This is a genomic window from Pseudomonas sp. MYb327, from assembly GCF_040438925.1.
Classification (GTDB): domain Bacteria; phylum Pseudomonadota; class Gammaproteobacteria; order Pseudomonadales; family Pseudomonadaceae; genus Aquipseudomonas.
In genome coordinates, this window is sequence record NZ_CP159258.1 from 4,874,304 (window position 1) to 4,987,607 (window position 113,304).

The following is a 113,304-nucleotide window of genomic DNA, read 5'->3' on the forward strand; positions in this document are numbered from 1 at the left end:
GCCTTGCCCTCAGCTTCGAACAACAGCGCAATACTGCCTTCCACGATTTCGCCGTGAGTCTTGGGTTCGTTGTTGAACCACACCACCAGACCGCCGTCCGTCACCTCGATCTGCTGCAACTGGGTGGGGGCCGGGGTGGTCAAGCGACCGATCATCAGCCCCACCATCACCCCGACAATCGCCAGCGATCCCATTACGCGCGGGAATAGTTTCGAACGAGGGTCCGCTTGCGGCGTAGAATGCCGCTCATCTTTACCTTCGGAGCCGTGCATGTTTCACGTCATCCTTTTCCAACCAGAAATTCCGCCGAATACCGGCAACGTTATCAGGCTGTGCGCCAACAGTGGCTGCCACCTGCATTTGATCGAACCGCTGGGCTTCGAGATGGACGACAAGCGCCTGCGCCGGGCCGGCCTCGACTATCACGAATATGCCACCCTGCAACGCCACGCGGACCTGGCCAGCTGCCTGGAAAGCCTCGGTCATCCACGGGTGTTCGCCTTCACCACCAAGGGCTCGCGGCCGTTCCATGACGCCAGTTTCGTTGAGGGCGACGCGTTCCTGTTCGGTCCGGAAAGCCGTGGCTTGCCGGCCGACGTGCTGGACGCCCTGCCCGCCGGACAACGCTTGCGATTGCCGATGCGCGAGGGCTGCCGCAGCCTGAACCTGTCGAACACGGTCGCGGTGGCCGTTTACGAGGCCTGGCGCCAGAACGACTTCAAATAACACCACCGACTTTGTAGGAACTGGCTTGCCAGCGATAGCGGAGTAACTGCTAATACAGATATCGAATGTTACGACGCCGTGGCTGGCAAGCCAGCTCCTACAGGTTTTCATTTGCCCCATGAAAAAAGCGCCTTTGACGGCGCTTTTTCCATGGGGCAAACGAAGCTTTTATTGAACGGTCGGAGTCTCGCCGGCCGCTTGCATGCGTTGCAGCTCTTGCGCGTACAGCGCGTCGAAGTTCACCGGCGCCAGCATCAGGGCCGGGAACGAGCCACGGGTCACCAGGCTGTCCAGCGCTTCACGAGCGTACGGGAACAGGATGTTCGGGCAGAACGCGCCAAGGGTGTGGCTCATCGAAGCGTCGTCGAGGTTCTTGATCAGGAAGATACCGGCCTGTTGCACTTCAGCGATGAAGGCCACTTCGTCACCGTTCTTCACGGTCACCGACAGGGTCAGCACGACTTCATGGAAATCGTTTTCCAGAGGCTTTTGACGAGTGTTCAGATCCAGACCGACGCTCGGCTCCCACTGCTGGCGGAAGATTGCCGGGCTTTTCGGGGCTTCGAAGGACAAGTCACGTACGTAGATGCGCTGCAAGGAGAATTGCGGTGCGGTTTCTTCTTCGCTAGCTGCAGTGTTCTGTTGGTCAGTCATCTCAGATCCTTTCTGATCTTGGGTCTTTTATAGGGTACGGAATTCAGGCCTTGAGCATCGCGTCGAGCTTGCCGGCGCGTTCCAGGGCGAACAAATCATCACAACCACCCACGTGGGTGCTGCCGATCCAGATCTGCGGCACGGACGTGCGTCCGGCCTTCTGAGCCATTGCGGCGCGCACCTGCGGCTTGCCATCGACCTTGATCTCTTCGAAGGCCACGCCTTTGTTCTCGAGCAGGTACTTGGCTCGCGAGCAGTAAGGGCAGTAATCGCTGGAATAGACGACGACGTTGTTCATATCACTTCACCAGCGGCAGGTTGTCGGCTTTCCAGCTGGACACACCACCGGACAGCTTGGCGGCGGTGAAACCAGCCTTCACCAGCTCACGGGCGTGGGTGCCGGCGGTCTGGCCCATGGCGTCGACCAGAATGATGGTCTTGGCCTTGTGCTTTTCCAGTTCACCGACGCGTGCGGTCAGTTTGTCGTGGGGAATGTTCAACGCACCAACAATGTGACCGGCGGCGAAGTCCTTGGCCGGACGAATGTCGATCACCACGCCTGCGTCCTTGTTGACCAGGCCGGTCAGTTCGCCAGTGCTCAGGCTACGCCCGCCACCTTGCATCTGATAGGCGATCAGCGCGGCCAGCAGTACGACGAAGATACCGACGAGAATGTAGTGGTTAGTGGCAAATTCAATCAGGTGAGCAACCATCGAAGGAGGTTCCAGGGCGTTAAAATGTCGGCCAGTATACACAGCCCCCAAGGTGGGCCAAACCCCGTCCGGCGGTGACGTGGCCGGAACTTCGCATTAAACTGCCACTCCCTTTTCCATCGCCCTCTTTTAACTCAGCCACGAGTGGACTCCATGACTACCACGCCTAAACCTTTGGTCCTGATTATTCTCGACGGCTTCGGTCACAGTGAGAGCCCTGACTCCAACGCCATCTTCGCTGCGAAGAAGCCCGTACTGGACCGCTTGTGGGCCACCGTGCCCAATGGCCTGATTTCCGGCAGTGGCATGGACGTAGGCCTGCCGGACGGCCAGATGGGCAACTCCGAAGTCGGCCACATGAACCTCGGCGCCGGTCGCGTGGTGTATCAGGACTTCACTCGCGTGACCAAATCGATCCGCGACGGCGAGTTTTTCGAGAACCCGACCATTTGCGCCGCGGTGGATAAAGCCGTTGCTGCCGGTAAAGCCGTGCACTTCATGGGTCTGCTGTCCGATGGCGGCGTGCACAGCCACCAGGATCACCTGATCGCCATGGCCGAACTGGCCGCCAAGCGCGGCGCCGAAAAAATCTACCTGCACGCTTTTCTCGACGGCCGCGACACGCCGCCGAAAAGCGCGCAATCGTCGATCGAATTGCTGGACGCCACGTTCCAGGCGCTGGGCAAAGGCCGAATTGCCAGCCTCATCGGGCGCTATTTCGCGATGGACCGCGACAACCGTTGGGACCGCGTATCCCAGGCCTACAACCTGATCGTGGAAGGCAAAGGCGAATTCACCGCCGCCACCGCCCAGGAAGGTCTGGAAGCCGCTTACGCGCGTGGCGAGAGCGACGAATTCGTCAAAGCCACCTCCATTGGTGAGCCGGCAAAAGTTGAAGACGGCGACGCCGTGGTATTCATGAACTTCCGCGCCGACCGCGCCCGTGAACTGACCCGCGTTTTCGTCGAAGACGACTTCAAGGAATTCGAACGCAGCCGTCAGCCGAAACTGGCCGGCTTCGTCATGCTGACCCAATACGCCGCGAGCATTCCCGCCCCGTCGGCCTTCGCTGCCGGTAGCCTGGAAAATGTGCTGGGCGACTATCTGGCGAAAAATGGCAAGACCCAGCTGCGCATCGCTGAAACCGAGAAGTACGCCCACGTGACCTTCTTTTTCTCCGGCGGTCGCGAAGAACCATTCCCCGGCGAAGAGCGCATCCTGATCCCGTCGCCAAAAGTCGCCACCTACGACTTGCAGCCGGAAATGAGTGCACCGGAAGTCACCGACCGCATCGTCGACGCCATCGAAAACCAGCGTTACGACGTGATCGTGGTCAACTACGCCAACGGCGACATGGTCGGCCACAGCGGTGTCTTCGACGCGGCGGTGAAAGCCGTTGAGTGCCTGGACCAATGCGTGGGCCGTATCGTTGAAGCCCTGGAAAAAGTGGGTGGCGAAGCGCTGATCACCGCCGACCACGGCAACGTCGAGCAAATGTCCGACGAGTCCACCGGCCAGGCCCATACCGCACACACTACCGAGCCAGTGCCGTTCATCTACGTCGGCAAGCGTGACTTGAAGGTCCGCGAAGGCGGCGTGCTGGCGGACGTGGCACCAACCATGCTGAAACTGCTGGGCCTGGAGCAACCGAAGGAAATGACCGGGACTTCGATTCTCGTCTGACCACCGCAATACCCTGTAGGAGCTGGCTTGCCAGCGATAGCAATTTGACAGTCAGCATCTATGTTGACTGATCCTCCGCCATCGCTGGCAAGCCAGCTCCTACAGTGTTTGTGGTGGTTTTAAAGATTAAATTTCCCCACATCTTGTTCCAGTTATCACACAGTCAGAAATGGGCATTTTTTTTGCCGTCCATGGCGGGCATACTAGGCCGTCCCTTTCCCTGGTGTCGCCCGCCTCTATGCTCCGCGTCCTGATAGCCCTCGCCCTGACTTGCCTGCTCCAACCGGCCTTCGCTGACGAGCGCACGCAAACCCAACAACAGTTGGACGCTACGCGTCAGGACATTGCCGAGCTGAAAAAGCTGCTGGGCAAGCTCCAGGAAGAAAAATCCGGTGTGCAAAAAGATCTAAAAGGCACCGAGACCGAAATGGGCAAGCTCGAGAAGCAGGTCGATGCCCTGCAAAAAGAGCTGAAAAAGAGCGAATCCGAGCTGCAGCGGCTCGATGCAGAGAAAAAAAAACTCCAGAGCGCGCGCACTGAACAACAACGACTGATCGCCATCCAGGCCCGAGCGGCCTATCAGAACGGTCGTCAGGAATACCTGAAGCTGCTGCTCAACCAGCAGAACCCGGAAAAATTCGCCCGCACCCTCACCTATTACGACTACCTGAGCCAGGCCCGCCTGGAGCAGCTGAAGAATTTCAACGAAACCCTGCGCCAATTGGCCAATGTCGAAAAAGACATCGCCATGCAGCAAGCGCAGTTGTTGGTGCAGCAAAGCAGCCTCGAATCCCAGCGTGGCGAACTCGAGAAGGTGCGCCAGGAGCGCCAGCAAGTCCTGGCCAAGCTCAACGACGACGTGAAGGCGCGCGACCAGAAACTGGCAGCCCGTGAGCAGGATCAGGCAGACCTGTCTAAAGTCCTTAAAACCATTGAAGAAACCTTGGCCCGTCAGGCTCGTGAGGCAGAGGAAGCGCGGCAAAAAGCGCTGATCGCCCAGCAGGAAGCCGAAAAAAAGCGTTTACGTGAGGCCCAGGCGCAGGCAGAAGCCTCCGACGATGCCCCACGCAAACCCGTCAGATCGACACCCGGCGCTCTGGTTTCAAGTTCAGGCGAAACCTTTGGCGGCGCATTTGCTTCAACTCGCGGCAAACTTCCGTGGCCTGTCGATGGTCGACTGTTGGCGCGCTTCGGTGAAAGCCGTGGCGACGACGCCAGGACCAAGTGGGATGGCGTGATGATCGGCGCTTCCGCCGGCAGCGCGGTGCATGCGGTGCATGGCGGTCGCGTAGTGTTCGCCGACTGGTTGCGCGGCGCCGGGCTGCTGGTGATTCTCGACCACGGCAACGGCTTTTTGAGTCTTTATGGTCACAACCAGACGTTGCTCAAGTCTGCGGGTGACGTGGTAAAAGCCGGTGAGTCCATCTCCACTGTCGGTAGCAGTGGCGGCCAGGACACTCCAGCACTGTATTTCGCGATTCGTCAGCAGGGTCACCCGAGTGATCCGGCACAATGGTGTCGCGCGCAAGGATAAGCGCGCTGCCTAAATTCAGGAGTTCGTTCGATCATGCTGCATTTGTCCCGCCTTACCTCGCTCGCCCTGACGATTGCCCTGGTGATCGGCGCGCCGTTGGCGTTCGCCGCTCAACCGGCCCCGGCAGTCGCACCTGCGGGCACTGCTGCGACCACCAAGGCGCCGTTGCCGCTGGAAGAGTTGCGCACCTTTGCCGAGGTCATGGATCGGATCAAAGCGGCGTATGTCGAGCCGGTAGACGACAAGACCCTGCTGGAAAACGCCATCAAGGGCATGCTTAGCAACCTCGACCCGCACTCCGCCTACCTCGGTCCGGAAGACTTCGCTGAGTTGCAGGAAAGCACCAGCGGCGAATTCGGCGGCCTCGGCATTGAAGTCGGCGCTGAAGACGGCTTCATCAAAGTGGTGTCGCCAATTGACGACACCCCTGCCTCGAAGGCTGGCATTCAGGCCGGCGACTTCATCGTCAAGATCAACGGTCAGCCGACCCGTGGCCAGACCATGACGGAAGCCGTGGACAAGATGCGTGGCAAGATCGGCGAAAAAATCACCCTGACCCTGGTCCGCGACGGTGGCACACCGTTCGACGTGACACTGGCCCGCGCCATCATTCAAGTGAAGAGCGTGAAGAGCCAGTTGCTGGAGTCCGGCTACGGCTACATTCGCATCACCCAGTTCCAGGTCAAGACCGGCGAAGAGGTCTCCAAGGCCCTGGCCAAGCTGCGCAAAGACAACGGCAAGAAGCTCAAGGGCATCATCCTCGACCTGCGCAACAACCCGGGTGGCGTGCTGCAATCGGCGGTTGAAGTGGTCGACCACTTCATCACCAAAGGCCTGATCGTCTACACCAAGGGCCGTATCGCCAACTCCGAGCTGCGTTTCAACGCCACTGGCAAGGATGAAAGCGAAGCCGTGCCGATGGTCGTGCTGATCAACGGCGGCAGCGCCTCGGCGTCGGAAATTGTCGCGGGTGCCTTGCAGGACCAGAAACGTGCAGTGGTCATGGGCACCACCAGTTTCGGCAAAGGCTCGGTACAAACCGTACTGCCACTGAATAATGACCGCGCACTGAAGATCACCACGGCGCTGTATTTCACGCCGAACGGCCGCTCGATCCAGGCCCAGGGCATCGTTCCGGACATCGAAGTGCGCAAGGCCAAGATCACCAGCGAGCAGGACGGCGACTACTTCAAGGAAGCCGACCTGCAAGGTCACCTCGGCAACGGCAACGGCGGCGCCGACAAACCATCCGGTTCCAGCGGCAAAGCCAAACCGATGCCACAGGACGATGATTACCAATTGGCCCAGGCCCTGAGCCTGCTCAAAGGGCTGAGCATCACCTCCGGCCGGTGAGGATGGGTCTGCGCTTCATCCTCATCCTGATGTGCTGCCTGGCGGGAACTGTTCACGCAGAATCCGCCAAGCCGACTCACAAGGCCTATCTGACGCTGATCATCGATGACCTGGGGCAGAACCTGCCCCGGGATCGCCGTGTGCTGGCCCTGCCGGGCCCGGTGACGGCGGCGATCATGCCCGACACGCCCCACGCCACCGAGTTTGCCCGCGAAGCCCATCGCGCCGGCAAAATCGTCATCCTGCACATGCCCATGGACCCTGCAACCGGCCCGTTTGCCTGGCACCCCGAGCTGCCCCTCGGCGAACTTGAGAAACGCCTGGACGCAGCTTTCAAAACGGTGCCCTACACGGCAGGCATCAACAACCACATGGGCAGTCGCATGACCGCACAGCAACCGGCGATGACCTGGTTGATGGCGAATCTGCAGAGTCGGCACAAGATCTTCCTGGACAGCCGCACCAGCGCACAAACCGTGGCTGCCGCCGAGGCGCAGAAGATTGGCCTGGCGAGTGTTTCGCGGGATGTGTTTCTCGATGACGAACGTACGGAGGCTGCAATCTTCACCCAGTTGCAGACAGCGATCAGCCTGGCGCACAAGCAGGGTTCAGCGGTGATGATCGGGCACCCGTATCCGCAGACGCTGGCGGTGCTGGAGCGTGAGTTGCCGAGGCTGAAGGCCCAGGGGATTGAGTGGATTGATATCAAGCAGATGATCAGTGTGCGCGGTAATCGGGCTATGCCGGCGCATGGAAAGGATGGGGTTTACCGCTGAAAGACCGCTTCTGTAGGCGCCGGCTTGCTGGCGAAGCGGTCTCCAATCTTGCACAGCCCGATTGACCGTCATCGCTGGCAAGCCAGCTCCTACAGGGACTACAGATACCGCGCCATGATCTCGTCGACCTTGCCTTCCTTGCGCATTTGATCCAGCGCCGCTTGTAACTTGGCAACGGTTTCATCCGGCACGTCCTTGTTCAACGCCAGGTACAACTCGGCGCTGTTGAAGCGCAACACGGTCTTGAGCCCGCTCACGCCTTCCTGACGCGCCAGGTAGCGCCCGGCCGGATCACCTGTGGCCCACAGATCGATCTGTCCGTTAACCAGTTTTTTCGCGTTGTCCTGATCGCGCAGGACCACCACCGGCTTCAAGCCCTGCTTGGCCAGGGTCATGGCAATGGCGTCACCCTTGTACGCACCGATCTTGTACTTTCGCGCGTCATCCAGTGTTTCGAGAGTGATTTTGCTATCGGCCTTGGCCAGCATGATCCAGTCGTCCGGCCCAATTGGTCCGACCCACTTGAAGAGCCGCTCACGATCCGGCAAACGCGCCATCACGAAGGCGCCGTAACCCGGATTTTCCAACGCGAGCTTGTAAACCCGCTCCCAAGGGAAACGCAGCGTCAGGCTATAAGTAATATCGGTACGTTTGAATATTTCGCGGACGATGTCGGTGGCGATGCCATCGATATTCTCGCCCTGAGCGAAATTCTTGCCATTCTTCGCCATGTTGTATGGCGGGAAGTTTTCCGTGAGCAACACAATATCGGTGTCGGGATTGTCTGCAGGACTGTCTGCAGCTTGCGCTGTGCTGATAAACAACAGGGAAGCGCTGGCGAGGGCTAGAAGAAGGCGTTTAAGCATGTCTGGCTACCGAAATCCATGGCGTACCCAAGAGTGCCTTGAGCCCGCCATGATGTCTACTGGCCTGCATCGGTTTGTTTAACGCATCACGATTCCGCGATGCGCCATATAAGCCTTGGCTTCCTGCACGGTGTATTCGCCAAAGTGGAAAATACTGGCCGCCAACACCGCACTGGCGTGACCTTCGAGAATCCCGTCAGCCAGGTGCTGCAAGTTGCCGACCCCGCCGGAAGCGATCACCGGAATGCCCAGGGCATCGCTGATGGCGCGGGTGACGCCGAGGTCGAAGCCGTTTTTCATGCCGTCCTGATCCATGCTGGTCAGGAGGATTTCGCCGGCACCGAGACCTTCCATCTTCTTCGCCCATTCAACAGCGTCGAGACCGGTCGGCTTGCGGCCGCCGTGGGTGAAGATTTCCCAGCGCGGGGTTTCCCCAGGTCCAGAGACCTTCTTTGCATCAATCGCGACGACAATGCACTGCGACCCGAAATGCTGCGCCGCTTCGCCGACAAATTCAGGGTTGAACACGGCAGCGGTGTTGATCGACACCTTGTCTGCACCGGCATTCAGCAAGTTGCGAATGTCCTGCACGGTACGCACGCCACCGCCCACGGTCAGCGGGATGAACACCTGGCTGGCCATGCGCTCGACGGTATGCAGCGTGGTGTCACGGCCATCGACGCTGGCGGTGATGTCGAGAAAGGTAATCTCGTCGGCGCCCTGCTCGTCGTAGCGACGGGCAATTTCCACCGGGTCACCGGCGTCACGGATGTTTTCGAATTTCACACCCTTGACCACCCGGCCGTTGTCCACGTCCAGGCAAGGGATGATGCGTTTGGCCAGCGCCATGGTCAGTCCTCAGCCTTTGTACGAATCGCAGAAAGCTTGCGCTTCTGCGACGTCGAGGGTGCCTTCGTAGATTGCCCGACCGGTAATGGCACCGATGATGCCTGGCGCCTTGGCGTCAAGCAGCGTCTTGATATCACCCAGGTTGTGAATGCCACCGGAAGCGATCACCGGGATCGATGTGGCAGCGGCCAGCGCGGCGGTGAACGGAACGTTGCAGCCCTGCATCATGCCGTCTTTGGCGATGTCGGTATAAACGATCGCGGACACGCCGTCGGCTTCGAATTGCTTGGCCAGGTCGATCACCTGAATGGTGCTGATTTCAGCCCAGCCATCGGTGGCGACGAAACCGTCCTTGGCGTCCAGGCCAACGATCACTTTGCCCGGAAAGGCGCGGCACGCTTCGGCGACGAAGGCCGGATCTTTCACCGCTTTGGTGCCGATGATCACGTAGCTCACACCCGCTTTCACGTAGTGCTCGATGGTTTCCAGGGAGCGGATGCCGCCGCCGATCTGGATCGGCAGGTTCGGGTAGCGCTTGGCGATCGCGGTAACCACTTCACCGTTGACTGGCTGGCCTTCGAAAGCGCCGTTCAGGTCGACCAGATGCAGACGACGGCAACCGCCCTCCACCCACTTGGCAGCCATGCTCACCGGGTCATCGGAGAACACTGTGGAATCTTCCATGCGGCCCTGGCGCAGACGAACACAGGCACCGTCTTTAAGATCGATAGCGGGAATAATCAGCATCTGGCAAACCTTCAAATTTGAATGTTCAGCTTGGCTCGGAAATCAGTTTTTCTCGAGCGCCCACAGGTCGCTTTCGATGCTTTCGAACCTCTCTTTGAGGTGCGTCTGCACATCGAAAATCGCCCTGTTGTAATAGTGCGGAGCAATTTCGCGGGTAAACAGCTCAAGGATTTCGGCCGCTTCGAACGAACCCAGGTCCAGTTCGAAGCGATCCTCCATGAAGCGCTTGATCTTGCTGGTGGCCTCGTTCTCCTGCTCAGGGGTGAGCGAAAGAATCGGCGGCTTGGATTTCTTGACGGCCATTTACCAGCGACCGTCCCACGCAGCGAAGTTCTGCAGCAATTGCAGGCCATGGGTATGGCTCTTCTCCGGGTGGAACTGCACGGCGAAACGCGAGCCATCGGCCAGCGCTGCGGCGAAATCGACACCGTAGTGACCGCCACCCACCACCTGACGCGCATTGGCGGCAGCGATGTAGTAGCTGTGCACGAAGTAAAAACGCGCCATGTCCGGAATGTCGTGCCACAGAGGGTGACTGACCTTCTGCTTCACTTCGTTCCAGCCCATGTGCGGGACTTTCAGGTGTTCACCGTCTTCATGCAGGTCTTTGCCGAAGAACTTCACCGCACCCGGAAACAGGCCGATGCAGTCGACGCCGTCGTTCTCTTCGCTGGTGTCGAGCAAGGCTTGCATGCCCACGCAAATGCCGAGAAACGGACGGTCCTGGCTGACTTCACGCACCAGCGAATCGAAGCCGAGGCGACGGATCTCCGCCATGCAATCGCGAATCGCGCCAACGCCGGGGAAAACCACCCGGTCGGCTTCGCGAATCACGTTGGCATCGCTGGTGATCAGGACCTTGCCGGCACCGACATGTTCGAGGGCCTTGGCCACCGAGTGCAGGTTGCCCATGCCGTAATCGATAACCGCGACTGTCTGCATTACAGAACGCCCTTGGTCGAAGGCATTTGCCCGGCCATGCGGTCATCGAGCTCAACAGCCATGCGCAGGGCGCGGCCGAAAGCCTTGAACACGGTTTCGATCTGGTGATGGGTATTGTGGCCACGCAGGTTATCGATGTGCAGGGTCACGTTGGCGTGGTTGACGAAGCCCTGGAAGAACTCCTGGAACAGGTCAACGTCGAAACCGCCGACGGTGGCGCGGGTATACGGAACATGCATCTGCAGGCCAGGACGGCCGGAGAAGTCGATCACCACGCGCGACAGCGCTTCATCGAGCGGCACGTAGGCGTGGCCGTAGCGACGGATGCCTTTCTTGTCGCCAATGGCTTTGGTGAAGGCCTGGCCGAGGGTGATACCGACGTCTTCCACGGTGTGGTGGTCATCGATATGCAGGTCGCCCTTGCTGACAATATCCAGGTCGATCAACCCGTGACGGGCGATCTGGTCCAGCATGTGCTCAAGAAAAGGAACACCGATATCGAATCGGGCCTTTCCGGTGCCATCAAGGTTGATCGAGGCTTTGATCTGGGTTTCCAGAGTGTCGCGCTCGACAGACGCCATACGTTCGGCCATCACCAGCTCCGCAAAATCATTGGGCGAAAAAGGCAACCATTATAGGGGCGCGGGCGCGAAACAGAAACACGGGAGGTGATATCGCTGACGGAGTGAATCCAGCGCTGTCGAGGCTGTACATGTCAATACAAGCCGGCGCTCATTGCGAACGCACGGCTTTTGACTTTGTAGGAGCCGGCTTGCTGGCGATCCAGAAGCCGCGGTTTTGCAGGCATACCGCGTGATCGTTCATCGCCAGCAAGCCGGCTCATACAGGAGGGCAGTGTTAGTGGAAGAGAACCGCAGTCTTCTGCAAGGTCACCCACACACCCCACGCCAACGGAATACCCACCGCCAGCCACGCCGCGATCGCCAGTGGTTTGGTGCCCGCAGCCGCTTTCCACTCCAGCGACGTGCTGGCGTCAGCACCCTTGTCGTGGCCCAGCGCCTGTTCGGCAGCCAGTTCAGCGTCGGTCATGAAGTACTTGTCAGCCACCGGACGCACCAGCAGGTTGCAGATGAAACCCAACACCAGCAGGCCGGCAAGGATGTACAGGGTGATGTCGTAAGCCGCGGCACGCTCAACGCCGATGCTCAACTGATACTCACGCAGGTAGTTCACCAGCACAGGTCCCAATACGCCCGCCGCCGCCCACGCCGTCAACAGACGACCGTGGATCGCGCCGACCATTTGCGTACCGAACAGGTCCGCCAGGTACGCCGGAACCGTGGCGAAACCACCACCGTACATCGACAGAATGATGCAGAACGCCGCCACGAACAGCGCGACGCTGCCCAAGTGACCAAGGTTCGGAATCAGTCCGTACAGGGCAAAGCCCAAGGCGAAGAACACGAAATAAGTGTTTTTGCGCCCCAGGTAGTCCGAGAACGACGCCCAGAAGAAGCGGCCACCGATGTTGAACAGGCTCAGCAAACCGGTGAAACCGGCAGCGATGGCGGCGATCGAGGCCAGTTGGCCGGCGTCCAGCTGACCGAACGCCTGGTCCGTGCCCAGCAACTTGCCACCGAAGACTTCCTGCAACAGCGGCGAAGCCATGCCGAGGATACCGATACCGGCCGAAACGTTCAGGCACAGCACCAGCCATACCAGACGGAACTGCGGCGTTTTCCACGCCACGTTCACGTGCACGTGACGGTGGGTGATCATCGCGTTCGAAGCTTTTTTCGCCGGAGCGGTCCAGCCCTCAGGCTTCCAGCCGGTTGGCGGAACGCGATACGACAGCGCGCCACCGATCATGAACACGAAGTAAATCGCAGCCATAGCCACGAAGCTCTGCCAGACGCCAACGCCTTCTGCCGAACCGAAGTGGCTCATTAAAGCGGTCGCCAACGGTGCACCGACCATCGCGCCACCGCCGAAGCCCATGATCGCCATGCCGGTCGCCATGCCGCGCTTGTCCGGGAACCACTTGATCAGGGTCGACACCGGCGAGATATAACCCAGGCCCAGACCGATACCACCAATGACCCCGGAACCGATCCACATCAGCCAGATCTGGTGGGTATAGATACCCAGCGCCGAAATCAGCAGACCGCCACACCAGCACAGCGCCGATACAACGCCAGCCTTGCGCGGGCCGGCATGTTCGAGCCAGCCGCCCCAGATCGCTGCGGAGCAACCGAGGAAAATGAAGAACAGGGTGTAGATCCAGCCGAGCATCGAAATCGGCCAGTCGCATTGAGAAGAGAAGACTTGCGCGATGAAGCTCATGTCCGGCGCGCACGTTACAGCCTTGCTGATGCCCAGCGCCTTGGACAGTGGCAGCCAGAACACCGAGAAGCCGTAAGCCATGCCGATGCACAGGTGGATGGCCAGAGCGGCCGGTGGCACCAGCCAACGGTTGAAACCGGGCTTGGCGATGATTCGCTCCTTGGACAGGAACGAGGGCTGACCGGCATAGCCGTCCGCCGTGATACTCGTGGTCATTGTTTATCCCCCAATTATTAGTATGGTTCGCCAGCCACTCTTCACCCCCAGCCTTAATGCAACGCAGGCATGACTGTCTTTTCCAGGGCAAAGCTCCATTTTGGTGCGGCATCACGTCGCACAAGGACGGACGAACGGGCGAAGGTTACCATTTGCACGTGACAGAAAAACCAAACTGATATCACGTTTTGTACGTTATCCGATCTCGTTACTTATAGGCGCTGCCAAGGCTGCGATCTTTTGACTTTGCTTCTGGTTGCAAAAGATCAATGGATCGCTGCCTTCGGCAGCTCCTACAAGAGAGCGTTTGGACACGTTCACAGGAGCCACCATGCCAATCATTGTAGAGTCGGTGCAGAAAATCACTCCTCAAGACCAACAAGATCTCCAGAAGATTTACCGCGATGCCCCGGAATGGCTCTTCACCCCGTTTACCGGAGATCAACATCTGATCGAAGACTGCCTGCGTGACGGCTCCCTGATCGCCGGGCGCTTCAACGATCGGCTATTGGGCGCGGCGCGCCTGCAACGGCACCCGGACGTCTGGCACTTGTCTCAATTATGCGTACGAAAAATCACCAGACGTCGTGGCGTTGCTGAACGCCTGGTGCAAGAAGCACAAAAAATGGCCGCGCAATCGGGCGCCACATTGCACCTTCTCGCGCCCGCCGGGCACCTGGAAGCACAGGCATTGGCCGCCAAGCTGCATATTCCGCTGGATACCCTGCCGGCGTGATCGCTGACCGGTCGTCCGTTCTGGGGCGCTATACTCCTCGGCTAAATTTCGAATTCGACTAATTACAAGGACTCGCCCATGAAAGCGTTCGGCAAAATCCTGGGTCTGGTACTCCTCGGGCTGTTGCTGATCATTGTGGCGCTGGGCTTTGCCCTGACCCACCTCTTCGATCCCAACGACTACAAAAACGAGATCCGCCAGATTGCCCGCGACAAGGCCCACATCGAGCTGACGCTCAATGGCGATATCGGCTGGAGCCTGTTCCCGTGGCTGGGCCTGGAACTGCACGATGCCGGTGTCGCGACCCTGGCCAAACCCAACGAGCCGTTTGCTGATCTGCAGATGCTTGGCTTGTCGGTCCGCGTGCTGCCGCTGCTGCGCCGCGAAGTGCAGATGAGCGACGTACGCGTCGAAGGCTTGAACCTGCGCCTGAATCGCGACAAGGACGGCCACGGAAACTGGGAAGACATCGGCAAGGTGCCGGTCGCCGCGAGCCCTGCTGGCACGCCTCCCGCCACTCCTGGCGAACCTGCACCGCAAACTACCGTACCAGTGGAAAAACCGGCCCAGCCAATTCGCCTGGACATCGACAGCCTGACCGTCAACAACGCCCGCGTTGAATACAACGACGAGAAGACCGGCAAGCAGTTCAGCGCCGAAAGCATCCAGCTGAGTACCGGCCCGGTACATGATTCCACCAACATCCCGGTTAAACTCACCGCGTTCCTGGGCACCAATCAGCCGGTTCTGCGGGTCCGTACCGAACTGAATGGCGAAGTGCGTTTCGAGCGCGCGTTGCAGCGTTACAAACTCGAAGACATGAAGTTGTCCGGCGAAGTGGCCGGCGATCCGCTGCAAGGCAAAACCATGACGTTTGCCGCCCAGGGCCAACTGCTGCTGGACCGTGCCGCCAACGTTGCCGAATGGACCGGGATCAAGATTTCCGCCAACCAACTGCGTGCGCTGGGTGAGCTGAAGGTCAACGACCTCGACAAGACGCCACAGATCAGCGGCGGCCTGTCGATTGCCCAGTTCGACCTGGCGAAGTTCGTCGACAGCGTCGGCCAGAAACTCCCGGCCATGGCCGAAGGCAGCCTGAGCAAATTCGAATTGGCCACCCGCCTCGCGGGCACGCCGACCAGCGTGGTGCTGGATGACATCAATCTTAAAGTCGACGACAGCACCTTCAGCGGCCGAATCGCCGTCGAGGACTTTGCCAAGCAATCGTTGAGGGCAAACCTCAAGGCCGACACCTTCAACGTCGATCGTTACCTGCCGCCAAAATCGGCCGAAGCCAACAGCGCAACTCAAGTGCGTCAGGCCGAAGTCGCCAGCACCGAAGCCGACGCCATGGCCGGTGCCGGCAGCACACCGTTACCACAAGCGCCGACCAAGGATGCGTGGAGCAACGAGCGCCTGCTGCCGGTGGAGCGCCTGAGCAAACTGGACGTTGACGCCGAGCTGACCTTCGGCCAACTGACCCTGGAAAAATTGCCGATTCAAAACGCAACACTCAAGGCCAACGGCCAGGGCGGACTGCTGACTCTGGCAAACCTGCGCGGCGATCTGTACGCCGGCAACTTCGAAGCCACCGGCACCCTCGATCTGCGCCAGCAGGTGCCTGCGCTGAACTTGCAGACCAAAATCAGCCGCGTACCGGTAGAAAAAATCCTCGAAAGCCAGGGCAAGACTCCTCCGGTCAAAGGCCTGGTCACGCTCAACAGCAACGTGACCGGTAACGGCAACAGCCAGAAAGCGCTGATCGAAACGCTTAATGGCACCACCAGTTTCGTCATCAACAATGGCGTTCTGCTAAATGCCAACCTCGAACAGCAGCTGTGCAAAGGCATCGCCACGCTCAACCGCAAAACCCTCAGCGGCGAGCCACGGGGCAAGGACACACCGTTCGAGGAACTCAAGGGCAACCTGACGTTCCGTAACGGCGTGGCCAGCAACCCGGACCTGAAAGTGCGCATCCCGGGCATGACCGTTAAAGGTGACGGTGATGTCGATCTACGGGTGCTGGGCATGGACTACCGCGTGGGCATCGTCGTCGAAGGCGATACCAGCGCCATGCCGGACCCGGCTTGCCAGGTTGGCGAGAAGTTTGTCGGTATAGAGTGGCCGCTACGGTGTCGTGGTCCGCTGGAGCTTGGTGCCAAGGCATGCCGTCTCGACAACGAACGTATGGGTCAGGTCGCGAGTAAACTGGCTGGCGAGCGCATCAGCGAAAAAATCGACGAAAAGCTGGGCGACAAGGTCAGCCCGGAACTGAAAGATGCGCTCAAGGGGCTGTTCAAGCGATGAGAGCCGAACAGTTTTCAACGGCGGTGCTGGAATGGTTCGACCGCCACGGCCGTCACGATTTGCCCTGGCAACAGGACATTAACCCGTATCGGGTGTGGGTCTCGGAAATCATGTTGCAGCAAACCCAGGTCAGCACCGTGCTGAATTACTTCGACCGTTTCATGGCATCACTGCCAACGGTCGAAGCCCTGGCGGCCGCACCGGAAGATGAAGTGCTGCACCTGTGGACCGGCCTGGGTTACTACACCCGTGCGCGCAATTTGCAGAAGACCGCGAAAATCGTCGTCGAGCAGTACGGCGGCGAGTTTCCCCGTGATGTGGAGAAGCTCACCGACTTGCCGGGTATCGGCCTGTCCACGGCCGGAGCCATTGCCAGTATCAGCATGGGTCTGCGCGCGCCGATCCTCGACGGCAACGTCAAACGCGTGCTGGCGCGATTTACTGCACAAGAGGGTTATCCGGGCGAGCCGAAGGTGGCTAAACAGCTCTGGGCCAACGCTGAGCGCTTTACGCCCCATGATCGGGTCAACGCCTACACCCAGGCGATGATGGATCTGGGCGCCACGCTCTGCACCCGCAGCAAACCGAGCTGCCTGCTTTGCCCGCTGGAAAAAGGCTGCGAAGCGCACATGCTCGGCCTGGAAACGCGCTACCCGATCCCCAAACCACGCAAGGCCGTGCCACAGAAACGCACGCTGATGCCTTTGCTCGCCAACGGTAACGGCGCGATTCTGCTTTACCGGCGCCCTTCCACGGGCCTGTGGGGCGGTTTGTGGAGCTTGCCGGAACTCGACGACCTCGACGACTTGCAACATCTCGCGACGCAACACTCGCTGGAACTGGGCAACCAACAGGCGATGCCGAACCTGGTGCACACTTTCAGCCATTTTCAGTTATCCATCGAACCCTGGCTGGTTCAGGTCCAGGAGGCCGGTCATCACGTGGCCGAGGCCGACTGGCTCTGGTATAACCTCGCCACCCCGCCGCGCCTGGGCCTTGCCGCCCCGGTCAAAACCTTGCTCGAACGCGCGGCCGCCGTATTGAACGCAGGAGAGTCGTCATGACCCGCACCATCATGTGCCGCAAGTACAAAGAAGAATTGCCCGCCCTGGAGCGCGCTCCATTCCCGGGCAGCAAAGGCCAGGACATTTTTGACCACGTCTCGGCCAAGGCCTGGGCCGACTGGCAAAAGCACCAGACTTTGCTGATCAATGAAAAGCGCTTGAACATGATGAACGCCGAAGACCGCAAATATCTTCAGGGCGAAATGGACAAGTACTTCTCCGGCGAGGATTACGCCAAGGCCGAAGGCTACGTTCCGCCTGCCGAGTAACCCCGTAAAATCGGGGGTCGGATCGTAAGCGACGGTAATAATTAAATATTTTTTGAAAACTTGCTTGACGACCCCCTGAAAAACCCGTTTAATGCGCCCCGTTGCCCAGATAGCTCAGTCGGTAGAGCAGGGGATTGAAAATCCCCGTGTCGGCGGTTCGATTCCGTCTCTGGGCACCAAATACCGAAAACCCTGAATCGCAAGATTCAGGGTTTTTTTATGCCCGGGATTTGGCGGGGCACCGCTCCAGACCCCATCAAAGTATCTATCCCCTCCCCCCATTGTCGGCTGGGTGCACGAGCCACTGTTCGGGTCGGCCCGCAGTGATCAAACCCATTCGTGGTCTGCTGCGCCTCGGCTATCAGGCTGCTGGTGCGTTACTCGGTGCCGGATAGGCAACGAACAGTTGCGTGCGGAATTTGATCGAGAACGCGCGGTACTGGAAGAACGACTCGATCAAAAGCACTGATGGTTCCGGTGGATTGTTCATCTGCAGCTTGAAGACTATCGTTGGCACCTACCCGCAAAGGTCCGGCGCTGATGAATTTGCAGGAAACACCACCATTGGCTTGCACTCAAATCGAACTGCCATTAACGACGGACGCCCTTGGCGAGTCCTTCAAGGAATCCGCTGCGGATGGGTTCGTACTCGGTGGTTTCACCTGGCGGCATGCTACTCGGGACGCCACCCGCCCGGTCGTCATCATCAATGCCGCCACCTCGGTCCGCTGCCGACATTACTCGCGCTTCGCCGATTATCTGTTCGCCAACGGCATCGATGTGATCACCTATGATTACCGCGGCATCGGCGAGTCGCGACCGACATCAATCAAAGGGCTCCAGGCTTCGTGGACCGACTGGGGCGCATTGGATTTCGAGGCGATGCTGAAGCGCACACAGCGAGAATTTCCCGGCCAGCCTGTCGATGTGGTCGGTCACAGCTTTGGTGGCTGCGCAGCGGGGCTGGGAGCCTCCGGACAAATGATCCGGCGCCTGGTGACCGTTGGTGCGCAATTCGCTCACTGGCGCGACTATGCGCCCGCCCATCGCTGGCGGATGTTCGGCAAGTGGCATGTGGTGATGCCGCTGATCACGATGATTTGCGGTTACTTTCCAGGCAAGCGCCTTGGCTGGCTGGAAGACACACCCTCCGGCGTGGTGCGCGACTGGAGTACGCCCACGGCCCGCTTCGAAACTCGCCCCAGCGGCCGTGCAACCAACGGTCGCCTGCCTTTCGCCGGCGTCACCGCAAAAATCCTGGCGATCAGTATCAGTGACGACCCCTACGGCACAATCCCTGCCATCGAACGCCTGCTCGGCTACTTCACCGGTAGCACCAATACGCACCTTCGCATCGCCCCCGAGGACATCGGCGAAGCAGAAGTCGGACATTTCGCCTTTTTTCGCAGCGCATACCAAGCCACACTATGGCCCATTGCATTGTCCTGGCTGCAAAACGGCGAACTGTCCTCCCACACACCCGGACGGATAGTGCCTCGCAGCTGAGCCAGCCACCCTTTCAATGAATTACGGAACGACGCCCATGGCTTCCGCCAACAAGCAGCAAAAACGCGCCTCCCGCGCCAAAGCCAAGGCCAAGCAGAACCGCACCCAGCGGACTGCAGCGCCGGTCGAGCTGGACCCGAACGACGATCGCATCGACTTCGAGTCGGTGGACCTGACCGAACTGTTCAAGAAAATGATCGACGCCGAAAAGCTCAGCCAGCAAGCCCTGTGCACAGCCTTCCTCGAAGACCCTCTGCTGGAACTGGTGTACGAGCAGGAAGGCGAAGAAGGCGCGATGGACTTCATCCTCGCGGCGCTGATCGAGTATCGCCAATGGTCCGCCGAAACCGACGAAGCCGGCGCCCTGGCCTGGATCGAATCCCCGGCCTTCCAGGCTGACTACGTGGCGGCGTCCGACGCTATCGCCGCGCAAACCCAACAGAAACCGAACTGAGTTCCCATGGCCTCCCTGAACAAGCAACAGAAACGCGCCAAACGCGCAAAAGCCAAAGCCAAGCAAATCAACATCCACGGCCGCAAACCCGCCGCGCTGGACGATGACCTGGGCCACCTCGCCGAGCCAATCCCGGAGTACACCCTGGCGATGTTCAGCAAAATGCGCGACGCGGAAGCCGTCAGCCGCGGCGAGATGCTCTCGGTGTTACTGTCGGACCTCGCCTTTATCATCGTCGACCATCCTGAATTGCTGGACATGGAAAATGCCGACGACGAAGGCATGGCCGCCACCCACCTGGCCGCCGACATGCTGATCGACTACCGCATGTGGGCCGACGGCATGGACCGCGAGACCGCCCAGGCATGGCTGAGCGAGCCGCAATTCATCGCCGACTTCGGCACTGCACTGGACGCTTACCGCGAGTCACTGGATGCGCCGGAAGAGAAAGGTGAGTAAGGGTTAGGGATCCGAACAGCGGCCGCTTGTCATCACTGACAGCGGCCGTTTTTTATGAAGTAATTAACCTGAACACTTGGAAAGACCTCCCGTCACCCGCACCGTATATCCCATTGACATATCCACAAAGAAACCTACTCTTCGGACTCATAAACACCCAGTAGGCGTAGGAGGCAAAAATGGAACAGACCACTCTTTTCATGAGCAATCGAAGCCAGGCTGTTCGACTTCCCAAAGCCGTAGCTATGCCAAGCGACGTAAAACGAGTCAATGTTGTCGCCATTGGTCGGGCTCGCATCATCACACCAGCCGACGAGACGTGGGACAGTTGGTTCGAGGCGGATAGTGCAAGCGCAGACTTTATGACTGATCGTGACCAACCCACCGATCAGGAACGTGAGTCGTTCTGATGCTCAAATTCATGCTCGATACCAACATCTGCATATTCACCATCAAGAACAAGCCACAAATCGTAAGAGAGGCCTTCAACCGCCATGACGGGCAGTTGTGCATCAGTGCTGTCACGCTAATGGAGTTGATCTACGGTGCCGAAAAATCAGCCGCACCAGAAAAGAATCTCGCCGTCATCGAGGGTTTGGCAGCACGCCTTGAGGTCTTGCCTTTCGACAATGACGCGGCCGCGCACACCGGTATGATTCGATCCGAGCTGGCGAAGGCTGGAACACCGATTGGCCCATACGACCAAATGATTGCTGGCCATGCGCGCTCACGCGGATTCATCGTTGTAACGAACAACCTGCGGGAATTTGAACGGGTTCCGGGTTTACGCGTAGAGGACTGGGTTCACTTCTAATTAATCGAACTCAACAGACACAAACAAAAACGGCCGCTTGTCATCACTGACAGCGGCCGTTTTTTGCATCAACCGGTACGAATCAGTTCAATACCACCGAACCCGCTTGCTGCTGCTTGCGACGGCGAGCAACCAGCAAACCGGAAGCCACGACCAGAGCACTGAGCAGGCCGGTCGCGAGGATTTCCACGCGGTGGGCGTCCTGGAACAGCATGATGGTCAGGGCCGCGACGATGAACACGATCACCGCGTAGGTCAGGCCCGGGAACAGCCACATGCTGAAGACGATTTTCTCGCCGCGGGCCATACGCTGTTTGCGCATGCGCAGTTGCGAGATCGCGATCACCAGGTACACCAGCAGTGCAATGGCGCCGGAGCTGGCCAGCAGGAATTCGAACACCGCTGCCGGGGCCACGTAGTTGGCGAAAGTTGCCAGGAACGCTGCGCCAGTGGACAACATCACCGCCCAGTAAGGCGTGCCACTTTTGTTGGTGCGGGTGGAAACGGCTGGCGCATCGCCGCGCTTGCCCAATGAGAACAGCATGCGCGACGAGGTATAGAGCGCCGAGTTCAGGCAGCTGGTCACGGCGACCAATACCACGATGTCGACGATCATCTTCGCGTTCGGGATGCCCATGCGCTCAAGCACGGTCTGGTAGGAACCGAGGCTGGCCAGAACCGGGTCATTCCATGGCACCAGGGCCACGACGATGAAGATCGATACAAGGTAGAACAAGCCGATCCGCCAGATCACCGAGTTGGTGGCCTTGGAGATTTGCTTGCCCGGGTCTTTCGATTCCGCGGCCGCGATGGTCACGATCTCGGTGCCCATGAAGGAGAACATGGTGGTCAGGATCGCGCCCAACACTGCGCCCATGCCGTTTGGCAGGAAGCCCTGAGTGTCGAAAAGGTGTGAAACACCACTGACCTGGCTGCCAGGCAGGAAGCCGAAGATCGCCATGACGCCAAGGACAATGAAACCGATGATCGCCAGGACTTTGATCAGCGCAAACCAGAACTCGAACTCGCCGTAGTTCTTCACGCTGAACAGGTTGGTGACGGTCAGCAGCATGGTGATGACCAGGGCGAAGGCCCAGATGTCTACGCCCGGGAACCAGGCATGCAGGATGGTCGCGGCGGCGTTGGCTTCCAACGGAATGACGAGCACCCAGAACCACCAGTACAACCAGCCGATGGTGAAACCGGCCCAGTGACCGATCGCGCGATCGGCGTATGTCGAGAAGGAGCCCGTGTCCGGCGAGGCAACAGCCATTTCACCAAGCATGCGCATCACCAACACCACCAACATGCCAGCAGCGGCATAGGCCAGCAGCACGGCCGGGCCTGCGGCGGCGATTGCGTGGCCAGAACCTACGAACAGGCCGGCGCCGATAACCCCGGCGATCGACAGCATGGTCACATGCCGCGGTTTGAGCCCCTGTTCGAGGCCATTAGAGCTTTGGGTACTGCTCATTGAAACTACCTTTGTAAGGAAAAGCGAATGCGTGCATCCCGCTTGGGTTTCCCTTCTGTAAAAAGAAACCAACGGGGCGTTTCGGAATCTGCACGCAATATTTGCGCCAAAATGTTTCAAAACCGTCTAATACGGGAATCTCGTCCTGACCGGACAGTCATCGCAACCCGTTGAAATTAATGGCACTTTGCCAGAGCGTTACCCTGCGACTCACTTTATGGAACGAAGCAGCGCACCGGAAACACACCTGAAAACGACACGACGCACGATAAAAGTGCGGATAAGCAACCTTTGGCCCGTTAGCGCTTCCAACCCCCCGCCAAAGCTGGCAACATCGCGCCTTTTTTTACGCGACAGCCCGGAAAACTCGCATTCAAACGGCTGTTCGGTTGTTGATGGGGCGACAGTCTGCTGTGCCGATGCGACAACCTGCCACACGCCACCCGTTTACTGCCCGAAGCGCTGTTGGCTGCCTTTGAAACGCTATGCTAGCTTGGCCGCCTCGCCAGGAAGGCGCCCAACAGCAGGAGCGAATACACAATGAGGAACGCACATGGCTGAGGCCACGCCCGCGCTTGAAATCCGCAATTTGCACAAACGCTACGGCTCGCTGGAGGTGCTCAAAGGCATCTCGCTGACCGCCCGCGACGGCGATGTGATCTCGATCTTGGGTTCTTCCGGTTCCGGCAAGTCGACGTTCCTGCGCTGCATCAATCTGCTGGAAAACCCGCACCAGGGCCAAATCCTGGTGGCCGGCGAAGAGCTCAAGCTCAAAGCCGCCAAGAACGGCGAACTGGTCGCCGCTGACGGCAAGCAGATCAACCGCCTGCGCAGTGAGATTGGTTTTGTGTTTCAAAACTTTAATCTATGGCCGCACATGAGCGTGCTCGACAACATCATCGAAGCCCCGCGCCGCGTGCTAGGCCAGAGCAAGTCTGAAGCCATCGAAGTCGCCGAAGCGTTGCTGAACAAGGTCGGCATCTTCGACAAGCGCCACGCCTACCCCGCGCAATTATCCGGCGGCCAGCAACAACGCGCGGCCATCGCCCGCACGCTAGCCATGCGGCCCAAGGTCATCCTGTTCGACGAGCCCACCTCCGCGCTTGACCCGGAAATGGTCCAGGAAGTACTTAATGTCATCCGCGCACTGGCCGAAGAAGGCCGCACCATGCTGCTCGTGACCCACGAAATGGGCTTCGCCCGTCAGGTCTCCAGCGAAGTGGTGTTCCTCCACCAGGGCCTGGTAGAAGAGCAAGGATCGCCACAGCAGGTGTTTGAAAACCCGCTTTCGGCGCGCTGCAAACAATTCATGTCCAGCAACCGCTAACGGAGCTACCCGCATGCAGAATTTCAAGAAGGTCTTCCTCGCCGCCGCCGTTTCCCTGGCGTTCAGTGCCGGTGCCATGGCCGAAACCCTGAAGATGGGCATCGAAGCGGCCTACCCGCCGTTCAACAACAAAGATGCCAGCGGCAACGTTGTGGGCTTCGACAAGGAAATCGGCGACGCCCTGTGCGCCAAGATGAAAGTCGAGTGCACCGTGGTCACCTCCGACTGGGACGGCATCATCCCGGCCCTGAACGCCAAGAAGTTCGACTTCCTGATCTCCTCTATGTCGATCACCGACGAGCGCAAGCAAGCGGTGGACTTCACCGACCCGTACTACTCCAACAAGCTGCAATTCATCGCCAAGAAAGACGTCGACTTCAAAACCGACAAGGATTCCCTGCAAGGCAAAGTGATCGGCGCACAACGTGCGACCCTCGCCGGCACCTGGATGGAAGACAACATGGAAGGCGTTGAAGTCAAACTCTATGACACCCAGGAAAACGCCTACCTCGACCTGACTTCCGGTCGTCTGGACGGAATCCTGGCGGACAAATACGTCAACTACGAGTGGCTGAAAAGCGACGCGGGCCGTTCTTACGAATTCAAGGGCGACCCGGTGGAAGAAAGCGACAAGATCGGTATCGCTGTACGTAAAGGCGACCCGATCCGCGATAAACTGAACGTGGCGCTGAAAGAAATCGTCGCAGACGGCACCTACAAGAAGATCAACGACAAGTACTTCCCGTTCAGCATCTATTGATACTGACTTGCCGAACCGGCGCCGCGCTCTGACGGCGCCGGTCTCCGGCCTTGCCTGCCGCGATTTGAAAAGAAATCCATGATTATCGACCTCTACGGATTCGGCCCGGCGCTCGCCGCTGGCGCGCTGATGACTGTGAAACTGGCACTCTCGGCCTTGTGCCTGGGGCTGGTACTCGGTCTGCTTGGCGCCTTGGCCAAGACTTCCCCGTACAAGCCCCTGCAATGGCTTGGCGGCACTTATTCGACCCTGGTTCGCGGCATCCCGGAATTGCTCTGGGTGCTGTTGATCTACTTCGGCACGGTCAACCTGATGCGCGCCCTGGGCGAGTTCCTCGGCAAACCCGACCTGGAACTCAACGCCTTCGCTGCCGGGGTGATTGCGCTGGGCCTGTGCTTTGGCGCCTACGCCACGGAAGTGTTTCGTGGCGCGATCCTCGCCATTCCCAAAGGTCACCGTGAAGCCGGCGTGGCCCTGGGCTTGTCGAAATTTCGCATCTTCACCAAGTTGATCATGCCGCAGATGTGGCGCATCGCCCTGCCCGGCCTGGGCAACCTGTTCATGATCCTGATGAAAGACACCGCACTGGTGTCAGTGATCGGCCTGGAAGAAATCATGCGTCACGCGCAAATCGGCGTGACCGTGTCCAAGCAACCGTTCACCTTCTATATGGTCGCGGCGCTCATGTATCTGAGTCTGACGATCCTGGCCATGACCGGCATGCACTTCCTGGAAAAACGCGCCGCCCGCGGCTTCGCGAGGAGCGCCCAATGAACTGGGAAATCATCATCAAGTGGCTGCCGAAACTGGCTCAAGGCGCAACCCTGACGCTGGAACTGGTGGCCATTGCGGTGATCGCCGGGCTGCTGCTGGCGATTCCGCTGGGCATCGCCCGCTCATCGCGCCTGTGGTGGGTGCGCGCATTTCCGTACGGCTATATCTTCTTTTTCCGTGGCACGCCGTTACTGGTTCAACTGTTCCTGGTCTACTACGGCCTGGCGCAGTTCGACGTGATTCGAAACAGCTCGATGTGGCCGTATCTGCGCGATCCATTCTGGTGCGCCACGGCAACAATGACCCTGCACACCGCGGCATACATAGCCGAGATCCTGCGCGGCGCGATTCAGGCAATTCCACCAGGTGAGATCGAAGCGGCGCGAGCGCTGGGTATGTCCAAGGCCAAGGCGCTGATCTACATCATCCTGCCCCGCGCCGCGCGCATAGGCCTGCCGGCCTACAGCAACGAAGTGATCCTGATGCTCAAGGCCAGCGCCCTGGCCAGTACCGTGACCCTGCTGGAGTTGACCGGCATGGCCCGTACCATCATTGCCCGCACCTACCTGCCAGTAGAGATCTTCTTCGCCGCCGGCATGTTCTACCTGGTAATGGCTTATGTACTGGTGCGCGGCTTCAAGCTGCTGGAGCGCTGGTTGCGCGTCGATGCCTGCCAAGGACGCTGATTCCCACGTGCTGACGGGCGAGGCCCTACTCGCCCGTTTCACTGCGCTGGATGCTTTTCTGACAAAGCATCAGGCCCTGTGGAAACCTCGCCCGTTCACCCATCTGCATCTTCCCTGGGAAACCTCCTACCCTGAGCTGGCCACATGGCTACGCGGACGCTCGCTGGAAGACGCGGAAAACGCCCACAACCAACCCGCCCTTCTGGATGCGCCGGAGCCTTTCGCTTCATTGGCTGCGACGGCACTCGAATTGGCTGCGATCGGTGAGTTGCCGGCACATGCACTTGGATCGGCGTGGCATCGTCTGAACGTGGATGTGCCTGGGCGCAAGTGGCAGCAGATCGAAGCGTTCGCCAGTCGCTTGTCGTTTACTGCTCCGCCCAAGCATTGGCTGGATTGGTGCTCGGGCAAAGGACACTTGGGGCGGCGCTTGCTGCAAAGCGGCCAACAGCTGACGTGTCTGGAATATGACCCGGCGCTGGTTGCCAGCGGCCAGGCACTCAGCCAGCGTCACCAAATGCATGCACTGCATGTCGAACAGGATGTGCTCGCGCCTGATGTGGCAGCGTTGCTAAAGGCTGACCACACACCCGTCGCCCTGCACGCCTGCGGGGATTTGCATGTGAGATTGATCCAGCTCGCCAGCGCGGGAGGCTGTAAGCAACTGGCCATCGCCCCGTGTTGCTACAACCGCATCAGTCTGACCGAGTACTCGCCCATTTCCGAGGCCGCCCGAGCCTGCGACCTACAACTGTCCCTCGACGATCTCGCGCTACCGATGAGCGAAACCGTCACCGCTGGCGCTCGCGTCCGACGCCAGCGCGACACCTCCATGGCGCGGCGCCTGGCATTTGACCTGCTGCACCGTCAGCTGCGAGGCGTTGACGAGTATTTGCCGACTCCGTCCATTTCCAGCACTTGGCTGGATAAACCGTTCGCCGACTACTGCCATCATTTGGCCCAACTAAAAGACTTATCCACAATCGGCCCGCAAGATTGGCCAATGCTTGAAGCCCGCGGTTGGCAGCGCTTGGCACAAGTACGCAACCTGGAGCTGCTGCGCGGACTTTTCCGGCGCCCACTAGAGCTTTGGCTGGTACTCGACCGTGCGCTTTTTCTGTTTGAGCAGGGCTACAGCGTCCGACTCGGCACCTTCTGCGAAACGCCGCTCACACCACGCAATTTGCTGATATTGGCGGAACGCGATTAACGCATCACAGCCTGTGGATAAGTCTGTTGATGAAAATATCGTGGATCCAATATATACAGCTGTTTCAGGGGTGAAACGATATTGTTCAGTTTTCGTACACTAAATAAAAAACCCGAAAAACAGTGATTTGCGCACAAATGAGAAAGGATCCACAAATCCATCATATAGGCGGTTCCGAGCGCATCCCGTTGTGCATAAGCATTCTATGAAAATGACATAACCGCCGAACCAAAGGGCTGCTTGAGCAGCCGTGCGAATTTCCGGTGGACGGCAAAACTCGCATGGATTCTCAATTAAAAGGGTGGCAATTCAAGAACGGATGACCCCGCTTGAAGCCGAGCCACGTGGGCTATAAATCCTCGACAAAGGCCTGCGCAAAAATAGTCAGAATTCAGGGGTTTACAGAACCAACCCAATCGCTATAATCGTCGCCCTGACACGCCGGTATAGCTCAGATGGTAGAGCAACTGACTTGTAATCAGTAGGTCCCGGGTTCGATTCCTGGTGCCGGCACCATACAAAACAAAGCCCTCGTAGCAATACGAGGGCTTTGTTGTTTCCGGGATTTGAATCTCCTACTCCAAAGATTTCAATCAGTCGAACTCCGTCGACGTTGAAAGATGCTCCCAGGCATCGATTTCCGCCTGCAGGTTTGCGATTTTTTCGCGCACCAGTCTTACCGCATCCTTACCCAGTAACAAATGAACCGGTGGCTTCTCTGCAGCCACCAGGGTCAACAGTACCTGCGCAGCTTTGTGCGGATCGCCGGCCTGCTTGCCGCTCTTGTCTTCTCGCGCCTTGCGGACCGGGTTGAACACTGCGTCGTAGTCTTCCAGCGTGCGACCCGATCGGATCATCGAGCGGCCTGCCCATTCGGTTCGAAACGAGCCCGGGGCCACGGCCGTCACATGGATGCCCAGACCTTCTACTTCATTAGCCAGCGCTTCACTGACACCTTCAAGGGCGAATTTGCTGCCGCTGTAGTAAGCGATCCCCGGCAAGGTGATGAAGCCAGCCATGGAAGTGATGTTGACGATATGCCCACTGCGCCGTTCGCGCATTCCGGGCAGAACCGCCTTGATCATTGCCACCGCGCCAAACACATTAACGTCGAACTGACGCTGCATCTCACTCAAAGACGACTCTTCTAGAATGCCTTCATGACCGTAACCGGCGTTGTTCACCAGCACGTCGATCCGGCCTGCCTCGCGCAGGATATCGGCCACCAACGGTTCAATCGCCGGAAAATCCGTGACGTCGAGTACGAACGCTTTAGCGCGATTTGCGTGCAGTGCTTCGAACGCCGCCCGCTCGGCTTCGCGCCGCACCGTCCCCACCACCGTGTGCCCCGCCGCCAGCGCTGCTTGTGAAAAAGCCAGGCCGAAGCCCGAACTGACCCCGGTAATCAGGAAAACCTTGTGAACGTGGGCGTTCATGGTGCGCTCTCCAAATAAAAACGCCGTCGATATCAATCGACGGCGCTGTGGACAGGTGGGGTCTTAGTGACCCGCGCTCTGACCACCGTCAACGTGCAGGATTTCGCCGGTGACAAACTTGGCGTTGTCCAGATACACGACTGCCTGCGCGATATCTTCGATCTCGCCCATGTGCCCGACCGGGTGCAGTGCGCCCAGTGCGGCGTGGGTTTCTTCGCCGTGCATCGGGGTTTTGATGATGCCAGGGGAAACCGCATTCACCCGAATGCCGCGCTTGGCGTATTCGATGGCCAGGGATTTGGTCGCCGCGTTTAGGCCACCTTTGGTCAGTGAGGCCAGTACCGAAGGCACGCCGTCGATTGCGTGGTCTACCAGGCTGGTGGTGATGTTGACCACGTGGCCGCTGCCTTGTTTTTCCATCTCTGCGATGGCCAGTTGGGTGATGTAGAAGAAGCCGTTGACGTTCACCGACAACACGTTGGCGTAGTCTTCCGCGGTGTACGCGGTGAACGGCTTGGCGATGAAGATCCCGGCGTTGTTGACCAGGGTATCGACGCGGCCGAAACGGGCGATCGCTTCACGAATCACGCGCTGGGCGGTCTCTGGTTCGCCGATGTCGCCAGCGACGGTGAGGATGTCCGGATCAGTGGATGGCTTGATCGAGCGCGAGGTCGCGACGATTTGGTAGCCGAGTTCACGGAAGGCCTTGACCATGCCGTCGCCGAGACCTTGGGATGCGCCAGTGATCACAACGACTTTTTTCGAATTGCTCATGATGAACCTCTACTCATAAATGATGGTTTGAAAAACTTAGGGATCAGGCTTGTGCCATTTGTCTCAACATCTGTTCGTAGTACTCGACCGACTGCGATCCGGACACCAGGTGGCGGCCATTTAGCACCATGGCCGGGACCGAATTGACGCCGTGCTGACGGTAAAACTCCTCAAGCTCACGCACCTCGTTGGCATACTCGCCAGAGGTCAACACCTTGCGTGCCCGCTCCTCGTCCAACCCTGCTTCTACGGCCAACCGCACCAGCGTCTGCTGATCACTCGGGTTCTGGCCTTCGCTGAAATAAGCGCGAAGCAGGATCTTCTTCAGCACCACCTGACGCCCTTTCTCCAGTGCCCAAAGCAACAACCGATGAGCGTCGAAGGTGTTGTAGAAGTGGGTGCGCTTCTCCAGGTCGAACTTGAAGCCGATGGCATTGCCGCGTTCGATCTGCATCGCTTTGCCATTGGCGACGTCCTGGGCGGTACGTCCGTATTTGCGCATCAAGTGCTCGACCGCTTTTTCGCCTTCGGCCGGCATGTTCGGGTTCAGTTCGAAAGGCTTGTAGGTCAGCTCGACCGAAACCTCACCCGCCACGTTCTCGATCGCCTGCTCCAGCGCCGCCGCTCCCAGTGCGCACCATGGGCACACCACGTCGGAGACGAAATCGATGGTGACCGACGGCGTCATGACTGCCCCTCTTCCGCCAGTTGCTTGCGGTACTGAGTGGTGGTGATCCCGGCGTAACCCCAGTTATCGGTGTCGACTTCTTCGATGACGATGTGGGTCAGGTCCGGGCGCTTGTTGAGAACGCGTTCCAGTGTTCCAGTGATTTCCGCGATCACTTGAGCTTTCTGCTCAGTGGTAACGCCATCGCGGGTGATGCGTACGCTTACGAAAGGCATTGAGGAATCTCCAGTGACCTTCCCGTCTGGATGATGGGAGAGGCGTTGGAGCTCAATGTATGGAGTTAGCTGGAGGGGATAAAGGTGGGGACGGGAACATCATTAGTTACGCAGTGTAATGGGTGCAGTGCCGACGATACGCGGACGACGCCTGCCGCAAACCCGGTTAATGGGCGACAAGAGCTGACCCCCACTGAAAGATGGCACCTTGACATTAGACATCGCATTCCCTTAAAACGTCGGCTCATTTGACTTTATCGAGACAGGGATGTCGGCCAGATCACCACTATTTTCTCGATGGCAGTGTGTGCTGGGTGCGCTTGTCGTCGCCCTCGCTGTACTCGACCCTTTCGGGCTTTCAAGTTCGAGCAACAATGCATCGGCGCAATGGCTGAATCGGGTGTTTGCCAGCAGCTACAAAAACACCGGGCAACAGCAAATCGCGGTCATTCTGATCGACGACGCGTACCTGATGCGCAACAACACACACTGGCCAATGCCGTACGGCGAGCAAAGCAAGCTGTTCAAGCGCTTGCTGGCTTACAAGCCGAAGGCCGTTTTCGTGGATTTCATGTATAGCCACGACCACTCCCTGGGCGACCCGGCTCAGGGAAGCCAGTTACTGGCCAATGTCTTCGAACGCTACCGCCATCAGGGCATTCCATTGTTGTTGGCCAATACGGGCCAGGAGCGCGGCGAAGAGGGGCAAGCCAACACGCTGGCCAATCTGGCCAGGGTCAGCAGTCCCGCATTGGTCGTGTGGAGCGGGTTTGGCGACAAGTACCCACTGGCGGTCGAAACGCCCCTGGGCCCTATGGAAACACCGGCGCTCTCATTGTATCGCCAGTATTGCCAAGCCCATGGCTGCGCGGATTTGCCGAGCGATACGCAAGCCGCCGTTGACGCATCACCCATCGCCATTCAGTGGGGAATCAACCTGGCCCCACAACAGGCACGTATTGCCGATATCGCCCACTGTTCCGCCCCCAAAGGCTTCTTCATCGATATGGCGAAAGAGTTTTTCCAGGCGATTTTCTGGAAGCTGGCCGGACCCGATCAATCACGCTGCCTCTACAACTTCACACTCTCAGCCAGCGATCTGGAGGTCAGCACTCCCGAAGACCGAGCCCTGCTGGCCGAATTGTTGGGTGACCGCCTGGTGCTGGTTGGCGCCAACATCACCTCCACCGGCGATCTGGTCCAGTCGCCTGTGCACGGCAAAATACCCGGCATTTACCTGCATGCCATGGCGCTGGATAACCTCATTACACTTGGCATGAACTATGACCGCGAACCAGCCAACCTGCCGAACTTCGATGTCAATTGGCTCGATCTGGTGGAGGTTGCGCTGCTTGGGCTGATTGCGGTGCTGAAAGCGCTGCACGAGCGACAGAATCCAGCGACGGGACTCGTCGGAATGAAGGTGGGAAGAAGCAGCTTTTTCAGCTCGTCGTTCCTGTCCTTCGCACTGGTGGTTGGCGTGCTCATGTTGCTCAGTTTTGGGCTTCACACATTCCACTACACGCCTGTGAATGTGCTCGCCGTCCTGATGCTTTCGCTGGCGATATTCAGCGAAAAAATCGAGGCATTGTTTGCCCGCAAGAACTGATCGCCTACACACTTTTTTCGCCCACTAAACAAGGAATCAAGGATGACCAGAGCAGCCATATTTTTCCTCGCCGCCGTATTCAGCCAAGCCGTTTGGGCGGCCGCGCCCACCGTCGAGGCATTTCTCGCCGATCCGATAGCGTTGCTCGACGAACAAGGAAAACTCGAACGCGAACTGCCGTTGAAAGACGCTCCGAAAAATCCGCTCCCGGTGCTGCAATACAACGAGGCACTGGAGTTGGTACAGGTTGAATTGGCGGGCCGTAAAGTCTGGCTGGACACCATGGACTTGCGCTTGAACCCCAGCAAGATGGTCAAGCTGCCTTGCCAGAAAATGCCGGCCAGCAAGATTGCCGACAGCCAGAACAACTCGACCATCGGTTTTGGTGCGGGTTGCAAACAGTAAGGGGTCGATAGATGAAAAAGTCTCTCCTGGCGCTGCCGATCCTGGCCGGTGCGTTGCTCAGCGGCTGCAGCACCCTCAATGGCGCCAATGATGCGGTGATGAACCTGGTGGGTCCCTCCACTCAATCCAGAGTCGCTGGAAAATACGTCGAAAACGCGGAGGTGAGGCAACACTACAAACTCGACGTGCAGCAACAGAGCAAGCAACGCTTGAGCTATGACGGCCACGCTATTCCCGCCAGTGATACTCGCCAGAACAATCTGGTGGATATCCCGCTGCTGCAGAGCTATTTACAGGGCATCGTTACCAAGCTGTCCAAGGGTTGGCCCGGTGAGATGCCAACATTGCAGGTCAGGGTAATTGACAGCTACAGCTTCGGGCCGTCGGCGGATGCGTTAGGCAATCTGTTCGTGCCGTTGGGCATGCTGGATAACGTCGAAAGCGAAGACGAAATCGCGGCCATGCTGGGACATGAAATGAGCCATGTGCTGCTGCGTCATCACGAACGCGTGGCCGCCTTCAAGCAGCAAAAAGAACTGATGACCAACATCGCCACGACGGTGGTCTTCGCCACTATGGCTTCCAACACCGGCGTGGACCGCAGTTCCGGAACGATGAAGTTGATCAGCAAAGATCCCATCGGTACGCAAAAGACCATCGGCAATACGGTTTTATACACGGCACTGGCCAACAGTTTTTCGGACAACATCTGGAGCACTGCCTGGGGTCGTAGCCAGGAAGATCAGGCCGATCTGCTGGGCACCGACTTGATGATCCGTGCCGGTTACGCGCCTCGTGCCGCCAGTTACAGCCTGCAACGCCTGAATGATTTCCAGGGCAAACAAAAACCGCTGCTCGGCAGCTTTCTCAGTGCACGCAAGACCGCCATGCAGCAATCGCTGGAGCAATTCAATCTCAACAGTTTCACCAAAGAACTGGATGTACTGATCAATCAGGGGCTGACCACCAGCATCACGGCGACGAGTGAATACTTCAATCGCTCCCACATGTCACCGATGGACCGTGACGAGGAGCTCCGCCAGTACTTGCAACGTGAGTACCGACAGGAACGGCGAGCCCGGGTCGATACGCGCAGCTGGCCGAAGGTCCGCGATGCCGCGCCAGTCGCCGCCGCGATGCAGGCTTACAAAGACGCCTACGCGGCCACTGCCGCGCTGGAGCAAGGCAAGCTGCATGAGGCCGACACACTCAGCCAGCGTGCGCTGTCCTCGCCGGTAAAAGATCAGCCCGGCATTCGTCGCAGCGCATTTGCCGTGCATATTGCGCAAGGCAAGAGCGCCGAAGCGTTAAAAGATCTTGAGTCAATCAAGGATTGGTCGCTGGCCGGCCCGTCCATCTATGACCTGATGATCGGCTACCACCTCAAACGCGGCGATGCTCAATCGGCACTGGTCATGATCGACAAGGCAGAGCGGAACCTGGGCTCGGAAGAATTGTTCATTACCGAAAAGCTGCTGGCCAACCAGCAACTCCAAGACGCCGCACAGGTGAAAACGGTTCTGAGCAAGTGCGAGCAGTATCCGACCCGCAAGGAAAGCTGCAAAAAACTGGCTCCGGTCAAAGCCTGAAGCCACTGCCACGGTAAATCTCAAGCATCAAAAAAAAAGCCCCGAACCAGTCGGGGCTTCTTTTTACCAGCCTTTCATCAGGCCTCGATACCGCAACCCATCATCAGAAAATGTTGATCGGGTAATCCACAAACACTCGCACTTCGTTACCGCTGACGTTGTACTCACTCGACTTCTGCGACACACGCAGGATCGAGCTGCGCAGCTTCACGCTCAGGTCTTTGGCCGGGCCGCTTTGCACGACGTATTTGAACTGGTTGAAGATCTCGCGCTCGGTACCGCCCTCGCTGGTGGAGGTGGTGATGTTGTCGCCGCGCACGTAGGCGAAGTTGTAGCTCAGCCCCGGAACACCGAAGGTGCTGAAGTCCAGGCCGTAGCCCAGCTGCCAGCTGCGTTCGTCTTCAGCGTTGAAGTCGGACCAGTAAGAGTTGGCCAGGTAGATGGTGTTGCCACCGTCGCCGACGCGGTGTTGATCTTTCTGGTAACCGCCATAGGCGTAGCCCAGGTTGCTGTCGCCGGTGCTGCGCTGGTGAGCGAGGGTGAACGAGTGCGGGCCAGTGGCGAAGGTGGCTGCCAGGCTCCAGATTTTGTTGTCGTCGCCGGTGATGATGCTTTCGCCGGGGATAGTGTTTTCGCGGATATACGAGCTATCCAGCTTGGTACGGTAGCCGTTGAAGTCCAGGGTCAGGGACTGATCCTTGTCGATCGGGAACACGTAGTTGGCGTTCACGTACTGCTTCTTCAACACGTCTTCAACGTCGGACGCATACAGCGCAGCCTTGAATTGTTCGGTGAACTGATAGCTACCGCCCAACACGTTGATCGACTTCAAGCCACCGCTGTCACGGCCTTCGGCGCTTTTACGCGATTCGGCGGTGAAGCGACCGGCATCCAGTTGCAGGCCCTTGATCTCCTTGGAGGTGATCAGGGTGCCGGTGTAACTTTCTGGCAGCAGACGCACGTTGTCGTAGCTCAGCACCGGCAGGGCCGGCATCTGGTCACCGTAGGTCAGCGTGGTGCTGGACAGGCGGAATTTGACGGCTGCGCCGCCCTTGGCCAAGTCGTTCGCCGGCTCGCCGCTGGCGCCTTTCTTGAAGAAATCGATACCTTGAGCGCCGCTACGGTCTTCATTGCGCTCCAGATTGAGTGCGTACAGACCGAAGGCATCCACACCCACACCGACGGTGCCTTGGGTGAAACCGGACGAGAACGTACCGATGGCCGCTTGGCCCCATTCGGACTTGTCGTCGTTGCCGTTTTTGTAATCGCGGTTCATGTAGGCGTTGCGTAGCAGCACTTTAAGGCTGCTCTCTTCAACAAATCCTTTGGATTCGGCCTGGTCGTTAGCCATGGCCTGTGTAGCGCTCAAAATCCCCAGAGCGATCAGGCTGATTCGCTTGTTCAACATGTTGTTTTCCTTATTACGGGTTGAAACGCGCTGTGTCGAACGACTGAAACGGCACTATCGCGCTCTTTTTTCATTCCGCAAACAAAAAGGCCCGCCCACGATCACTCGCGGCGGGCCTTTTTATTGTTTTAGGGTCATGGCGGTCAGCCACAGGCGTTGGCGGAATCGTAGCCGCGCCCTTATTGATGTGTCAATTTCGTGAATCGTCTTTATCTAGGCAAAAATCGTCTAAGAAATGACTTTACGTGGCAGAAAAATTCAATCGGCGCGCGGCATGAAGAGATTGAATCCACGCAATCTCCTGTAGGAGCTGGCTTGCCAGCGATAGCGGTTTGTCATCCGACATCAATATTGGATGGATGGCCTCATCGCTGGCAAGCCAGCTCCTACAGTGGGGTGTCCACGTCTTCGCCCATAAAAAAAGCGCCACCATCCCGGCAGCGCTTTTCTTTTATCAATCCGTTGTTTTTCTTCCTATCCTTCCATCACATCCCACAACGCTTCCAGCTCCGCTTCGCTGAACAAGCCAGCGGGGTAGCGCTCGATCATCGTCCGGCGCGGATCACTTTCCGCAATCTGACACGTTCCATTGGACTTCAACCAGTGCGCCAGGACCTGGAGCGATTCGCCATTTACAGCCAGGGGATGCAATGCCCGCTCGCCCACCACATTCACTTCGGCGTTCATTTCAGCGCTCTCTCCTGGTTTGTGAGCGGCCTAACTTATCCAAGGTTTATGACAGAACAACTAAGTTCTCCCCCTCCCTGCATTGCTCCATCACCGATACAAGAGCTATGCCAACGTGTGCGAACTGTCGACAAGCGGATACAAAAAAGCCCGCGGTCCAGAAAGACTGCGGGCTTGCCGAGGGGCGGTGCGCGAAAACGTTTGCCTGAGTGATTTCGTCGCTAACTCAAGCTGTTACAACAGCACTCACTCTTTGTGCGGCGCTGGCTGTTGTTGGGTAAGGCAGTGAATGTTACCGCCTCCCAGTAACAGTTCACGGCCAGGCACCATCACCACTTCGTGCTGCGGGAACAGGGTCTGCAAAATCTCTTTTGCAGGGCCATCCAGCGGGTCGTCGAAACTCGGGGCGATAATGCCGCCGTTGACGATCAGGAAGTTCACGTACGAACCGGCCAGCCGCACGGACGGATTACGTTCCTGGGTACCGTCAACCGGATCGACACCGGCGCATTCTTCCTCGGTCGCGTACAGCGGCCCGGGAATCGGCATCTTGTGCACCGTAAACGGGCGACCTTTGGCGTCGGTGCTACTTTGCAGCACTTTCATCGCGGCCTGGCAGCGTGGGTAGTTCGGATCCTGCGGGTCATCGGTCCAGGCCAGCAACACTTCGCCCGGACGCACGTAGCAGCAGAAGTTATCCACATGGCCGTCGGTTTCGTCGTTGTACAAACCGTCCGGCAGCCAGATGATTTTATCCACAGCCAGATGAGCGCTGAGCACCGCTTCGATTTCCGCGCGGTTCATGTGCGGGTTGCGATTGCGGTTGAGCAGGCATTCTTCGGTGGTGATCAGTGTGCCTTCGCCATCCACGTGGATCGAGCCGCCTTCGAGCACGAAGCCTTCGGTGCGGTAACGCTGGCTGCGCTCGATCTCAAGGATCTTGCCGCCCACTTGCGAGTCACGGTTCCACGGCGAATACAGGCCACCGTCGAATCCGCCCCAGGCGTTGAAGTCCCAGTTCACGCCGCGGACTTCACCGCTGTTATTGATGACAAAGGTTGGGCCGGTATCGCGAACCCAGGCGTCGTCACTGGACATTTCAACGACGCGGATATTCGGCACGTCCAGGCGGGTGCGGGCGTTTTCGTACTGGCCGGCGGAAACCGCTACGGTCACCGGTTCGAAACGTGCAATGGCTTTAGCCACCGCGACGTGCGCGGCTTGCGCCGGTTTGCCACCCAGGCGCCAGTTGTCCGGGCGCTCGGGCCAGACCATCCAGGTCTGGGTTTGGGGTGCCCACTCGGCCGGCATGTAGAAGCCGTCTGCGCGAGGGGTGCTGTTCAAAGTGGTCATGTCGATCAGGACTCCAGGGTACCGTCGAGGGTTTTCAGCGCGCTGTACAGGTTCGGACGACGGTCACGGAACGAGCCCCACGCGCTACGGATGTGTTCCAGTTGGTCGAGGTCGAAGGTGTGAACCAGAATGCCTTCTTCGGTTTCATTGAGTTCCTGCACCTTCTCGCCGAACTGGTTGGCGATGAACGACGAACCATAAAAGGTAATGTCATAGCCGTCTTGTTCTTCGTTGCCGATGCGGTTACTGGCGATCAGCGGCATCAGGTTAGCGCCGGCGTGGCCCTGTTGCACGCGTTGCCAATGATCACGGGACGAAATGGTCTTGTCGTGCGGCTCGCTGCCGATGGCGGTCGGGTAGAACAGAATCTCCGCGCCTTGCAGCGCCATGCTGCGCGCGGCCTCGGGAAACCACTGGTCCCAGCAGATACCCACGCCGATTTTTGCGTATCGGGTGTTCCACACTTTGAAACCGGTGTCGCCCGGGTTGAAGTAGTACTTTTCGTGGTAGCCAGGACCGTCCGGGATGTGGCTTTTCCGATAAATCCCGAGGTTGCTGCCGTCGGCGTCGATGATCGCGATGCTGTTGAAACGTGCGCGGCCCGCCAGTTCATAAAAACTGATCGGCAGCACCACTTGCAATTCCTTGGCGACTTTCTGGAAATGCTTGATGGCGACGTTGTCTTCGACCGTCGTGGCCAGTTGCAGGTAATCCGGATTTGGTTTCTGGCAAAAATACGGTGCTTCGAACAGTTCCTGGATCAGGATGATCTGTGCTCCTTTGGCAGCAGCTTCGCGGACCAGCCTTTCAGCGACTTCGATATTGCCTTCAAGGTCCCAGGAACAGGCCATCTGAGTGGCGGCGACGGTAACGTTACGGCTCATGAATCATCTCCGGGCAAGTGCGTGACGGTCGGGCATGGTTGATCCACGCCCTAGCATTGGCGACTTTATAGCCGATAAATATCGGCTTTAGAAGCTATAGAAATGCATTCCGTCTAAATTTACACACTTAATCCCGATAACAATCGAGTTCTATTCACCATTCCTGTGAGAGCGAGCCTGCTCGCGAAAGGGGTGGCTCAGTCAACGTCAATGGTACCTGTACGACTGAATTCGCGAGCAGGCTCGCTCACACAGGTTTATGCGTTCAGAGATCCTCCGCGAGCACACTTGAGAGCATGTCGACAAAGAAATCCACACTCCGGCGCGAGGTCACCATCGGCGGTTTGATCTTGAGGACGTTCAGGTAATCGCCGGTCGGTTGCATGAAAATCCCCAATTCGCGCAAGCGGTCGCACAACGCCGTGGTTTCTTCGGTTGCCGGCTCGAGGGTTTCGCGGTTGCGGATCAACTCCACACCCAGGTAGAACCCGGAACCATGCACCGCGCCCACCAACGGATGAATATCGATCAGCGCTTCAAGACGCTCCTTGAAATATCCGCCAACGATCTGAGCGTTTTCCCAGAGCTTCTCCTCTTCCATCACATCCAGCACCGCCATGCCGATCTGGCAGCTCACCGGACTGCCCCCGGCCGACGAGAAGAAATACCCCTCGGCCTCCAGCGCCTCGGCGATTTCGCGGCGGGTGATCACCGCGCCCAGCGGCTGGCCATTGCCCATGCCCTTGGCCATGGTGATGATGTCCGGTACCACGCCTTGCTCTTCGAAGCCCCAGAAGAAATGGCCCATGCGCCCGTAGCCCACTTGCACTTCGTCGGCGATGCACACGCCGCCCTGGGCGCGAACCATGGCGTACACCTGCTGCAAGTAACCCGGCGGCAGCGAAATACCACCGGCATTGCCGTACACCGGTTCGCAGATGAAACCTGCCAACTGGCGTTTTTGCTCGGCGATTTTCGCCAGATTGTGTTCCACGCTGCGCACGTAATCCGGCGCACTGTCCGGGCCGCGGAATTCACCGCGATAGGTGTTCGGCGCAATCACCGGGTGCACCCAGTCCGGGCGGCTGCTCAAGGCTTTGGGGTTGTCGGCGATCGAGGTCGAGACCGCATCCGCGCCGACCGTCCAGCCGTGATAAGCCTCCAGCACGCTGAGCATGTCGCGCCCGCCGCTGAAGGCCCACGCCAGGCGGATCGCCAAGTCATTGGCCTCGCTGCCGCTGTTGACCAGGAACACGCGGTCCATGGAGTCCGGCGCCAGCTTCAGCAAACGTTCGGAAAATTCGGCAACGGCGGCGTAGTTGAACCGCGAATTGGTGTTGAGCAGCGACCACTGGCGGCTGGCGACCGCCGACATGCGTGGATGGCCGTGGCCGAGCACCGCGACGTTGTTGAGCATGTCGAGATAGGAGCGGCCCTGCATATCGATCAGGTGGTTGCGCCAGCCGCGCTCGATGCGCGGCGGATCGACGTAGTAGTGTTTTTGCGTGCGGGCGAAACTGGCGTCGCGACGGGCCAGCAGGGTAGGCGCGTCGAGCTCTTCTTCCGCATCGCAGGCCAGGCCCACCAGCGCCGCCGGAGACGGGCATAACGCTTGCCAGGCCGCTGCGCGTGATGGCGTGCAAAACAACGGCGCCGACAACGATGCACCACGACTGAGTTGAACGATCAGCGGTCCACTGACCGAGCCCAACACCTGGCCTTTGACCAGTGCCGCCCCCGTATGCAGCGTCGGCGTTACGCCCCACATCCGCACACTTAGTTGCGGACCGTCGAGTTGCAGCACGCCCGGTGCAGGCTGATGAACGACGCCGGCAAACGGCGATTCGACCGCGGTGCCGTGCGGTACATGCAACTCGACATGCAACGGGCAGGTATCCGGTTCGATGGCGCTGTCCGGACGGGTGCGGGACAAACGGTATTGCCCGTAACGACTGGCCGCCAGACCGTGAACTGCGGCAGCCTCGTTCAACAGGCGCTGATCGATACCCTCCTGTTCCCAGTTACCCGCCTCGAAATGCGGGCTGAGTACGCCCAGATCGATCAACGCAAATTCTCGACCGACCAGGCTTGGCAGCAGCGGTGCAAAATCTTCGCTGCCAATGGCCGCGAGGTTTTGGCCGACAGCAATCAGGATCGCGGCTTCCATCAACGCCAGCGGCACCGATGTAGCTACACGGAAAATCTCCCACTCGTGGCTCAGGTTATCGCGGCTGTACTGGTTGCCCGGATCGATGCTGACCTGCTGCTCACCACTGAGCACCAACACCGCCGCACGAGCGACGATAAGCGGCCACAGCGCCAGCAACTCTTCACGGGTCAGCGGATTGACCGCGTGATACGCCTGCACCGCCGGCAAAATGCAGAACGGATCGCCATCCCCGTGGTGCAGCAATGCGGCGCAGGTCACCGACAGATCGGTGATGCGCCAGGTGCGAATCAAATCGCCGAAATCAATCACGCCCTGCAACTGCCAATGACGCTCAGCGTCGCGTTGCCACACCACGTTATCGTCGGTGATGTCCATGTGGATGGCCTGTACCGGCAATTTGTCCACCAGAGGCTGCAAATGGCGCTCGGCTTGCTCCGCCGCATCGGCGATCAACTGGCGCTGGGCATCGTCCTGGATCACCGGCAGCAAATGCGCAATCAACGCCTGGGCATGTCGAGCGTCCCACTGCAGGGTGCGCACCAGTCCCGGATGGTCGAACGCCGCCAGCGCCAGGTCCATCTCGCCGCACAAGCGACCGAAACCGGCTACTACGGTTCGGTTGAAATGATCGAGGTGGGTCAGGGATTGGCCCTCGATGTAATCCAGCAGACGAACGTGCACTGCTTGCCCTGCGACTTCAAGTGAGAGCAAATCCGCGCCGTTTTCCGCCGGGATCACCCGCGGTACATGCACGTCCGGGTGTTCGCTCAAATGCTTGAGCCCGGCGTGCTGAGCTTGCAGTTCCAGCGCCGAATAGTCGCCCCGGCAGATTTTCAGGACGAATCGGCCCTGGTCACTGTCGACGCGATAGTTCAGATCCTGCTGGCTACCGAGGGCCTGCAATCGGCCGCTGAGCCCGTAATGTTTCTGCAGCAGCTCAAGCGCTTGCTCCGCAGAGACCTGCGGGCTGGGCAAACTGGCGCGATGAATCAACGTGGCGAGCGGCATACAACGACCCCTGAAATTTTATTAGGCGCCTATATCGCCACTGCTTGGGGCGTTACGCAACCCCCACTCTGCCACCTGGCGACCGACAGGCCGCATAAAAAGAACAAGGAAAAAATGTTGCGCCCCTCGCCTTGATCAAGACTCTGCGCAAGAATGCCGACCATCGACGCTTATCACTGGAGTGAGACCATGAATGTAGTCACCACCGACCTCCCCGGTGTTCTAATCTTCGAACCCAAGGTTTACGGTGACGAGCGGGGCTTTTTTTACGAAAGCTTCAACACGAAGGCGTTTCAGGAAGCCACTGGCCTGGACACCCGGTTCGTCCAGGACAACCATTCCCGCTCGCAAAAAGGCGTGCTTCGTGGCTTGCATTACCAACTGGAAAATACCCAGGGCAAACTGGTTCGCGTCACAGCGGGAGAAGTTCTCGACGTCGCGGTGGACATTCGCCGCAGTTCGCCACATTTCGGTCAATGGGTTGCGGTACGCCTGTCCGCCGAAAATCGCCGCCAGCTCTGGGTACCGGAAGGTTTTGCCCACGGTTTCGTGGTCCTGAGTGAGTTCGCCGAGTTCCTCTACAAAACCACCGACTACTACAACCCGTCATCCGAGCGCAGCATTCGTTGGGATGACCCGGACCTGGCCATCGACTGGCAACTGGACGCTGCGCCGCATCTGTCGGCCAGGGATCAAGCCGGCGCATTGTTCAAGGATGCTGACGTTTTTGCCTGAAACCCGGGCAGAAGCTCGGCCGCGCAGACTGCGCCCGCAAGCCTAGGCATAATGCGCCTGTACCCACAGGCGCTCGATGCTCATGACTCCAACCCTCCCCCGCAGACCTCGTTGGCGCAGCCTGGCATTGCTCGCCTTGTGCCTGGCGCCGTTGCTGTGGCCGCTGGAGCATCTGGCCGAGCGCTACTACCGCAGCGAACTGGCCGGGCAGAACCGCCAGACCCTCGATCTCTATGTCGCCAACCTGCTGGGCACCCTGCACCGCTATGAAGTGATGCCGCAGATCCTCGGCGATCTGCCGGCCCTGCGCGCCGTGCTCGGTGCACCGGACGACAGCGTCACCCAAGGCAACGCCAATCGCTTGCTGAAAAACATCAGCACCCAGACCGGTGCCGAAGTCATGTACCTGATGGACACTACGGGCAAGACCCTGGCCGCCTCCAACTGGGACAAACATGACAGTTTCGTCGGGCGCAATTTTGCCTTCCGCCCGTACTTCAGCGAAGCCATGGCCGGGCGCCTCGGACGCTTTTTCGGGCTAGGCACCACTTCCGCCAAACGCGGCTACTTTTTCGCCGCTGCCGTGCGTGACGGCGAAAAAATCACGGGTGTGCTGGTGGTCAAGGTCGATCTCGACCACACCGAAAGCCTGTGGGGCAAAACCCCGGAACAACTGCTGCTGACCGACCATAACGGTGTGGTCATCCTCACTTCCCGTCCGGAATGGCGTTTCCGCTCGACCCGGCCGTTGAGCGATGACGAACGCAAGGCGATCACCGCGATCCAACCCTATCCAACCCGTGATCCAAAGCCGTTGAAGCTAAATCCCAACGCTTGGTTGACCCAGACCCAGCCGATCGCGGAAACCGGCTGGAATGTCAGCATCCTCGCGCCGCGAACCCTGATCGACCGCCCGGTGCGCACGGTGCTTGCCATCGGTGGCGCGACGCTGTTGGTGGTGATGTTGTTGCTCGGCCTGATGATGCAACGCCGCCGGCATTACCTCGAACGAATCGCCTTCGAAGCCAAGGCTCGCCGCGAACTGGAAGGCCGGGTCGCCGAGCGCACCAGCGACCTGGAAGGCCTCAACCGTCGACTGAAACAGGAAGTGTTGGAGCGCGAACAGGCTCAGCAAGAACTGGTGCGTGCCCAGGATGATCTGGTGCAGGCCGGCAAACTGTCGGCGCTGGGGACGATGTCGGCCAGCATCAGCCATGAGCTCAATCAACCGCTGGCCGCCATTCGCAGCTACGCGGAAAACGCCGAAGTGTTGCTCGACCACCAACGCACCGACGATGCCCGCGGCAACCTCAAGCTGATCAGCGAACTGACCGGGCGCATGGCTTCGATCATCGCCCACTTGCGCGCCTTTGCCCGGCGCGATCGTCACGCCCCGGAAAGCGTCGCCCTGCAGCCGGCACTGGACGATGCCCTGGCGTTGCTGGCCAAGCGGCGGCGAGGCATGGAAGTCGAACTGATCCGCGATTTGCCCGCCGCCACCCTGTGGGTCGAGGCCGGTGAAACCCGACTGCGCCAGGTACTCGGCAATCTGCTGGCCAACGCTCTGGATGCCCTGACGGAAAAAGGCCCGCCGCGTAAACTCTGGCTGAGTGCCCAATCCACGGCCGATGGCGTCAACCTGTACATTCGCGACAACGGCCCCGGCTTCTGCCTGGAGGCACTTGGTCGCGCCAGCGAGCCCTTTTACACCACCAAAACCCGCACCCAGGGCCTTGGGTTGGGGCTGGCGATTTGCGAGACCCTGATGCGCGCCTTCGGCGGTGAACTGTCGTTCGCCAACCACAAGGAAGGCGGCGCGTTGATTACCCTGAAGCTACGCGCAGGCGCACCGGGAGTGAGCCTGCAACCGTCCGAGGACCGAAGTGCATGACCATCGACAACCGCATCCAGGTCGTGTTGATCGACGACGATCCCCATCTGCGCCAGGCCCTGGGCCAGACCCTGGATCTGGCTGGCCTGAAAATCCTGCCGCTCGCCGAAGCCAAGGGTCTGGCCGCGCAACTGGAACGTGACTGGCCGGGCGTGGTGGTCAGTGACATTCGCATGCCGGGCATGGACGGTCTGGAATTGCTGACCGAGCTCCACGCCCAGGACCCAGAGTTGCCGGTGCTGCTGATCACTGGTCACGGCGACGTGCCGCTGGCGGTGCAAGCCATGCGCGCCGGCGCTTATGACTTTCTGGAAAAACCTTTCGCCAGCGACGCCCTGCTCGACAGCGTACGTCGGGCACTGGCCTTGCGCCGACTGGTGCTGGATAACCGCAGCCTGCGTCTGGCCTTGAGCGATCGCAATGAGCTGAGCACGCGTCTGGTCGGTCACTCGCCGTCAATGCTGCGTCTGCGTGAGCAAATCGGTGCGTTGGCGGCGACCAAGGCCGATGTGCTGATCCTCGGTGAAACCGGTGCCGGTAAAGAAGTGGTGGCTCGGGCGCTGCATGATCTGTCGAGCCGGCGTAACGGCCCGTTCGTGGCGATCAACGCCGGAGCGCTGGCCGAATCGGTGGTCGAGAGCGAGCTATTCGGTCACGAGCCAGGCGCCTTCACCGGCGCGCAGAAGCGTCGCATCGGCAAATTTGAATTCGCCAACGGCGGCACACTGTTCCTTGATGAAATCGAAAGCATGAGCCTGGACGTGCAGGTGAAATTGCTGCGTTTGCTGCAAGAGCGGGTGGTCGAACGCCTGGGCGGCAATCAGCTGATTGCGCTGGACATCCGCATCATCGCCGCCACCAAGGAAGACCTGCGTCAGTCCGCCGATCAGGGGCGTTTCCGCGCCGATTTGTATTACCGCTTGAACGTCGCACCGCTGCGCATTCCGCCACTGCGCGAGCGCGGCGAAGATGCCTTGATGCTGTTCCAGCACTTTGCCGATGAAGCCAGCGCCCGCCACGGCCTACCGCCCCACGAACTGCAACCGGGACAACGCGCCATGCTGCTGCGCCACACCTGGCCCGGTAACGTGCGCGAACTGCAAAACGCTGCCGAGCGCTTTGCCCTGGGCCTGGAATTGGCGCTGGACAACAACGAGTCGCAAAACCCGTCCGGCGCGCCGATGGAGGTGGTCAGCGGCGGTTTGAGCGAGCAGGTGGAAAACTTCGAAAAAACCCTGATCGCCGCTGAACTGGCACGCTCCCACAGCTCGGTGCGCAGCGTCGCCGAAGCCCTCGGCATTCCGCGCAAGACCTTGCATGACAAACTGCGCAAGCACGGCCTGAGCTTCGCCGACAGTGGCGCCGCCAGTCACACCGAAGAACTCGATTGAGTCATCGGTCATACCCTCAACTCAAACAAGAGGCCCACGAATGAGCCGCGACAGTCGTCACCTGGAATCCGTCCTCCATCACGACATCCCGCTGACGCGGGACATGGGCCTCAAAGTGCTCGACTGGCACGATCAGCAATTGCGCCTGTATTTGCCGCTGGAGGCCAACGTCAACCACAAGAGCACCATGTTCGGCGGCAGCTTGTACTGTGGCGCCGTATTGGCTGGGTGGGGATGGTTGAGTTTGCGCCTGAAAGAGGAAGGGATTGAAGGCGGGCATATCGTGATTCAGGAAGGGCAGATCAGTTATCCGTTGCCGGTAACGGGCGATGCCAACGCCATTTGCCACGCACCGAGTGCGCAGGTGTGGAAGAAGTTTCTGGCGATGTATCAGCGCTATGGACGTGCACGGCTGACGCTGCATACGCGAGTCGTGAATGTGGGGAGCGATGAGGATGCAGTGAAGTTTGTCGGGCAGTACGTGCTGCATCGCTGAAGTGCAATGACCATCGTAGGAGCCGGCTTGCTGGCGATTCATGCAACGCGGTGTGTCAGACACACCGCATCGCTGGCAAGCCAGCTCCTACAGGTTAGCCAGCGCCAACAATTTCTCGCGCCAGGCCGCCTTCGCTGGCAACGCCAGAAAGAACTCATTCAACAGCGACTCCCGCGCCGGGTAGCTGAAAGGCGCACCGCTCAGCTCCAGCACCTCACCGCCCGCGCCTTCCAACACGCCTTGTGCCGCCGCCGTGTCCCACTGCGAAGTGGGGGCCAGCCGTGGGTAGCAATCCGCTGCCCCTTCGGCCAACAGGCAAAACTTCAGCGAACTGCCGATATTGGCCAGCTGCAACTCACCCAGACTGGCGCTCAACCCGGCCAGCAAGCGCTCCTGTTCCGGACTGGAATGGCGACGACTGGCAACTACGGTAAACGATTGCCCGGGGGCCGGCACGTCACGCACCTGAATCGCCGAGGGCGTACCACCTTGATCACAACGCCAGGCGCCGAGCCCGGCACCACCGACATAGAAACGGCCATTGGTTGGCATCGATACCACGCCGAATACCACTTGGCCGTTTTCGATCAGGGCAATGTTGACGGTAAATTCTTCGCTACCGGAGATGAACTCCTTGGTCCCGTCCAGTGGGTCAACCAGCCACCAGCGTTGCCACCCGGCGCGCACACTCTGGGGAATGTTGGCATCTTCTTCCGACAACACCGGAATGCTCGGATCGAGCGCCGTAAGCCCGGCCAGAATCAGGTGATGGGCGGCCAGATCAGCGGCGGTCACGGGAGAGTCGTCGGCCTTGGCGGTCACGGCGGTGCCGATGCGCCAGAACGGCAGGATCGCCTCACCGGCCTTCAATGCCAACTCAACCACCGGCGCCATCAATGGATGCGGGAAATTCATGGCAGGAACACCCCGCGCTGGGTCAGTAAGTCACGAGCCAGGTACAACGCCGCCAAGGCGCGCCCTTCAGTGAATTGTGGATTTTGCGCCAAGGCCGACAGTTCGCGCAGATTGACCTTGCCCAGGCCCATCGGCTCCGGCTCATCGCCTTCAAGACGCTCTTCATAGAGGTCGGTGGCCAGTACCACCTGGATTTTCTGGCTCATGTAGCCGGGCGACAACGACAACTCGGTCAGATGCTCCAACTGCCGTGCGCCAAAACCGGCTTCTTCCTTGAGCTCTCGCTCAGCCGCCGCCAGCACGTCTTCACCGGGCTCGATCAAACCTTTGGGCAGCGACAACTCGTAGGCGTCGGTGCCGCCGCAATATTCTTCGACCAGTACGGCGTGATCCGCATCGAGCATCGCCACGATCATCACTGCGCCATACCCGGCGCCCTTGCCGACCAAACGCTCGTAGGTGCGCTCCACACCATTGGAAAAGCGCAGCTTCAGCTCTTCAACGCAGAATAAACGGCTGGTGGCGACAATCTCGCGGGCGAGGATGGTGGGTTTCTGGCGCATGAGCGGCTCCTGGGCAATAGCGGGTTACTATACCCGGCCTATCCTGATTGTTGTCCCCGGATACCTTTTTTTACCGCTGGAGAAGTTTTCTATGTCCCTGCTGCCCTGGCGCGACATCGACACCGTTCTGCTGGACATGGACGGTACGCTGCTGGACCTGCACTTCGACAACCATTTCTGGCTGGAGCACCTGCCCCAACGCTATGCCGACTTGCACGGGGTAAGCCGGGCCATGGCCGAGCTGGAGTTGCAGCCATTGTTCGAACGCAATGCCGGCCAGCTACAGTGGTACTGCCTGGATTTCTGGAGTGCCGAACTGAAGCTGCCGGTGCGCGAACTGAAACTGGAAACCGCGCACCTCATCGCCCTACGCCCGGATGCCGATACGTTTCTGGCGGCGATCAAGCGGGCCGGCAAACGCGTGGTGTTGATCACCAACGCGCACCGCGATTCCTTGTCCTTGAAGCTGGAAAAAATCGAGCTGGCGCCGTATTTCGAGCGCTTGATCAGCTCCCACGACTACGGATTCCCCAAGGAAAATCCGCAGTTCTGGGAGGCGTTGCAGGCGGATATCGACTTCGACCCGGCGCGCAGCCTGTTTATCGACGACACGCTGCCGATCCTGCGCAGTGCCCGCGATTTTGGCGTGGCGCATTTGTTGGCCGTGCGCGAACCGGACAGCCGCAAAGGACCGAAGGACACGGCGGAGTTTGCGGCGGTGGGGGATTACCGGGAGCTCATTACCGGGCTTTAATCCGACACGTCATTGTGGCGAGGGAGCTTACTCCCGCTCGGCTGCGCAGCAGTCGCCATTCAGCCGACGCGATCTATCTGAGAGAAGGCATTGGCCGGATTGGAAGTGCTCCGCACTCCAGCGGGAGCAAGTTCCCTCGCCACAGGTTTTGCATTATTCAGGAATCCGCAACGACTGCCCCGGATAGATCTTGTTCACATCCTTGAGCATCGGCTTGTTAGCGTCGAAGATTTTTTGATACTTGTTGGCATCGCCATACACACGCAGGGAAATGGCGCTCAGGGTGTCGCCCTTCTCAACCACAACAAATTTCGCGGCCACGACTACTGGCCCGGTCACGGTGATCTGATCATCCACACTGCCGACACCGGCAATATTGCCCACGGCCAGCAGGATCTTTTCTTTCTCTTCCTGACTTGCCACTTCACCAGTCACGGTGACTTTGTCGCCATCGACTGTCGCCTGCACATTCGGATTACCCAGGCCGACTTTGTTGATGTGTTCCTTCAACTGCTCACTGGCATTGGCATTGCCCGGCGTCAGTAAATCCAGCAGTTTTTCGCCTGCTTCTTTCACAAAGCTCAAAAGACTCATGGTGCACTCTCCTTGGGTTTTGGGTTCCAGAGACAAAAGCCTAGACCACCCCCGACACTTGCGAATCCAACCCGACCAATGACGCCGCTTCCCGCCAGGGATAGAATCCGCCCCTTCCCGAACCCTGGAGCGAAGATGGACATCAAGCAGCTGAAATTCCTCATCGCTCTCGACGAAACCCGGCATTTCGGCCAGGCCGCCGCGCGTTGCCACATCACTCAACCAACGTTGTCCATGCGCTTGCGCAGCCTTGAAGAAGAACTCGACCTGCCGCTGGTCAATCGCGGTCAGCGCTTCGAAGGTTTTACTGCGCCGGGTGAACGGGTGCTTGCATGGGCCCGTACGGTCCTGGCAGCCTACGACGGCTTGTACGCCGAAGCAGCCGCTTGTCGTGGCAACCTGGTCGGTACGTTGCGCCTGGGTGTGGTGCCGTTGTCGAGTTTCGATCCACTGCCGCTGATGCAACGCCTGCACGCCGAACACCCGAGCCTGCGCTTCGAACTGTCGGCGCTGAGTTCCGAGCAGATTCTCGAACAGTTGGCGAACAATCGGCTGGATATCGGAATCTCTTACCTGGAGCGCCTGGACAGCGAACGTTTCGAGTCGCTGACTTTCAGCGAAACACGTATGGGCCTGCTCTACGACCTGCGCTTCTTTACCTTCGGCGAGGCGCCGCTGAGTTGGGAATCGTTGATGGAGCTGCCATTAGGCATGCTCACCAGCGGCATGCACTTTCGCCAGTCAATCGACCACAACTTCCATATCCGCGGCCTGAGCCCGCAACCGCTGTTGCAGACCGATGCCGTGCATCAACTGTTACAAGCTGTGCACGGTGGCCTGTGCTGCGCCGTGATGCCGCTGGACGGTGGCCTGGAAAATCTCACCGATCACCTGCGCCTGCACCCCATCGAAAATGCCCAGACACTCGCCCGGCTGGGACTGATCATGCGTCGCAGCGCCCCTCGCTCGGCGTTGGCGGAGGCCTGTTTTTCAATTTTTCAACAATCACTACCGAGCGCTTGATCGACGCCATCTATCGGTAGATCAGTATTAGCGATTAGACGTGACAAGTTGTCGCGCCTAGTCTTAAAGCTGACCAAACCGACGGTGATGCCATGAACGCCAAGCGCCCTGACTGCTCGGCGCCCGCCCCAAAAACGCCCGAGCCTGCTGCCAGCCAGACCTACAGTTACAGCAACCTTGAATACTCTGAATCGGACAGCACTGCGCTGGCTGAAGAAGTCGCGTTGGCGATCGCCTATAACGGCATCAGCCAGGCAGTCATGCTGGTGACGCCGACCGATCTTGAAGACTTCATCGTCGGCTTCAGCCTGGGCAGCGGCATCATCCAGGACGCCACGGACATTTATGACCTGCAACTCAGTGGCTCAGGGTCGGCGCAGTACGCGCAAGTGACCATCGCCAACCGCGCCTTCTGGAACCTCAAGCAGCAGCGTCGGCAACTGGCCGGCACCAGCGGTTGCGGGCTCTGTGGCGTGGAAGCGGTCGAGCAGGCGTTGCCTGACCTCAAAGTGTTGCCCGGCGCGCCACTGCCACCCGCCGAATGGCTCGACGGCCTGCGCCAGCGCATCAATGAGTTCCAGCCGCTCGGCCAGTATTGCGGCGCCGTCCATGCGGCAGTGTTCATGAACGACAAAGGTGAATTGCTGCTCGGTCGTGAAGACATCGGCCGGCACAACGCCCTCGACAAACTGATAGGTGGGCTGATTCGCCGCAATATCCCGCTCACTGGCGGGCTGGCGATTGTCACCAGCCGGTGCAGCCTCGAATTGATCCAGAAAGTGCTGCGCGCCGGCATCCAGACGCTGGTCAGTCTGTCGTCGCCCACGGGCCTCGCCGTGCAATGGGCCCGTCGCCACAACCTCAATCTCATCCATTTGCCACAAAAGAATGCGCCGCGGGTGTACAGCCCGGCTTTGGAGAATCAAGCGTGAGTCAACACCGTCAAGCCGATCAGACCCCCGTTCCTCGCTACAAACCCTACAAAGGCCCGGCCGGTGGCTGGGGCGCACTGATCAGCGTCGCCCAGGCCTGGTTGACCAGCGACAACGCCCTGAAAAACCTGCGCATGATGCTCAAGACCAACAAGAACGGCGGCTTCGACTGCCCGGGTTGTGCTTGGGGCGATTCCAATGAAGCCGGCATGGTGGCGTTCTGCGAAAACGGCGCCAAAGCAGTTAACTGGGAAGCGACCAAACGGCGTGTCGACGGCAAATTCTTCGCCAAACACAGCGTTACCTCGTTGTTGGAACAGAGCGACTACTGGCTTGAATACCAGGGCCGCTTGACTGAGCCCCTGCGCTACGACGCCGCCACCGATCGCTATAAACCAATCGGCTGGGATGACGCGTTCGCACTGATCGCCAAGCACCTGCAAGGCTTGTCGAGCCCGGATCAGGCCGAGTTCTACACCTCGGGACGTGCCAGCAACGAAGCGGCTTTTCTCTATCAGTTGTTCGTGCGCGCCTATGGCACCAACAACTTCCCCGACTGCTCGAACATGTGTCACGAAGCCAGCGGCGTTGCGTTGTCGCAAAGCGTTGGTGTCGGCAAAGGCACCGTGACCTTCGATGATTTCGAACACGCCGATGCGATTTTCGTCTGGGGTCAGAACCCCGGCACCAACCACCCGCGTATGCTCGAACCGTTGCGCGAAGCGGTGAAGCGCGGCGCGCAAGTGGTCTGCATCAACCCGCTGAAAGAGCGCGGACTGGAACGCTTCCAGCATCCGCAACACCCGATCGAAATGCTCACCAACGGCTTTAAAGCGACCAACACCGCTTACTTCCGTCCAGCCTTGGGCGGTGACATGGCGATCATGCGGGGCATGGCCAAGTTCCTGTTGCAATGGGAGCGCGACGCGCAGAAAGCGGGTGAGCCTGCCGTGTTCGATCACGATTTTCTCAACGAACACAGCGCCAATGTGCTGGAGTACCTCGGCATCGTTGACGACACTCCGTGGGAACAGATCGTCGAGCAATCCGGTTTGACCCTTGTGGAAATCGAACAAGCGGCGCGCATGTACGCCAAGGGCAAGAACGTCATCATGTGTTGGGCCATGGGCATTACCCAGCACCGCCATTCGGTGGCGACCATCCAGGAAATCGCCAACCTCATGTTGCTGCGCGGCAACATCGGCAGGCCAGGCGCGGGCCTGTGCCCGGTGCGTGGTCACAGCAACGTGCAGGGCGACCGGACCATGGGCATCAACGAGCGCCCGCCGGTGGCGTTCCTTGATGCACTGGAGCGACGCTTCCAGTTCAAGGTACCCCGCGACAACGGGCACAACGTGGTCGAGGCGATTCACGCCATGGCCGAAGGTCGGGCGAAAGTGTTTATCGCCCTGGGCGGCAACTTCGCCCAAGCCACTCCCGACAGTACACGCACCTTCCAGGCCTTGAGCAATTGCGACCTGACCGTGCAGATCAGCACCAAGCTCAACCGCAGCCATCTGGCCCACGGTAAAGATGCGCTGATCCTGCCATGCCTGGGCCGCACCGATATCGACCGGCAAACCGAGGGCCCTCAAGCAGTGACCGTCGAAGACTCGTTCAGCATGGTCCACGCCTCCAACGGCCAATTGGAGCCGCTGTCGAACCAGATGCGCTCTGAGCCGGCGATCCTGGCCGGGATCGCGGCAGCCACGCTGGGTAGCCACCCGGTGGACTGGAATTGGCTGGTGGCCGACTACAGGCGCATCCGCGACCTGATCGCCGACACCATCCCGAACTTCAAGGACTTCAACGAGAAGATCAAGAATCCGGGCGGTTTCTACCTCGGCAACAGCGCCGGTGCGCGCAAGTGGAACACCGCATCGGGCCGGGCCAATTTCAAACCCAATATGCTGCCCAAAGATCTGGTACACGAACGCACCCGCGCCACCGGCAGGCTGCCGGACCTGATCATGCAGTCGATGCGCTCCCACGATCAGTACAACACCACGATCTATGGCCTCAACGATCGTTATCGCGGAGTGAAGGGGCAACGAGATGTGCTGTTCGTCAACGAAGCCGACATCATTCGTCTGGGCTTCACGCCGGGACAAAAGGCTGACATCGTGTCGATCTGGGATGATGGCGTGGAGCGTCGGGTGAAAGGGTTCACCCTCTTGGCGTTCGATATCCCGGCGGGCCAAGCGGCCGCGTACTACCCGGAAGTGAACCCGTTGGTGCCGCTGGAAAGCACCGGGGATGGCAGCCATACGCCAACATCGAAGTTCGTGGCGATCCGGTTGGAAGCGGCGAGTGAGACTGGGTTGATCTTGGCCCGGTCGGCCTAACGCGTCGTTGGTTCTGGCCCTATCGCGAGCAAGCTTGCTCCTACAGGTTTTGCTGTTGACCACATAATTTGTGTTCGACAGAATCCCTGTAGGAGCAAGCTTGCTCGCAATGGCATCGGAAGATTCAACACACCGACCAGCATTGATCACAACTTTCCAAACACCCACAAAAAAGGCCGTTTTCTAATGAAAACAGCCTTTGTGAAGTAGTAAAAGACCGGCGAAAAACCGTTAAGTTCCGCCCAAAAAACAGCAACTTATAGAAATGTGCTGAAGTCGTGTTACTCGTCGGATTTCGATTGTCACGCCCATGACACAGCCTCAGGATCGCGCCGTCATCCCCTTGAGGTTCCTTTATGAAGTTCTCCTCGATTCTCTTGTTGTCCCTTGGCCTGGTCAGTGGCATCGCTTCTGCCGGCGGCACCACCGAAGCAGGTGTGGGCGGCGCATTGGGCGGGGTTTTGGGCTCGGTCGTCGGCCAGTCGCTTGGCGGCAATACAGGTTCCACCATTGGCGCAGCCCTGGGCGGCGCGGGTGGTAGCGCAGTTGGCGCAGACAAACGCAGCCGTGGCGAAGCCGCCATTGGCGGTGCGTTGGGCGCAGCAGGCGGTAACGTGGTCGGCCGCAGCGTGGGCGGCACCACCGGCAGCCTGATCGGCTCCGCAGCAGGCGGCGGCGCCGGTGGCGCGCTGGGTAACTACATGGGCAACAAGGCCGATGACGACGATGATGATGATCGTCGTGGCGGTCGTCGTTACTATGATGATCACCATCGTCACGATCGCGGTAACCACTACGGCCATCGCAAACATCACAAGTACTACCGTCACCGTCGTTGAGACCGGAATGGTTTCGCTGACAGGTGAAAAAAATCGCAGCCCCAGGGCTGCGATTTTTTTTGCCTGCCTTACACCACCAGACGTTCCAGGGCCCCGCGCAAACCGGGCGGAATCGCCACCGGTTGATTCGAAGCGCGGTCGACAAACACATGCACAAAGCGCCCCGCTGCGCAGGCCTCGTCCTCTCCGTGTTTGAACACCGCCAACTCGTACTGCACCGAACTGTTGCCCAGTTTGCCAACCCGCAAACCGATCTCGATCCGGTCCGGGAACGCGATGGAAGCGAAGTAATCGCAGGCTGAGCTCACCACAAAACCCACCACTTCACCGTCATGGATATCCAGACCACCGACTTCGATCAGATAGGTGTTCACCGCCGTATCGAAGAAGCTGTAGTAGGTGACGTTGTTGACGTGACCGTAGACGTCGTTGTCGTGCCAGCGCGTGGTGATGGGTTGGAAGTGTGGGTATTCGGTACGTTGGGGCATCAGTATGGGTTCCTGGAGTTAGGTTGCCAGTCTATGTCGAAAACCGTGTCGCATTCTTCGCTGGCAATAGATCACTCAACGATCAGCAAACCCTTTACCCGCCGCAGCCAGCTCACCGATCAACCGCGCCGGCTGCCAGTGATCACCCTGACGGGTCTCCAGCGCCAATAAGCGTTGATGAATATCCGCCAACCCTTGCTGATCCGCCCAGGCCATCGGCCCGCCCTTCTCCGCCGGGAAGCCGTAACCGTTGAGGTACACCAGATCGATGTCATGGGCCGACCCGGCGACCCCTTCCTGCAGGATTTTCGCACCCTCGTTGACCAACGCCAGCAAGCTGCGCTCCCGAATCTCCTCTTGGCTTATCTCACGGCGCTGGAAGCCCAAACCTTCGCTCACTTCCAACACCAATGCATCAACCAGCGGGTCGTGCTCTGCCTGCCGACTGCCCGGCTCATAGTGGTAAAAACCGTTGCCACTCTTCTGCCCGAAACGGCCCAGTTCGCACAGGCGATTATCCACCTGCACTTCTGGCGCATCCTGCCCTACGCCAGACAACTGTCGGGCGCGCCATTGCAGGTCCACGCCGACTACGTCAAACATGCGGAACGGTCCCATGGCGAAACCGAAGCCCTGCAGCGCCGCATCCACCTGATAAGGGTAAGCACCTTCCAGCAACATTTTGCGCGCCTCAAGCACATAGGTATTGAGCATACGGTTGCCGATAAAACCGTCGCAGTTGCCCGCCACCACACTGACCTTGCCCATGCGCTTGCCCAGGGCCAATGCGGCTTCAAGCACCGCTGGGGCAGTCTCTGCACCGCGGACGATTTCCAGCAGCTTCATGATGTGCGCCGGGCTGAAAAAGTGCAGGCCGAGGACCTGATGTGGACGGCGCGTGACCGCAGCGATGGCGTCGATGTCCAGCGCAGAGGTATTGCTCGCTAAAATGGCTTCAGGTTTGAGCAGGCCATCCAGTTCGCAGAAGATTTTTTGCTTGAGTTCGAGGTTTTCGTAGACAGCTTCAATAACCAGGTCGACATCACGGATCGCCGCATAATCGGCGGCGGCCGTAACACGCGCGATGCGAGCATCAGCCTCGGCCTGATCGATACGCTCCTGTCGAACGCTATGGGCGTAAGCGTCGGCAACGGTGACCAGTGCCTGTTCAAGCATCTGCGGATTGTTATCGACCCATTGCACCGACACTCCGGCGTTGGCCAGGCACATGACGATGCCACGGCCCATGGTGCCCGCGCCGATCACGGCTGCGCGCTGAATATTGAACGGTGTCTGGCTCATGTTTTGTTCTCTTGTTGGCGATCCAAAGACAGCCCCCACCATAGTCAGCTACCGCGCATTTTTGAAATTTATTCCTGTGATGAGCGACATTCAGCGCATGGATGCGACTCTGTAGGAGCCGGCTTGCTGGCGATGGCGACGTCCCATTCAACATATGTGCTGGCTGTCGGACCGATATCGCCAGCAAGCCGCCTCCTGCAAGGACACGGTTCAAACTCAGAGATGCTGCTCAGCCCAACTGCGCACCTCGCCATACGGATAATCCTCGAGCACCGCGAACCCTGAAATCGATCGTGCCTTGAGCTTGGTGAACAGCGGCACACTGATCCCGCACAGAAACCGCGTCACCCGCTCGGCCGACGGCAAACGTCCCGTGTGTTGCTCATGCCTGTGGATAAAATCACCACATAATGCCTCGAAGTTTTTATCCACAAGTGCCGGTAACTCCGGCGGCGCTGGCAGCCGCGCCACTTGCCCATGGCACACCGAACAGTGACCGCACTGCCGTGGCGCATTTTCATCGCCGAAATACTCGGCCAAGCGATAACCCAAACAATGCTCGGTGGCGAACAGGTCCAGCATGGCGTGAATCCGCGCGATCTCAGTTTGCTCATGACGAGTGAAGTAGGCGTGCAATTCAGCACTCAAGGCCTGTGTGTCGAAATCGCTTTGCAACAGGCTGTAGACCTCGGTCATCTGTTTGCTTTCCAGCTCGACCCAGCCCTTCTCCTGGAAATAATCCAGCGCCTTGACCACCCGGTTACGCTCGGCGTGATGTTGCTCGTATAGCGCATCGAAATTCACCGTAGCCCAAGTGCGTGCGCGACTGGAGGTCTGGATGATCGCCGCGACGAAATCCCTGCGCTCACCTTCAAAACGCGCCAGCAGCGCCTCGGGTTCCAGCAAATACTTGAAGCGGTATTCGGCGTAGTAGGCGTAACGCGGGGCAATCAGCCCCCGAAGCTCCAACTGCACCAGCAAGGTCTTGAGCGGTAACTGGCGAATGTTGCTCTGATCCGCCAGTGGCCCCAGCAAAAACTCCCACTGCCCTTCGGGCGCAGCGCCTTGCATTTCGTCGAGCACACAGCGGATGCCATCCAGTTCCGGCGTGTCGCCGTAGACGAAGTTTTCCAGCACGTTGAGGCTGTCGCGGTTGGCCAGCACCAGGCAATCTGACGGCTGCCCGTCACGCCCTGCACGGCCGATTTCCTGGCTGTAGTTTTCGATGGATTTGGGCAGATCGAAATGCACCACGTTGCGGATGTCACTCTTGTCGATGCCCATGCCGAACGCGATGGTGGCGACGATGCAGTTGGACTGCCCACCCATGAAGCGCTTCTGGATCGCTTCCCGTTGTTCATGGGGCAAACCTGCGTGATAAGCCTCGGCCTGGAGGCCATTGCGCTCCAGATATTCGGCGATATGCTCGGCGGTTTTCTGCAGGGTGACGTAAACAATGCTCGGCTGGCCCGGGCGCTGGCTCATCCACTCGACCAAGCGTCGGCGCTTGTCCGCGCCTCGTACCGGCTCCACCAACAGGTTGAGGTTCGGCCGGTAGAAACCGGTGGTCACCACATCTTCGGCGGCGATGGCGAATTTGCTTTGCATATCCGCGATCACCTTCGGCGTCGCGGTGGCCGTCAACAGCAGTACCTGAGGAATGTTGAATTGGTGCTGGTAGTCCGGAAGCTTGAGGTAGTCGGGGCGGAAGTTGTGGCCCCACTCAGAGATGCAATGCGCCTCGTCCACCACCAGCAACGAGATCGGCACTTGCTGCAAGAAATTGCGGAAGCGCTCGTTTTTCAGGCGCTCCACCGAAATCATCAAAATCTTCAATTCGCCAGACTTGGCGCGGGCCATCACATCGCTGGCGTCGTCGCGGCTCTGGGCCGAATCGATACTGCCCGCCGCAATGCCGTGGCGTTGCAGGAACGCCAACTGATCCTGCATCAACGCCAATAGTGGCGAGACCACCAGCGTCAGATGCGGGAGCAACACGGCCGATAATTGATAGCACAGGGATTTGCCGGAACCGGTGGGAAAAATAGCCGCCGCCGAACGCCCCGCCAGCACGGCGCTGACGGTTTTCTCCTGACCGGGTCGAAACTGTGGATAACCGAAAACCTGTTCCAGGGTGTTGTGCATAAGCTGTCACTCCGTTGACCGCTGCGATGAACAAAGCCTAGCCGGCGATTGCAGCGAGTCGAGAAAAGGTCGGTGTTAAAAACGATACGGGATGATACAGCGGATGACCTGGAAGACTTGAGGGATGTAGCGATCGTCAGATTGCCATCGCTAGCCCAGCCACCACAAAACCCGAAATAACCTACACAGTCTGAGGCACCTTCAACCAGGACGTAGTCCCTGTCCCCTAATCCAAACAAAAACCCTACAAAACCTGTCGACCTCAGCCGTCTTGTCGCACAACGCCAGGCCCTTCTATAGTTTCCGGCGCGGCTGAAATCAGTGACTCGGCCTGCCGGGAACACTTGCCGCTTTCGCACAGGACCTACCTCGATGACCATCCCCGATCCACCGACCGAACGCTACCGCCCACTCACATCCAGCTATAGCGAAACCCCGGTACTGGTCATCGACACCGAGGCCGACCCCTTCGAAATCCTCGACGCCGCCCGCCAACGCATCCGCGCCGCCAGCGACCTGCTCGAAACCTTGTACTGCCTGTGCTTCAAACAAGCCGACAGCAGCGACATCCCCAACATCGTCAGCGCCCTCTACCTGCTGACCCAGGACGGCAACGACCTGCTCGACATCGCCCGACAACGCCTGCCGAAACTCACCGGCTGAAAACACCACGCCCCTGTAGGAGCTGGCTTGCCAGCGATAAACGATAACGCGGTGCCATGTGGATAAGTCCGTCAGCAACGCCCTATCAAAGCTTCGGCAACGTCCTACAAAAGAAGACACCTAGTCGGCTATCGCGGAAAGCGCCGATTCAACGTCAGTTGCAGATCGCTCCCGCACTACGCGGGAGCGATCAAGAATTGAACGCCGGAGATAGCCATCAGCAGATTTTTCGATGAGCTGATGAAAAGCGTGCAACAGATGCACGAAATTCTGCGGAACGAACGTCGGTACCAATCCTCTCGCCACCTCGATCAACTTCGACCTTGGCTGCGACGGCACCGATGCGCGGAACCTGATGGAAGCGCTGGAACAACAGTTCGCCATCGACTTCATCGACTACGACGCCTATCGCTAATTTCAGCCGGAAGGGTTTGATGTCTACCTCAAGCGCAGGGCGAAGGGACGCGGCGACAAATTCCCACTGACTATCGGAATGCTTACAAAGCGATCAAGGTCCAGCGGTGGGATACATCAGAGTTGGAGGGCCCAGAGCCAAACGCATAAGTGCCAGCTGAAACACCCACAAAAAAGCCGCCCCGAAGGGCGGCTTTTTCATTGCATCAAACCAACACTTACAACTTAGGACCCGCAGCCTTGATCGCGTCGCTCACTTCGAACTTCTTGAAGTTCTCGATGAACAGGCCGGCCAGTGCTTTGGCTGCTTCGTCGTAGGATGGCTTGTCAGCCCAGGTGTTGCGTGGGTTCAGCAGGCCAGTCTCAACGCCCGGTACGGCCAGTGGCACGTCGAGGTTGATGGTGTCCAGGTGTTCGGTTTCGGTGCCGATCAGCGCGCCGCTCTGGATCGCTGCGATCACTGCGCGGGTGGTCGGGATGTTGAAGCGCTTGCCGACGCCGTAGCCACCGCCGGTCCAGCCGGTGTTGACCAGGTAGACCTTGGAACCGAAGCCGCGGATGCGCTTGATCAGCAGCTCTGCGTATTCGCCAGCCGGACGCGGGAAGAACGGTGCGCCGAAGCAGGTGGAGAAGGTCGACTTGATGCCGCTGCCCGAACCCATTTCAGTCGAGCCCACCAGAGCGGTGTAGCCGGACAGGAAGTGGTAGGCCGCTTGTTCTTCGTTGAGAATCGACACTGGCGGCAGCACGCCGGTCAGGTCGCAGGTCAGGAAGATCACAGCGTTCGGCTCGCCGCCCAGGTTCTTCTCGGAACGCTTGGCAACGTGTTCCAGCGGGTACGCGGCGCGGCTGTTCTGGGTCAGGCTGACATCAGCGTAGTCGGCGTGCTTGGCATCGTCGATGACGACGTTTTCCAGAACTGCGCCGTGCTTGATGGCTTTCCAGATGACTGGCTCGTTCTTCTCGGACAGGTCGATGCACTTGGCATAGCAACCGCCTTCGATGTTGAAGACAACGCCTTCGCCCCAACCGTGTTCGTCGTCACCGATCAGGTAACGGCTTTCGTCAGCGGACAGGGTGGTTTTACCGGTGCCCGACAGACCGAAGAACAGGGTCACGTCGCCTTCTTCGCCGATGTTGGCAGCGCAGTGCATTGGCAGCACGTCGGCGGCCGGCAGCAGGAAGTTCTGCACGGAGAACATGGCTTTCTTCATTTCACCGGCGTAACGCATGCCAGCGATCAGGACTTTCTTCGCAGCGAAGTTGAGGATCACACAACCGTCGGAGTTGGTGCCGTCACGCTCAGGCACGCACTCGAAGTTGGCAACGTTCAGTACTTGCCATTCGTCACGGCCAGCCGGGTTGTACTGGGCCGGGTTGATGAACAGGCAACGACCGAACAGATTCTGCCAGGCAGTCTGGGTGGTCATCTTCACGGCCAGGTAGTGATCTTCGGCCGCGCCTACATGTACGTGGGAAACGAAATGCTCTTGCGCGTTGTTAAACGCCTCAACGCGATCCCACAGGGCATCGAACTTGTCAGCCGGGAACTTGCGGTTGATCGGGCCCCAGGCGATTGCACCTGTGGTGGACGGCTCATCAACGATGAAACGATCGACTGGCGAACGGCCGGTACGGTGACCGGTACGAACAACCAGTGCGCCGGTATCGGCAAGCTCGCCTTCACCGCGGTTGAGGGCTTCTTTCACCAGATCATCAACACTCAGATCGGTGTACACGGCGTTATTGGCTTGCGTCATGAGGTTCCCCGTCGGCCAGTGGCCGAGTGCTCCAAACGTTTTTGTAGTAGAAAGTCGTGCACTACTACCGCGAAAAAAGTGGCCCGGATTATGCCAGAAAAGCCCAAAAAGAGTAGGCCCCTCCTGTCGTAACGGCGTTATTCCGGCACTAACCAGTGAATTTACCTGCGCTGAATCGTTTTAGTGACGGGTAACTGACGGCGTATCGACACCCGCTCCGGCGAACAATTGAGTGACATCGGCGGCGTCGAAAAGGTATTGCTGATTGCAGAACTGGCAATCGATTTCGATTTTTCCACCGTGCTCAACCACCAGGTTTTGCGCGTCTTCCATACCCAGACTGACCAGAGCATTGGCTGAACGTTCGCGCGAGCAACTGCAGCGGAAGCGCAGTTTCTGCACATCGAACAGACGTACCTGCTCTTCGTGGTAGAGGCGATGGAGCACGGTTTCATTGTCCAGGCTCAGCAGCTCATCGGCGGTCAGAGTGGTGGCCAGCGCGGTGAGGTGCTGCCAACTGGCGGCGCGTTCTTCTTCGTCTTTCAAGCGATCAGCAGGCAATTGCTGCAGCAACAGGCCACGGGCGCGACGGCCATCGGCGCAGAGCTTGATGCGAGTGCCAATCTGCTGGGACATGACGAAGTAGTTAGTGAAACAGTCGGACAAGGTTTCGCCATCCAGATCGACGACGCCCTGATAGCGCTGGCCCTGTTTCGGGTCGATGGTCAGTGTCAGCGAGCCATCCGGCATCAAGTCCGCAAGGCTGGCGTCGGGGGCAATCCGGTCGGCCTCGTAACGGGCCAGACCACGGATGTCGCGCTCGCTGGAGCACTCGATCATCAGCAACGGGATCGGGCCTTCGGAACGGGCCTGAAGAATCAGCAGACCATCGAACTTCAATGTGCCGACCAGCAACGCCGCAGCCGCCATCAGTTCGCCGAGCAGTTGCGCAACCGGCTCCGGATAGGCGTGTTTGGCCAGGACTTCAGCGTAGCTGAGTTCCAGCGAAACCATCTCGCCACGGGTGTCGCTGTCATCGAAGATGAAGCGTTGGGTGAAGTCGTTATCCGGTAAGTCGGTCATAAGTCTGGGTATCTGAAGTGGTGACAAAAATGATTACAGAATCGAGGTTACGCCTCGGCCATAGCGTCTTGCTGTCTGGTTATGGCTTACGGGCCGGCGACTGTGTGCGCTTTACGACGAACGGCACATGCATGGCAGGCGAATTACCTCATATGGCTACGCGCAGGCGCAATTACAAGTCTTGGCCGGATGGATGTGATCGGTGGCCCGGTCAATCATTCGTTACTGCTGCCTCGAAACTTGAACAGATCGCGGCGCTGTTTTTTGCTCGGCTTGCCATCGGTACTTACGCCTAAAGCACCTGCCTTGCGCTCGGCGGCGGCATTTTCGCGCTTGGCGATGCTGGCTTCGGTTTCGGCGTATAGCGTCTGTGCTTCCGGGGCACCACGGCGCACAATCGACAGCGCCTGGACCACTACCGTGCGCTCCTCGAAACCGGTGCGGATCACAAACTCATCGCCAATCCGCGGCTCCTTGCCCGGTTTGCAGCGCTCGCCCCGACAATGCACCTTGCCGCTTTCAATCGCCGCCTTGGCCAGGGCGCGGGTTTTGTAAAAGCGCGCTGCCCACAACCATTTATCGAGGCGGACTTTGTCGTCCTCTTCGTTTTTTTGTGCCATGGGATTTCCTCGCTCTGAAATATTGGTGAACTGTACTACCGTTCTGTCGTACCAAGAATTACTCCGTCCCGGACTACAATGCTGACATTCCAGAACTGCCTCGCGGGGCTGGAAATCCGGGCCGTAGATATCTGTCGCCTTTTAACCATTATTCTGCGTGAATACCGCGAAATCGGCCGCCTGCGGCCACCGCGGTATCTACCGGTTGAGCAATTTTGAAGACATTTGACCATTTGACCGTTGTCGGTCTGCGCGAGTGGGTGGCGCTCCCGGATTTGGGAGTCGCCGGCCTTCGGGCAAAAATCGACACCGGCGCCAGCACCTCCAGCCTGCACGCCACCGACATTGAGACATTCGATCGCGATGGTGAGCAGTGGGTGCGCTTCACCGCGCACCTGGGCACGGTGGTGCAGTTGCGGCACCGCCGTTGCGAGGCACCGCTGGTGACGAGAAAAACCATTAAGAGCTCTAACGGTCACGCGCAGGTGCGATACGTAATCAGCACCACCCTGGCCCTCGGTGATCGGGTCTGGCGGGTCGAGTTCACCCTCGCCTGCCGCAAGTCCATGCGTTATCGCCTGCTACTCGGCTCCAAAGCTTTGATCGACGGCCAGTTGGTGGTCAATCCAGGCATTAAATATGTACAAGACAAGCCGGTGTTCCCGGTATCTACGTCCTCCACAGGTGTTGCATGAAGATCGCTGTGCTGTCGCGGAACCCGCGTCTGTATTCCACCCGTCGCCTGGTCGAAGCCGGTACCGAACGCGGCCATGAAATGGTGGTGGTCGATACCCTGCGCGCCTATATGAACATCGCCAGCCACAAGCCGCAGATCCACTATCGCGGCAAACCGCTGGAAGGTTTCGATGCAGTGATCCCGCGGATCGGTGCGTCGGTCACGTTTTACGGCTGCGCGGTATTGCGCCAGTTTGAAATGATGGGTGTGTTTCCGCTCAACGAATCGGTAGCCATCGCGCGCTCGCGGGACAAACTGCGCTCGCTGCAATTGTTGTCGCGGCGCGGGATCGGTTTGCCGGTGACCGGGTTTGCCCACTCCCCGGACGACATTCCCGACCTGATTGCAATGGTCAACGGCGCGCCGCTGGTGATCAAGGTGCTGGAAGGCACCCAGGGCATCGGCGTGGTGCTGTGTGAAACCGCTACCGCGGCAGAGTCGGTGATCGAGGCGTTCATGGGCCTCAAGCAAAACATCATGGTTCAGGAATACATCAAGGAAGCAGGCGGTGCCGACATTCGCTGCTTCGTGGTAGGCGACAAGGTGATTGCAGCGATGAAACGCCAGGCCAAGCCTGGGGAGTTTCGTTCCAACCTGCATCGTGGCGGCAGCGCCAGCCTGATCAAGATCACACCGGAAGAGCGCATGACCGCATTGCGCGCGGCGAAGGTCATGGGGTTGGCGGTGGCGGGCGTGGATATCCTGCGCTCCAATCACGGGCCGTTGGTGATGGAAGTGAACTCGTCGCCGGGGCTTGAGGGGATCGAGACCACCACCGGGAAGAACGTGGCAGGGATCATCATTGAGCATCTGGAGAAAAATGGTGGGCCGAACATGACGCGGACCAAGGGCAAAGGCTAACTCCGAACATTTGTAGCGAGGGAGCTTGCTCCCGCTCGGTTGCGCAGCAGCCGCTAAATGGGAGGCCTTCGGTCTCCAGCGGGAGCAAGCTCCCTCGCCACAGGGGTTGTGAACTTAAACGGCATCCCGCGGCAGCATCAGCCCAAGCGGCAAGCGGACCCGCGCTTCCAAGCCACCGCCCGATCGGTTGCGCAGCTCAACATTCCCGCCATGCATCGAAGCAATTCGCTTCACGATCGCCAATCCCAAACCGGTTCCCTTCCCGCCCCGTGCACGGTCACCGCGGGTAAACGGGTTGAAGATCGCTTCCAGCTCCGCCGGATCGATACCGGCGCCACGGTCCATTACGCTCAGCACCACATACGGTGCGGCAGTGTCACCCGACACATACGCCGCCACTTCCACACCGCTGCCAGCGTGATGCAGTGCGTTGCCGATCAGATTGTTCAGCAGTCGCTTCATCGACACCCGACGCAATGGAAATGGCTGGATCGGCTCCAGGCGCAAGCGCACTTTTTCTTCGGTCTGGTTGTACGGCGCGGCGACTTCACGAACGAGGTCACTGAGGTCCACCTCTTCTACCGACTCATCACGACCATCGCGAATGAACGCCAGGAACTGGTCGAGAATCGCATCCATGTCTTCGATGTCGCGGACCATGTCGTCAGTGAGGTCGTTGCGGTCGCCCATCAACTCCAAAGACAACCGCAAACGGGTCAGCGGCGTACGCAAATCATGTGAAACCCCGGCCAGCATCAGTTCACGCTCGCGACCGGCCTGTTCGACGTCTTCGGCCATCTGGTTGAAGGCGCGATAAACCTCGGTCATTTCACTTGGCGTATCGCTGATTGGCAGTCGCACGCTGCGACCCTGACCGAGCTGCCTTGCTGCATACACCAGACGTTTCAAAGGCTGGTTGAGCTGGCTGACAAAGATCCACGCCGCCGCAGTGGACAGCAAGCCAATGGCGAGGAACCAGCCGAGCACATTCCAGATTTTCTGACCGCGCAACGGGTGCGGGTACAGCGGAACTTTCAGCCAGCCTTCGCCCAGGCTTGGCGCTCGTACCCACAACGCCGGAGGTGCATGCATGCGCAATCGCACCTCAGTGTCAGCGCCCAGTTCGGCCTGCATCTGCCGTTGGTAGATCTCGCTGTAAGGCCAGTGTTGTTCACCTTCCGGCACACCGGCGCCCACTACGCGTATCAAAGGTACGGAGTCGGCAATCTTGTCGCGGTTCTGTTCATCGGCCGCCCAATAGGCGCGCAGCGTCAGGGCGACGCCGTGGCTGTACTGGCGGTCCACCAGCACGTCTTCGTTCATCAACAGATAAACCAACGTCAGTGCCTTGGAGAACAGGACGACGATCAGCACCAGCCAAAGGGTGCGAGAGAAGAAGCTCTGGGGAAACCAAACCGGGGTTTTCATGGATAACCGCTACACACTTGCAGGAGCGAGCGATGCTCGCATATTGCGGATCGCGAGTCTGCGGACAATGTCATCCGCACGACCCGCTCCTACAAATCGCCAATCACTTGGTGGCGGCGCCATCCGGTACGAACACGTAGCCCACGCCCCAGACAGTCTGGATGTAGCGCGGTTTGGATGGATCAGGTTCGATCATCCGGCGCAAACGGGAGATCTGCACATCGATGGAACGCTCCAGGGCATCCCACTCGCGGCCACGGGCCAGGTTCATCAACTTGTCGCGGGTCAATGGCTGACGGGCGTTCATCACCAGCGCCTTGAGCACTGCGAACTCACCGGTGGTGAGCATGTGCACTTCTTCGCCGCGCTTGAGCTCGCGGGTGGCCAGGGACAGTTCGTAGTCACCGAAGGTCACGCTTTCGTCTTCGCTGCCCGGTGCGCCCGGCACGGGGGCCGACTGACGACGCAGGACGGCTTTAACGCGAGCCATCAGCTCGTCCGGGTTGAACGGCTTGGCCAGGTAATCGTCGGCGCCCAGTTCCAGGCCCTTGATGCGGCTCAGCTCGTCGCCCTTGGCGGTGAGCATGATGATTGGAATCTGATTGTTCGCGCCACGCAGGCGGCGGCAGGCGGTCAAGCCGTCTTCGCCGGGCAGCATCAGGTCGAGGACGACCAGGTTGAACACTTCGCGCGCCAGCAGGCGGTCCATTTGCTCGGTGTTCGGTACGGCGCGAGCACGGTAGCCCTTGCTGACGAAAAAACGTTCCAGCAGGCTGCTGAGGCCCGGATCGTCGTCAACAATAAGAATTTTTTCGCCTTCAGCAATGTTTGCAGTGCTGCTCATTGGATGCTCCTTTGATCTCGGCGCGCATTATGGCGTAGCTGCCGTTATACGCACCGTGTGCATTGTTAGCAGATTTTTCCTTTATCGCCAGAAAACTGCCCATTGCACCGGGCAACCCCCGATGCCCCCGAACAGCGAACGCTGGTTATAATGCGCGGCCATTTGTGTCAGGCAACATCAGACAGGTACTACAGACGGGCGCCATTTTTTTCAGGGTGCCGGCAGTAATTGTTCGATTTCACGGGTCAACGGAGTGCCTGTTGACCCAGGTAGCGGCGCAGCCCGGGCCGCTCAACCAGACTCGCCAAGCCTCTATCTCTGCGCCTGCGAGCCTGCTTTCACAATTTGTCAGGTGGTTTTATGGACAGCATCAACAGCCGCATCGCCGAGGAACTCGGTGTACGCCCACAACAGGTCGAAGCGGCCGTCGCGCTACTCGATGAAGGCTCTACCGTTCCCTTCATCGCCCGTTACCGGAAAGAAGTGACCGGCAGCCTCGATGACACCCAGTTGCGTCATCTGGAAGAGCGTCTGCGCTACCTGCGAGAACTCGACGAACGGCGCATCAGCATCCTTGCCAGCATCCAGGAGCAAGGCAAGCTGACCACGCAACTCGAACGCGACATCAAGCTCGCCGACACCAAGACCCGCCTCGAAGACTTGTACTTGCCGTACAAGCAAAAGCGCCGCACCAAGGGCCAGATCGCCCTGGAAGCCGGCCTCGGCGATCTGGCCGACGGCCTGTTCAACGACCCGACCCTGAGCCCGGAATCCGAAGCCGCTCGCTTCGTCGATGCCGAAAAAGGCGTGGCCGACGTGAAAGCCGCCCTCGAAGGCGCCAAGTACATCCTGATGGAACGCTTCGCCGAAGACGCCGGCCTTCTGGACAAGCTGCGCAACTACCTGAAGCAGGAAGCCACCCTCAGCGCCCGTGTGATCGCCGGCAAGGAGGAGGAAGGCGCCAAGTTCCGCGACTACTTCGAACACGACGAACCGCTGAAAAGCATGCCGTCGCACCGCGCACTGGCGATTTTCCGTGGTCGCAACGAAGGCATTCTCAGCTCCGCGCTGAAAGTCGGCGATGAACTGCCGGGCACCATGCACCCGTGCGAAGGCATGATCGGCCAGCAGTTCGGCATCCAGAACCAGAACCGCGCCGCCGACAAATGGCTGGGCGAAGTGGTGCGCTGGACCTGGAAGGTCAAGCTTTACACCCACCTGGAGACCGATCTGCTGGGCGAACTGCGCGATGGCGCGGAAACCGAAGCGATCAACGTGTTCGCGCACAACCTGCACGACCTGTTGCTGTCGGCACCGGCCGGCCCGCGCGCCACCCTGGGCCTCGACCCGGGCCTGCGCACCGGTTGCAAAGTGGCCGTGGTCGATTCCACCGGCAAGCTGCTCGATCACGCCACGGTTTACCCGCACGTGCCGCACAACAAGTGGGACCAGACCATCGCCATTCTTGCCGCCCTGTGCGCCAAACATTCGGTGGACCTGATCGCCATCGGCAACGGCACCGCCAGCCGTGAAACTGACAAGCTGGCTGCCGAGCTGATCAAAAAATACCCAGCCATGAAGATGACCAAAGTCATGGTCTCCGAGGCCGGTGCTTCGGTTTACTCGGCGTCGGAACTGGCGTCCAAGGAATTCCCGGACCTCGATGTGTCGATCCGTGGCGCGGTGTCGATTGCCCGCCGCCTGCAAGATCCGTTGGCGGAGCTGGTGAAAATCGATCCGAAATCCATTGGCGTCGGCCAATACCAGCACGACGTGTCGCAGCTGAAACTGGCACGCGGCCTAGACGCCGTGGTCGAGGACTGCGTAAACGCCGTGGGCGTGGACGTGAACACTGCTTCCGTGGCGCTGCTGGCGCGGATTTCCGGCCTCAACGCGACCCTGGCGCAGAACATCGTCAGCCACCGCGACGAGCACGGCGCGTTCAAAACCCGCGCCGCGTTGAAAAAAGTCGCGCGTTTGGGCGAAAAAACCTTCGAACAGGCAGCCGGTTTCCTGCGCGTCATGAACGGTGACAACCCGCTGGATTCGTCCGCCGTGCATCCGGAAGCCTATCCGCTGGTGCAGCGCATCGCCGCTGAAACCGATCGAGACATCCGCTCGCTGATTGGCGATGCCACGTTCCTCAAACGTCTCGATCCGAAAAAGTACACCGACGAAACCTTCGGCTTGCCGACCGTCACCGACATCTTGCAAGAGCTGGAAAAGCCCGGGCGCGACCCGCGTCCCGAGTTCAAGACCGCCGAGTTCCAGGAAGGCGTCGAAGACCTCAAGGACCTGCAACTGGGCATGATCCTCGAAGGCGTGGTGACCAACGTGACCAACTTCGGCGCGTTCGTTGACATCGGCGTGCATCAGGACGGTTTGGTGCATATCTCTGCGCTTTCGGAGAAGTTCATCAAGGACCCGCGTGAAGCGGTGAAGGCCGGGGATGTGGTCAAAGTGAAGGTCATGGAAGTCGACATTCCGCGTAAACGCGTGGGCCTGTCGATGCGCATGAGCGACACCCCGGGCGAGAAAATCGACGGCGCCCGCGGTGCACGTCCGGGTTCGGCACCTCGCCAGTCGCAAAACACCGCTCCGCGTAAGGAAACCACGGCGGCGGCTCCGGCCAACAACGCCATGGCTTCGCTGTTCGCCAACGCCAAGCAGTTGAAGAAACGCTGATGGACATCCCTGCCGGTTACACCGAAAGCGCATTTTTCAAGCTGCTGGGCTGTCGTTTGCACAGCCTGGAAACCGGGGTGGCGCAAATCGCCCTGGCGCTGGAGCCGGAGCTGCGCAATCGCGCCAACAAAATGCACGGCGGGGCCTTGTTCAGCCTGGTGGACATTGCCATGGGGCTGGCCTGCTCCAGTACCCACGGCTTTGACCAGCAGAGCGCGACCATCGAATGCAAGATCAACTACATCCGCGCCGTCGCCGACGGTGAAGTGATGTGCACGGCGCGGGTGATCCACCCGGGCCGCCGCACGCTGGTGGTCGAAGCTGACGTAATGCAAGGCGACAAACTGGTCGCAAAAGCACAAGGCACGTTCGCTGTCCTGTAGCTAGATGTCACCGTTTTGAGTTAATTTCGGCGCAATGAATCCTGTGGGAGCGAGCCTGCTCGCGATGGCGATGGGTCAGACGACATTACCGTTGACTGATACACCCTCATCGCGAGCAGGCTCGCTCCCACAGGGATTGTGCGGTTATTAACTGACCGGCATATGGCCTGAGCGGCTCCAAAACCAGGCGAAAACGCCAATTTCAACTTCACCCTTGTAGACCGTCTTGCCCACCCCCATATTGGGGCGACTGACGCGTGAAGGAATCCAAACTTGAGCGAACTTCTCAACCGCCGCCTGGCCCTGCTCGGCGAGCGCGCTAACCTCTCTCTGCTCGAACAGTGCCTTCACGGCATCGAACGTGAATGCCTGCGCGTGACCGACGAAGGTCGCCTGGCGCAAACGCCGCACCCGGAAGCTTTGGGTTCCGCGCTGACCAACGAACAAATCACCACCGACTATTCCGAGTCGCTGCTGGAGTTCATCACCCCGGCCCTTCCCGATCCTGCCGATACGCTGGCGAGCCTGGACAGCATTCACCGTTTTGCCTACAGCAAGCTCGGCAACGAGTACCTGTGGAGTCCATCGATGCCGTGCCCGTTGCCGGCCGAGGAAGATATCCCGATCGCCTATTACGGCACGTCCAACATCGGTCAGCTCAAGTACGTCTACCGCAAGGGCCTGGCCCTGCGTTACGGCAAGACCATGCAGTGCATCGCCGGGATTCACTACAACTTTTCCCTGCCGGAAAAACTCTGGCCATTGCTTAAGCAGGCCGAAGGATTTGTCGGCACTGATCGCGACTTCCAGTCGGTGTCCTACATTGCGCTGATCCGCAACTTCCGCCGCTACAGCTGGCTGCTGATGTATCTGTTCGGCGCCTCGCCCGCACTGGACGCCGGTTTCCTGCGCGGTCGTTCGCACCAGTTGGAACAACTGGACCCGCACACCCTGTATTTGCCGTACGCCACCAGCCTGCGCATGAGCGACCTGGGTTACCAGAGCAACGCCCAGGCTGGCCTGACGCCGTGTTACAACGACCTGACCAGCTACATCGACAGCCTGCGCAAAGCGGTGGCCACGCCGTACCCGCCGTATGTCGAAGTCGGCACCCACAAGGACGGTGAGTGGGTTCAGCTCAACACCAACATCCTGCAAATCGAAAACGAGTACTACTCCAACATTCGTCCGAAACGCGTGACCTACACCGGCGAGCGGCCCATCCAGGCATTGATGGCCCGTGGCATCCAGTACGTCGAAGTGCGCTGCCTGGACATCAACCCGTTCCTGCCGACAGGCATCGACCTCACCGAATCGCGCTTCCTCGACGCCTTCCTGCTGTATTGCGCGCTGAACGACAGCCCACTGCTGACCAACACCAGCTGCAGCAATGCGACCTCGAACTTCCTCAGTGTGGTCAAGGAAGGTCGCCGTCCGGGCCTGCAATTGCAGCGTGACGGTCAACCGGTCGACCTGAAAGAGTGGGCGGGGCAACTGCTGGAAAATATCGCCCCACTGGCAGCGTTGCTGGATCAGAGCCACAGTGGCGATGCTCACAGCAAGGCGCTGGACGCGCAACTGGCGAAGGTCAAGGACCCGTCCCTGACGCCTTCGGCCCAAGTGTTGGCGGCGATGGCCGAGCACAAGGAAAGCTTCGCCGAGTTCTCCCTGCGCCAGAGCCGTGCCCATGCCGAGTTTTTCCGCAGCGAGCCATTGGCGACCGAGGAACAGGCCAGGTTCGAGGAACTGGCGCGTTCGTCGCTGGCTCAACAGACGGAGCTGGAACAGAACGAAGTCGGCGATTTCGACGTGTTTGTCGGGTCGTATCAGGCGAGCATTTTGGCGATCAGTAACTAATCCCGGAAAATCCTGCGGACCTATCGCTAGCAGGCTAGCTACCCTGCTAGCGATTGACCGCGAAGCGGTCGCTCTTAGAAATTTCCGCACATAAGCTCATTCGAAAAAGTTATTTATTTTCGAATTCTTAGATCATTTAGTCTCCTTTCACGCCGACTCTCGGTCGCCTGACAAGGAGCTTCCCTAATGAAACTGCACTTCCCTCTTCGCTTGCTGGCGGCCGCATCTTTGGCTGCAGCGAGTTTGTTTGCCCAGGCGGCCGACGTCACCGTCGCCTACCAGACCACCGTTGACCCGGCGAAAGTCGCCCAGGCCGACGGCGCTTACGAAAAAGCCACCAAGGCCGACATCAGCTGGCGCAAATTCGACAACGGTGCCGACATCATCGCCGCCATCGCCTCCGGCGACGTGCAGATCGGCTACCTCGGCTCCAGCCCCCTGACAGCGGCGATCACTCGCAAAGTCCCGGTTGAAACCTTCCTCATCGCCACCCAAATCGGTGCGGCTGAAGCGCTGGTCGCCCGCGACGGTTCCGGGATCAAAACGCCACAAGACCTGATCGGCAAGAAAATCGCCGTGCCTTTCGTTTCCACCGGCCACTACAGCCTGTTGGCCGCGCTGAAGCACTGGAACATCGACCCGTCGAAAGTCACCGTCCTCAACCTCGCTCCCCCAGCCATCATCGCTGCGTGGAAACGCGGTGATATCGACGCTACTTACGTTTGGGACCCGGCGCTCGGTGTTGCCAAGGAAAACGGCAAAGTGCTGATCACTTCCGGCGAACTGGCCAAATTCGGTGCACCGACCTTCGATGCCTGGATCGTGCGTAAAGACTTCGCCGAAAAACACCCGGAAATCGTCACCGCATTCGCCAAAGTCACCCTGGATGCCTACGCCGATTACCGCAAAGACCCGAAAGCCTGGCTCGCCGATCAAAGCAACGTCGACAAATTGGTGAAACTGTCCGGCGCCAAGGCCAGCGACATTCCGCTGCTGCTGCAAGGCAACGTCTACCCGCTGGCGGCTGATCAAGTAACCACCCTCGGCGCACCGACCACCAAAGCGATCACTGACACCGCCGTGTTCCTCAAGGAACAAGGCAAGGTCGAAGCCGTGCTGCCGGACTACGCCCCTTACGTCAGCGCCAAGTTCATCACCAACTGATCGGGAGTCAATGCGATGGCCTTGCTACAGCTGGAGCGCATCAGCGCACAGTACCCCGGTGCAGCGGAACCTGTGCTGGCGGATATTTCCCTGACCCTGGGGCCCCAGCAGCTGCTGGTCGCCCTCGGCCCGTCCGGCAGTGGCAAGACTTCGCTGTTGAACCTGATTGCCGGTTTCGTCGAGCCCAGCGCCGGGCGCATCACCCTCGACGGCGTGCCAGTCAAAGGCCCGAGTGCCGAGCGCGGCGTGGTGTTCCAGGACGACGCCCTGCTGCCCTGGCAGGACGTACTGGCCAACGTTGGCTTCGGCCTGGAGTTAGCCGGCATTCCCAAAGACAAACGCGAAATCCGCGCGAGGGAAATGCTCGCGCTGGTGGACCTTTCCGGTTTTGAAAACCGCCGCATCTGGCAACTCTCCGGTGGTCAAAAACAACGTGTCGGCCTGGCCCGCGCGCTGGCTGCCGACCCGCGTGTGTTGCTGATGGACGAACCCTTCGGTGCCCTCGACGCCTTTACTCGCGAGCAGATGCAAGAGCTGCTGCTGCAAGTCTGGCGGCGCACGGCCAAGCCGGTGTTCCTGATTACCCACGATATTGAAGAAGCGGTGTTTCTCGCCACGGACCTGGTTCTGCTGGCGCCGAATCCAGGGCAGATCGTCGAGCGACTGAGCCTGGATTTCGGTCAGCGTTACGCCGCCGGTGAGTCGGCGCGCTCGATCAAGTCCGACCCGCGCTTTATCGAAACACGCGAACACGTGCTCGCTAAAGTGTTCTCCCAACGCAGCGCCGCCCAGCGGCAGGAGCGCGCATGAGCAGCTATGAAATTCCTGCCGCAGCGGTGAAGACAGGCGCTCCGGTCATTCCTGTGCGCCGCCGTTTGAGCACGCGCTGGATCAGCGTGCTGACCTTGATCGCGCTCGTGCTCATTTGGTGGGCCGTGACAGCGACCGGTTTGATTGAGCCGCTGTTCTTGCCGCCACCGTCCGCCGTGCTGCAAAAAGGCTGGCTGCTGGCGACCAGCGGCTACATGGACTCGACCTTGTGGCAGCACTTGGGCGCGAGTCTCAGCCGTATCGGCTTGGGCTTGGGTTTTGCGGTGTTGACCGCGGTGCCGGTCGGCATTGCCATCGGCTATAACCGCATCGCGCGCGGCATTCTCGATCCGCTGATCGAGTTCTACCGGCCGATTCCGCCGCTGGCTTATCTGCCCCTGATCGTGATCTGGTGCGGCATCGGTGAGTTGTCGAAAGTCTTGCTGATCTACCTGGCGATTTTCGCCCCGATTGCCATTGCTACCGCTACTGGCGTGCGCACGGTAGACCCGGCGAAATTGCGTGCCGCGCAGTCCTTGGGCGCAACCCGCGCGCAGTTGATTCGCCATGTGATTCTGCCAAGTGCGTTGCCGGATATTTTGACGGGTGTGCGCATTGGCCTCGGTGTCGGTTGGTCGACGCTGGTCGCCGCCGAATTGATCGCTGCCACCAGCGGTTTGGGCTTCATGGTGCAGTCGGCCGCGCAATTCCTGGTCACCGATGTGGTGGTGCTGGGGATTCTGGTGATCGCCCTGATTGCCTTCGCCATGGAGATGGGCCTGCGCGCTCTGCAACGCAAACTGGTGCCATGGCACGGCCAGGCTCACTGACAAATTCAGCACTGACTACGCCGACACATCGGCGCCCGGATTGAAGAGAACCACCATGAGCAACTTAACCATCGTCCCTCTCAGCTCTGCCCTCGGCGCCCAGATCAGCGGCGTCGACGTCAGCCAGCCACTTAACCTCGAACAGCGCGACGCCATCGAGCAGGCGCTGCTCAAGCATCAAGTGCTGTTCTTCCGCGATCAACCGGTCACCCCACAGCAACAAGCACGCTTCGCTGCCAATTTCGGCGATCTGCACATCCACCCGATCTACCCGAACGTGCCGGAGCAGCCGGAAGTGCTGATCCTCGACACCGCTGTCACTGACGTGCGCGACAACGCAATCTGGCACACCGACGTAACCTTCCTCCCGACCCCGGCGATGGGTGCGGTGCTCAGCGCCAAACTGTTGCCGGCGTTTGGTGGCGACACGTTGTGGGCCAGCGGGATTGCGGCGTATGAAGCCTTGTCGGCGCCGATGAAGACGTTGCTGGAAGGCCTGACCGCCACCCACGATTTCACCCGTTCGTTTCCGTTGGAGCGTTATGGCAACACGCCTGAAGCGCTGGCCCAGTGGGAAGAAACACGGCGCAAGAATCCGCCACTGTCGCACCCGGTGATCCGCACGCATCCGGTGAGCGGACGTCGCTCACTGTTCGTCAACGAGGGCTTCACTTCGAAGATCAACGAACTGTCGGAAACCGAGAGTGAGGCGATTCTGAAATTCCTGTTCGCCCATGCGACTCGGCCGGAATTCACCATTCGCTGGCGCTGGCAGAAAGACGACATCGCGTTCTGGGATAACCGCGTGACCCAGCATTACGCGGTGGATGACTACCGGCCGGCGCGGCGGGTTATGCAGCGGGCGACGGTGTTGGGGGATGCGCCGTTCTTCAGATAAACGACTGCTGCGCAGTCGATCGCTGGCACGCCAGCTCCTACAAGGACACGTATATTCTGTAGGAGCCGGCTTGCTGGCGATGCGGTCCGCAATTACTCAGCCGTCGAAGGCTTCTCCCACAGATTGATCCCGCCCTCTTGGGCAAACCGGTCAATCTCCGCCAGCTCTTCAGCACTGAAGCTCAAATTCTTCAACGCCCCGACGTTCTCGATGATCTGCTCCGGCCGGCTCGCGCCGATCAGTGCCGAGGTCACACGCGGGTCACGCAGGGTCCAGGCCAGCGCCAATTGCGCCAGGCTCTGACCACGACGCTTGGCGATCTCGTTGAGCGCGCGCACGTGGGCGATGTTGGCATCCGACAAGTGCGAGGCCTGCAACGAACCACCGCCCGGACGGTTGACCCGCGCATCGGCCGGCACGCCGTTGAGGTATTTGTCGGTCAGCAAACCCTGGGCCAGCGGTGTGAAGGCAATGACGCCTGTGCCGAGTTCGTCGGTGGTGTCCAGCAGGTCTTTTTCAACCCAGCGATTGAGCAGGTTGTAGGCCGGCTGATGGATCAACAACGGGACTTTCCACTCTTTGAGCAGTGCCGCCATTTCGCGGGTTTTCACCCCGGAATAGGACGAGATGCCGATGTACAGCGCCTTGCCCTGCTGCACGGCGGTGGCCAATGCGCTGGCGGTTTCTTCCAGCGGCGTGTCCGGGTCGAAGCGGTGCGAGTAAAAGATATCGACGTAGTCCAGGCCCAGGCGTTGCAGGCTCTGGTCGAGGCTGGCCAGCACATATTTGCGCGAACCGCCGCCCTGGCCGTAAGGACCGGGCCACATGTCCCAACCGGCCTTGCTGGAGATAATCAGCTCATCGCGATATTGCTTGAAGTCTTCGCGCAGCAAACGCCCGAAGTTGGTCTCGGCGCTGCCGTACGGCGGGCCGTAGTTGTTGGCCAGGTCGAAATGGTTGATGCCCAGGTCGAACGCCGTGCGCAGCAATGCACGTTGGGTATCGATCGGCGTGCTGTCACCGAAGTTGTGCCACAGGCCCAGGGACAGTGCCGGCAGCACCAGCCCGCTGCGGCCCACGCGGCGGTAAGGGATGGAGTCGTAGCGATTTTCGGCAGCGGTGTAAGTCATCGAATCCTCTCTTGTCTGTCTTGAATCTGGTATCGACTGCTTCGCAGTCGCCCAGCATACGCCCAGACAAACGCCAAAAAACCAAGGATTCGACTAATTGCTGAAACGTTTCACAAATTCTCTCCGATACCCGCTATCGCGCCCCCGCAAACACCTCCCCCAACCAATCCACAAATACCCGGACCCGTGGCGACATGTGTCGGTTGTGCGGGTACAGCACCGAAACCGGCATCGGTGGCGGCGGGTTGTCGATGAGAATTTCCTTGACCAGTCCCTGGGCGATTTGCGTTTCCATGCGGTAATGCGGGCATTGGATCAGGCCCAGGCCAGCGATGGCCGAGGCGGCGTAGATTTCTGCGCCGAACACCGAAACGGCCCCCTCGATGGCAACTTCCTTGAGCGCGCCATCGACCATGAATTGGAACGGGAACAACTTGGCGGTGGTGCGCGAGACGTAATTCACGGCGCGATGAGCTTTCAGGTCATCGAGGGTTTTCGGCTCGCCATATCTGCGCAGGTAGGCTGGGCTGGCGCAGGTGATCTGGCGCAGGTTGGCGACCCGTTTGCCGATCAACGCCGAGTCGCTCAAAGTGCCCGCGCGCAGCACGCAGTCGACGCCTTCGGCGATCAGGTCGACAAAGCGGTCGGCCTCGCTGATCGACAGTTCGATGTCCGGGTAACGGGCCATAAACTACGGCAGGGCCGGGATCACGAAATGCCTGGCCAGGGTGCCATGCAAATCCACCCGCAGCCGCCCTTTCGGCGCCACGCCGCGAAACGCCAGTTCTGCCTCTTCAAGTTCGGCCAACAACTGCACACAACGCTGATAGTACGCCTCGCCATCCAGCGTTGGCCGCACCTTACGCGTGCTACGTTCCAGTAACCGCGTGCCAAGCCAGGCTTCGAATTGATTCAGTGTGTGGGTCAGTGTCGCGCGTGGCAGACCCAAATCATCCGCCGCCAGGGTGAAGCTGCTGCGCTCGTAGATCCGTACGAACACCTTCATCGCTTTGACTTGATCCACACCGAGCCCCAGATTGTTGGCGATTCTTGAACAGTCAAGGCAACTCTGCTGCATTTATCAGCCTGAGTAAACATGTGAAATTGGCTTCACACCCCATCATCAGGAACACCGCCATGACTACCCAAACTTCGAAAGTTGCCATCGTCACCGGCGCCTCCCGCGGCATCGGTGCGGTCATCGCCAGACAACTGGCCAGTGAAGGTTTCGCCGTCGCCATCAACTACTCCAGCAGCGCCAACGAAGCCTCGAAGCTGGTGGTGAAACTGCGTCAGGCGGGCCATCAAGCCATAGCAATCAAGGCTGACGTGTCCAATGCCGACGACGTTCGCCGGATGTTCGACGAGACCGAAACACAACTGGGCAAGGTCGATGTGCTGGTGAACAACGCCGGCATTCTCAAGGTCATGCCGTTGGCGCAACACAGCGATGAGCTGTTCGAACAGACCTTCAACATCCATGCGCGCGGCACCTTCAATACGTTGCGCGAAGCGGCCACGCGCCTGAATGCCGGAGGGCGGATCATCAACTTTTCCAGCAGCACCGTTGGCCTGAATCTGCCGGGTTATGCGGTGTACATCGCCAGCAAGGCTGCGGTGGAATCCCTGACCCAGGTGTTCGCCAAAGAGATGCGCGGGCGCAACATCACGGTCAATGCCGTGGCGCCTGGCCCGGTAGCGACCGAACTGTTTTTGCATGGCAAGAGCGAGGAGCAGATCCAGACCTTCGCCAAAATGGCGCCGCTGGAGCGTCTGGGTCAGCCAGAAGACATTGCCCGTGTGGTGTCGTTTCTGGCAGGGCCGGATTCGGGGTGGGTCAACGGGCAGATTATGCGGGTCAATGGTGGGTTGGTTTAAGCTGCTGTGGAGGCAGGCTTGCCAGCGATGACGGCGTCAAAAGCAGCACACCACTGGAGGAAACCCACCATGCACACAACGATCATCATCACCTTCGGCCTGATCCTCCTGGCGCTGATGCTGTTCATCGGCGAGAACATCGGCTTCAGCCGCCAGACCCTGGCCTACAGCTTTATCGTGCTGTGGCTGGCCCTCACGTTGATCAACGGCGCCGTCGGCACGGTGCATGCCGGCCAGCCATTGGGAACGGAGCTGGCCGTTGGCAGCGCCGTGTTTGGTATCCCGGTGGCGGCGCTGGTGTTGTTCATGGTGCTGACCACCGAGACCTGAATCAACGCACCAGATGCAAGAACTGCATGTGCCGCTCGTACTGATCAAGGATGTCGTTAATGACCTGCTCCTTGGTATAGCCCACCAGATCGTAGTCCTGACTGCCTTCGCTCAAATGCACTTCGGCCCGGTAATAACGACGGTTGTTGAGCTCTTTAGAGCCCATGCCGCCACGGGCGAACGAGGGAGTGAAATAGCCGCGCATCTGCACTTGGTAAATGAACGGATGCTCGTCACCGTGCCCGACTTCCAGGCTGACGCTGTCATTCACCGGCTCCGGATGAGTAATAACGCTCAGGCCCTTTTCGACGAACACTGCCGACACCTCTTCGATGGCCGGACGCACCGTCGAATCGAGGAAGCGATAGACCTCGTCCCGCGACGGAAAATGCACCGCCTGACTCAAGCGCTGACGCCAGCCACCGCGCCGCGAGCCGGACACCGGCGCGAGTGAGTGCAGTTGCGCGATCTGCTTTTGCGATTCGAGATAAAACGCTTTGTGCAGGCCCCACATCATCAACAGCAGAATCAGCGAGAACGGCAACGAGGTCAGGACCACCGCCGACTTCAGTGCATCAATGCTGCCGGAGAACAGCAGCGCACTGGTCACCAACGCGGTCATCGCGCCCCAGAACACCCGCAGCCATTTCGGCCCGTCTTCATCCGGGTTGCCGCCCTTGGCAGACAGGGTCGACAGCACCACGGTGCCGGAGTCGGCCGAGGTGACGAAGAACACAAAGCTGATGAACACCGTGACCGCGATCACGGTTTTGCTCCACGGGTAAGTTTCCAGCAGCAAGTAGAGGGTCATCGACGGGTTGTCGATGGCCGACATACCGAGCGCGCTCATGCCGTGGTTGAGCACTTGGTCGATGGCGCTGTTGCCGAAGATCGACATCCACGCCAGGGTGAAACCCAGCGGAATCAACAGCACGCCGAAGACGAACTCTCGGATGGTGCGGCCACGGGAAATGCGGGCGATGAACAGCCCCACGAACGGCGACCATGCGATCCACCAGGCCCAATAGAACACTGTCCAGCCGCCCAGCCAGTCACTGGGTTTGTCGTAGGCGTAGAGGTCGAAACTTTTCATCGGCAAGGCGCCGAGGTAGTCACCGACGTTCTGGATCAACGTGTTGAGCAGATGCTGCGTCGGACCGGCGAACAACACGAACAGCAGCAACGCGCAGGCCAGCAGCATGTTGATGTCGGACATCACCCGCACGCCCTTATCGACACCGGATACCGCGACGATGATCGCCGCGCCCATCATCAGCGTGATCAGGCCGACCTGAATCCACTGGGTATGGGCAATGCCGAACAGGTAATCCAGGCCCGAGTTCAGGTGCAGCACGCCGAAGCCCATGTCGGCACCGAGACCGAACACTGTGGCGATGATGCCGAAGCCGTCCACCGCGTAACCGATCGGGCCGTTGATGCGTTTGCCGATCAGCGGATACAGCGCCGAGCGCAGGGCCAGCGGCAAATTGTGGCGGTAGGCGAAATAGGCCAGCGCCATGCCGACAAAGGCGAACACGCCCCAGCCATGCAGGCCCCAGTGCAGAAACAGAATCTGCATCGCCTGACGCGCCGCCTCCGCCGTGCCGGCCTCGCCTTGCGGTGGTTGCAGCATGTGGGTGAGTGGTTCGGACACACAAAAGAAAAACAGCGTGATGCTGATCCCGGCGGCGAACAACATGCCGGCCCAGGACAAATAACTGAACTCGGGCTCGTCGTGGTCGGCACCGAGCTTGATCTTGCCGTAGCCGGACAAGGCGGTGACCACCACGAAGACCAGATACAGCGTCATCGCGAGCATGTAGTACCAGCCGACCGTATTGGCCGCCCAGTTTTGCGCCGCCAGCAACCAGGCACCCGCCTGCTCGGGCATGGCGATAACGACAACGCCAAATAACAAAATGAAACTCGCCGCAAAGTAAAACACCGGCGGATTCATGCGGACCAGGCCGCTTGAGGGAATGGACGATGCACTCATGGACGGTGCACCTCGAGAGGGTAAAACGTGGCTGTAGAAATCGGACTCAGCAAAGGCAAGCCTCCTGTTGTGAGCGGGCGGCGAACCACCGGTTTAACTTGAATGAACGTTCAAGTTAAACATGGATAGGGTGCTAAGGACTAATCGCAGGGCTCGGTGGTCGTGGTTGTACGCTAGCTCAAGGAGGGGAAATACGCGGGTTTTACGAGGATTCTGTAGGAGCTGTCGAGTGCAACGAGTCAGCTCCTACAGTCGGCGGAGGCAGTTCTTATTTCTGCGTCCCATCATCATGCTGCAGATTCGCCTGGGTCAGGTTGCTGCCCGCCGGCACGCTTCGGGTCAGCCAGACGTTGCCGCCTATGGTCGAGCCCTGGCCGATGGTGATCCGCCCGAGAATCGTCGCGCCGGCATAAATCACCACGTCATCCTCGACAATCGGATGCCGCGGCTGCCCCTTCTGCAACTGACCGTCTTCGTCCGCCGGAAAGCGCTTGGCGCCCAGGGTCACGGCCTGATAAATCCGTACCCGCTCGCCAATGATCGCCGTCTCGCCGATCACCACACCGGTCCCGTGGTCGATGAAGAAACTGCGGCCAATCTGCGCGCCAGGGTGAATGTCGATGCCGGTGGCCGAGTGGGCGATTTCCGCGCTGATCCGTGCGAGCAATGGCAACCCGGCGCGATACAAATGGTGAGCCAGGCGATGGTGAATCACCGCCAGAATACCGGGATAGCACAGCAGCACTTCATCGACGCTGCGCGCCGCCGGATCGCCGTGATAAGCCGCCAGCACGTCGGTGTCCAGCAGGCTGCGCAGCCCCGGCAGCGCGAGGGCGAAATCCTGAATGATCTGAATGGTCTTGGCCTCGACCTCGGTGTCGGCGCGGGTGCTGTGGCGAGCGGCGTAGCGCAATTCAAGTCGCGCCTGCGCCAGCAACGCATTCAAAGCCACATCGAGGGTGTGACCGACGTAGAAATCCTCGCTCTCTTCACGCAGGTCAACCGGCCCCAGACGCATCGGAAACAGCGCACCGCAGAGGGCTTCGAGAATCTCTGCCATGGCTGCCCGGGAAGGCAACTCGCGACCGCCCTGTTCGGTGCTGGCGCGGCCGTTTTGCGCACGCCACTGGTCACGCGCCGTGCGCAGTTGGCTGACGATGGTCTGCAATTGCCAATGGCTGGAACGCTCACTCACGGTAAAAACTCCTCACGAGCGGCCGGAGAGTCTGGCCGCATCAACGGCAAATACTTTACGGCATGGTCCGCAGGGCAAATTAAGAACCAATTGTGCTGTGGTAAGCATGATTGGGTATAAGCGATTGGCGGTTGCTCAGGCTTTTTTGCGTGCCTATAGTCCTTTCAACTACCACCGCCAGTACGGAACTATGTCCATTCAAGCGCCGATCAAACAACAGCTTGCCCGCTTTAACCGTCTCGACCTGCTCGGACAGCCCACCGCCCTGGAAAAACTCGAACGCCTGTCGAACTGGCTGGGACGCGACGTGTATGTCAAACGCGACGACCTGACACCGCTGGCCATGGGCGGCAATAAGCTGCGCAAACTTGAGTACCTGGCCGCCGATGCCTTGGCGCAAGGTGCCGACACCTTGATCACCGCTGGCGCGATTCAATCCAACCACGTGCGGCAGACCGCGGCCATCGCCGCCAAGCTGGGCCTGGGCTGCGTAGCCTTGCTGGAAAATCCCCTGGGCACCGATGACGCCAACTATGCCGGCAACGGCAATCGGCTGTTGCTCGACTTGTTCGATGCCAAGGTCGAGTTGGTGGAAAACCTCGACAACGCTGACGAGCAACTGCATGCCTTGGCTCAACGGCTGCGCAGCAATGGCAAGAAACCGTATCTGGTGCCGATCGGTGGCTCCAATGCCTTGGGCGCGTTGGGTTACGTGCGTGCGGGCCTGGAACTGGCCGAACAGATCAAGGACACCGGGCTGAATTTCGCCGCCGTGGTCCTTGCCTCGGGCAGCGCTGGCACCCACAGCGGCCTGGCATTGGCGTTGAGCGAAGCACTGCCGAATTTGCCAGTGATTGGCGTCACAGTGTCCCGCAGTGATGAGGACCAGCGCCCGAAAGTCCAGGGCCTGGCCGAGCGTACGGCCGAGCTGCTGGGCGTGTCGTTACCGGCGAGTTTCAAGGTCGAGTTGTGGGACGAGTATTTCGCGCCGCGCTATGGCGAGCCGAATGCCGGGACGCTGGCGGCGGTCAAGCTGCTGGCGAGCCAGGAAGGCCTGTTGCTTGACCCGGTCTACACTGGCAAAGCCATGGCCGGGTTGCTTGACGGGATTGGGCGTCAGCGTTTCGATGAAGGCCCGATTATCTTCCTGCACACCGGTGGGGCGCCGGCGTTATTTGCTTATAAAGAATTTCTGACTGACTGACCCTGTGGCAAAAATTCATATTCATTTAAAGAATAACAAAGATGAAAATTATTATTTTCTAATCTAAAAGCACCGTCATATAGTCACGCCGCAGGCGAATTTGCAGCGAGACGCATAAGCTGCTTTAGGGCAGGATATCGCAGTCGTTAAAATCCCGAATTTGCCAACTTTCCTTAAGCGTCTTCCATAAGAAAACACAGGGGCTAGTCATGAATTTTTCCGCACTACGTCGAAATCTGCTGGTGGGTTCGCTGGGCCTGGCACTGGGCGCCGGTCTGCTGGGGCAAGCGGTTGCCGGTGAGCAACTGCAGAAAATCAAGGACGCTGGCGTGATCAACGTCGGTCTGGAAGGCACCTACCCTCCTTTCAGTTTCGTCGATGCCGACGGCAAACTGGCTGGCTTCGAAGTCGAGTTCTCTGAAGCCCTGGCCAAAGAGCTGGGCGTCAAGGTCAAACTGCAACCGACCAAATGGGACGGCATCCTCGCAGCCCTGGAATCCAAACGTCTGGACGCAGTGATCAACCAGGTGACCATCTCCGAAGAGCGCAAGAAGAAGTACGACTTCTCCGAGCCCTACACCGTTTCCGGGATTCAGGCGCTGGTTCTGAAAAAGAACGAAGGCGCCATCAAGTCCGCCGATGACCTGGCCGGCAAGAAAGTCGGTGTGGGCCTGGGCACCAACTACGAACAATGGCTCAAGGACAATCAGCCCAAAGCCATCATCAAGACCTATGACGATGATCCGACCAAGTTCCAGGACCTGCGTGTAGGCCGCATCGACGCCATTCTGATCGATCGTCTCGCCGCACTGGAATACGCCAAGAAAGCAACCGACACCGTTGCCGCCGGTGCAGCCTTCTCCCGTCAGGAAGCCGGCATTGCCCTGCGCAAAGGCGAGCCGGAACTGCTGGCTGCAGTGAACAAGGCCATCGACAAGCTGCGTGCCGACGGTACGCTGAAAAAGCTTTCGGAAAAATACTTCAGCGCTGACGTCACTCAATAATGGAAGACGCTTTCCAACTCGCTCTGGATTCTGCGCCCTTTCTGCTCAAGGGCGCGTACTACACGGTCATCTTGAGCCTCGGCGGGATGTTCTTCGGCCTCGTGCTGGGCTTCGGCCTGGCATTGATGCGCCTGTCGCGCTTCAAGCTGGTGAGCTGGATCGCCCGCATCTATGTGTCGTTCTTTCGCGGCACGCCGTTGCTGGTGCAACTGTTCGTGATCTATTACGGCTTGCCGCAATTGGGCATGGAACTCGATCCAATTCCGGCGGCCATGATCGGCTTCTCGCTGAACATGGCCGCTTACGCCTGTGAAATCCTGCGTGCCGCGATCAGCTCGATCGAACGCGGCCAATGGGAAGCTGCTGCCAGCATCGGCATGACCCGTGCGCAGACCCTGCGCCGGGCCATCCTGCCGCAGGCGATGCGCACCGCATTGCCACCGCTGGGCAACAGCTTCATTTCGCTGGTCAAGGACACCGCGCTGGCGGCCACCATCCAGGTGCCGGAGCTGTTCCGTCAGGCACAGTTGATCACCGCCCGTACCTTCGAAGTTTTCACCATGTATCTTGCCGCCGCGCTGATCTACTGGATTCTGGCCACGGTGCTGTCGCACCTGCAGAACAAGTTGGAAGAGCGGGTCAATCGGCACGACCAGGAGTCCTGACCCCATGATTGTCGTGGAAAAACTGACAAAGCAGTTCAAGGGTCAAGTCGTGCTCAACGGCATCGATCTGCAAGTGAAGGAAGGCGAGGTTGTGGCCATCATCGGGCCAAGCGGCTCGGGTAAAACCACCTTCTTGCGCTGCCTGAACTTCCTCGAAGAACCCACCAGCGGCCGGATCAAGGTTGGCGATATCGAGATCGATACCAGCCGCCCGTTGAACCAGCAGCAAGGCCTGGTGCGGCGTTTGCGCCAGCACGTGGGATTCGTGTTCCAGAACTTCAACCTGTTCCCCCATCGCACCGCCCTTGAAAACGTCATCGAAGGCCCGATCATCGTAAAGAAGATCCCGCATGCCGAAGCCGTTGCCCTGGGTAAGAAACTGTTGGCCAGGGTGGGTCTGGCAGGCAAGGAAGACGCTTACCCGCGCCGCCTCTCCGGTGGCCAGCAACAACGTGTGGCGATTGCCCGCGCGCTGGCGATGGAGCCGGAAGTGATCCTGTTCGACGAACCGACCTCAGCGCTCGACCCGGAGCTTGTGGGCGAAGTGCTGTCGACGATTCGCAGCCTGGCCGAAGAGAATCGCACCATGGTCATCGTCACCCACGAAATGGGCTTTGCCCGCGACGTGGCCAATCGCGTGGTGTTTTTCGACAAGGGTGTGATCGTTGAACAAGGCGAAGCAAAGGCGCTGTTTGCCAACCCGAAAGAAGAACGCACGAAACAGTTTCTCAGCAAGTTCCTGAATAACGCGCACAACTAAAACACCCTCACAACAATTGTTGACTTCCACGGATGGAAGTTACACCACACATCAACACCCCACTACTCACACGCAATCAACCCACACTAATAATAATCAACCCCCTGTCAACGGGTGCGGTACATATATATGTCCTGCAACGGTTTATCTGTGCCACGAGCAAAATCAAGGCGTTGTCACAAAAGCCAGCCACCGTCAGTCAATCACGCTAAAGTAGAGGGCATGACGGCAAACTTCGACAGTCGAATGTAGTTTATTAACTTCAATACGTAGGAGTTTTCTGAATAACACCCGATTACCTGCTTAGCCAATTAACTCTATTGACACTTATTCAAGCAAACTCTTATCTAGTCTCCAACCGGCGTCTTTTATGCGCTGACTCATTATTTCAACTCAAGTAATGAACGGTTTTGTTGTTCGAAATTCCCGCTGTCTTTTTTTGAAAAGGATTTCGCTGCAAGACTCAAGGAGATTCCCATGACCAGTACCTCGAATAAAACCGAGCTTGCGCCCCCGACCTTGGCGCAATCCCACAAAACCGGCATCAACATCACCTCGGCAGCCCATCTACTGATCGATGTGCCGCCCTACCCCGCGATGGACGAAGGCGACCTGATCGAGCTGTTCTGGGACAACTGCTACGTCGCTTCCCGAGCCTTGGCAGCCAAGGATGTCGGCAACCCCGTTCAGCTACGTGTCCCCGAGAGCTTCATCAGCAATGGCACCTCGCGCATTCACTACCGGATCATGCAAATCGGCCATGGGCAGTCGGTCTCTCCTGCCAGACACGTACAGATCAAACTCGATTGCCCCGGTGGTCAGCCGTCTGCGCTGTACGGCGACGAAAACCAGTGCCTTGCACCGGTCAGCATCCCCGAGACCATTCGTCGTCAGGGCGTCAATCCGAACCAGATAAAACGCGGCGTGCCGTTGACCATCGAGCCGTACCTGAACATGGCCATCGACGACGAAATCACCTTGCGCTGGGGTGACGTGCGGATGGATTTGCCCCGGTTGAAGGCCGCCGATTTAGGTCAACCGATTCAGGTCTGGGTTCCGCCGGCGATCATCATCGAGGCCGGCGAAGACCTGCGACTGGAAGTGACTTACTGCATCCTCGACCGCGTGGGTAACAACTCGCGCTGGGCGCCGACGCGGGCGTTGAAGATTGGTTGTGCCAATCCGTACCTCAAGACCCCGAAGAAAGAACTCCTCAGGGCTGCCGAACCCCGCAGACGTTGAAGTCTCTTTTGTGGCGAGGGCGCTTGCTCCCGCTGGGGTGCAAAGCGCCCCTAAAACCTGAAACTGCATGCATTCAACGGGATCACGCAAAAAGGTTTTACGACGGCTACGCAGTCGAACGGAAGCAAGCCCCCTCGCCACGGGGTTATGCCCAAAACTGCAAAGTCGTCCTTCTATACATATTCCTAAAAGTTAGTTCATAACTTATTTATAAACGCTTAGGGTATATGCACCGGACCACCGGACATTCTTGTTTTCGTTCGTCGCAGACCGCGGCGCTTCCATGAGATGTGAGGTAGGTATGGTCCGGAACACAATCACCCCAGTGCAGATCGCCAGGGCATTGAGTGCAGCCAGGGAGTGGCGCTGATGTCCAGTCTGGCAGATGCAATCGTCCACAGTGATTTGGACGTCGCTCCATTGTTGTTGCCCGCGCAAGTGCTGCGCAACGACGCGCAAGCCCTCAAAGCGGCCCATGAGCTGGCGCAAGTCGCGCGTCTGCAAGCGTCCAAACGCGACCGGCAGCGCAAACTGCCGTGGTCGGAAATCGAACAGTTCACCCGCAGCGGCCTGGGCAGCATTACCATTCCGCACGAATACGGTGGCCCACAGGTTTCCTTCGTCACTCTGGCCGAGGTTTTCGCGGTCATTTCCGCGGCGGACCCGGCATTGGGACAGATCCCGCAGAACCAGTTCGGCATCCTCAACCTGGTGCTCGGCAGCGCCACCGAGGCGCAGAAAAAACAGCTGTTCAAAAGCGTACTGGAAGGCTGGCGCATCGGTAACGCCGGGCCGGAACGCGGCAGCAAAAACACCCTTGACCTCAAGGCGCGCATCACCGCCGATGGCGATGGGTTTGTCCTCAACGGGCAGAAGTTTTATTCCACCGGCGCACTGTTCGCGCACTGGGTTGCGGTCAAGGCGCTCAATGACGACGGCAAGCAAGTGCTGGCCTTCGTGCGTCGTGGTACGCCGGGGTTGCGCATCGTTGATGACTGGTCCGGCTTCGGCCAGCGCACCACCGCCAGCGGCACCATTTTGCTCAACAACGTGCGGGTGGACGCCGAGCTGGTGGTGGATAACTGGAAGATCAACGACAAGCCGAACATTCAGGGCGCGGTCTCGCAACTGATTCAGGCCGCCATCGATGCCGGCATTGCCCGTGGCGCCATCGACGACGCCATCGAATTCGTGAAAACCCGCGCTCGCCCGTGGATCGACGCCAATGTCGAGCGGGCCAGCGATGACCTGTACGTGATCGCCGACATCGGCAAGCTGAAAATCGAGCTGCATGCCGCCGAAGCACTCTTGCGCAAGGCCGGGCAGGTGCTCGATCAGGTTAATGCCGTGCCGCTGACCGCCGAGTCCGCCGCCCATGCTTCGATTGCCGTGGCCGAAGCCAAAGTGCTGACCACCGAAATCTCGCTGCTGGCCAGCGAAAAGCTTTTCGAACTGGCCGGCAGCCGCGCCACCCTCGCCGAATTCAACCTCGATCGCCACTGGCGCAATGCTCGCGTGCATACGCTGCACGACCCGGTGCGCTGGAAATATCACGCAGTCGGCACCTACCGCTTGAACGGTACTTTACCGGCCCGCCATTCCTGGATCTGACGACCAGACATCTGGAGAAAAACATGTCAATTTCTCAACACGTCGCGGTCATCACCAGCGATGAGCAAGCCCTGATCGTCGCCAGCGACCTGGCCGAAGATTTCAAACGCGACAGCGCCGTGCGCGACCGCGAACGCCGTTTGCCACACCCGGAGCTCGAAGTGTTTTCCCGCTCGGGCCTGTGGGGCATCAGCGTGCCAAAGGAATATGGCGGTGCTGGCGTTTCCAACGTGACCCTGGCCAAAGTCATCGCACTGATTGCCCAGGCTGATGGTTCGTTGGGCCAAATCCCGCAGAACCATTTTTATGCCCTCGAAGTGCTGCGGGTGAATGGCAGCGAAGAGCAGAAAAAACGCCTGTACGCCGAAGTGCTGGCCGGTCAGCGCTTCGGTAATGCGCTGGCGGAACTGGGCACCAAAACTGCTCACGACCGCGTCACCAGCCTGACGCGCGATGGCGGCGGCTATCGCATTAACGGTCGCAAGTTCTACGCCACCGGCGCGATCTACGCACAACGCATCCCGACCTCGGTGGTGGATGAAAATGGCGTGCAGCAACTGGCGTTCGTCCCGCGCGACAGCACAGGCCTGACTGTCATCGACGACTGGAGCGGCTTCGGCCAGCGCACCACTGGCAGCGGCTCGGTGGTGTTCGAAGATGTATTCGTCGCCGCCGAGGACGTGATTCCCTTTCAAAGCGCTTTCGAACGCCCGACTCCGGTCGGCCCGCTGGCGCAGATTCTTCACGCTGCCATCGACACCGGCATTGCCCGCGCAGCCTATGAAGACGCGTTGCATTTCGTGCGCAGCAAAACCCGGCCGTGGATCGACGCCACCCATGAAAAAGCCACCGACGACCCGCTGACGATCAAGAGCTTCGGCCACTTGAGCATTCGCCTGCACGCTACCGAAGCGCTATTGGAACGCGCCGGTGAATTTCTCGACAAGGCTCAGGCCGTTACTAACGCCGAGACCGTTGCCGCCGCGTCGATTGCAGTCGCCGAAGCCCGGGCCATCAGCACCGAAATCTCCCTCGCCGCCGGCACCACACTGTTTGAATTGGCCGGCAGCCAGGCAACGCTGATTGAGCACGGTCTGGATCGCCACTGGCGCAACGCCCGGGTGCACACGCTGCACGACCCGGTGCGCTGGAAGTACCACGCGGTCGGCAACTACTACCTCAACGATGAAAACCCGCCACTACGGGGGACCATCTGATGGGCGACGCGAAAAAGAAGATCCTGCTCAACGCGTTCAACATGAACTGCATCGGGCACATCAATCATGGCTTGTGGACGCATCCACGGGACACTTCGACCCAATACAAGACCGTCGAATACTGGACCGAACTGGCGCAACTGCTGGAACGCGGGCTGTTCGACGGTTTGTTCATTGCCGACATCGTCGGTGTTTACGACGTCTACCAGAGCTCGGTCGACGTGCCGCTGAAAGAGTCGATCCAGTTGCCGGTCAACGATCCGCTGCTACTGGTCTCGGCCATGGCCGCCGTCACCAAAAACCTCGGTTTCGGCCTCACCGCCAACCTGACCTACGAGCCGCCGTACCTGTTCGCCCGACGCATGTCGACGCTGGATCATTTGAGTCGTGGTCGGGTCGGCTGGAATATCGTCACCGGTTATCTCGACAGTGCCGCCAAAGCCATGGGCCTGAGCGAACAGGTCGAGCATGACCGCCGTTACGACCAGGCCGATGAGTACCTGGAAGTGCTCTACAAACTCTGGGAAGGCAGCTGGGAAAACGGCGCGGTCCTCAACGATCCGCAGCAACGGATCTACGCGCAACCCGAGAAAGTGCATAAGGTCGAGCACAAAGGCGAGTTCTATCAGGTCGAGGGTTATCACCTGTGCGAACCCTCGCCGCAGCGTACGCCGGTGCTGTTCCAAGCTGGCAGTTCCGATCGCGGTTTGCTGTTCGCCGGGCGTCACGCCGAGTGCGTGTTTATCAGTGGCCAGAACAAGCCATCGACCAAGGTGCAGGTGGACAAGGTCCGCGCCAGCGCCGTCGAGGCCGGGCGCAATCCCGAGGACATCAAGGTGTTCATGGGGCTGAACGTGATTGTTGGAGCGACCGAAGAACTCGCTTGGGCCAAGCACGCCGAGTACCTGAGCTACGCCAGCGCCGAAGCGGGTGTGGCGCATTTCTCGGCGTCCACCGGGATCGATTTTTCCGGATACGCCATCGACGAACCGATCCAGTACGTGAAGAGCAACGCGATCCAGTCGGCGACCAAAAACCTGCAAAACAACGACTGGACCCGACGCAAATTGCTCGAGCAACACGCGCTCGGCGGCCGCTACATCACTGTGGTCGGCTCACCTGAACAAGTGGCCGATGAGCTGGAATCATGGATCGCCGAAACCGGCCTCGACGGCTTCAACCTGACGCGGATTGTCACGCCGGAAAGCTATGTGGATTTCATTGAGCTAGTGATTCCGGAGTTGCAGCGACGTGGGTCGTATAAGACGGCTTACGACAACGGCAGCTTGCGGGAAAAGCTGTTTCGAAGAGAGGCGCATTTGCCTGAGCAACATACTGGTTCGGCTTACCGCCGCTAAAAGCATCGCTGGCAAGCCAGCTCCTACAGTGGATCTGTGGTGTTCACAAAACACCTGTAGGAGCTGGCTTGCCAGCGATGAGGCCCAAACAAACACCCCAAATTTACGCCCTGACTGGAAAAAACCATCATGACCAAGAACCACTTCTCTCACCCAGTCAAAGCACTGGCCCTGGCGCTCGGCCTGTTCAGCTCGGCGGTGTTCGCCGCCGACGCGCCACTGAAAATCGGCACCACCGCCGCCTTCGCCATCCCCCTGGAAGCGGCGGTAGAAGAAGCGGGCAAACAAGGCCTGAAAGTCGAGCTCGTCGAGTTCACCGACTGGATTGCCCCGAACGTCAGCCTCGCCGCCGGCGACATCGACGTTAACTACTTCCAGCACATCCCGTTCCTGGAAAACGCCAAAAACGCCTCCGGGTTTGACCTGGTGCCGTTCGCCCCGGGGATCATCAACAACGTCGGCCTCTACTCGAAGAAATATAAAAGCTTCGACGAACTGCCGGAAGGCGCAAGCGTCGCCATCGCCAACGACCCGATCAACAGCGGTCGTGGTTTGCAGTTGTTGGCCAAGGCTGGCCTGATCACCCTCAAACCTGGCGTCGGCTACAAAGCCACCGAAGAGGACATCATCGCCAACCCGAAAAAAATCAAAATCCTGCAAGTCGAAGCCGTGCAACTGGTACGCGCCTATGACGACGCCGATCTGGTCCAGGGCTACCCGGCCTATATCCGCCTGGCGAAGACCTTCGATGCCGGTTCCGCGCTGCTGTTCGACGGCCTCGATCACAAGGAATACGTGATCCAGTTCGTGATCCAGCCGAAAAGCAAAACCGACCCGCGCCTGATCAAGTTCGTCGACATTTATCAGCACTCCCCGGCCGTTCGCGCTGCCCTGGATAAAGCCCACGGCAAGCTCTACCAAGCTGGTTGGGAGAGCTGAGGATGACGGCAGCCACGCAACTGCGACTGGAAATTCCAGAGCCAAAAAATGCTGAACAGACCGAACTGCACCCAGAGCTCAATCGTGCCCACGTGCGCTTCATCGGCCTGGGCAAAACCTACGAAGGCCAGCAAGGCCCGGTGGCCGCCCTGCACGGCATTGACCTGGCGATCCAGCGCGGCGAAGTGTTTGGCATCATCGGCCGCAGCGGTGCCGGCAAATCGTCGCTGATCCGCACCATCAACCGCCTCGAACAACCGACGTCGGGGCGCGTGTTGATCGATCAGGTCGACATTGGCGAGTTCGATGAAGACCGCCTGGTGGCGTTGCGTCGGCGCATCGGCATGATCTTCCAGCACTTCAATTTGATGTCGGCCAAGACGGTTTGGCAAAACGTCGAATTGCCGCTGAAAGTCGCCGGTGTACCCAAGGAAAAACGCGAGCAGAAGGTGCGTGAACTGCTGGAACTGGTCGGCCTGCAAGGCAAACACAAGGCTTACCCGGCGCAACTGTCCGGCGGCCAGAAACAGCGCGTCGGCATCGCCCGCGCGCTGGTCCACGACCCGGCGATTTTGCTCTGCGACGAAGCCACTTCGGCGCTGGACCCGGAGACCACGCAATCGATCCTCGGCCTGCTGCGCGAGATCAATCAGCGCCTGGGCCTGACCATCATTTTGATCACCCACGAGATGGCAGTGATCCGCGAGATCTGCGATCGCGTTGTCGTCCTCGAGCATGGCCGAATCGTCGAGCAAGGCCCGGTGTGGGAAGTGTTCGGCAACCCGCAGCATGAGGTCAGCAGAACCTTGCTCGCGCCGTTGCAGAATGCCTTGCCGGCAGAGCTGCAAAGCCGTTTGCAAGCGCAACCCAAATCGCCGGATAACGCCGTCGTCCTGCGCCTGCAATTCACCGGAACGGCGCAGGACGAACCCGACGTCGCCGCCCTGTTCAACGCCCTCGGCGGCCGCGTGCGCTTGTTGCAAGGTGGCGTGGAACGGATTCAGGGCCACGCCCTCGGGCAACTGCTGCTGGCGGTGACAGGATCATCCCTTGGTGCCGAAGAATTGCGTCAACGCGCCGGCCAGTGGGCGCAACAGGTAGAGGTAATGGGTTATGTGGTTTGATCGCTTGCTGCAAGGCTTTATCGACACGTTCCTGATGGTTGGCATGTCATCACTGATCGCGCTGCTGGCGGGCATTCCGTTGGCGGTAATCCTGGTCACCAGCTCCAAGGGCGGCATTTACGAAGCCCCGGCGCTGAACCGCGCATTGGGCGCGTTCGTGAACCTGTTCCGCTCGATCCCATTCCTGATTTTGATGGTGGCGCTGATTCCGTTCACCCGCTTGATCGTCGGTACCACCTACGGTGTGTGGGCCGCCGTGGTGCCGCTGACCATCGCGGCTACGCCGTTCTTTGCGCGTATTGCCGAAGTGAGTCTGCGCGAAGTCGACCACGGTTTGATCGAAGCGGCGCAAGCCATGGGCTGCCGTCGCCAGCACATCGTTTGGCATGTGTTGCTGCCTGAAGCGCTGCCGGGGATTGTCGGCGGTTTCACCATTACCCTGGTGACCATGATCAACTCCTCGGCCATGGCCGGCGCGATTGGCGCAGGCGGGCTGGGGGACATTGCCTATCGGTATGGCTATCAGCGGTTTGATAGCCAGATCATGCTGACGGTGATTGTGTTGCTGGTGGCGTTGGTGGCGATCATCCAACTGGGCGGAGATCGGTTGGCGCGAGGACTGAACAAGCGCTAAATCCTTGGTCCGTCGGGAGCTCCCTCGCCACAGATTGCGCGGCCTCAATTCTCATGGCGTATATTCGGCAGATTCCAATAGCCTGTGCAGCCGACCATGAAACAAACCTCCGACGACCTCGACAAAATCACCGCAACTACCTTGGGTCACTACAACTCGGTGGCCGAGGGTTTTCGCGAAGGCACCCGCGATCACGATGTCAGCCAGAACATCGATGCGCTGCTGCGACACATTCGGGGTGAGGTGCCGTTCGACATTCTCGATTTTGGCTGCGGACCGGGTCGCGATTTGCAGACCTTCACCCGCATGGGCCACACAGCGGTCGGCCTTGATGGCTCGGAAAAGTTTGCGCAGATGGCGCGGGAGGACAGCGGTTGCGAGGTCTGGAAGCAGGACTTTTTGAAACTTGATCTGCCTGCCGGGCGCTTTGACGGGATCTTTGCCAACGCGGTGTTGTTTCACATTCCGCGTCAGGAATTGCCGCGGGTGTTGAAGGAGCTTCTCGGGGCGTTGAAGCCTGGGGGTGTGTTGTTCAGTTCCAATCCTCGGGGCGACAATCAGGAAGGCTGGAACGGGCCGCGTTATGGGGCGTATCACGATCTTCAGGCGTGGCAGCAATTGCTGACCGAGGCGGGGTTTGTGGAGCTGGAGCATTACTACCGGCCGGCGGGGCTGCCGCGGGAGCAGCAGCCTTGGTTGGCAAGTGTCTGGCGTAAGCCTGCGTAGCCATCGCGGGCGCCATCGCCAGCAGGCTGGCTCCCACAGTGGATCGCATGCACCTGTGGGAACCAGCCTGCTGGCGATGAGCGCACAGCGTTCGCCTTACCGCACTTCTTTTTTCGGCTCGTGAATCCTGTACCAGGCCACATACAGCGCTGGCAAAAACAGCAGCGTCAGCAGGGTGGCGACAATGATCCCGCCGATCATCGCGTAGGCCATCGGCCCCCAGAACACTTCCCGGGCAATCGGGATCATGCCCAGGCTCGCCGCCGCAGCAGTCAGAAGAATTGGGCGTCGTCGATGTTCGGTGGCCTCCACCACGGCATCCCAGGGTGAAGACCCTTCCGCCACGAACGCGTCGATCTGGGTCACCAGGATCACCGAGTTACGGATGATGATGCCGATCAGCGCCAGGATGCCGAGGATCGCCACGAAGCCCATCGGCGTTCCCGTCGGCACCAGCGCCAGCACCACGCCAATCAAGCCAAGCGGCGCGACGCTGGCCACCAGGAACATCTTCTGCACGCTGTGCAGCTGAATCATCAGGAAAGTGGCCATCAGGAACACCATCAACGGCACGACCTGGTTGATCGGCCCTTGGGCCTTGGCGCTTTCCTCCACCGTACCGCCCGTGGCGACCTTGTACCCTGCCGGCAAACCGGCGGCGAAGGTGTCGATGTCCGGCCTCAGCAGTTTCACCAGGTCGGTTGGCTGGATATCACCGACCACCGCGGTCTTGATGGTGATCGTCGGTTTGCGGTCGCGACGCCATACCAGCGGTTGCTCCAACTCGTAACGCACGGTGGCAAACGCCAGCAGCGGAATCGAGGTGCCACCCGGGGTGAGGATCTGCAGGTTCTGCAGGGTTTCCGGCGAACCCCGTTCGGCGTCCACCGCGCGACCGACCACGTTGATCAGGTAGATGTCATCGTCGACTTGAGTCACGGTCGAACCGCTGACGATGCCGTTCATCAGGTTCGCCACGTCTTCGGACGACAAGCCAAGTTGCCGTGCCTTGTCCTGGGCGATGTCGATGCGCAGTACTTTGCCGGGCTCGTTCCAGTCGTAAATGATTTCGCCGACGTGCGGGTTTTTGTCCAGCACAGTAGCCAGATCGATGGCGTGCTTGCGTACCTGGTCGATGTCCGGGCCACTGACGCGATACTGGATCGGCCGGCCCACGGGTGGCCCCATCTCCAGCGCTTGCACGAAACTGCCGATGCCGACGAAGTCTTGCCGCAGGCGCTCACGCAGGCGCTCACTGAGGGCTGTGCGCGTCTCGAAGTCTTTGCTGACGATCACCAGCTGCGCGTAGTAAGGGTTCTGCAGTTGCTGGTCGAGGGGCAGGTAGAAACGAATCGCGCCTTGGCCAACGTAGGTACTCCAGCGCACGATGTCGGGATCGCCCTTGAGCGTCGCTTCAAGCTTGTCCACGGCTCGGCGGGTTTCATCGATGGAGGCATTTTGCGGCAGGTTCAAGTCCACGAGAATTTCCGGGCGATCCGAGGCCGGGAAGAACTGGTTTTGCACAAAGCGCATGCCGAAAACCGACAAACCGAAAATCAGCACGGTGATGCCAATCGCCCACCAGCGATTGCGCATGCACCACAGCAGCCCGCCATTGAAGGCGCGTCCCAGGCGCCCTGGCTCGGCCGAGTGCGGTTTTACATTGACGCTGAGGATGTGCACACCGATCACCGGGGCGAACAGCACCGCCACCACCCACGAGACCAACATGGCCACGGCAATCACCGCAAACAGGGTGAAGGTGTATTCACCGGCCGAGCTGCCATTGAGACCAATGGGTACGAAACCCGCCACCGTCACCAGGGTACCCGTGAGCATCGGGAAGGCGGTCGAGGTGTAGGCAAAGGTCGCGGCTTGCTCCTTGGTGTCGCCCAACTCCAGGCGCGAGACCATCATCTCGACCGTGATCATCGCGTCATCCACCAGCAGGCCCAGTGCGATGATCAGCGCACCGAGTGAAATCCGCTGCATGGTGATGCCGCTGTATTCCATGAACACGAACACCATCGCCAGCACCAGCGGGATCGAGCACGCCACCACCAGACCTGCACGCACGCCAAGGCTGATGAAGCTGACCACCAACACGATCACCACGGCTTCGAACAACGCGCTGGTGAAACCGCCAACGGCTGCCTCCACCACCACAGACTGATCGGACACGTTGTGCACGCCAACGCCCACCGGCAGATTGGCCGTCAGTTCGCTCACGCGCTGGTGCAGGGCCTTGCCGAACTCCTGAATGTTGCCGCCCGCTTGCATGGCAATGGCCAGGCCGATGGCGGGTTGGCCATTGAATCGAAACTCCGGCGTCGACGGGTCGACGTAACCACGCTGTATGTCGGCTATGTCGGCCAGGCGATAGAAGCGATCATTGAGGCGCAAATTGACATCGGCCAGATCCTTCTCGGAAATGAACTGCCCGGACGTGCGCACGGAGATCCGCTCGGGACCGGCCTCGATCACCCCGGCCGGGGTCACGGCGTTCTGGGTTTGCAGGCTCTGCACCACCTGGGCTTGATCGATACCCAGCGCCGCCAGCTTGCGGGTCGAGAAGTTCAGAAAGAGCACTTCGTCCTGCTGGCCGACCATTTCGACCTTGCCCAGGCCCGGCACGCCGCGGATCTCTGCGCGCGCCTGCTCGACGTAGTCTCGCAACTGGCGCAGCGACAGGCCGTCGGCGGTAAAGGCGTAGATCGAGCCAAACACGTCACCGAACTCGTCGTTGAACGACGGGCCTTGAATACCCTGGGGGAAGGAGTAGCGAATGTCGGTGATCTTCTTGCGCACCTGGTACCAGATTTCCGGAATGTCCTTGGCCTTGGTGGTGTCGCGCAAGTACACATAGACCGTCGACTCGCCGGGGCGGGTGTAGCTTTTCACGTAGTCGAGGGAATCAAGCTCTTCGAGTTTTTTCTCGATACGGTCGGTGACCTGCTTGAGGGTTTCCTCTTGAGTCGCACCGGGCCAGCGGGTCTGGATCACCATGGTTTTGATGGTGAACGACGGGTCTTCCTCGCGGCCCAGATTGATGTACGAGAACACGCCCATCAGCAGCGAAACGAACATCAAATACCAGACAAACGACTGATGTTTGAGCGCCCATTCGGATAAGTTGAAACTCCCTTTCATTGTGGGCTGCCCTCATCGACTTTCACTTTTTGCCCCGGTTTGAGGCTGTTCACACCGGCACTGACAATTCGTTCACCGGATTTCACGCCACTGGCCACGACCACCGTGGTGTCCGTGCGGCTGACAACGCTGACGTCCCGCGGGGATACGGTTTTTTTCTGTTGATCGATGACCCAGACGCGCGATTTCCCATCGACATCCTGCAGTGCGGTGATGGGCAATTCGATACGCGGCTTGATCGCCGAACTCAAGGTGACGCTGATCGCCGTGCCCAGGCGAAAGCCCTCTGGCGTTTCAGCCAGGGACAGGCGGGCGCGGCGGGTGCGCGTGGCACTTTGTGCCTGGGGTTCGATTTCGCGGATGACCGCGGTGGTGTTAATGGCAGGGTTGAGTTGCGCGGCGACCAGGAACACCACGTCGCTGGGCAGTTGGTCGACCAGCGTGTCCGGCAGGTCGATCACCGCTTCCTTGATGTCTGGCTGTGCCAGGGTGACCACTTGCTGCCCGGCCGTCACCACTTGCCCGGCCTCGGCACTCCACGCGGTGACCACCGCTTTGTGATCGGAGCGCAACTCGGTGTAGCCCAGTTGGTCCTTGCTCTGGTTGACTGCCGCCCGGGCCTGGTCGAGGGAGGCTTGGCTGGTTTTAAGATCCGTGATGGCTGAATCGAGCTGAGCCTGCGAACCGACTCCACGATCAAACAAGGCCTGCTGCCTGCGGGCGCTGGCCTGCGCATTGATGAGTTGTGCCTGTATTTTCGCCAGATCGCCCTCGGCTGAACGCAATTGATTCTGCTGGTCGGAAGGATCGAGGGTGGCGAGCAGCGTGCCTTTCTCGACCTCGGCCCCGACATTGACGTTACGACTGGCGATTCGCCCACCCACACGAAACCCGGTATTGCTCTCGTAGCGCGCCTGAATGCTCCCGGCGAAACGACCCAGGTCCTCTTCGTTCAAGGCCTGGATCTTGATCGACAGCACCGGCCGTACCGGCTCCGGCGGTGGCTCGCTTTTGGAGCAGGCGCTCAACACCAGCCCGATGGACAATGCCCATAAAGGCTTCATGGCTTGGCTCCCCAACTCAGGTCCTTGTAGGTATTTTCGGCAATTTCGACGACCATGCCCGGGTGCAGCAATTGCCCGCCAGCGACGACCACTTTTTCCCCGCCCTTCAATCCGCCATTGATGATAACCTTGCCGGTCAGGTAACGGCTGACCGTGACCGAGTGCAATTGCGCCTGCCCTTTGTCGTCGACAATCCAGACAGCGGGCTCACTGATATTTTTGGTCAGCGCCGACCACGGCAACTCGACGACGGACTTGCCCGCCCCCCTGACCGTGGCACTCACCACCGAACCCAATTGCATGCCATCGGGCAGGCTGTTGAGGCCGACCTTGACCTGCACGGTGCCGGACTCCGCCGACACTGACGGGGTGACTTCACGAACGGTGCCGGTGGTCTTGATGGCTGGGTTATCGAGCAAACTCAGGACAATGGTTTGATTCGTCGGCTTCTCGGCCAGCAATGATTCATAGACGTTGAACACCGCATCCCGGTCGCCGTCCCGGGCCAGGCCGAAGATCGGCATCGTCGCCTGCACCACTTGACCGACTTCCCCCTGGCGGTCGGTGATGATCCCTGGCGCATCGGCGATCAGCGCCGTGTAGCTGAGTTGATCCTTGGCGTTGGCCAATTGCGCCTGGGCAGCGCTCAACGCGCTCTGGCTGCTGCGCAAAGCCGCCTGCGCCGAGTCGTATTCGCTCTGGCTGGTATAGCCCTTGGGCAAGAGTTTCTGCTGCCGCACGAACGCCGCGGCGTTCTGCTTGACCAACGCCTGTTGTGCGACCACTTGCGCCTGGGCCGAATCGACATTGGTCTGCAAATCCTTGGGGTCGAGGCGGGCCAATACCTGCTTGGCCGTCACCCGGTCACCGACGTCGACCGAGCGCTGGATGATCTTGCCGCCGACGCGGAAAGACAACTCGGTCTGTACACGTGCCTGGACGTCACCGGTCAGGGTTACCGAAGGCGCGAAATTTGCCGGTTCGACGACTTGTACGAATACCCGCGGCAGGTGTTCGGGTATCGGTTTTTCTTTTTCGCAAGCACTCAGCAAAGCCAGGAGGCTCAGGCCAAGCGCAATTTTCAATCCGGGACCAGCCATGCAGACTCCTTTGCGTTTAACGGGCGCGATTCGTCTGTCAGCTTAGAACAGGGTTACAAGAGCGCCCACTGTGGGGTCAAATAAAGTCCAGTTCCCGGAGGCAGGACGCTTTCCATGCTTAAAACCCTGGCAGTAGCCAACTACCGCTCAATCAACAAACTGGTGATTCCCCTTGGTCGCTTGAATCTGATCACCGGCCCAAATGGCAGCGGCAAATCCAATCTCTACCGTGCGTTGCGCTTGCTGGCGGAAACCGCTCAGGGCGGCGTGGTCAATGCCTTGGCGCGCGAGGGTGGACTGGACTCGACCTTCTGGGCCGGACCGCAAACCATCAGCCGACGCATGCGCAATGGCGAAGTCCCGATCGAGGCGACGGTGCAACGCGGTGTGAAACGTCTGCGGCTGGGGTTTTGCGGGGAACACTTCGGTTACTCGATCAGCCTGGGTCTGCCTGATTCCAACGGTGATTTCATGTGCGTTACTTGCTGCTGGTCGCGGCGCTGTTGACACCTCGACCACCCACATTGATGGTGCTGAACGAACCGGAAACCAGCCTGCATCCGGACCTGCTGCCGGCACTGGCACGCTTGATCATCCGCGCATCGGAGCAGTGCCAGGTGTGGGTGGTGTCCCACGCCCGGCGGTTGATTTCGGCGTTGCAAGAGGATCCGGAATGCAATTGCATCGTGCTGGAGAAAAACCTGGGCCAGACCGGGATCGTCGGGCAACGGATGCTGGATGAGCCGGCGTGGTATTGGCCGGATTGAGCGGTACCTGAGAAATCCAATCGCTGGCAAGCCAGCTCCTACAGGATTGAGGTGGTCCCTGTAGGAGCCGGCTTGCCGGCGATGACGGCCGCAAGATCGATACAAAAACTACAGAGTCACCCCTGCCACTTGCCACCCTCGACGATCACGCTCTCAGGCTTGGTGTCATCGCTCAGTTCCTTGCGCACGTACTGGTCGTACAGCTTGAGCAGATACTTCTCTTCACCCAGTTTCGCCAACTCGGCGTTCACCCAGTCGCGCAGTTCGATGTTGCCCTTTTTCACTGCTGGCGCGATCGGCGCTTCGGCACCCAGGGTCTGGCTCAGCACGCGATAGCCAGGGTTCTGTTTGGCCCAGCTGAACAACACCAGATTGTCTTGGGCATAGGCATCGCCACGACCATTGGCCAAAGCTTGCAGGGACTCGGAGTTTTTCTCGAACTTCAGCAGTTTCCAGTCCGGATGATTCTTGGTCAGCCAGATGTCGGCGGTGGTGCCGGTAGTGACGATGGTGGTACGGGTCGCCAGGTCATCGAGGTTTTTCACCGCGCTGTCCTGCGGCACCAATGCCTGCACGGCGACCTTGAGGTTAGGGTTGGTGAATTCCACCGCTTCCTTGCGCTCCGGGGTGACGGTCATGTTGGCCAGGATCAGGTCAACCTTGTCACTTTGCAGGAACGGAATGCGGCTCGCCGGCTCCACGGCAACGAACTCGACCTTGTTCTCGTCACCCAGCAGATCCTTGGCGAATTGACGGCCGATGTCGGTATCAAAACCGACGTAGCGCCCGGCTTCATTGACGAAACCGAATGGCGGCTTGTCAGTGAAGACGCCCACGATCAGCTTGTCCCGCGCCTTGATTTTCTCCAGATAGCCGGCCGGTGCCGTGCTTTCGCTGGCGACTTTCGGTTTGGCGGGTTCTTCGGTTTTGTTGCAACCGGCCAGCAACGCAAGGCCCAGCAATGGGAGAAGCAAGAGTGAAGACTTGGCAGTTTTCATAGCAATTCCAGTTCCTTTGTTTGAGTCGTTTTGGGTAATGCGGCGACGTAGGAGAATTTCTCCAGGAACTGCTGCGCTCGTGCGGTTTGCGGGTTCGTAAAGAAAATCTCGGGAGGGTTTTGTTCAAGGATTCGTCCGGCATCCATGAACACGATGCGGTCAGCCACGGCGCGGGCGAAGGCCATTTCGTGGGTGACGATCAGCAGGGTCATGCCTTCGCGGGCCAGACCCTGAATCACTTCCAGCACTTCCTTGACCATTTCCGGATCAAGGGCAGCGGTGACTTCATCGAAGAGCATGACCTTGGGGTTCATGCACAACGAACGGACGATGGCGATGCGTTGTTGTTGACCGCCGGAGAGCTGCCGTGGAAAGGCATCGCGTTTATCCAGCAGACCTACGCGCGCCAACAACGCTTCAGCCTGATCGCGCGCTTCGCAGCGGTCGCGTTTCTGCACCTTCACAGGGCCGAGCAACAGGTTGTCGAGCACGCTCATGTGCGGAAACAAGTGATAACTCTGGAACACCATGCCGATCTGCTGCCGCACTACGCGCCAGTCGGTGCCCTTGTCCAGCAACTCGCTCCCGGCAAAATTCAGGCTGCCGCCATGAGCGACTTCCAACCCGTTGAGGCAGCGCAACAAGGTGCTTTTGCCGCAGCCGCTGGGGCCAAGGATGACGATCACCTCGCCCGGTTTAACGCTCAGGTCGATGCCGTTAAGCACCTGCTGCTCGCCGAAGAACTTGTTGAAACCCTTGAACTCGATCAATGCGCTCATGCTTGCGTCCAGCGCCGCTCCAGCACGCGCGAGGCGGCCGAGAGCGGGTAGCAAATGAAAAAGAAAAACAGGAAAAGCGCGCCGTAGATCAGCACCGATTCGTAGGTGCGCTCGATGATCTGCTGGCCGACCTTGATCACGTCCACCACACCGATCAGCACCGCCAGGGAGCTGGTCTTGATGATCCGCGTGTAGACATTGATGGTCGGCGGCGTCATGCGCTTCAACGCTTGCGGCAGCAGCACGTAGCCGTAGAGTTGCGGGCCGTCCAGACCGATCGACAAACCCGCTTCCCGCTGGCCGCGCGGCAACGAATGCAACGCGCCGCGCACCACTTCGCCAACCTCACTGGCGCCCCACAACGACAGCACCAGGACCGCGCACCAGAAGCTCGGAATGCTCAGGCCGAAAAAGATCGGCAGGCCGAAGAACAACAAGTACAACCAGACCAGCACCGGGATCGCCCGGAACAGTTCCAGATAGACCCGCAAGATCGCGTTCAGCCACGTCACATTCAGCGTGCGCAACACGCCGTAGAGCACGCCACCTGCGGTGCTGATAGCGATGCTCAAAAAAGATATCGACAGGGTTTGCGCCGCACCCTTGCCCAGTTGCGGCAACGACACCCACAACAACTCAAGACCCGAACTGGCCATGCTGGAGCCTCCTTTCCAGACGGCTGAGCAACAGCGACAGCGGCAAGAACAGCAACACGCAAATCAGCGTCAGCACGGCGAGCATTTCGTAGGTTTTGTAATAGAGCGCGATGTAGCTTTTGGTGGTGTAGAGAATTTCCGGTACCGCTACCGCCGAGACCACCGTGGTTTCCTTGAGCAGGAAAATGAAATTGGCGAACAGCGACGGCAGGCTGAGGATGCCGGCTTGCGGCAGGATCACGTAGCGCAGCAATTGCCCGTGGGACAGGCCGATGGAGCGGCCTGACTCGAGTTGTGCCTGGGGCACGGCGTCCACGCCGGCACGCAACACTTCGGTGAGATAAGCGCCGCCGAGGAAGGTCATGGTGATAATCGCCGCAACGAAACCCGAGACCTTGATACCCAACGCGGGCAAGGCGAAATACACGAAGAACAGCTGGATCAGCAGCGGCGTGTTGCGGGCCAGTTCTACGTAGAGTCCAACCAGCCGCTGCAAGTAAGGCGTGCGGAACACCAGAATCGTCGCGTTAATCAGCGCCACCAGCAACGATGTGCCGATGGCGATAAACCCGACCTGCAGCGTCACGCCCACGGCCTTGAGAAACGCCGGCAGGGTGCTGAGGATAAATGCGTAATCGAAGTTCATTGAACATCCTGGACGCCGCTCGGTAAGCGACGGTGGTGCAGTCCACGGGCCATGGATAGCGGCCCGGCAAGCACCAACTTTAAAGGTATAAAAATTAGAATTTAAATACCGTTAAAGCATATTGATATCACGCAAAAAACTATCCCCGCGCATTTGCCGAGGCGACGGAAGACGACTATTTTCCTTTGCGCCGTAGGAAGGATCTTTTTTTCAGATTGCCCCTCCAAGGACGGACCGCTTTTGGCCAGACTCCCCCGGCCGATCACTCACAAGGACGAGAACATGGCAGATGCAAAAGTGCTGCAACCGATGAATCCGCAGGACATCGTGAAGTTATTGATGGCGTTGCGCAGGGCGTTGAAGGCCAGGGTGGCCTGAATGTTCATCGGTGAATGATGCCGGGCTTTTGTGGCGAGGGAGCATGCTCGCTCGCCACAAAAAATCGCTCGCCACAAGTTTCAATGATCGCCCAATAAAAAACGCCGACGCTGTATCAGCCGTCGGCGTTGGAAACCTTGAAGGGGTTTACCTCGCGAATCAGAACGCCGGCAGTACTGCGCCGCTGTACTTCTTCTCGATGAATGCTTTCACTTCCGGGCTGGTCAATGCCTTGGCCAGTTTCTGGATGGCGGCGCTGTCCTTGTTATCAGGACGAGCGACCAGGAAGTTCACGTAAGGCGAATCCGCACCTTCGATCACCAGCGCGTCTTTAGCCGGGTTCAGGCCCGCTTCCAGCGCGTAGTTGGTGTTGATCATGTCCAGGTCGACTTGATCCAGCACGCGCGGCAGCATGGCGGATTCCAGTTCCTTGAACTTGAAGTTGTGCGGGTTCTTGGCGATGTCTTTCGGCGTGGCCAGGGCGTTTTTCGGGTCTTTCAACTCGATCAGGCCAGCCTTCTGCAGCAGGATCAGGGCACGGCCGCTGTTGCTGCCTTCGTTAGGAATGGCAATGGTCGCGCCGTCTTTCAGCTCGGCCAGGGTTTTGACTTTCTTCGAGTAGCCACCGAACGGTTCAACGTGAACGCCGATCACGGTCACCAGGTTGGTGCCTTTGCCTTCGTTGAAGCTTTTCAGATACGGCAGGGTCTGGAAGTAGTTGGCGTCCAGACGCTTCTGGTCGACCTGTACGTTCGGCTGAACGTAGTCGGTGAAGACTTTGATTTCCAGGTCCACGCCTTCTTTGGCGAGGGTTGGCTTGATTAGCTCAAGAATCTCGGCGTGTGGAATCGGGGTCGCCGCAACCACCAGTTTTTCGCCAGCCTGGGCCAGGCCCGCGGTCAGGGCAGCCGCCAGTGCGGTGAACAACAGAACCTTTTTCATGCAGTGTCCTTATCGAAAATCACAGTCGCTTGTGGCGACGGCTAAGTATTAAGTGCCAGCGAAGTGCTATCGCTGGCGTGACGCGGACAATACCGGGATTTTATATTCCCGAACAATATCTTTTATTCACTTTCATATTCCATTTTGTTCATATCGCTCTAGCTCGCACATTCCCTGTAGGAGCTGGCTTGCCAGCGATGGCGCCTGTACAGAAAAAAACCGCACAGGCCCAATCGCGAGCCAGCTTGCTCCTACAGGAGGGCGGTATTTTTCAGGAGTTGCTTCAGGGCTTCTTTTTCGGCGGCGCTACCGTGGCCGAGAATCCGCTTGAGCTGCTGTTCGATTTGCACCAAACCTTCATCTGGCAAATTCAAATGCTCCGGCAGGATCTCGTCACCGGTACTCACCAACAGCGCAAAGTGAATGACGTTTTCCAGCTCACGGGTATTGCCCGGCCAGCTGTGTCGCTCCAGCACGGCTTGCGCTGCCTCGCTGATCAGCGGCACTGGCAAGTCCAGGCGCTGGCTGTAGATGCCGAGGAAGTATTCCGCCAGCGACAGGATGTCGCCCACCCGCTCGCGCAGGGCCGGTAGTTCGAGCTGCCCCTCGCTGAGGTAGTGGTAAAGCCGCTCATGGAATTTTCCGGCAGCGACAGCCTGGGCCAGGTCGATGCTGGTGGCGGCGACCAGGCGCACGTCCACCGGGCTTGGCTGATGTGCACCGACGCGTGTCACTTCGTGGTTTTCCAAAGCGGCGAGCAATTTGATCTGGATCGGCAGCGGCAGGTCGCCGATTTCATCCAGGTACAAAGTGCCGCCGTTGGCCGAACCGAACCAGCCGGCGCGACTGCTGGCCGAACCGCTGTAACTGCCGGCGGCATAACCGAACAATTCGGCATCGGCATAGGTCGGGCTGATCGCGCCGCAATTGACCGAGACGAACAATCCACCGCGATCACTGGCGCGATGGATATGCCGCGCCAACAGCTCCTTGCCGCTGCCGGTTTCGCCACGGATCAACACCGAGATCGAGCGCGGCGCCAGTTGCTCCAGTTCCTGGCGCAACTGGCGCGAGCGTGGATCGACGAACACCAGCGCCTTGGCGCGGATGCTCAGAGGACTTTTTTCCGCGTCGGGAAAGGTCAGCAGTGGCTGGCCGAAGGTTTCAAAACTCATGGCAGGCTCCCGCCCGAAACCGCCAAGCGACGGGGGCGTAAAAAATAATAGATTCAGGCACGGCGCAGGGCGTGGTGTTCCATGCGGTTTTGCAAGCGATAGAGATAGGCAAAACCCTGCTCCCAACGCTGATGACCCGACTTCACATTGATGTGCCCGGCACCCGCGAGGATCCCCGCTTCCGCGCCCCAGTTACGCGCCAGCTCCAGCGCTCGCGGCGCGCTGACGGCGGCGTCGTTGTCGGAGCTGACGACCTGGCTGGGGAATGGCAGCAGGGATGTAGGGATCGGTGCGAAATTGCGCAGCGCTGGCGCGCAGGCCGGACGTTCGACGTCCGCCGGCGCCACCAGCAAGGCGCCACGTACCTGACGAAGAAACTGCACAGGCGCGGTAGCGGCCCAATGGGCGACGGTGATGCAACCCAGGCTATGGGCGATCAGGATGACCGGAGTGTTGTCTGCGGCAATCGCCTCGGCCAGCGCCGCCACCCAGTCTTCACGACGAGGCGTCAGCCAGTCGTCCTGCTCCACCCGTGCGCTGTTCGGCAGACTGTTCTGCCAATGGCTTTGCCAATGATCTTCCGGCGATCCTTGCCAGCCCGGCACAATCAGGTAGCGAATTGATTCGTTGCGCATGGGGGAGCTCTCCTGCTGCGTGTCTGTTCCCGATCGAGTATAGGGTTGGGATTTATATTCGTTAAGGAATAAGAAGCTATTTATTAAGACTAATAAAGAATATAAAAATACACCCCTTGTAGGAGCTGGCTTGCCAGCGATGGCTTCCGGCCAGTCGATACAAATGTTGTCTGAGTTACCGCTATCGCTGGCAAGCCAGCTCCTACAGCTTTTGTGTCTCGTTGGAATAAAAAAGGGGCCGCACCCTGCCAAGGAGACGGCCCCGGAAAATCGAAAATCTATTAGCGCGCGGTAATCACCGACAACTTGGTAATCCCTGCCCGCTCAATGGACGCCATGGCCCGCGCCACTTCGCCGTAATTCACCCCGTCGTCAGCCTGCAATTGCACCCGCACTTCCGGGTCTTTGGCCTTGGCCGCTTGTAGCTTGAATTCCAGCAAATCCGGCTGGATTTCATCCTTGTTGATAAACAGCTTGCCGGCACCGTCGATGCTCACCACCAGCGGGTCTTTCTGCTCCACCGGCGCCACGGCTTCGGTTTTGGGCAGGTTGATCGGAATCGCGTTGGTCAGCAGCGGCGCGGTGACGATGAACACCACCAGCAGCACCAGCATCACGTCCACCAGCGGCGTCACGTTGATCTCGCTCAGCACCTCATCGCTGTCTTGCGTGGAGAAGGCCATATCAGGACGCCTCCTTCACTTTCTGTGCATTGCCCGATGGCGCGGCTTTGTGCGCCGTCGGGTGGATCAACACGCGGAATGAGCTCTTCTGCGCCAGGCTGTAGAAGTCGTGGGCGAAGTCATCCAGATCCGCCGCCGTCAGTTTCAAACGACGCAAAAAGTAGTTGTAAACCAGCACCGCCGGCACTGCGACGGCGATCCCCACACCGGTCGCAACCAGCGCTGCACCAATCGGCCCGGCCACTGTTTCGAGGCTCGCCGAACCCGCCGCGCTGATGCCCTTCAACGCCTCCATGATTCCCCACACCGTGCCGAACAAACCTATGAACGGCGACGTACTGCCAATACTCGCAACCACCGCCAGCCCGGTTTCCAGCGAGCGGCGCTCGCGCACGATTTGCTGACGCAAGGCTCGCTCAAGGCGATCCTGATGATTGATCGCCTGGCTCAAATCCGCCGCTTGCGGCGCCTCGCCCACCTGGATCGCCGCATAACCGGCCTGTGCCACCCGCGCTGCAGCGCCAGGTTGCGTCTCGGCTAACTCTGCCGCCGAGTCCAGACTCGATGCGGCCCAAAACTGTTTGTGAAACTTGCGATCCTGGGCTTTAAGGCGACCGAACTGCACACCCTTGAGCAATGCCAGGCCCCAGGTGGCGACGGAAAAAACCACCAGCAGCCAAATCACCGCACTTTCGATGGATTCGAGTGGAGATGCCAATAACGTCATGGTGAATTCCTCGTGTAAAACTTTCGCGCGAATTAGGTTTCTGTTTAATGAATCTTGAAATCGATGGGCACGCTGACCCAGCCGTCCTGAGCGACATCACCCTGCTTGGCCGGCACAAAACTCCAGCGTTTCACTGCACTCAGGGCGGCCTCATCGAGGGCATCGCGACCACTGCTTTTCTGAATCTGGATCTCGCCGGGCTTGCCGCTGGCGAGAACATGCACACGCAACAACACCGTGCCTTCCCAACCGCGACGCTGGGCCAGCGACGGATACTCCGGCGCCGGATTTTTCAGGTACCCGGCGTTGGCCGAGGCCGGTGTCACTGGCGCGGGCGCCGGTGGTGCAGGTGGTGCCGGGGCTGCGACCGGAGCTGCCGGTTGTGGCGGCGCGGGCGGTTGCTGGGCAGCTTTTGGCACCGGTTTTGATACTGGTTTAATCACCGGTTTTGGCTTGGGAATCGGTTTCGGCGGCGCCGGTTTGGCCGCCAATTCGTCCACCACGGGCGGCGGCGGTTCGACCACTGGTGGTGGCGGTGGCGGCGGTACTGGCGGAGGCGGCTCGACCACGGGCGGCGCCGGACGCGAAAACTCGATGGTCATCGGCGGAATTTCCGGCGGTACGATCGGCAAGGCTTTGGTCGGCTGCTGATTGACCCAGTAGATCACCGCGCCGTGCACCAGCAATGCCAACACACCGAGCAGAATCGTCTCGCGTCGGCTCAGGATGCCCTTGGGCGCACGCTGCAAACGCAGCTGGCCCAAGGGCACGCGGTGTACCCGCCCGAGGTCGACCAACTCGCCACCTGGCGCCTGGCGCCAAAGCACCTCGTGTGCGCTGGCGGCGGTCTGGACTTTGCCCATTGATTTACTCCCTGCGATCTCTTTGCGAATGACCCGATACGCCGAACCCGACATCCCCCGAACGACGTATCGATGGGTTAATCATTGAGCTAGACGCTTATCTCTTAAAGTAATCTTTAACATTAAAACTAGATCAAAAACGAATATCAAAAACGCTCTGTTCGCTGCAGGCCTTGCCCCGTAAGGGCTCGGGGACGGTGACCGAAAACCCATGCTTTTGAAGCATTGAAAATATTCGTGAAGGGCATGGTTTTCGGTGTCGGCGTCGCATTGATCAGAAGTCGTAGCGACCGGTTACGCCCAGCGTCCGTGGCGTGCCGAGCAAGCCTTCATAACCACCGTTGGCGGCGGTCCAGAGCGTTGTGTAGTAGGTTTTGTCAAAGGCGTTTTTCAGCCACAGCGAGACGTCCCATTGCCCCTGCCTGAAGTCGCCGCGCAGGCCGGTGGACAGGTTGACCACGGCGTAGCTCGGGATCTGGCCGAAGTCGGAATCCTCCACCGTGCCCACCGCTTTGGAGCGAAAGGCGTAGCTGCCGGTGACGTACTCTTCGAGACCGTTACTCAGGTTCCATTTGTATTCGCCGTTGGCGTTGCCGATCCATTTTGACGCGCCAACCACTTGGTGACCGGTCAGGTCGCACGAAGCCGGAGCACCCGGCGCCAGGCTGACTTCCGGTGGGCACGGCGCATCTTTGTAGGAGAGGTAGCTGACGTCGTTGTAGGAGCCGTTGATGTTCAGCGTCAGGCCACGCAACGGGATCAGCGTGCTTTCGAGTTCCACGCCACGCGAACGCACCGAGCCCGCGTTGGTCAGGTATTGCACGCGGTTGGCGTCGTCGTAGGCGTTGGTTTGATAGCCGTTGACCTGGGTCCAGAACACGTTGGCGTTAAGTTGCAGGCGACGGTCCCAGAGTGTGCTTTTGAAACCGAGTTCGGCGTTATTTGCACGCTCGGTGCCGATCAGCAGCGAGTCGGCGCCAGCAACCGGGGCGGTGCCGACAGCCAGGTTCACGCCGCCGGATTTCTCGCCGTGGGACAGGGTGGCGTAGCCGAGCAGGTTCTCGTTGAAGTGGTAGCTGAGGTTCAACAGACCCGAAGGGCTGGAGCTGTACTGGTTCAAATCACCGGAGTCGTAAACCCCGGCGCGTCCACGTCTGGCGGTCGCGGCCGCGCCGGTCACCGCTGCACCACCCTCCGGCGCATTGCGGTTGACCCAGGCGTTTTTCTCTTCGTAAGTGCCACGAATACCGGCGGTGAAGTCCAGCCGCTCCGTGAGGTGCCAGGTGCCTTGGGCAAACAGGGCGAAGCTGTCGGTTTTGATGTGGCCCTTGCCGACGCTGTTCACGTTGGCCAATGCACCGGCGGGCGTGCCGTTCCAGATGTCGGCTTGCGGGCCGTAATAAGCGAAGGATTTGTTGTCCAGGTCATTGCCGAAGTAATAAGCGCCGAGCACGTAGTCGAAGAAGCCGCCGGTGGGCGAGGCCAGGCGAAATTCCTGGGAGTACTGTTTGTCTTCCACCGAGACCCCGGCGTTGTACGTCGTCGAGACGTTCAGCCCGTCGTCGTTACGCGGGGTGAAATTCCACCAGCGATAGGAGCTGATCGAGGTCAGGGTAAAGTCACTCGGCAGCGTCCAGTTCGCCTCTACCGAGGTGCCGCCCTGGTGCACGGTAACGTGCTGTTCGTCATTCAGGTTGACCTTGCGATGGGTGCCATCGACCAGCGTCGCCCCGGACGCAGTGGCCCGGTTTTGGTAGAGGTTGACGCCGTTAATGGTCGGCCCGGTGTTGTACAGCACACGGGTGCCGGCACTGGAATCCTCTTCGTTGTAGTCACCGATCCAGCGCAGGTTGAATGCCTCGTTCGGCTTGAACAGCAACTGCGCCCGGAAACCATCGCGTGAGCCGCCGTTCAAGTCATGGCCGTCGTATTCGTTTTTGATGTCGCCATCGCTGCGTGTGCGGTACGCGGAAAAACGCCCGGCGAGCTGATCATTCAATGGCCCGGAAATGGTTCCCTTGGTCTGGAAGTAGCCGTCCTCGCCCACCGAACTTTCGATGCTGCGCTCCGGGGTGAAGGTTGGCGCCCTCGTGCTGATGTTGATTACGCCAGCCGTGGTGTTCTTGCCGAACAACGTGCCTTGCGGACCGCGCAGCACTTCGAGCTGCTCGATGTCCATCAAATCGAACACCGCCATACCCGGCCGGCCAAGGTAGACGTTGTCGATATACAGCCCGACGCTACCTTCCAGGCCATCGCTGGCCGGGTTGTTGCCCAGGCCACGGATCGACACGCTGGACTGGCGCGCATGCATGTAGGCGACGTTGACGCTAGGCACCAGTTGCTGCAAATCCTGAATGCGATAAACGCGCTGGGTTTCCAGCGTCTGGCCGCTGACCACGCTCATCGGGGTCGGTACATCCTGCGAACTTTCTTCACGGCGGCGGGTGGTGACGGTCACGGTTTCGAGTTGAGTGCCATCGGCTTTGGTCTGGCCCGATACGGTTTTTACCGGGGCATCTTCCGGGGTGGTGGTCTCGGCCGCATAGCCTTGGGTCCAACTGGCGCTCCCGGCCAGCAGCAGCGCCAGGGGCAGGCGCTTGAGCCGTTGGGGTGTAAGGGGTGACGCGAGGTTCAACGGACTCATAAAGCGGCTCCTGATCAAAAAACACACAGCGACTTTTCAGTGATGCATATTCTTTAAAGTTATTTATTTATGTTTTTACAAAGATTTACTGCATAAGAGATTGCCTTTATAAGGAGTCGACCTAATGCATATCCAATGCATTTCCCCGATATTTTTTATGTGAAAAATGCATATCGATTTGCGCCAGCTCCGCCACTTCATCGCCCTCGCCGACCAACGCAGCTTCGTCGCGGGCGCCATGGCCGTGAACCTGTCGCAGTCGGCGTTCAGTCGCAGCATCCAGGCGCTGGAGCACAGCGTCGGTTGTCAGTTGGTGGATCGCGGGCGCAAGGATCTGGCCCCGACCAAACAGGGCCAGGTGCTGCTCGAACACGCCCGGCGGCTGGTCAGCGGCGCGCAACAGATGGCCAACGAGATCAGCCAGTTCAACGGCCTGGAGGCTGGCGAATTGCGCTTCGGCTGCGGCCCGGCGCCAGCGGCGGGATTGATCCCACGGGCGATCGGCAGCTTCATCGGCCACTACCCCAAGGCCCGGGTGCAGTTTCAGGTGGATGACTGGCAGAGCTTGAGCAAGCGTCTGTTGAGCGAAGAGTTCGAATTTTTCGTCGCCGACACCCGGCAGTTCGAGGCAGACCCGGACTACCTGACCCAGCGTCTGCGTCCGCGCAAATGGCATTTCTGCTGCCGCGCCGGGCATCCACTGGCCGCACATGAAAGCGTCAATGCCGCGCAATTGATGAGCTATCCGATGGCCGTCACCATTCGCCCGCCAAACCTGCGCAAAGTCATCGTCGACCTGAGCGGCAGACCGGACTTCACACCCAATGTGGAATGCGAAAACAGCTACAGCCTGCTCGGCGTGGTGTTGCGTTCGGATGCGATTGGCATCGTCGGCGATTATTCCGATGCGCTGCATAACGCCAAGGGTGAGCTGGTGCGTTTGAAGATCGATGGGTTGGCGGATGACCTGGAAGAGCTCTACACCCGCTACGGAATTGTCAGCCGCGCGGGGTATCGGTTGTCACCGCTGGCCGAGGCGATGATTGCGCAGATCAAGGAGGTTGATGCGCAGGATGAAGAGGTATGTTCGCTGGAATATCTGGCTGTCTGATCCACCGCTATCGCTGGCAAGCCAGCTCCTACAGGGTTTTGTGTTGTTCACATCCATTGTGTCCAGCACCGCCCCTCTGTAGGAGCTGGCTTGCCAGCGATTGCATCCGATCAGACGCCGCCGATATCCGGCCCCTTCACCGTCTGACTACGCTGCCCCGCCACCCCAACCGGCACCTCACCCTTGAGCGTCACGCGGCGCACCACCCGATCCTGGGTGCCATAGTCATCCACCGCGTAATGCTGGGTGGAGCGGTTATCCCAGATCGCCACATCACCGGCCTTCCAGCGCCAGCGCACGGTGTTTTCCTGGCGGATGACATGGCTTTGCAACAGGCCGAACAGGTGCGCCGAATCGGCCTGGGAATAACCTTTGATGCGCTTGACGAAATGCCCCAGCAGCAAGCTTTTCTCACCGCTGATCGGGTGCACGCGAACCACCGGATGCTCGGTCTCGTAGACCGTCGAGGTGAAGATCTTGCGGTAGCGCTCCAGCTTCTCCTCCGACACGTCGGGCTTGCCGCCCGCGTAGTCATATTCGTTGCTGTGCACTGCCACGAGTTTGTCCGCCAGCTCGCGCAGTTCCGGCGCCAGTTCGTTGTAAGCCGTGGCGGTGTTGGCCCACACGGTGTCGCCACCGGCGGCCGGTGCCACCACCGAGCGCAGGATCGAGGCCTTCGGGTAGGCGTCGACGAAGGTCACATCGGTGTGCCAGGAGCTGGCGCGCTGGCCTTGGGCACCGTCCAGCTCCAGCAGAAAACGCGTGCCGTCACGAACCGGCACGGTCGGGTGTGCCACGGGTTCGCCGAGCAGGTGGGCGAAGGCTTCCTGGCTCTGATCGTCGAGGTGGGCCTGCTCGCGGAAGAAAATCACTTTGTACTGCACCAGCGCCTGCTGGATCGCTTCAACGGTGGTGGCGTCCAGTTCACCGGAGAGTTTCACGCCACGAATCTCGGCACCAATCCGACCGGCCACCGGATGGATTTCAAGCGCGTGAACAGCGGGTTTTACAGCTAAAGCGGCATTGCTCATGGGTAGACCCTCGATCGGACTGCTGACGGTTGGCGGCAGCGAAACAACGCTCTATCTATAT

General features: G+C 59.4%; 107 protein-coding genes, 2 tRNA genes and 3 pseudogenes (1 of these 112 cut by a window edge). 60 read left to right on the top strand and 52 right to left on the bottom strand.

Going from position 1 to position 113,304, the window contains the following annotated elements:
• Window positions 1-272 carry the 5' portion of a hypothetical protein gene (locus ABVN21_RS21885; protein WP_339553566.1) on the bottom strand. Its footprint begins 169 nt before the window's first position, so the window shows 272 of its 441 coding nt (coding positions 1-272); the start codon lies at window positions 270-272; the stop codon falls past the left edge of the window.
• Between ABVN21_RS21885 and ABVN21_RS21890 the strand changes: the two genes are divergently transcribed.
• Window positions 271-726 carry a tRNA (cytidine(34)-2'-O)-methyltransferase gene (locus ABVN21_RS21890; RefSeq protein ID WP_339553567.1) on the top strand — a complete coding sequence of 152 codons (456 nt, stop codon included), beginning with the start codon at window positions 271-273 and terminating at the stop codon, window positions 724-726. The two genes, ABVN21_RS21885 and ABVN21_RS21890, sit on opposite strands and share 2 nt — an antisense overlap.
• 168 nt (window positions 727-894) lie before the next feature.
• Here the strand turns inward: ABVN21_RS21890 and secB are convergent, their stop codons facing one another.
• From secB to ABVN21_RS21905, 3 genes are read right to left on the bottom strand one after another with little or no spacing between them, the layout of a single operon-like run.
• On the bottom strand, window positions 895-1,380 hold the full coding sequence (gene secB, locus ABVN21_RS21895) for a protein-export chaperone SecB (RefSeq protein WP_339553568.1): 486 nt from the start codon (window positions 1,378-1,380) through the stop codon (window positions 895-897).
• Between the two features lie 43 nt (window positions 1,381-1,423).
• The gene (gene grxC / locus ABVN21_RS21900; RefSeq protein WP_007939440.1) at window positions 1,424-1,678 is read right to left on the bottom strand and encodes a glutaredoxin 3; all 255 of its coding nucleotides are present in this window, start codon (window positions 1,676-1,678) and stop codon (window positions 1,424-1,426) included.
• Window position 1,679: 1 nt separating this feature from the next.
• Window positions 1,680-2,093, bottom strand: coding sequence for a rhodanese-like domain-containing protein (locus ABVN21_RS21905; protein WP_338584249.1), 414 nt, complete (start codon window positions 2,091-2,093; stop codon window positions 1,680-1,682).
• Window positions 2,094-2,246: 153 nt separating this feature from the next.
• Between ABVN21_RS21905 and gpmI the strand changes: the two genes are divergently transcribed.
• The 4 genes from gpmI to ABVN21_RS21925 all read left to right on the top strand — a co-directional run bounded on the left by gpmI (window position 2,247) and on the right by ABVN21_RS21925 (window position 7,439).
• Entirely contained in the window at window positions 2,247-3,776 is a 1,530-nt protein-coding gene (gene gpmI, locus ABVN21_RS21910; protein WP_339553569.1) for a 2,3-bisphosphoglycerate-independent phosphoglycerate mutase, read from the top strand.
• Window positions 3,777-4,014: 238 nt separating this feature from the next.
• Window positions 4,015-5,310 carry a murein hydrolase activator EnvC gene (locus ABVN21_RS21915; RefSeq protein WP_339553570.1) on the top strand — a complete coding sequence of 432 codons (1,296 nt, stop codon included), beginning with the start codon at window positions 4,015-4,017 and terminating at the stop codon, window positions 5,308-5,310.
• A 33-nt stretch (window positions 5,311-5,343) separates the two neighbouring features.
• On the top strand, window positions 5,344-6,663 hold the full coding sequence (locus tag ABVN21_RS21920; protein ID WP_339553571.1) for a S41 family peptidase: 1,320 nt from the start codon (window positions 5,344-5,346) through the stop codon (window positions 6,661-6,663).
• A 2-nt stretch (window positions 6,664-6,665) separates the two neighbouring features.
• Window positions 6,666-7,439, top strand: a complete 774-nt coding sequence (locus tag ABVN21_RS21925; protein WP_339553572.1) for a divergent polysaccharide deacetylase family protein — start codon at window positions 6,666-6,668, stop codon at window positions 7,437-7,439.
• Window positions 7,440-7,537: 98 nt separating this feature from the next.
• Here ABVN21_RS21925 and ABVN21_RS21930 read toward each other — a convergent pair whose 3' ends face one another.
• From ABVN21_RS21930 to ABVN21_RS21960, 7 genes are all read right to left on the bottom strand, one after another.
• Entirely contained in the window at window positions 7,538-8,305 is a 768-nt protein-coding gene (locus ABVN21_RS21930) for an ABC transporter substrate-binding protein (RefSeq protein WP_339553573.1), read from the bottom strand.
• A 78-nt stretch (window positions 8,306-8,383) separates the two neighbouring features.
• Window positions 8,384-9,154 carry an imidazole glycerol phosphate synthase subunit HisF gene (hisF, locus tag ABVN21_RS21935; RefSeq protein WP_007897430.1) on the bottom strand — a complete coding sequence of 257 codons (771 nt, stop codon included), beginning with the start codon at window positions 9,152-9,154 and terminating at the stop codon, window positions 8,384-8,386.
• A 9-nt stretch (window positions 9,155-9,163) separates the two neighbouring features.
• The gene (gene hisA / locus ABVN21_RS21940; protein ID WP_015093076.1) at window positions 9,164-9,901 is read right to left on the bottom strand and encodes a 1-(5-phosphoribosyl)-5-[(5-phosphoribosylamino)methylideneamino]imidazole-4-carboxamide isomerase; all 738 of its coding nucleotides are present in this window, start codon (window positions 9,899-9,901) and stop codon (window positions 9,164-9,166) included.
• Window positions 9,902-9,943: 42 nt separating this feature from the next.
• Window positions 9,944-10,204, bottom strand: a complete 261-nt coding sequence (locus ABVN21_RS21945; protein WP_339553574.1) for a DUF2164 domain-containing protein — start codon at window positions 10,202-10,204, stop codon at window positions 9,944-9,946.
• On the bottom strand, window positions 10,205-10,843 hold the full coding sequence (gene hisH / locus ABVN21_RS21950) for an imidazole glycerol phosphate synthase subunit HisH (protein WP_008080553.1): 639 nt from the start codon (window positions 10,841-10,843) through the stop codon (window positions 10,205-10,207).
• Window positions 10,843-11,436 (bottom strand): imidazoleglycerol-phosphate dehydratase HisB, encoded by a 594-nt coding sequence (gene hisB, locus ABVN21_RS21955; RefSeq protein WP_007939452.1) that lies wholly within the window; start codon window positions 11,434-11,436, stop codon window positions 10,843-10,845. The genes hisH and hisB overlap by 1 nt, the downstream gene beginning before the upstream one ends.
• Before the next feature lie 265 nt (window positions 11,437-11,701).
• Window positions 11,702-13,363, bottom strand: coding sequence for an OFA family MFS transporter (locus ABVN21_RS21960; protein ID WP_339553575.1), 1,662 nt, complete (start codon window positions 13,361-13,363; stop codon window positions 11,702-11,704).
• 331 nt (window positions 13,364-13,694) lie between these two features.
• Here ABVN21_RS21960 and ABVN21_RS21965 point away from each other — a divergent pair, with 331 nt between their 5' ends.
• The 5 genes from ABVN21_RS21965 (at window position 13,695) to ABVN21_RS21985 (ending at window position 17,918) form a co-directional block, all read left to right on the top strand.
• Complete coding sequence (locus ABVN21_RS21965; protein ID WP_339553576.1) at window positions 13,695-14,099, top strand: acetyl-CoA sensor PanZ family protein; 405 nt, start codon at window positions 13,695-13,697, stop codon at window positions 14,097-14,099.
• A gap of 78 nt (window positions 14,100-14,177) precedes the next feature.
• Window positions 14,178-16,406: an AsmA family protein gene (locus tag ABVN21_RS21970; RefSeq protein WP_339553577.1), complete on the top strand. Its 2,229-nt coding sequence runs from the start codon at window positions 14,178-14,180 to the stop codon at window positions 16,404-16,406.
• Entirely contained in the window at window positions 16,403-17,470 is a 1,068-nt protein-coding gene (gene mutY / locus ABVN21_RS21975; protein ID WP_339553578.1) for an A/G-specific adenine glycosylase, read from the top strand. Before ABVN21_RS21970 ends, mutY begins: the two co-directional genes overlap by 4 nt.
• Window positions 17,467-17,739 carry an oxidative damage protection protein gene (locus ABVN21_RS21980; RefSeq protein ID WP_339553579.1) on the top strand — a complete coding sequence of 91 codons (273 nt, stop codon included), beginning with the start codon at window positions 17,467-17,469 and terminating at the stop codon, window positions 17,737-17,739. The genes mutY and ABVN21_RS21980 overlap by 4 nt, the downstream gene beginning before the upstream one ends.
• A gap of 103 nt (window positions 17,740-17,842) precedes the next feature.
• Window positions 17,843-17,918, top strand: a tRNA-Phe gene (locus tag ABVN21_RS21985).
• 182 nt (window positions 17,919-18,100) lie between these two features.
• Here the strand turns inward: ABVN21_RS21985 and ABVN21_RS21990 are convergent.
• Window positions 18,101-18,229, bottom strand: a complete 129-nt coding sequence (locus ABVN21_RS21990) for a hypothetical protein (protein WP_339553580.1) — start codon at window positions 18,227-18,229, stop codon at window positions 18,101-18,103.
• Between the two features lie 50 nt (window positions 18,230-18,279).
• Here ABVN21_RS21990 and ABVN21_RS21995 point away from each other — a divergent pair, with 50 nt between their 5' ends.
• From ABVN21_RS21995 to vapC, 5 genes are all read left to right on the top strand, one after another.
• Window positions 18,280-19,245 carry an alpha/beta fold hydrolase gene (locus tag ABVN21_RS21995; RefSeq protein WP_339553581.1) on the top strand — a complete coding sequence of 322 codons (966 nt, stop codon included), beginning with the start codon at window positions 18,280-18,282 and terminating at the stop codon, window positions 19,243-19,245.
• A gap of 37 nt (window positions 19,246-19,282) precedes the next feature.
• Window positions 19,283-19,699, top strand: a complete 417-nt coding sequence (locus tag ABVN21_RS22000) for a hypothetical protein (protein WP_339553582.1) — start codon at window positions 19,283-19,285, stop codon at window positions 19,697-19,699.
• 6 nt (window positions 19,700-19,705) lie between these two features.
• The gene (locus ABVN21_RS22005; protein WP_339553583.1) at window positions 19,706-20,158 is read left to right on the top strand and encodes a hypothetical protein; all 453 of its coding nucleotides are present in this window, start codon (window positions 19,706-19,708) and stop codon (window positions 20,156-20,158) included.
• A 179-nt stretch (window positions 20,159-20,337) separates the two neighbouring features.
• Complete coding sequence (gene vapB / locus ABVN21_RS22010; RefSeq protein ID WP_339553584.1) at window positions 20,338-20,568, top strand: type II toxin-antitoxin system VapB family antitoxin; 231 nt, start codon at window positions 20,338-20,340, stop codon at window positions 20,566-20,568.
• Entirely contained in the window at window positions 20,568-20,972 is a 405-nt protein-coding gene (gene vapC / locus ABVN21_RS22015) for a tRNA(fMet)-specific endonuclease VapC (protein WP_339553585.1), read from the top strand. Before vapB ends, vapC begins: the two co-directional genes overlap by 1 nt.
• A gap of 82 nt (window positions 20,973-21,054) precedes the next feature.
• On the opposite strand, the gene gabP is transcribed toward vapC, so the two are convergent.
• On the bottom strand, window positions 21,055-22,446 hold the full coding sequence (gene gabP, locus ABVN21_RS22020; RefSeq protein ID WP_339553586.1) for a GABA permease: 1,392 nt from the start codon (window positions 22,444-22,446) through the stop codon (window positions 21,055-21,057).
• Between the two features lie 553 nt (window positions 22,447-22,999).
• On the opposite strand from gabP, the gene ABVN21_RS22025 reads away from it, so the two are divergent.
• The 6 genes from ABVN21_RS22025 (at window position 23,000) to ABVN21_RS22050 (ending at window position 27,719) form a co-directional block, all read left to right on the top strand.
• The gene (locus ABVN21_RS22025) at window positions 23,000-23,773 is read left to right on the top strand and encodes an ABC transporter ATP-binding protein (protein WP_339553587.1); all 774 of its coding nucleotides are present in this window, start codon (window positions 23,000-23,002) and stop codon (window positions 23,771-23,773) included.
• 13 nt (window positions 23,774-23,786) lie between these two features.
• Window positions 23,787-24,533 (top strand): ABC transporter substrate-binding protein, encoded by a 747-nt coding sequence (locus ABVN21_RS22030; protein WP_339553588.1) that lies wholly within the window; start codon window positions 23,787-23,789, stop codon window positions 24,531-24,533.
• Between the two features lie 78 nt (window positions 24,534-24,611).
• Window positions 24,612-25,307 carry an ABC transporter permease gene (locus ABVN21_RS22035; protein ID WP_339553589.1) on the top strand — a complete coding sequence of 232 codons (696 nt, stop codon included), beginning with the start codon at window positions 24,612-24,614 and terminating at the stop codon, window positions 25,305-25,307.
• On the top strand, window positions 25,304-25,993 hold the full coding sequence (locus tag ABVN21_RS22040; protein WP_130208508.1) for an ABC transporter permease: 690 nt from the start codon (window positions 25,304-25,306) through the stop codon (window positions 25,991-25,993). Before ABVN21_RS22035 ends, ABVN21_RS22040 begins: the two co-directional genes overlap by 4 nt.
• Entirely contained in the window at window positions 25,974-27,203 is a 1,230-nt protein-coding gene (locus tag ABVN21_RS22045; RefSeq protein ID WP_339553590.1) for a methyltransferase, read from the top strand. Before ABVN21_RS22040 ends, ABVN21_RS22045 begins: the two co-directional genes overlap by 20 nt.
• Window positions 27,204-27,643: 440 nt before the next feature.
• A tRNA-Thr gene (locus ABVN21_RS22050) sits at window positions 27,644-27,719 on the top strand.
• 77 nt (window positions 27,720-27,796) lie between these two features.
• Here ABVN21_RS22050 and ABVN21_RS22055 read toward each other — a convergent pair.
• The 4 genes from ABVN21_RS22055 to ABVN21_RS22070 all read right to left on the bottom strand — a co-directional run bounded on the left by ABVN21_RS22055 (window position 27,797) and on the right by ABVN21_RS22070 (window position 30,316).
• Window positions 27,797-28,639: an oxidoreductase gene (locus ABVN21_RS22055; RefSeq protein WP_339553591.1), complete on the bottom strand. Its 843-nt coding sequence runs from the start codon at window positions 28,637-28,639 to the stop codon at window positions 27,797-27,799.
• Between the two features lie 63 nt (window positions 28,640-28,702).
• Entirely contained in the window at window positions 28,703-29,413 is a 711-nt protein-coding gene (locus tag ABVN21_RS22060) for an SDR family oxidoreductase (protein WP_339553592.1), read from the bottom strand.
• Between the two features lie 43 nt (window positions 29,414-29,456).
• A complete protein-coding gene (locus ABVN21_RS22065; RefSeq protein WP_339553593.1) occupies window positions 29,457-30,101 on the bottom strand; it encodes a DsbA family oxidoreductase in 645 nt (214 codons plus the stop codon).
• The gene (locus tag ABVN21_RS22070) at window positions 30,098-30,316 is read right to left on the bottom strand and encodes a 4-oxalocrotonate tautomerase family protein (RefSeq protein WP_034148508.1); all 219 of its coding nucleotides are present in this window, start codon (window positions 30,314-30,316) and stop codon (window positions 30,098-30,100) included. The genes ABVN21_RS22065 and ABVN21_RS22070 overlap by 4 nt, the downstream gene beginning before the upstream one ends.
• A 268-nt stretch (window positions 30,317-30,584) precedes the next feature.
• Here ABVN21_RS22070 and ABVN21_RS22075 point away from each other — a divergent pair, with 268 nt between their 5' ends.
• From ABVN21_RS22075 to ABVN21_RS22085, 3 genes are read left to right on the top strand one after another with little or no spacing between them, the layout of a single operon-like run.
• Complete coding sequence (locus ABVN21_RS22075; protein ID WP_339553594.1) at window positions 30,585-31,925, top strand: CHASE2 domain-containing protein; 1,341 nt, start codon at window positions 30,585-30,587, stop codon at window positions 31,923-31,925.
• Between the two features lie 42 nt (window positions 31,926-31,967).
• On the top strand, window positions 31,968-32,330 hold the full coding sequence (locus tag ABVN21_RS22080; protein ID WP_339553595.1) for a hypothetical protein: 363 nt from the start codon (window positions 31,968-31,970) through the stop codon (window positions 32,328-32,330).
• A gap of 11 nt (window positions 32,331-32,341) precedes the next feature.
• Window positions 32,342-33,919 (top strand): M48 family metallopeptidase, encoded by a 1,578-nt coding sequence (locus ABVN21_RS22085; protein WP_339553596.1) that lies wholly within the window; start codon window positions 32,342-32,344, stop codon window positions 33,917-33,919.
• A 103-nt stretch (window positions 33,920-34,022) separates the two neighbouring features.
• Here ABVN21_RS22085 and ABVN21_RS22090 read toward each other — a convergent pair whose 3' ends face one another.
• From ABVN21_RS22090 to ABVN21_RS22110, 5 genes are all read right to left on the bottom strand, one after another.
• Window positions 34,023-35,327, bottom strand: coding sequence for an OprD family porin (locus tag ABVN21_RS22090; protein WP_339553597.1), 1,305 nt, complete (start codon window positions 35,325-35,327; stop codon window positions 34,023-34,025).
• A gap of 474 nt (window positions 35,328-35,801) precedes the next feature.
• Window positions 35,802-36,014 carry a hypothetical protein gene (locus tag ABVN21_RS22095; RefSeq protein WP_339553598.1) on the bottom strand — a complete coding sequence of 71 codons (213 nt, stop codon included), beginning with the start codon at window positions 36,012-36,014 and terminating at the stop codon, window positions 35,802-35,804.
• 246 nt (window positions 36,015-36,260) lie between these two features.
• Complete coding sequence (gene aguA, locus ABVN21_RS22100; protein ID WP_339553599.1) at window positions 36,261-37,367, bottom strand: agmatine deiminase; 1,107 nt, start codon at window positions 37,365-37,367, stop codon at window positions 36,261-36,263.
• A gap of 5 nt (window positions 37,368-37,372) precedes the next feature.
• Window positions 37,373-38,251: an N-carbamoylputrescine amidase gene (gene aguB, locus ABVN21_RS22105; RefSeq protein WP_034148501.1), complete on the bottom strand. Its 879-nt coding sequence runs from the start codon at window positions 38,249-38,251 to the stop codon at window positions 37,373-37,375.
• A gap of 265 nt (window positions 38,252-38,516) precedes the next feature.
• Window positions 38,517-41,429: an aminotransferase gene (locus ABVN21_RS22110; protein ID WP_339553600.1), complete on the bottom strand. Its 2,913-nt coding sequence runs from the start codon at window positions 41,427-41,429 to the stop codon at window positions 38,517-38,519.
• A 189-nt stretch (window positions 41,430-41,618) separates the two neighbouring features.
• Between ABVN21_RS22110 and rfbC the strand changes: the two genes are divergently transcribed.
• The 4 genes from rfbC to ABVN21_RS22130 all read left to right on the top strand — a co-directional run bounded on the left by rfbC (window position 41,619) and on the right by ABVN21_RS22130 (window position 45,942).
• Complete coding sequence (gene rfbC, locus ABVN21_RS22115; RefSeq protein WP_339553601.1) at window positions 41,619-42,164, top strand: dTDP-4-dehydrorhamnose 3,5-epimerase; 546 nt, start codon at window positions 41,619-41,621, stop codon at window positions 42,162-42,164.
• Between the two features lie 82 nt (window positions 42,165-42,246).
• Entirely contained in the window at window positions 42,247-44,055 is a 1,809-nt protein-coding gene (locus tag ABVN21_RS22120) for an ATP-binding protein (RefSeq protein ID WP_339553602.1), read from the top strand.
• A complete protein-coding gene (locus ABVN21_RS22125; RefSeq protein WP_339553603.1) occupies window positions 44,052-45,446 on the top strand; it encodes a sigma-54 dependent transcriptional regulator in 1,395 nt (464 codons plus the stop codon). Before ABVN21_RS22120 ends, ABVN21_RS22125 begins: the two co-directional genes overlap by 4 nt.
• 40 nt (window positions 45,447-45,486) lie before the next feature.
• A complete protein-coding gene (locus tag ABVN21_RS22130) occupies window positions 45,487-45,942 on the top strand; it encodes a YiiD C-terminal domain-containing protein (RefSeq protein WP_339553604.1) in 456 nt (151 codons plus the stop codon).
• Between the two features lie 87 nt (window positions 45,943-46,029).
• Here the strand turns inward: ABVN21_RS22130 and cysQ are convergent, their stop codons facing one another.
• A complete protein-coding gene (gene cysQ / locus ABVN21_RS22135; RefSeq protein WP_339553605.1) occupies window positions 46,030-46,857 on the bottom strand; it encodes a 3'(2'),5'-bisphosphate nucleotidase CysQ in 828 nt (275 codons plus the stop codon).
• A complete protein-coding gene (gene nudE, locus ABVN21_RS22140) occupies window positions 46,854-47,420 on the bottom strand; it encodes an ADP compounds hydrolase NudE (RefSeq protein ID WP_034148495.1) in 567 nt (188 codons plus the stop codon). The genes cysQ and nudE overlap by 4 nt, the downstream gene beginning before the upstream one ends.
• 91 nt (window positions 47,421-47,511) lie before the next feature.
• Here nudE and yrfG point away from each other — a divergent pair, with 91 nt between their 5' ends.
• Window positions 47,512-48,174: a GMP/IMP nucleotidase gene (yrfG, locus tag ABVN21_RS22145; RefSeq protein WP_339553606.1), complete on the top strand. Its 663-nt coding sequence runs from the start codon at window positions 47,512-47,514 to the stop codon at window positions 48,172-48,174.
• A 153-nt stretch (window positions 48,175-48,327) separates the two neighbouring features.
• On the opposite strand, the gene lysM is transcribed toward yrfG, so the two are convergent.
• On the bottom strand, window positions 48,328-48,768 hold the full coding sequence (lysM, locus tag ABVN21_RS22150; RefSeq protein ID WP_339553607.1) for a peptidoglycan-binding protein LysM: 441 nt from the start codon (window positions 48,766-48,768) through the stop codon (window positions 48,328-48,330).
• 135 nt (window positions 48,769-48,903) lie between these two features.
• Between lysM and ABVN21_RS22155 the strand changes: the two genes are divergently transcribed.
• From ABVN21_RS22155 to ABVN21_RS22170, 4 genes are all read left to right on the top strand, one after another.
• The gene (locus ABVN21_RS22155) at window positions 48,904-49,791 is read left to right on the top strand and encodes a LysR family transcriptional regulator (protein ID WP_339553608.1); all 888 of its coding nucleotides are present in this window, start codon (window positions 48,904-48,906) and stop codon (window positions 49,789-49,791) included.
• A gap of 92 nt (window positions 49,792-49,883) precedes the next feature.
• The gene (fdhD, locus tag ABVN21_RS22160; RefSeq protein WP_339553609.1) at window positions 49,884-50,723 is read left to right on the top strand and encodes a formate dehydrogenase accessory sulfurtransferase FdhD; all 840 of its coding nucleotides are present in this window, start codon (window positions 49,884-49,886) and stop codon (window positions 50,721-50,723) included.
• A complete protein-coding gene (locus tag ABVN21_RS22165) occupies window positions 50,720-53,068 on the top strand; it encodes an FdhF/YdeP family oxidoreductase (RefSeq protein WP_339553610.1) in 2,349 nt (782 codons plus the stop codon). Before fdhD ends, ABVN21_RS22165 begins: the two co-directional genes overlap by 4 nt.
• Window positions 53,069-53,424: 356 nt before the next feature.
• Window positions 53,425-53,907, top strand: coding sequence for a glycine zipper domain-containing protein (locus tag ABVN21_RS22170; protein ID WP_339553611.1), 483 nt, complete (start codon window positions 53,425-53,427; stop codon window positions 53,905-53,907).
• Window positions 53,908-53,975: 68 nt separating this feature from the next.
• Here the strand turns inward: ABVN21_RS22170 and ABVN21_RS22175 are convergent, their stop codons facing one another.
• The 3 genes from ABVN21_RS22175 to ABVN21_RS22185 form a co-directional block, all read right to left on the bottom strand.
• On the bottom strand, window positions 53,976-54,395 hold the full coding sequence (locus ABVN21_RS22175; RefSeq protein ID WP_339553612.1) for a thioesterase family protein: 420 nt from the start codon (window positions 54,393-54,395) through the stop codon (window positions 53,976-53,978).
• A gap of 75 nt (window positions 54,396-54,470) precedes the next feature.
• Window positions 54,471-55,697: a 3-hydroxyacyl-CoA dehydrogenase NAD-binding domain-containing protein gene (locus ABVN21_RS22180; RefSeq protein ID WP_339553613.1), complete on the bottom strand. Its 1,227-nt coding sequence runs from the start codon at window positions 55,695-55,697 to the stop codon at window positions 54,471-54,473.
• Between the two features lie 216 nt (window positions 55,698-55,913).
• Complete coding sequence (locus tag ABVN21_RS22185; RefSeq protein WP_339553614.1) at window positions 55,914-57,842, bottom strand: ATP-dependent DNA helicase RecQ; 1,929 nt, start codon at window positions 57,840-57,842, stop codon at window positions 55,914-55,916.
• A 372-nt stretch (window positions 57,843-58,214) separates the two neighbouring features.
• On the opposite strand from ABVN21_RS22185, the gene ABVN21_RS22190 reads away from it, so the two are divergent.
• Window positions 58,215-58,505, top strand: a complete 291-nt coding sequence (locus ABVN21_RS22190; protein ID WP_339553615.1) for a hypothetical protein — start codon at window positions 58,215-58,217, stop codon at window positions 58,503-58,505.
• Window positions 58,506-58,763: 258 nt separating this feature from the next.
• A pseudogene (locus ABVN21_RS22195) lies at window positions 58,764-59,069 on the top strand (DUF1493 family protein).
• 68 nt (window positions 59,070-59,137) lie between these two features.
• Here ABVN21_RS22195 and ABVN21_RS22200 read toward each other — a convergent pair.
• The 3 genes from ABVN21_RS22200 to ABVN21_RS22210 form a co-directional block, all read right to left on the bottom strand.
• Window positions 59,138-60,679 (bottom strand): phosphoenolpyruvate carboxykinase, encoded by a 1,542-nt coding sequence (locus ABVN21_RS22200; RefSeq protein ID WP_339553616.1) that lies wholly within the window; start codon window positions 60,677-60,679, stop codon window positions 59,138-59,140.
• Window positions 60,680-60,859: 180 nt separating this feature from the next.
• Window positions 60,860-61,762 carry an Hsp33 family molecular chaperone HslO gene (gene hslO / locus ABVN21_RS22205; RefSeq protein ID WP_339553617.1) on the bottom strand — a complete coding sequence of 301 codons (903 nt, stop codon included), beginning with the start codon at window positions 61,760-61,762 and terminating at the stop codon, window positions 60,860-60,862.
• Window positions 61,763-61,977: 215 nt separating this feature from the next.
• Window positions 61,978-62,382 (bottom strand): S4 domain-containing protein, encoded by a 405-nt coding sequence (locus ABVN21_RS22210; RefSeq protein WP_274075090.1) that lies wholly within the window; start codon window positions 62,380-62,382, stop codon window positions 61,978-61,980.
• A gap of 275 nt (window positions 62,383-62,657) precedes the next feature.
• On the opposite strand from ABVN21_RS22210, the gene ABVN21_RS22215 reads away from it, so the two are divergent.
• Both ABVN21_RS22215 and rimK read left to right on the top strand, forming a co-directional pair.
• Complete coding sequence (locus ABVN21_RS22215) at window positions 62,658-63,077, top strand: ATP-dependent zinc protease (protein ID WP_231989933.1); 420 nt, start codon at window positions 62,658-62,660, stop codon at window positions 63,075-63,077.
• Window positions 63,074-63,979 (top strand): 30S ribosomal protein S6--L-glutamate ligase, encoded by a 906-nt coding sequence (gene rimK, locus ABVN21_RS22220; RefSeq protein WP_034148478.1) that lies wholly within the window; start codon window positions 63,074-63,076, stop codon window positions 63,977-63,979. Before ABVN21_RS22215 ends, rimK begins: the two co-directional genes overlap by 4 nt.
• 114 nt (window positions 63,980-64,093) lie before the next feature.
• Here the strand turns inward: rimK and ABVN21_RS22225 are convergent, their stop codons facing one another.
• Both ABVN21_RS22225 and ompR read right to left on the bottom strand, forming a co-directional pair.
• Window positions 64,094-65,407, bottom strand: a complete 1,314-nt coding sequence (locus ABVN21_RS22225) for an ATP-binding protein (protein ID WP_339553618.1) — start codon at window positions 65,405-65,407, stop codon at window positions 64,094-64,096.
• A 103-nt stretch (window positions 65,408-65,510) separates the two neighbouring features.
• Window positions 65,511-66,251, bottom strand: coding sequence for a two-component system response regulator OmpR (ompR, locus tag ABVN21_RS22230; RefSeq protein WP_020795794.1), 741 nt, complete (start codon window positions 66,249-66,251; stop codon window positions 65,511-65,513).
• A gap of 360 nt (window positions 66,252-66,611) precedes the next feature.
• Here ompR and ABVN21_RS22235 point away from each other — a divergent pair, with 360 nt between their 5' ends.
• From ABVN21_RS22235 to tauD, 7 genes are all read left to right on the top strand, one after another.
• Entirely contained in the window at window positions 66,612-68,936 is a 2,325-nt protein-coding gene (locus ABVN21_RS22235) for a Tex family protein (protein ID WP_339553619.1), read from the top strand.
• Complete coding sequence (locus ABVN21_RS22240; RefSeq protein ID WP_339553620.1) at window positions 68,936-69,319, top strand: PaaI family thioesterase; 384 nt, start codon at window positions 68,936-68,938, stop codon at window positions 69,317-69,319. Before ABVN21_RS22235 ends, ABVN21_RS22240 begins: the two co-directional genes overlap by 1 nt.
• Window positions 69,320-69,592: 273 nt before the next feature.
• Window positions 69,593-71,176 (top strand): glutamate--cysteine ligase, encoded by a 1,584-nt coding sequence (gshA, locus tag ABVN21_RS22245; RefSeq protein WP_339553621.1) that lies wholly within the window; start codon window positions 69,593-69,595, stop codon window positions 71,174-71,176.
• Window positions 71,177-71,362: 186 nt separating this feature from the next.
• Window positions 71,363-72,340 carry a taurine ABC transporter substrate-binding protein gene (gene tauA / locus ABVN21_RS22250; protein WP_339553622.1) on the top strand — a complete coding sequence of 326 codons (978 nt, stop codon included), beginning with the start codon at window positions 71,363-71,365 and terminating at the stop codon, window positions 72,338-72,340.
• Between the two features lie 15 nt (window positions 72,341-72,355).
• Window positions 72,356-73,150 carry a taurine ABC transporter ATP-binding subunit gene (gene tauB, locus ABVN21_RS22255; protein WP_339553623.1) on the top strand — a complete coding sequence of 265 codons (795 nt, stop codon included), beginning with the start codon at window positions 72,356-72,358 and terminating at the stop codon, window positions 73,148-73,150.
• Window positions 73,147-73,980 carry a taurine ABC transporter permease TauC gene (gene tauC / locus ABVN21_RS22260; RefSeq protein ID WP_339553624.1) on the top strand — a complete coding sequence of 278 codons (834 nt, stop codon included), beginning with the start codon at window positions 73,147-73,149 and terminating at the stop codon, window positions 73,978-73,980. The genes tauB and tauC overlap by 4 nt, the downstream gene beginning before the upstream one ends.
• A gap of 55 nt (window positions 73,981-74,035) precedes the next feature.
• A complete protein-coding gene (tauD, locus tag ABVN21_RS22265) occupies window positions 74,036-74,878 on the top strand; it encodes a taurine dioxygenase (protein WP_339553625.1) in 843 nt (280 codons plus the stop codon).
• A 92-nt stretch (window positions 74,879-74,970) separates the two neighbouring features.
• Here the strand turns inward: tauD and mgrA are convergent, their stop codons facing one another.
• Both mgrA and ABVN21_RS22275 read right to left on the bottom strand, forming a co-directional pair.
• Window positions 74,971-76,008 (bottom strand): L-glyceraldehyde 3-phosphate reductase, encoded by a 1,038-nt coding sequence (gene mgrA, locus ABVN21_RS22270; RefSeq protein ID WP_339553626.1) that lies wholly within the window; start codon window positions 76,006-76,008, stop codon window positions 74,971-74,973.
• Window positions 76,009-76,141: 133 nt separating this feature from the next.
• Window positions 76,142-77,032 (bottom strand): annotated as a pseudogene (locus ABVN21_RS22275) (LysR family transcriptional regulator).
• Window positions 77,033-77,145: 113 nt separating this feature from the next.
• On the opposite strand from ABVN21_RS22275, the gene ABVN21_RS22280 reads away from it, so the two are divergent.
• Together ABVN21_RS22280 and ABVN21_RS22285 are read left to right on the top strand one after the other, a co-directional pair.
• Complete coding sequence (locus ABVN21_RS22280; protein ID WP_339553627.1) at window positions 77,146-77,886, top strand: SDR family oxidoreductase; 741 nt, start codon at window positions 77,146-77,148, stop codon at window positions 77,884-77,886.
• 69 nt (window positions 77,887-77,955) lie between these two features.
• Window positions 77,956-78,216: a hypothetical protein gene (locus ABVN21_RS22285; RefSeq protein ID WP_339553628.1), complete on the top strand. Its 261-nt coding sequence runs from the start codon at window positions 77,956-77,958 to the stop codon at window positions 78,214-78,216.
• Between the two features lies 1 nt (window position 78,217).
• Here ABVN21_RS22285 and betT read toward each other — a convergent pair whose 3' ends face one another.
• Both betT and epsC read right to left on the bottom strand, forming a co-directional pair.
• Window positions 78,218-80,173, bottom strand: a complete 1,956-nt coding sequence (betT, locus tag ABVN21_RS22290; RefSeq protein WP_339553702.1) for a choline transporter BetT — start codon at window positions 80,171-80,173, stop codon at window positions 78,218-78,220.
• Window positions 80,174-80,480: 307 nt separating this feature from the next.
• The gene (epsC, locus tag ABVN21_RS22295) at window positions 80,481-81,407 is read right to left on the bottom strand and encodes a serine O-acetyltransferase EpsC (RefSeq protein WP_339553629.1); all 927 of its coding nucleotides are present in this window, start codon (window positions 81,405-81,407) and stop codon (window positions 80,481-80,483) included.
• Between the two features lie 190 nt (window positions 81,408-81,597).
• Here epsC and ABVN21_RS22300 point away from each other — a divergent pair, with 190 nt between their 5' ends.
• The 12 genes from ABVN21_RS22300 to ABVN21_RS22355 all read left to right on the top strand — a co-directional run bounded on the left by ABVN21_RS22300 (window position 81,598) and on the right by ABVN21_RS22355 (window position 93,891).
• Window positions 81,598-82,611: a D-cysteine desulfhydrase gene (locus ABVN21_RS22300; RefSeq protein WP_339553630.1), complete on the top strand. Its 1,014-nt coding sequence runs from the start codon at window positions 81,598-81,600 to the stop codon at window positions 82,609-82,611.
• A 209-nt stretch (window positions 82,612-82,820) separates the two neighbouring features.
• Window positions 82,821-83,615 (top strand): cystine ABC transporter substrate-binding protein, encoded by a 795-nt coding sequence (gene tcyJ / locus ABVN21_RS22305; RefSeq protein WP_339553631.1) that lies wholly within the window; start codon window positions 82,821-82,823, stop codon window positions 83,613-83,615.
• Window positions 83,615-84,280: a cystine ABC transporter permease gene (tcyL, locus tag ABVN21_RS22310; RefSeq protein ID WP_339553632.1), complete on the top strand. Its 666-nt coding sequence runs from the start codon at window positions 83,615-83,617 to the stop codon at window positions 84,278-84,280. The genes tcyJ and tcyL overlap by 1 nt, the downstream gene beginning before the upstream one ends.
• A 4-nt stretch (window positions 84,281-84,284) precedes the next feature.
• Window positions 84,285-85,040 (top strand): L-cystine ABC transporter ATP-binding protein TcyN, encoded by a 756-nt coding sequence (gene tcyN, locus ABVN21_RS22315; RefSeq protein ID WP_339553633.1) that lies wholly within the window; start codon window positions 84,285-84,287, stop codon window positions 85,038-85,040.
• A gap of 477 nt (window positions 85,041-85,517) precedes the next feature.
• Window positions 85,518-86,282, top strand: coding sequence for a hypothetical protein (locus tag ABVN21_RS22320; RefSeq protein ID WP_339553634.1), 765 nt, complete (start codon window positions 85,518-85,520; stop codon window positions 86,280-86,282).
• 369 nt (window positions 86,283-86,651) lie between these two features.
• A complete protein-coding gene (locus ABVN21_RS22325) occupies window positions 86,652-87,893 on the top strand; it encodes an SfnB family sulfur acquisition oxidoreductase (RefSeq protein WP_339553635.1) in 1,242 nt (413 codons plus the stop codon).
• Window positions 87,894-87,916: 23 nt separating this feature from the next.
• Complete coding sequence (locus tag ABVN21_RS22330) at window positions 87,917-89,110, top strand: SfnB family sulfur acquisition oxidoreductase (RefSeq protein ID WP_339553636.1); 1,194 nt, start codon at window positions 87,917-87,919, stop codon at window positions 89,108-89,110.
• A complete protein-coding gene (locus tag ABVN21_RS22335; protein ID WP_339553637.1) occupies window positions 89,110-90,468 on the top strand; it encodes an LLM class flavin-dependent oxidoreductase in 1,359 nt (452 codons plus the stop codon). Before ABVN21_RS22330 ends, ABVN21_RS22335 begins: the two co-directional genes overlap by 1 nt.
• Before the next feature lie 129 nt (window positions 90,469-90,597).
• A complete protein-coding gene (locus ABVN21_RS22340; protein ID WP_339553638.1) occupies window positions 90,598-91,407 on the top strand; it encodes a MetQ/NlpA family ABC transporter substrate-binding protein in 810 nt (269 codons plus the stop codon).
• A 2-nt stretch (window positions 91,408-91,409) separates the two neighbouring features.
• Window positions 91,410-92,531: an ATP-binding cassette domain-containing protein gene (locus tag ABVN21_RS22345; RefSeq protein ID WP_339553639.1), complete on the top strand. Its 1,122-nt coding sequence runs from the start codon at window positions 91,410-91,412 to the stop codon at window positions 92,529-92,531.
• Window positions 92,521-93,165 carry a methionine ABC transporter permease gene (locus ABVN21_RS22350; RefSeq protein WP_339553640.1) on the top strand — a complete coding sequence of 215 codons (645 nt, stop codon included), beginning with the start codon at window positions 92,521-92,523 and terminating at the stop codon, window positions 93,163-93,165. Before ABVN21_RS22345 ends, ABVN21_RS22350 begins: the two co-directional genes overlap by 11 nt.
• 96 nt (window positions 93,166-93,261) lie before the next feature.
• A complete protein-coding gene (locus ABVN21_RS22355; RefSeq protein WP_339553641.1) occupies window positions 93,262-93,891 on the top strand; it encodes a class I SAM-dependent methyltransferase in 630 nt (209 codons plus the stop codon).
• A gap of 96 nt (window positions 93,892-93,987) precedes the next feature.
• On the opposite strand, the gene ABVN21_RS22360 is transcribed toward ABVN21_RS22355, so the two are convergent.
• From ABVN21_RS22360 to ABVN21_RS22370, 3 genes are read right to left on the bottom strand one after another with little or no spacing between them, the layout of a single operon-like run.
• Window positions 93,988-97,041: an efflux RND transporter permease subunit gene (locus ABVN21_RS22360; RefSeq protein WP_339553642.1), complete on the bottom strand. Its 3,054-nt coding sequence runs from the start codon at window positions 97,039-97,041 to the stop codon at window positions 93,988-93,990.
• Window positions 97,038-98,105: an efflux RND transporter periplasmic adaptor subunit gene (locus tag ABVN21_RS22365; RefSeq protein WP_339553643.1), complete on the bottom strand. Its 1,068-nt coding sequence runs from the start codon at window positions 98,103-98,105 to the stop codon at window positions 97,038-97,040. The genes ABVN21_RS22360 and ABVN21_RS22365 overlap by 4 nt, the downstream gene beginning before the upstream one ends.
• A complete protein-coding gene (locus tag ABVN21_RS22370; protein WP_339553644.1) occupies window positions 98,102-99,205 on the bottom strand; it encodes an efflux RND transporter periplasmic adaptor subunit in 1,104 nt (367 codons plus the stop codon). Before ABVN21_RS22370 ends, ABVN21_RS22365 begins: the two co-directional genes overlap by 4 nt.
• 114 nt (window positions 99,206-99,319) lie before the next feature.
• Between ABVN21_RS22370 and ABVN21_RS22375 the strand changes: the two are divergent.
• A pseudogene (locus ABVN21_RS22375) lies at window positions 99,320-99,972 on the top strand (AAA family ATPase).
• 116 nt (window positions 99,973-100,088) lie between these two features.
• Here ABVN21_RS22375 and ABVN21_RS22380 read toward each other — a convergent pair.
• From ABVN21_RS22380 to ABVN21_RS22430, 11 genes are all read right to left on the bottom strand, one after another.
• Window positions 100,089-100,970 (bottom strand): transporter substrate-binding domain-containing protein, encoded by an 882-nt coding sequence (locus ABVN21_RS22380; protein WP_339553645.1) that lies wholly within the window; start codon window positions 100,968-100,970, stop codon window positions 100,089-100,091.
• A complete protein-coding gene (locus tag ABVN21_RS22385) occupies window positions 100,967-101,749 on the bottom strand; it encodes an amino acid ABC transporter ATP-binding protein (protein ID WP_339553646.1) in 783 nt (260 codons plus the stop codon). Before ABVN21_RS22385 ends, ABVN21_RS22380 begins: the two co-directional genes overlap by 4 nt.
• Window positions 101,746-102,405 (bottom strand): amino acid ABC transporter permease, encoded by a 660-nt coding sequence (locus tag ABVN21_RS22390; RefSeq protein WP_339553647.1) that lies wholly within the window; start codon window positions 102,403-102,405, stop codon window positions 101,746-101,748. Before ABVN21_RS22390 ends, ABVN21_RS22385 begins: the two co-directional genes overlap by 4 nt.
• Window positions 102,386-103,051 (bottom strand): amino acid ABC transporter permease, encoded by a 666-nt coding sequence (locus ABVN21_RS22395; protein WP_339553648.1) that lies wholly within the window; start codon window positions 103,049-103,051, stop codon window positions 102,386-102,388. The genes ABVN21_RS22390 and ABVN21_RS22395 overlap by 20 nt, the downstream gene beginning before the upstream one ends.
• Window positions 103,052-103,588: 537 nt before the next feature.
• Window positions 103,589-104,371: a MetQ/NlpA family ABC transporter substrate-binding protein gene (locus tag ABVN21_RS22400; protein WP_150772021.1), complete on the bottom strand. Its 783-nt coding sequence runs from the start codon at window positions 104,369-104,371 to the stop codon at window positions 103,589-103,591.
• A 251-nt stretch (window positions 104,372-104,622) separates the two neighbouring features.
• Window positions 104,623-105,546 (bottom strand): sigma 54-interacting transcriptional regulator, encoded by a 924-nt coding sequence (locus ABVN21_RS22405; RefSeq protein WP_339553649.1) that lies wholly within the window; start codon window positions 105,544-105,546, stop codon window positions 104,623-104,625.
• A gap of 53 nt (window positions 105,547-105,599) precedes the next feature.
• Window positions 105,600-106,181, bottom strand: coding sequence for an alpha/beta hydrolase (locus ABVN21_RS22410; RefSeq protein WP_339553650.1), 582 nt, complete (start codon window positions 106,179-106,181; stop codon window positions 105,600-105,602).
• 281 nt (window positions 106,182-106,462) lie between these two features.
• Complete coding sequence (locus ABVN21_RS22415) at window positions 106,463-106,864, bottom strand: biopolymer transporter ExbD (RefSeq protein ID WP_008055381.1); 402 nt, start codon at window positions 106,862-106,864, stop codon at window positions 106,463-106,465.
• 1 nt (window position 106,865) lies between these two features.
• On the bottom strand, window positions 106,866-107,591 hold the full coding sequence (locus ABVN21_RS22420) for a MotA/TolQ/ExbB proton channel family protein (protein WP_339553651.1): 726 nt from the start codon (window positions 107,589-107,591) through the stop codon (window positions 106,866-106,868).
• Window positions 107,592-107,635: 44 nt separating this feature from the next.
• Window positions 107,636-108,454 carry an energy transducer TonB gene (locus tag ABVN21_RS22425; RefSeq protein ID WP_339553652.1) on the bottom strand — a complete coding sequence of 273 codons (819 nt, stop codon included), beginning with the start codon at window positions 108,452-108,454 and terminating at the stop codon, window positions 107,636-107,638.
• A gap of 274 nt (window positions 108,455-108,728) precedes the next feature.
• Window positions 108,729-111,101, bottom strand: coding sequence for a TonB-dependent receptor (locus tag ABVN21_RS22430; protein ID WP_339553653.1), 2,373 nt, complete (start codon window positions 111,099-111,101; stop codon window positions 108,729-108,731).
• 166 nt (window positions 111,102-111,267) lie between these two features.
• Here ABVN21_RS22430 and ABVN21_RS22435 point away from each other — a divergent pair, with 166 nt between their 5' ends.
• Window positions 111,268-112,212, top strand: coding sequence for a LysR family transcriptional regulator (locus ABVN21_RS22435; protein WP_339553654.1), 945 nt, complete (start codon window positions 111,268-111,270; stop codon window positions 112,210-112,212).
• Window positions 112,213-112,322: 110 nt separating this feature from the next.
• Here the strand turns inward: ABVN21_RS22435 and ABVN21_RS22440 are convergent, their stop codons facing one another.
• Window positions 112,323-113,243: a TauD/TfdA family dioxygenase gene (locus tag ABVN21_RS22440; protein WP_339553655.1), complete on the bottom strand. Its 921-nt coding sequence runs from the start codon at window positions 113,241-113,243 to the stop codon at window positions 112,323-112,325.
• Window positions 113,244-113,304: the final 61 nt, after the last annotated feature.

Coding starts and splice junctions, on each gene's coding strand:
- ABVN21_RS21990 (WP_339553580.1), bottom strand. CDS start 18,229: ATGAACAATCCACCGGAACCATCAGTGCTTTTGATCGAGTCGTTCTTC.
- ABVN21_RS22225 (WP_339553618.1), bottom strand. CDS start 65,407: ATGAAAACCCCGGTTTGGTTTCCCCAGAGCTTCTTCTCTCGCACCCTT.
- ABVN21_RS22240 (WP_339553620.1), top strand. CDS start 68,936: ATGGACATCCCTGCCGGTTACACCGAAAGCGCATTTTTCAAGCTGCTG.
- aguB (WP_034148501.1), bottom strand. CDS start 38,251: ATGAGCCGTAACGTTACCGTCGCCGCCACTCAGATGGCCTGTTCCTGG.
- nudE (WP_034148495.1), bottom strand. CDS start 47,420: ATGCGCCAGAAACCCACCATCCTCGCCCGCGAGATTGTCGCCACCAGC.
- ABVN21_RS21945 (WP_339553574.1), bottom strand. CDS start 10,204: ATGGCCGTCAAGAAATCCAAGCCGCCGATTCTTTCGCTCACCCCTGAG.
- tcyN (WP_339553633.1), top strand. CDS start 84,285: ATGATTGTCGTGGAAAAACTGACAAAGCAGTTCAAGGGTCAAGTCGTG.
- ABVN21_RS22285 (WP_339553628.1), top strand. CDS start 77,956: ATGCACACAACGATCATCATCACCTTCGGCCTGATCCTCCTGGCGCTG.
- ABVN21_RS22040 (WP_130208508.1), top strand. CDS start 25,304: ATGAACTGGGAAATCATCATCAAGTGGCTGCCGAAACTGGCTCAAGGC.
- ABVN21_RS22125 (WP_339553603.1), top strand. CDS start 44,052: ATGACCATCGACAACCGCATCCAGGTCGTGTTGATCGACGACGATCCC.
- ABVN21_RS22320 (WP_339553634.1), top strand. CDS start 85,518: ATGACCAGTACCTCGAATAAAACCGAGCTTGCGCCCCCGACCTTGGCG.
- fdhD (WP_339553609.1), top strand. CDS start 49,884: ATGAACGCCAAGCGCCCTGACTGCTCGGCGCCCGCCCCAAAAACGCCC.
- ABVN21_RS22070 (WP_034148508.1), bottom strand. CDS start 30,316: ATGCCTTTCGTAAGCGTACGCATCACCCGCGATGGCGTTACCACTGAG.
- ABVN21_RS22335 (WP_339553637.1), top strand. CDS start 89,110: ATGGGCGACGCGAAAAAGAAGATCCTGCTCAACGCGTTCAACATGAAC.
- vapB (WP_339553584.1), top strand. CDS start 20,338: ATGGAACAGACCACTCTTTTCATGAGCAATCGAAGCCAGGCTGTTCGA.
- ABVN21_RS22420 (WP_339553651.1), bottom strand. CDS start 107,591: ATGACGTTATTGGCATCTCCACTCGAATCCATCGAAAGTGCGGTGATT.
- ABVN21_RS22055 (WP_339553591.1), bottom strand. CDS start 28,639: ATGAACGCCCACGTTCACAAGGTTTTCCTGATTACCGGGGTCAGTTCG.
- ABVN21_RS22085 (WP_339553596.1), top strand. CDS start 32,342: ATGAAAAAGTCTCTCCTGGCGCTGCCGATCCTGGCCGGTGCGTTGCTC.
- lysM (WP_339553607.1), bottom strand. CDS start 48,768: ATGAGTCTTTTGAGCTTTGTGAAAGAAGCAGGCGAAAAACTGCTGGAT.
- hslO (WP_339553617.1), bottom strand. CDS start 61,762: ATGACCGACTTACCGGATAACGACTTCACCCAACGCTTCATCTTCGAT.
- ABVN21_RS22180 (WP_339553613.1), bottom strand. CDS start 55,697: ATGAGCCAGACACCGTTCAATATTCAGCGCGCAGCCGTGATCGGCGCG.
- mgrA (WP_339553626.1), bottom strand. CDS start 76,008: ATGACTTACACCGCTGCCGAAAATCGCTACGACTCCATCCCTTACCGC.
- ABVN21_RS22045 (WP_339553590.1), top strand. CDS start 25,974: ATGCCTGCCAAGGACGCTGATTCCCACGTGCTGACGGGCGAGGCCCTA.
- betT (WP_339553702.1), bottom strand. CDS start 80,173: ATGAATCCGCCGGTGTTTTACTTTGCGGCGAGTTTCATTTTGTTATTT.
- ABVN21_RS21960 (WP_339553575.1), bottom strand. CDS start 13,363: ATGACCACGAGTATCACGGCGGACGGCTATGCCGGTCAGCCCTCGTTC.
- ABVN21_RS22365 (WP_339553643.1), bottom strand. CDS start 98,105: ATGAAGCCTTTATGGGCATTGTCCATCGGGCTGGTGTTGAGCGCCTGC.
- ABVN21_RS21970 (WP_339553577.1), top strand. CDS start 14,178: ATGAAAGCGTTCGGCAAAATCCTGGGTCTGGTACTCCTCGGGCTGTTG.
- hisB (WP_007939452.1), bottom strand. CDS start 11,436: ATGGCCGAACGTATGGCGTCTGTCGAGCGCGACACTCTGGAAACCCAG.
- ABVN21_RS22415 (WP_008055381.1), bottom strand. CDS start 106,864: ATGGCCTTCTCCACGCAAGACAGCGATGAGGTGCTGAGCGAGATCAAC.
- ABVN21_RS22235 (WP_339553619.1), top strand. CDS start 66,612: ATGGACAGCATCAACAGCCGCATCGCCGAGGAACTCGGTGTACGCCCA.
- ABVN21_RS22370 (WP_339553644.1), bottom strand. CDS start 99,205: ATGGCTGGTCCCGGATTGAAAATTGCGCTTGGCCTGAGCCTCCTGGCT.
- hisF (WP_007897430.1), bottom strand. CDS start 9,154: ATGGCGCTGGCCAAACGCATCATCCCTTGCCTGGACGTGGACAACGGC.
- ompR (WP_020795794.1), bottom strand. CDS start 66,251: ATGAGCAGCACTGCAAACATTGCTGAAGGCGAAAAAATTCTTATTGTT.
- tcyJ (WP_339553631.1), top strand. CDS start 82,821: ATGAATTTTTCCGCACTACGTCGAAATCTGCTGGTGGGTTCGCTGGGC.
- ABVN21_RS22005 (WP_339553583.1), top strand. CDS start 19,706: ATGGCCTCCCTGAACAAGCAACAGAAACGCGCCAAACGCGCAAAAGCC.
- ABVN21_RS21995 (WP_339553581.1), top strand. CDS start 18,280: ATGAATTTGCAGGAAACACCACCATTGGCTTGCACTCAAATCGAACTG.
- ABVN21_RS22200 (WP_339553616.1), bottom strand. CDS start 60,679: ATGACGCAAGCCAATAACGCCGTGTACACCGATCTGAGTGTTGATGAT.
- ABVN21_RS22410 (WP_339553650.1), bottom strand. CDS start 106,181: ATGCGCAACGAATCAATTCGCTACCTGATTGTGCCGGGCTGGCAAGGA.
- ABVN21_RS22390 (WP_339553647.1), bottom strand. CDS start 102,405: ATGGCCAGTTCGGGTCTTGAGTTGTTGTGGGTGTCGTTGCCGCAACTG.
- ABVN21_RS22440 (WP_339553655.1), bottom strand. CDS start 113,243: ATGAGCAATGCCGCTTTAGCTGTAAAACCCGCTGTTCACGCGCTTGAA.
- ABVN21_RS22360 (WP_339553642.1), bottom strand. CDS start 97,041: ATGAAAGGGAGTTTCAACTTATCCGAATGGGCGCTCAAACATCAGTCG.
- tauD (WP_339553625.1), top strand. CDS start 74,036: ATGAGCAACTTAACCATCGTCCCTCTCAGCTCTGCCCTCGGCGCCCAG.
- ABVN21_RS22210 (WP_274075090.1), bottom strand. CDS start 62,382: ATGGCACAAAAAAACGAAGAGGACGACAAAGTCCGCCTCGATAAATGG.
- ABVN21_RS21965 (WP_339553576.1), top strand. CDS start 13,695: ATGCCAATCATTGTAGAGTCGGTGCAGAAAATCACTCCTCAAGACCAA.
- ABVN21_RS22350 (WP_339553640.1), top strand. CDS start 92,521: ATGTGGTTTGATCGCTTGCTGCAAGGCTTTATCGACACGTTCCTGATG.
- ABVN21_RS22185 (WP_339553614.1), bottom strand. CDS start 57,842: ATGCACAACACCCTGGAACAGGTTTTCGGTTATCCACAGTTTCGACCC.
- ABVN21_RS21930 (WP_339553573.1), bottom strand. CDS start 8,305: ATGCTTAAACGCCTTCTTCTAGCCCTCGCCAGCGCTTCCCTGTTGTTT.
- ABVN21_RS22385 (WP_339553646.1), bottom strand. CDS start 101,749: ATGAGCGCATTGATCGAGTTCAAGGGTTTCAACAAGTTCTTCGGCGAG.
- ABVN21_RS22065 (WP_339553593.1), bottom strand. CDS start 30,101: ATGACGCCGTCGGTCACCATCGATTTCGTCTCCGACGTGGTGTGCCCA.
- ABVN21_RS21890 (WP_339553567.1), top strand. CDS start 271: ATGTTTCACGTCATCCTTTTCCAACCAGAAATTCCGCCGAATACCGGC.
- ABVN21_RS22395 (WP_339553648.1), bottom strand. CDS start 103,051: ATGAACTTCGATTACGCATTTATCCTCAGCACCCTGCCGGCGTTTCTC.
- ABVN21_RS22400 (WP_150772021.1), bottom strand. CDS start 104,371: ATGAAAAAGGTTCTGTTGTTCACCGCACTGGCGGCTGCCCTGACCGCG.
- ABVN21_RS22355 (WP_339553641.1), top strand. CDS start 93,262: ATGAAACAAACCTCCGACGACCTCGACAAAATCACCGCAACTACCTTG.
- tauA (WP_339553622.1), top strand. CDS start 71,363: ATGAAACTGCACTTCCCTCTTCGCTTGCTGGCGGCCGCATCTTTGGCT.
- ABVN21_RS21905 (WP_338584249.1), bottom strand. CDS start 2,093: ATGGTTGCTCACCTGATTGAATTTGCCACTAACCACTACATTCTCGTC.
- ABVN21_RS22345 (WP_339553639.1), top strand. CDS start 91,410: ATGACGGCAGCCACGCAACTGCGACTGGAAATTCCAGAGCCAAAAAAT.
- ABVN21_RS22170 (WP_339553611.1), top strand. CDS start 53,425: ATGAAGTTCTCCTCGATTCTCTTGTTGTCCCTTGGCCTGGTCAGTGGC.
- yrfG (WP_339553606.1), top strand. CDS start 47,512: ATGTCCCTGCTGCCCTGGCGCGACATCGACACCGTTCTGCTGGACATG.
- ABVN21_RS21915 (WP_339553570.1), top strand. CDS start 4,015: ATGCTCCGCGTCCTGATAGCCCTCGCCCTGACTTGCCTGCTCCAACCG.
- ABVN21_RS22030 (WP_339553588.1), top strand. CDS start 23,787: ATGCAGAATTTCAAGAAGGTCTTCCTCGCCGCCGCCGTTTCCCTGGCG.
- tauC (WP_339553624.1), top strand. CDS start 73,147: ATGAGCAGCTATGAAATTCCTGCCGCAGCGGTGAAGACAGGCGCTCCG.
- ABVN21_RS22095 (WP_339553598.1), bottom strand. CDS start 36,014: ATGAACGCCGAAGTGAATGTGGTGGGCGAGCGGGCATTGCATCCCCTG.
- vapC (WP_339553585.1), top strand. CDS start 20,568: ATGCTCAAATTCATGCTCGATACCAACATCTGCATATTCACCATCAAG.
- ABVN21_RS22060 (WP_339553592.1), bottom strand. CDS start 29,413: ATGAGCAATTCGAAAAAAGTCGTTGTGATCACTGGCGCATCCCAAGGT.
- ABVN21_RS22035 (WP_339553589.1), top strand. CDS start 24,612: ATGATTATCGACCTCTACGGATTCGGCCCGGCGCTCGCCGCTGGCGCG.
- mutY (WP_339553578.1), top strand. CDS start 16,403: ATGAGAGCCGAACAGTTTTCAACGGCGGTGCTGGAATGGTTCGACCGC.
- gpmI (WP_339553569.1), top strand. CDS start 2,247: ATGACTACCACGCCTAAACCTTTGGTCCTGATTATTCTCGACGGCTTC.
- ABVN21_RS22435 (WP_339553654.1), top strand. CDS start 111,268: ATGCATATCGATTTGCGCCAGCTCCGCCACTTCATCGCCCTCGCCGAC.
- ABVN21_RS22175 (WP_339553612.1), bottom strand. CDS start 54,395: ATGCCCCAACGTACCGAATACCCACACTTCCAACCCATCACCACGCGC.
- aguA (WP_339553599.1), bottom strand. CDS start 37,367: ATGACCACTTTGAACAGCACCCCTCGCGCAGACGGCTTCTACATGCCG.
- ABVN21_RS21925 (WP_339553572.1), top strand. CDS start 6,666: ATGGGTCTGCGCTTCATCCTCATCCTGATGTGCTGCCTGGCGGGAACT.
- rfbC (WP_339553601.1), top strand. CDS start 41,619: ATGAATGTAGTCACCACCGACCTCCCCGGTGTTCTAATCTTCGAACCC.
- cysQ (WP_339553605.1), bottom strand. CDS start 46,857: ATGAATTTCCCGCATCCATTGATGGCGCCGGTGGTTGAGTTGGCATTG.
- ABVN21_RS22130 (WP_339553604.1), top strand. CDS start 45,487: ATGAGCCGCGACAGTCGTCACCTGGAATCCGTCCTCCATCACGACATC.
- ABVN21_RS22155 (WP_339553608.1), top strand. CDS start 48,904: ATGGACATCAAGCAGCTGAAATTCCTCATCGCTCTCGACGAAACCCGG.
- ABVN21_RS22425 (WP_339553652.1), bottom strand. CDS start 108,454: ATGGGCAAAGTCCAGACCGCCGCCAGCGCACACGAGGTGCTTTGGCGC.
- rimK (WP_034148478.1), top strand. CDS start 63,074: ATGAAGATCGCTGTGCTGTCGCGGAACCCGCGTCTGTATTCCACCCGT.
- secB (WP_339553568.1), bottom strand. CDS start 1,380: ATGACTGACCAACAGAACACTGCAGCTAGCGAAGAAGAAACCGCACCG.
- hisH (WP_008080553.1), bottom strand. CDS start 10,843: ATGCAGACAGTCGCGGTTATCGATTACGGCATGGGCAACCTGCACTCG.
- ABVN21_RS22300 (WP_339553630.1), top strand. CDS start 81,598: ATGTCCATTCAAGCGCCGATCAAACAACAGCTTGCCCGCTTTAACCGT.
- ABVN21_RS22080 (WP_339553595.1), top strand. CDS start 31,968: ATGACCAGAGCAGCCATATTTTTCCTCGCCGCCGTATTCAGCCAAGCC.
- ABVN21_RS22430 (WP_339553653.1), bottom strand. CDS start 111,101: ATGAGTCCGTTGAACCTCGCGTCACCCCTTACACCCCAACGGCTCAAG.
- ABVN21_RS22340 (WP_339553638.1), top strand. CDS start 90,598: ATGACCAAGAACCACTTCTCTCACCCAGTCAAAGCACTGGCCCTGGCG.
- ABVN21_RS21980 (WP_339553579.1), top strand. CDS start 17,467: ATGACCCGCACCATCATGTGCCGCAAGTACAAAGAAGAATTGCCCGCC.
- ABVN21_RS22120 (WP_339553602.1), top strand. CDS start 42,247: ATGACTCCAACCCTCCCCCGCAGACCTCGTTGGCGCAGCCTGGCATTG.
- ABVN21_RS22280 (WP_339553627.1), top strand. CDS start 77,146: ATGACTACCCAAACTTCGAAAGTTGCCATCGTCACCGGCGCCTCCCGC.
- tauB (WP_339553623.1), top strand. CDS start 72,356: ATGGCCTTGCTACAGCTGGAGCGCATCAGCGCACAGTACCCCGGTGCA.
- ABVN21_RS22000 (WP_339553582.1), top strand. CDS start 19,283: ATGGCTTCCGCCAACAAGCAGCAAAAACGCGCCTCCCGCGCCAAAGCC.
- ABVN21_RS22025 (WP_339553587.1), top strand. CDS start 23,000: ATGGCTGAGGCCACGCCCGCGCTTGAAATCCGCAATTTGCACAAACGC.
- ABVN21_RS22325 (WP_339553635.1), top strand. CDS start 86,652: ATGTCCAGTCTGGCAGATGCAATCGTCCACAGTGATTTGGACGTCGCT.
- ABVN21_RS22090 (WP_339553597.1), bottom strand. CDS start 35,327: ATGTTGAACAAGCGAATCAGCCTGATCGCTCTGGGGATTTTGAGCGCT.
- ABVN21_RS22330 (WP_339553636.1), top strand. CDS start 87,917: ATGTCAATTTCTCAACACGTCGCGGTCATCACCAGCGATGAGCAAGCC.
- ABVN21_RS22110 (WP_339553600.1), bottom strand. CDS start 41,429: ATGCCGCTCGCCACGTTGATTCATCGCGCCAGTTTGCCCAGCCCGCAG.
- gabP (WP_339553586.1), bottom strand. CDS start 22,446: ATGAGCAGTACCCAAAGCTCTAATGGCCTCGAACAGGGGCTCAAACCG.
- grxC (WP_007939440.1), bottom strand. CDS start 1,678: ATGAACAACGTCGTCGTCTATTCCAGCGATTACTGCCCTTACTGCTCG.
- hisA (WP_015093076.1), bottom strand. CDS start 9,901: ATGCTGATTATTCCCGCTATCGATCTTAAAGACGGTGCCTGTGTTCGT.
- ABVN21_RS22190 (WP_339553615.1), top strand. CDS start 58,215: ATGACCATCCCCGATCCACCGACCGAACGCTACCGCCCACTCACATCC.
- ABVN21_RS21920 (WP_339553571.1), top strand. CDS start 5,344: ATGCTGCATTTGTCCCGCCTTACCTCGCTCGCCCTGACGATTGCCCTG.
- tcyL (WP_339553632.1), top strand. CDS start 83,615: ATGGAAGACGCTTTCCAACTCGCTCTGGATTCTGCGCCCTTTCTGCTC.
- ABVN21_RS22075 (WP_339553594.1), top strand. CDS start 30,585: ATGTCGGCCAGATCACCACTATTTTCTCGATGGCAGTGTGTGCTGGGT.
- ABVN21_RS22405 (WP_339553649.1), bottom strand. CDS start 105,546: ATGAGTTTTGAAACCTTCGGCCAGCCACTGCTGACCTTTCCCGACGCG.
- ABVN21_RS22380 (WP_339553645.1), bottom strand. CDS start 100,970: ATGAAAACTGCCAAGTCTTCACTCTTGCTTCTCCCATTGCTGGGCCTT.